This window comes from Labrys okinawensis (genome assembly GCF_002982075.1).
GTDB classification, from domain to species: Bacteria; Pseudomonadota; Alphaproteobacteria; order Rhizobiales; family Labraceae; genus Labrys; species Labrys okinawensis_A.
Window position 1 is genome coordinate 282,636 of record NZ_PUEJ01000005.1, and the last position, 113,643, is coordinate 396,278.

At 64.0% G+C, this 113,643-nt stretch carries 101 protein-coding genes and 1 tRNA gene (2 of these 102 running past the window's edge); 62 read left to right on the top strand and 40 right to left on the bottom strand.

From position 1 onward, the window contains the following. Window positions 1-3,697: the 5' portion of a hypothetical protein gene (locus C5L14_RS15005; RefSeq protein ID WP_105862862.1), read on the bottom strand. Its footprint begins 3,161 nt before the window's first position; 3,697 of the gene's 6,858 nt are visible here — the first part of the coding sequence; the start codon lies at window positions 3,695-3,697; its stop codon lies off the left edge, out of view. A 399-nt stretch (window positions 3,698-4,096) separates the two neighbouring features. Between C5L14_RS15005 and C5L14_RS15010 the strand changes: the two genes are divergently transcribed. Then, the gene (locus tag C5L14_RS15010) at window positions 4,097-4,417 is read left to right on the top strand and encodes a 2Fe-2S iron-sulfur cluster-binding protein (protein WP_105862863.1); all 321 of its coding nucleotides are present in this window, start codon (window positions 4,097-4,099) and stop codon (window positions 4,415-4,417) included. Window positions 4,418-4,425: 8 nt separating this feature from the next. Continuing rightward, window positions 4,426-5,409 carry an N-acetyl-D-Glu racemase DgcA gene (gene dgcA / locus C5L14_RS15015; protein ID WP_105862864.1) on the top strand — a complete coding sequence of 328 codons (984 nt, stop codon included), beginning with the start codon at window positions 4,426-4,428 and terminating at the stop codon, window positions 5,407-5,409. On the opposite strand, the gene C5L14_RS15020 is transcribed toward dgcA, so the two are convergent. After that, window positions 5,379-6,581: an MFS transporter gene (locus C5L14_RS15020; protein WP_105862865.1), complete on the bottom strand. Its 1,203-nt coding sequence runs from the start codon at window positions 6,579-6,581 to the stop codon at window positions 5,379-5,381. The two genes, dgcA and C5L14_RS15020, sit on opposite strands and share 31 nt — an antisense overlap. Here C5L14_RS15020 and C5L14_RS15025 point away from each other — a divergent pair. Then, window positions 6,562-7,971, top strand: a complete 1,410-nt coding sequence (locus C5L14_RS15025; protein ID WP_146126919.1) for a hypothetical protein — start codon at window positions 6,562-6,564, stop codon at window positions 7,969-7,971. The genes C5L14_RS15020 and C5L14_RS15025 overlap by 20 nt on opposite strands. 109 nt (window positions 7,972-8,080) lie before the next feature. On the opposite strand, the gene C5L14_RS15030 is transcribed toward C5L14_RS15025, so the two are convergent. From C5L14_RS15030 to C5L14_RS15045, 4 genes are read right to left on the bottom strand one after another with little or no spacing between them, the layout of a single operon-like run. Continuing rightward, window positions 8,081-8,707 carry an ABC-type transport auxiliary lipoprotein family protein gene (locus C5L14_RS15030; RefSeq protein ID WP_105863225.1) on the bottom strand — a complete coding sequence of 209 codons (627 nt, stop codon included), beginning with the start codon at window positions 8,705-8,707 and terminating at the stop codon, window positions 8,081-8,083. 16 nt (window positions 8,708-8,723) lie between these two features. Further along, window positions 8,724-10,301, bottom strand: coding sequence for an MlaD family protein (locus C5L14_RS15035; RefSeq protein ID WP_105862867.1), 1,578 nt, complete (start codon window positions 10,299-10,301; stop codon window positions 8,724-8,726). 56 nt (window positions 10,302-10,357) lie between these two features. Further along, entirely contained in the window at window positions 10,358-11,164 is an 807-nt protein-coding gene (locus tag C5L14_RS15040; RefSeq protein ID WP_105862868.1) for an ABC transporter ATP-binding protein, read from the bottom strand. A 2-nt stretch (window positions 11,165-11,166) separates the two neighbouring features. Then, window positions 11,167-12,189, bottom strand: a complete 1,023-nt coding sequence (locus tag C5L14_RS15045; protein ID WP_105863226.1) for an MlaE family ABC transporter permease — start codon at window positions 12,187-12,189, stop codon at window positions 11,167-11,169. 294 nt (window positions 12,190-12,483) lie between these two features. Here C5L14_RS15045 and dgcN point away from each other — a divergent pair, with 294 nt between their 5' ends. From dgcN to C5L14_RS15060, 3 genes are all read left to right on the top strand, one after another. Further along, window positions 12,484-13,491 carry an N-acetyltransferase DgcN gene (gene dgcN / locus C5L14_RS15050; RefSeq protein ID WP_105862869.1) on the top strand — a complete coding sequence of 336 codons (1,008 nt, stop codon included), beginning with the start codon at window positions 12,484-12,486 and terminating at the stop codon, window positions 13,489-13,491. A gap of 49 nt (window positions 13,492-13,540) precedes the next feature. Continuing rightward, complete coding sequence (locus tag C5L14_RS15055; protein WP_105862870.1) at window positions 13,541-14,227, top strand: fumarylacetoacetate hydrolase family protein; 687 nt, start codon at window positions 13,541-13,543, stop codon at window positions 14,225-14,227. Between the two features lie 84 nt (window positions 14,228-14,311). Then, complete coding sequence (locus C5L14_RS15060) at window positions 14,312-14,806, top strand: DUF3237 domain-containing protein (protein ID WP_105863227.1); 495 nt, start codon at window positions 14,312-14,314, stop codon at window positions 14,804-14,806. 60 nt (window positions 14,807-14,866) lie between these two features. On the opposite strand, the gene C5L14_RS15065 is transcribed toward C5L14_RS15060, so the two are convergent. Then, window positions 14,867-15,748: an AraC family transcriptional regulator gene (locus C5L14_RS15065; protein ID WP_105862871.1), complete on the bottom strand. Its 882-nt coding sequence runs from the start codon at window positions 15,746-15,748 to the stop codon at window positions 14,867-14,869. 239 nt (window positions 15,749-15,987) lie between these two features. Between C5L14_RS15065 and C5L14_RS15070 the strand changes: the two genes are divergently transcribed. Together C5L14_RS15070 and C5L14_RS15075 are read left to right on the top strand one after the other, a co-directional pair. Then, the gene (locus tag C5L14_RS15070; protein WP_105862872.1) at window positions 15,988-17,019 is read left to right on the top strand and encodes an NAD(P)/FAD-dependent oxidoreductase; all 1,032 of its coding nucleotides are present in this window, start codon (window positions 15,988-15,990) and stop codon (window positions 17,017-17,019) included. A gap of 159 nt (window positions 17,020-17,178) precedes the next feature. Beyond that, entirely contained in the window at window positions 17,179-17,703 is a 525-nt protein-coding gene (locus C5L14_RS15075) for a universal stress protein (RefSeq protein WP_105862873.1), read from the top strand. 49 nt (window positions 17,704-17,752) lie between these two features. On the opposite strand, the gene C5L14_RS15080 is transcribed toward C5L14_RS15075, so the two are convergent. Further along, on the bottom strand, window positions 17,753-18,919 hold the full coding sequence (locus tag C5L14_RS15080; protein ID WP_146126920.1) for a hypothetical protein: 1,167 nt from the start codon (window positions 18,917-18,919) through the stop codon (window positions 17,753-17,755). 369 nt (window positions 18,920-19,288) lie between these two features. Between C5L14_RS15080 and C5L14_RS15085 the strand changes: the two genes are divergently transcribed. From C5L14_RS15085 to C5L14_RS15100, 4 genes are all read left to right on the top strand, one after another. Further along, the gene (locus C5L14_RS15085) at window positions 19,289-20,464 is read left to right on the top strand and encodes a caspase family protein (protein WP_105862875.1); all 1,176 of its coding nucleotides are present in this window, start codon (window positions 19,289-19,291) and stop codon (window positions 20,462-20,464) included. Between the two features lie 8 nt (window positions 20,465-20,472). Then, a complete protein-coding gene (locus C5L14_RS15090; RefSeq protein WP_245443397.1) occupies window positions 20,473-21,249 on the top strand; it encodes a M15 family metallopeptidase in 777 nt (258 codons plus the stop codon). Window positions 21,250-21,256: 7 nt separating this feature from the next. Then, window positions 21,257-21,766: a SixA phosphatase family protein gene (locus tag C5L14_RS15095; RefSeq protein ID WP_105862876.1), complete on the top strand. Its 510-nt coding sequence runs from the start codon at window positions 21,257-21,259 to the stop codon at window positions 21,764-21,766. A gap of 123 nt (window positions 21,767-21,889) precedes the next feature. Beyond that, entirely contained in the window at window positions 21,890-22,348 is a 459-nt protein-coding gene (locus C5L14_RS15100) for a YccF domain-containing protein (RefSeq protein WP_105862877.1), read from the top strand. 36 nt (window positions 22,349-22,384) lie between these two features. Here the strand turns inward: C5L14_RS15100 and C5L14_RS15105 are convergent, their stop codons facing one another. Next, window positions 22,385-23,506, bottom strand: coding sequence for an aminotransferase (locus C5L14_RS15105; RefSeq protein WP_105862878.1), 1,122 nt, complete (start codon window positions 23,504-23,506; stop codon window positions 22,385-22,387). Between the two features lie 81 nt (window positions 23,507-23,587). On the opposite strand from C5L14_RS15105, the gene C5L14_RS15110 reads away from it, so the two are divergent. The 9 genes from C5L14_RS15110 to C5L14_RS15150 all read left to right on the top strand — a co-directional run bounded on the left by C5L14_RS15110 (window position 23,588) and on the right by C5L14_RS15150 (window position 30,210). Continuing rightward, a complete protein-coding gene (locus C5L14_RS15110; protein WP_105862879.1) occupies window positions 23,588-24,130 on the top strand; it encodes an XRE family transcriptional regulator in 543 nt (180 codons plus the stop codon). A 198-nt stretch (window positions 24,131-24,328) separates the two neighbouring features. After that, window positions 24,329-25,804, top strand: coding sequence for a YcjX family protein (locus tag C5L14_RS15115; protein WP_105863229.1), 1,476 nt, complete (start codon window positions 24,329-24,331; stop codon window positions 25,802-25,804). Window positions 25,805-25,811: 7 nt separating this feature from the next. Further along, window positions 25,812-26,834: a YcjF family protein gene (locus tag C5L14_RS15120; protein ID WP_105862880.1), complete on the top strand. Its 1,023-nt coding sequence runs from the start codon at window positions 25,812-25,814 to the stop codon at window positions 26,832-26,834. 115 nt (window positions 26,835-26,949) lie between these two features. Continuing rightward, entirely contained in the window at window positions 26,950-27,369 is a 420-nt protein-coding gene (gene dksA / locus C5L14_RS15125; protein ID WP_105862881.1) for an RNA polymerase-binding protein DksA, read from the top strand. Between the two features lie 262 nt (window positions 27,370-27,631). Continuing rightward, window positions 27,632-28,006: a hypothetical protein gene (locus tag C5L14_RS15130; RefSeq protein ID WP_146126921.1), complete on the top strand. Its 375-nt coding sequence runs from the start codon at window positions 27,632-27,634 to the stop codon at window positions 28,004-28,006. 69 nt (window positions 28,007-28,075) lie between these two features. After that, window positions 28,076-28,561 (top strand): copper chaperone PCu(A)C, encoded by a 486-nt coding sequence (locus tag C5L14_RS15135; RefSeq protein WP_105862883.1) that lies wholly within the window; start codon window positions 28,076-28,078, stop codon window positions 28,559-28,561. A gap of 14 nt (window positions 28,562-28,575) precedes the next feature. Next, a complete protein-coding gene (locus C5L14_RS15140) occupies window positions 28,576-29,172 on the top strand; it encodes an SCO family protein (protein ID WP_209434102.1) in 597 nt (198 codons plus the stop codon). Beyond that, complete coding sequence (locus tag C5L14_RS15145) at window positions 29,169-29,615, top strand: c-type cytochrome (protein WP_105862884.1); 447 nt, start codon at window positions 29,169-29,171, stop codon at window positions 29,613-29,615. Before C5L14_RS15140 ends, C5L14_RS15145 begins: the two co-directional genes overlap by 4 nt. A 166-nt stretch (window positions 29,616-29,781) precedes the next feature. Continuing rightward, on the top strand, window positions 29,782-30,210 hold the full coding sequence (locus C5L14_RS15150) for a CBS domain-containing protein (protein ID WP_105862885.1): 429 nt from the start codon (window positions 29,782-29,784) through the stop codon (window positions 30,208-30,210). 89 nt (window positions 30,211-30,299) lie between these two features. Here the strand turns inward: C5L14_RS15150 and C5L14_RS15155 are convergent, their stop codons facing one another. Beyond that, complete coding sequence (locus tag C5L14_RS15155; protein WP_105862886.1) at window positions 30,300-31,226, bottom strand: LysR substrate-binding domain-containing protein; 927 nt, start codon at window positions 31,224-31,226, stop codon at window positions 30,300-30,302. A gap of 117 nt (window positions 31,227-31,343) precedes the next feature. Here C5L14_RS15155 and C5L14_RS15160 point away from each other — a divergent pair, with 117 nt between their 5' ends. Genes C5L14_RS15160 through C5L14_RS15170 form a run of 3 tightly spaced genes read left to right on the top strand, consistent with a single transcriptional unit; the run spans window position 31,344 to window position 32,730 of the window. Then, the gene (locus C5L14_RS15160; protein ID WP_105862887.1) at window positions 31,344-31,742 is read left to right on the top strand and encodes a tautomerase family protein; all 399 of its coding nucleotides are present in this window, start codon (window positions 31,344-31,346) and stop codon (window positions 31,740-31,742) included. After that, entirely contained in the window at window positions 31,739-32,137 is a 399-nt protein-coding gene (locus C5L14_RS15165) for a cupin domain-containing protein (protein ID WP_105862888.1), read from the top strand. The genes C5L14_RS15160 and C5L14_RS15165 overlap by 4 nt, the downstream gene beginning before the upstream one ends. After that, the gene (locus tag C5L14_RS15170) at window positions 32,134-32,730 is read left to right on the top strand and encodes a DUF4865 family protein (RefSeq protein ID WP_245443398.1); all 597 of its coding nucleotides are present in this window, start codon (window positions 32,134-32,136) and stop codon (window positions 32,728-32,730) included. The genes C5L14_RS15165 and C5L14_RS15170 overlap by 4 nt, the downstream gene beginning before the upstream one ends. Window positions 32,731-32,788: 58 nt before the next feature. Here the strand turns inward: C5L14_RS15170 and C5L14_RS15175 are convergent, their stop codons facing one another. Then, window positions 32,789-33,805, bottom strand: a complete 1,017-nt coding sequence (locus C5L14_RS15175; protein WP_105862889.1) for a patatin-like phospholipase family protein — start codon at window positions 33,803-33,805, stop codon at window positions 32,789-32,791. A 181-nt stretch (window positions 33,806-33,986) separates the two neighbouring features. On the opposite strand from C5L14_RS15175, the gene parC reads away from it, so the two are divergent. Next, window positions 33,987-36,236, top strand: a complete 2,250-nt coding sequence (parC, locus tag C5L14_RS15180; RefSeq protein WP_105862890.1) for a DNA topoisomerase IV subunit A — start codon at window positions 33,987-33,989, stop codon at window positions 36,234-36,236. A gap of 84 nt (window positions 36,237-36,320) precedes the next feature. Here the strand turns inward: parC and C5L14_RS15185 are convergent, their stop codons facing one another. Beyond that, window positions 36,321-37,442 carry a glycosyltransferase family 61 protein gene (locus tag C5L14_RS15185; protein ID WP_181161186.1) on the bottom strand — a complete coding sequence of 374 codons (1,122 nt, stop codon included), beginning with the start codon at window positions 37,440-37,442 and terminating at the stop codon, window positions 36,321-36,323. A gap of 251 nt (window positions 37,443-37,693) precedes the next feature. On the opposite strand from C5L14_RS15185, the gene C5L14_RS15190 reads away from it, so the two are divergent. The 4 genes from C5L14_RS15190 (at window position 37,694) to C5L14_RS15205 (ending at window position 41,142) form a co-directional block, all read left to right on the top strand. Then, a complete protein-coding gene (locus C5L14_RS15190; RefSeq protein WP_105863232.1) occupies window positions 37,694-38,476 on the top strand; it encodes a L,D-transpeptidase in 783 nt (260 codons plus the stop codon). Window positions 38,477-38,721: 245 nt separating this feature from the next. Continuing rightward, entirely contained in the window at window positions 38,722-39,252 is a 531-nt protein-coding gene (locus tag C5L14_RS15195) for a CDP-alcohol phosphatidyltransferase family protein (RefSeq protein WP_105862892.1), read from the top strand. Between the two features lie 100 nt (window positions 39,253-39,352). Beyond that, complete coding sequence (locus C5L14_RS15200; RefSeq protein ID WP_105862893.1) at window positions 39,353-40,456, top strand: AI-2E family transporter; 1,104 nt, start codon at window positions 39,353-39,355, stop codon at window positions 40,454-40,456. Beyond that, on the top strand, window positions 40,453-41,142 hold the full coding sequence (locus C5L14_RS15205; RefSeq protein WP_245443399.1) for a hypothetical protein: 690 nt from the start codon (window positions 40,453-40,455) through the stop codon (window positions 41,140-41,142). Before C5L14_RS15200 ends, C5L14_RS15205 begins: the two co-directional genes overlap by 4 nt. Window positions 41,143-41,175: 33 nt before the next feature. Here the strand turns inward: C5L14_RS15205 and C5L14_RS15210 are convergent, their stop codons facing one another. After that, window positions 41,176-43,068: a hypothetical protein gene (locus C5L14_RS15210; RefSeq protein ID WP_105862894.1), complete on the bottom strand. Its 1,893-nt coding sequence runs from the start codon at window positions 43,066-43,068 to the stop codon at window positions 41,176-41,178. 324 nt (window positions 43,069-43,392) lie between these two features. On the opposite strand from C5L14_RS15210, the gene C5L14_RS15215 reads away from it, so the two are divergent. From C5L14_RS15215 to C5L14_RS15225, 3 genes are read left to right on the top strand one after another with little or no spacing between them, the layout of a single operon-like run. After that, window positions 43,393-45,579, top strand: a complete 2,187-nt coding sequence (locus C5L14_RS15215) for an RNA degradosome polyphosphate kinase (protein ID WP_245197438.1) — start codon at window positions 43,393-43,395, stop codon at window positions 45,577-45,579. Beyond that, complete coding sequence (locus C5L14_RS15220) at window positions 45,536-47,167, top strand: Ppx/GppA phosphatase family protein (protein ID WP_342588412.1); 1,632 nt, start codon at window positions 45,536-45,538, stop codon at window positions 47,165-47,167. The genes C5L14_RS15215 and C5L14_RS15220 overlap by 44 nt, the downstream gene beginning before the upstream one ends. 10 nt (window positions 47,168-47,177) lie before the next feature. After that, window positions 47,178-48,383, top strand: coding sequence for a lysozyme inhibitor LprI family protein (locus C5L14_RS15225; RefSeq protein ID WP_105862896.1), 1,206 nt, complete (start codon window positions 47,178-47,180; stop codon window positions 48,381-48,383). 9 nt (window positions 48,384-48,392) lie between these two features. On the opposite strand, the gene C5L14_RS15230 is transcribed toward C5L14_RS15225, so the two are convergent. Both C5L14_RS15230 and rnd read right to left on the bottom strand, forming a co-directional pair. Further along, window positions 48,393-49,649: a D-amino acid dehydrogenase gene (locus C5L14_RS15230; protein WP_105862897.1), complete on the bottom strand. Its 1,257-nt coding sequence runs from the start codon at window positions 49,647-49,649 to the stop codon at window positions 48,393-48,395. A 99-nt stretch (window positions 49,650-49,748) separates the two neighbouring features. After that, window positions 49,749-50,921: a ribonuclease D gene (rnd, locus tag C5L14_RS15235; protein ID WP_105862898.1), complete on the bottom strand. Its 1,173-nt coding sequence runs from the start codon at window positions 50,919-50,921 to the stop codon at window positions 49,749-49,751. 258 nt (window positions 50,922-51,179) lie between these two features. Between rnd and aspS the strand changes: the two genes are divergently transcribed. Further along, on the top strand, window positions 51,180-52,997 hold the full coding sequence (gene aspS / locus C5L14_RS15240) for an aspartate--tRNA ligase (RefSeq protein WP_105862899.1): 1,818 nt from the start codon (window positions 51,180-51,182) through the stop codon (window positions 52,995-52,997). Window positions 52,998-53,091: 94 nt separating this feature from the next. Beyond that, complete coding sequence (locus C5L14_RS15245; RefSeq protein WP_280871284.1) at window positions 53,092-55,413, top strand: NADP-dependent malic enzyme; 2,322 nt, start codon at window positions 53,092-53,094, stop codon at window positions 55,411-55,413. Window positions 55,414-55,491: 78 nt separating this feature from the next. On the opposite strand, the gene C5L14_RS15250 is transcribed toward C5L14_RS15245, so the two are convergent. Continuing rightward, window positions 55,492-56,028 carry a DUF1697 domain-containing protein gene (locus C5L14_RS15250; protein ID WP_105863236.1) on the bottom strand — a complete coding sequence of 179 codons (537 nt, stop codon included), beginning with the start codon at window positions 56,026-56,028 and terminating at the stop codon, window positions 55,492-55,494. 62 nt (window positions 56,029-56,090) lie between these two features. Further along, complete coding sequence (locus C5L14_RS15255) at window positions 56,091-56,990, bottom strand: sugar kinase (RefSeq protein ID WP_105862900.1); 900 nt, start codon at window positions 56,988-56,990, stop codon at window positions 56,091-56,093. 380 nt (window positions 56,991-57,370) lie between these two features. Between C5L14_RS15255 and C5L14_RS15260 the strand changes: the two genes are divergently transcribed. Together C5L14_RS15260 and cls are read left to right on the top strand one after the other, a co-directional pair. Beyond that, complete coding sequence (locus C5L14_RS15260) at window positions 57,371-57,652, top strand: bacteriocin (protein ID WP_105862901.1); 282 nt, start codon at window positions 57,371-57,373, stop codon at window positions 57,650-57,652. A 187-nt stretch (window positions 57,653-57,839) separates the two neighbouring features. Further along, complete coding sequence (gene cls / locus C5L14_RS15265) at window positions 57,840-59,291, top strand: cardiolipin synthase (RefSeq protein ID WP_245197432.1); 1,452 nt, start codon at window positions 57,840-57,842, stop codon at window positions 59,289-59,291. Here the strand turns inward: cls and C5L14_RS15270 are convergent. Then, window positions 59,275-60,456 carry an MFS transporter gene (locus C5L14_RS15270; protein WP_181161187.1) on the bottom strand — a complete coding sequence of 394 codons (1,182 nt, stop codon included), beginning with the start codon at window positions 60,454-60,456 and terminating at the stop codon, window positions 59,275-59,277. The genes cls and C5L14_RS15270 overlap by 17 nt on opposite strands. Beyond that, window positions 60,449-61,234, bottom strand: a complete 786-nt coding sequence (locus tag C5L14_RS15275; RefSeq protein WP_181161188.1) for a DeoR/GlpR family DNA-binding transcription regulator — start codon at window positions 61,232-61,234, stop codon at window positions 60,449-60,451. Before C5L14_RS15275 ends, C5L14_RS15270 begins: the two co-directional genes overlap by 8 nt. Before the next feature lie 185 nt (window positions 61,235-61,419). Between C5L14_RS15275 and C5L14_RS15280 the strand changes: the two genes are divergently transcribed. Then, the gene (locus C5L14_RS15280; RefSeq protein ID WP_105862905.1) at window positions 61,420-63,258 is read left to right on the top strand and encodes an ABC transporter ATP-binding protein/permease; all 1,839 of its coding nucleotides are present in this window, start codon (window positions 61,420-61,422) and stop codon (window positions 63,256-63,258) included. A 98-nt stretch (window positions 63,259-63,356) separates the two neighbouring features. After that, entirely contained in the window at window positions 63,357-64,724 is a 1,368-nt protein-coding gene (locus tag C5L14_RS15285) for a glucoamylase family protein (protein ID WP_245443400.1), read from the top strand. A 96-nt stretch (window positions 64,725-64,820) separates the two neighbouring features. Here the strand turns inward: C5L14_RS15285 and C5L14_RS15290 are convergent, their stop codons facing one another. From C5L14_RS15290 to C5L14_RS15310, 5 genes are all read right to left on the bottom strand, one after another. Continuing rightward, window positions 64,821-65,750: an ABC transporter permease gene (locus C5L14_RS15290; protein ID WP_105862906.1), complete on the bottom strand. Its 930-nt coding sequence runs from the start codon at window positions 65,748-65,750 to the stop codon at window positions 64,821-64,823. Beyond that, complete coding sequence (locus C5L14_RS15295) at window positions 65,747-67,300, bottom strand: sugar ABC transporter ATP-binding protein (RefSeq protein WP_105862907.1); 1,554 nt, start codon at window positions 67,298-67,300, stop codon at window positions 65,747-65,749. The genes C5L14_RS15290 and C5L14_RS15295 overlap by 4 nt, the downstream gene beginning before the upstream one ends. Further along, window positions 67,297-68,187, bottom strand: a complete 891-nt coding sequence (locus C5L14_RS15300; protein ID WP_105863238.1) for a sugar ABC transporter substrate-binding protein — start codon at window positions 68,185-68,187, stop codon at window positions 67,297-67,299. The genes C5L14_RS15295 and C5L14_RS15300 overlap by 4 nt, the downstream gene beginning before the upstream one ends. Window positions 68,188-68,273: 86 nt before the next feature. Beyond that, window positions 68,274-69,725 carry a xylulokinase gene (locus tag C5L14_RS15305; RefSeq protein WP_105862908.1) on the bottom strand — a complete coding sequence of 484 codons (1,452 nt, stop codon included), beginning with the start codon at window positions 69,723-69,725 and terminating at the stop codon, window positions 68,274-68,276. Between the two features lie 74 nt (window positions 69,726-69,799). Then, window positions 69,800-70,918 (bottom strand): lactonase family protein, encoded by a 1,119-nt coding sequence (locus C5L14_RS15310; RefSeq protein WP_105862909.1) that lies wholly within the window; start codon window positions 70,916-70,918, stop codon window positions 69,800-69,802. A gap of 297 nt (window positions 70,919-71,215) precedes the next feature. Between C5L14_RS15310 and C5L14_RS15315 the strand changes: the two genes are divergently transcribed. The 5 genes from C5L14_RS15315 (at window position 71,216) to hflX (ending at window position 76,597) form a co-directional block, all read left to right on the top strand. Next, entirely contained in the window at window positions 71,216-71,953 is a 738-nt protein-coding gene (locus C5L14_RS15315; RefSeq protein ID WP_105862910.1) for an SDR family oxidoreductase, read from the top strand. 166 nt (window positions 71,954-72,119) lie between these two features. Further along, window positions 72,120-73,715: a CYTH and CHAD domain-containing protein gene (locus tag C5L14_RS15320; RefSeq protein ID WP_181161189.1), complete on the top strand. Its 1,596-nt coding sequence runs from the start codon at window positions 72,120-72,122 to the stop codon at window positions 73,713-73,715. A 122-nt stretch (window positions 73,716-73,837) separates the two neighbouring features. Next, window positions 73,838-74,698: a D-amino-acid transaminase gene (locus C5L14_RS15325; protein WP_105862912.1), complete on the top strand. Its 861-nt coding sequence runs from the start codon at window positions 73,838-73,840 to the stop codon at window positions 74,696-74,698. A 229-nt stretch (window positions 74,699-74,927) separates the two neighbouring features. Beyond that, the gene (gene hfq / locus C5L14_RS15330; RefSeq protein WP_068290859.1) at window positions 74,928-75,185 is read left to right on the top strand and encodes an RNA chaperone Hfq; all 258 of its coding nucleotides are present in this window, start codon (window positions 74,928-74,930) and stop codon (window positions 75,183-75,185) included. Window positions 75,186-75,235: 50 nt separating this feature from the next. Then, the gene (gene hflX, locus C5L14_RS15335; protein ID WP_105862913.1) at window positions 75,236-76,597 is read left to right on the top strand and encodes a GTPase HflX; all 1,362 of its coding nucleotides are present in this window, start codon (window positions 75,236-75,238) and stop codon (window positions 76,595-76,597) included. A gap of 73 nt (window positions 76,598-76,670) precedes the next feature. Here the strand turns inward: hflX and C5L14_RS15340 are convergent, their stop codons facing one another. The 9 genes from C5L14_RS15340 to mazG all read right to left on the bottom strand — a co-directional run bounded on the left by C5L14_RS15340 (window position 76,671) and on the right by mazG (window position 86,821). Further along, window positions 76,671-77,189, bottom strand: coding sequence for a hypothetical protein (locus C5L14_RS15340; protein WP_105862914.1), 519 nt, complete (start codon window positions 77,187-77,189; stop codon window positions 76,671-76,673). Window positions 77,190-77,341: 152 nt separating this feature from the next. Next, on the bottom strand, window positions 77,342-77,590 hold the full coding sequence (locus tag C5L14_RS15345; protein WP_105862915.1) for a YMGG-like glycine zipper-containing protein: 249 nt from the start codon (window positions 77,588-77,590) through the stop codon (window positions 77,342-77,344). 313 nt (window positions 77,591-77,903) lie between these two features. Further along, window positions 77,904-79,913, bottom strand: coding sequence for a hypothetical protein (locus C5L14_RS15350; RefSeq protein WP_146126922.1), 2,010 nt, complete (start codon window positions 79,911-79,913; stop codon window positions 77,904-77,906). A gap of 81 nt (window positions 79,914-79,994) precedes the next feature. Continuing rightward, window positions 79,995-80,492 carry an AAA family ATPase gene (locus C5L14_RS15355; protein ID WP_105862917.1) on the bottom strand — a complete coding sequence of 166 codons (498 nt, stop codon included), beginning with the start codon at window positions 80,490-80,492 and terminating at the stop codon, window positions 79,995-79,997. A 150-nt stretch (window positions 80,493-80,642) separates the two neighbouring features. After that, window positions 80,643-81,362, bottom strand: a complete 720-nt coding sequence (locus tag C5L14_RS15360; RefSeq protein ID WP_105862918.1) for an MIP/aquaporin family protein — start codon at window positions 81,360-81,362, stop codon at window positions 80,643-80,645. A 63-nt stretch (window positions 81,363-81,425) separates the two neighbouring features. After that, window positions 81,426-82,922 (bottom strand): glycerol kinase GlpK, encoded by a 1,497-nt coding sequence (gene glpK, locus C5L14_RS15365; protein WP_105862919.1) that lies wholly within the window; start codon window positions 82,920-82,922, stop codon window positions 81,426-81,428. A 50-nt stretch (window positions 82,923-82,972) separates the two neighbouring features. After that, window positions 82,973-84,502 (bottom strand): glycerol-3-phosphate dehydrogenase, encoded by a 1,530-nt coding sequence (glpD, locus tag C5L14_RS15370; RefSeq protein WP_105862920.1) that lies wholly within the window; start codon window positions 84,500-84,502, stop codon window positions 82,973-82,975. A gap of 511 nt (window positions 84,503-85,013) precedes the next feature. Beyond that, entirely contained in the window at window positions 85,014-85,817 is an 804-nt protein-coding gene (locus tag C5L14_RS15375; protein WP_105862921.1) for a DeoR/GlpR family DNA-binding transcription regulator, read from the bottom strand. Between the two features lie 161 nt (window positions 85,818-85,978). Continuing rightward, on the bottom strand, window positions 85,979-86,821 hold the full coding sequence (gene mazG, locus C5L14_RS15380; RefSeq protein WP_105862922.1) for a nucleoside triphosphate pyrophosphohydrolase: 843 nt from the start codon (window positions 86,819-86,821) through the stop codon (window positions 85,979-85,981). 364 nt (window positions 86,822-87,185) lie between these two features. Here mazG and C5L14_RS15385 point away from each other — a divergent pair. Continuing rightward, window positions 87,186-87,276: transfer RNA gene (locus C5L14_RS15385), tRNA-Ser, on the top strand. Window positions 87,277-87,637: 361 nt separating this feature from the next. Here the strand turns inward: C5L14_RS15385 and C5L14_RS30660 are convergent. Further along, window positions 87,638-87,766 carry a YgdI/YgdR family lipoprotein gene (locus tag C5L14_RS30660; RefSeq protein ID WP_245197435.1) on the bottom strand — a complete coding sequence of 43 codons (129 nt, stop codon included), beginning with the start codon at window positions 87,764-87,766 and terminating at the stop codon, window positions 87,638-87,640. Between the two features lie 572 nt (window positions 87,767-88,338). Here C5L14_RS30660 and C5L14_RS15390 point away from each other — a divergent pair. Beyond that, on the top strand, window positions 88,339-89,880 hold the full coding sequence (locus tag C5L14_RS15390; protein WP_146126923.1) for a DUF945 domain-containing protein: 1,542 nt from the start codon (window positions 88,339-88,341) through the stop codon (window positions 89,878-89,880). 209 nt (window positions 89,881-90,089) lie between these two features. Here the strand turns inward: C5L14_RS15390 and C5L14_RS15395 are convergent, their stop codons facing one another. Continuing rightward, window positions 90,090-90,533, bottom strand: coding sequence for a hypothetical protein (locus C5L14_RS15395; protein ID WP_146126924.1), 444 nt, complete (start codon window positions 90,531-90,533; stop codon window positions 90,090-90,092). 422 nt (window positions 90,534-90,955) lie between these two features. On the opposite strand from C5L14_RS15395, the gene ssb reads away from it, so the two are divergent. Next, window positions 90,956-91,444, top strand: a complete 489-nt coding sequence (ssb, locus tag C5L14_RS15400; protein ID WP_105863239.1) for a single-stranded DNA-binding protein — start codon at window positions 90,956-90,958, stop codon at window positions 91,442-91,444. 136 nt (window positions 91,445-91,580) lie between these two features. On the opposite strand, the gene C5L14_RS15405 is transcribed toward ssb, so the two are convergent. Beyond that, entirely contained in the window at window positions 91,581-92,216 is a 636-nt protein-coding gene (locus tag C5L14_RS15405; protein WP_105862925.1) for a MarC family protein, read from the bottom strand. Window positions 92,217-92,387: 171 nt separating this feature from the next. Here C5L14_RS15405 and C5L14_RS15410 point away from each other — a divergent pair, with 171 nt between their 5' ends. The 5 genes from C5L14_RS15410 to kdsA all read left to right on the top strand — a co-directional run bounded on the left by C5L14_RS15410 (window position 92,388) and on the right by kdsA (window position 98,379). Further along, window positions 92,388-94,094, top strand: coding sequence for a lysine--tRNA ligase (locus C5L14_RS15410; RefSeq protein ID WP_105862926.1), 1,707 nt, complete (start codon window positions 92,388-92,390; stop codon window positions 94,092-94,094). 110 nt (window positions 94,095-94,204) lie between these two features. Continuing rightward, window positions 94,205-94,594, top strand: a complete 390-nt coding sequence (gene secG / locus C5L14_RS15415) for a preprotein translocase subunit SecG (RefSeq protein ID WP_105862927.1) — start codon at window positions 94,205-94,207, stop codon at window positions 94,592-94,594. A gap of 125 nt (window positions 94,595-94,719) precedes the next feature. Then, complete coding sequence (locus C5L14_RS15420; RefSeq protein WP_105862928.1) at window positions 94,720-96,348, top strand: CTP synthase; 1,629 nt, start codon at window positions 94,720-94,722, stop codon at window positions 96,346-96,348. 92 nt (window positions 96,349-96,440) lie between these two features. Continuing rightward, the gene (locus C5L14_RS15425; protein ID WP_105862929.1) at window positions 96,441-97,316 is read left to right on the top strand and encodes a VOC family protein; all 876 of its coding nucleotides are present in this window, start codon (window positions 96,441-96,443) and stop codon (window positions 97,314-97,316) included. Between the two features lie 229 nt (window positions 97,317-97,545). After that, window positions 97,546-98,379 carry a 3-deoxy-8-phosphooctulonate synthase gene (kdsA, locus tag C5L14_RS15430; RefSeq protein WP_105862930.1) on the top strand — a complete coding sequence of 278 codons (834 nt, stop codon included), beginning with the start codon at window positions 97,546-97,548 and terminating at the stop codon, window positions 98,377-98,379. Between the two features lie 193 nt (window positions 98,380-98,572). On the opposite strand, the gene queF is transcribed toward kdsA, so the two are convergent. Beyond that, window positions 98,573-99,034, bottom strand: coding sequence for a preQ(1) synthase (gene queF, locus C5L14_RS15435; protein WP_105862931.1), 462 nt, complete (start codon window positions 99,032-99,034; stop codon window positions 98,573-98,575). A 235-nt stretch (window positions 99,035-99,269) separates the two neighbouring features. Here queF and C5L14_RS15440 point away from each other — a divergent pair, with 235 nt between their 5' ends. The 9 genes from C5L14_RS15440 to lipA all read left to right on the top strand — a co-directional run bounded on the left by C5L14_RS15440 (window position 99,270) and on the right by lipA (window position 109,100). Next, the gene (locus tag C5L14_RS15440) at window positions 99,270-99,800 is read left to right on the top strand and encodes a hypothetical protein (protein WP_105862932.1); all 531 of its coding nucleotides are present in this window, start codon (window positions 99,270-99,272) and stop codon (window positions 99,798-99,800) included. A gap of 96 nt (window positions 99,801-99,896) precedes the next feature. Beyond that, window positions 99,897-101,177, top strand: coding sequence for a phosphopyruvate hydratase (gene eno / locus C5L14_RS15445; RefSeq protein WP_105862933.1), 1,281 nt, complete (start codon window positions 99,897-99,899; stop codon window positions 101,175-101,177). Between the two features lie 185 nt (window positions 101,178-101,362). After that, window positions 101,363-101,677, top strand: a complete 315-nt coding sequence (locus tag C5L14_RS15450) for an FtsB family cell division protein (protein WP_105862934.1) — start codon at window positions 101,363-101,365, stop codon at window positions 101,675-101,677. Between the two features lie 265 nt (window positions 101,678-101,942). Next, window positions 101,943-103,001: a pyruvate dehydrogenase (acetyl-transferring) E1 component subunit alpha gene (pdhA, locus tag C5L14_RS15455; RefSeq protein ID WP_105862935.1), complete on the top strand. Its 1,059-nt coding sequence runs from the start codon at window positions 101,943-101,945 to the stop codon at window positions 102,999-103,001. A gap of 57 nt (window positions 103,002-103,058) precedes the next feature. Next, entirely contained in the window at window positions 103,059-104,450 is a 1,392-nt protein-coding gene (locus tag C5L14_RS15460; RefSeq protein ID WP_105862936.1) for a pyruvate dehydrogenase complex E1 component subunit beta, read from the top strand. 10 nt (window positions 104,451-104,460) lie between these two features. Continuing rightward, window positions 104,461-105,840: a pyruvate dehydrogenase complex dihydrolipoamide acetyltransferase gene (locus tag C5L14_RS15465; protein ID WP_105862937.1), complete on the top strand. Its 1,380-nt coding sequence runs from the start codon at window positions 104,461-104,463 to the stop codon at window positions 105,838-105,840. A gap of 26 nt (window positions 105,841-105,866) precedes the next feature. Beyond that, a complete protein-coding gene (locus C5L14_RS15470; RefSeq protein WP_146126925.1) occupies window positions 105,867-106,388 on the top strand; it encodes a hypothetical protein in 522 nt (173 codons plus the stop codon). A 180-nt stretch (window positions 106,389-106,568) separates the two neighbouring features. Further along, window positions 106,569-108,008 (top strand): dihydrolipoyl dehydrogenase, encoded by a 1,440-nt coding sequence (gene lpdA / locus C5L14_RS15475; protein ID WP_105862939.1) that lies wholly within the window; start codon window positions 106,569-106,571, stop codon window positions 108,006-108,008. Window positions 108,009-108,140: 132 nt separating this feature from the next. Further along, the gene (lipA, locus tag C5L14_RS15480) at window positions 108,141-109,100 is read left to right on the top strand and encodes a lipoyl synthase (protein WP_105862940.1); all 960 of its coding nucleotides are present in this window, start codon (window positions 108,141-108,143) and stop codon (window positions 109,098-109,100) included. 88 nt (window positions 109,101-109,188) lie between these two features. Here lipA and C5L14_RS15485 read toward each other — a convergent pair whose 3' ends face one another. After that, on the bottom strand, window positions 109,189-110,103 hold the full coding sequence (locus tag C5L14_RS15485; protein WP_105862941.1) for a bifunctional helix-turn-helix transcriptional regulator/GNAT family N-acetyltransferase: 915 nt from the start codon (window positions 110,101-110,103) through the stop codon (window positions 109,189-109,191). Between the two features lie 158 nt (window positions 110,104-110,261). Here C5L14_RS15485 and C5L14_RS15490 point away from each other — a divergent pair, with 158 nt between their 5' ends. After that, a complete protein-coding gene (locus C5L14_RS15490) occupies window positions 110,262-110,732 on the top strand; it encodes a type II toxin-antitoxin system RatA family toxin (protein WP_105863240.1) in 471 nt (156 codons plus the stop codon). 51 nt (window positions 110,733-110,783) lie between these two features. Here C5L14_RS15490 and C5L14_RS15495 read toward each other — a convergent pair whose 3' ends face one another. Next, window positions 110,784-111,293, bottom strand: a complete 510-nt coding sequence (locus tag C5L14_RS15495) for a CinA family protein (RefSeq protein WP_105862942.1) — start codon at window positions 111,291-111,293, stop codon at window positions 110,784-110,786. Window positions 111,294-111,382: 89 nt separating this feature from the next. Next, window positions 111,383-112,576: a bifunctional 2-C-methyl-D-erythritol 4-phosphate cytidylyltransferase/2-C-methyl-D-erythritol 2,4-cyclodiphosphate synthase gene (locus tag C5L14_RS15500; protein ID WP_105862943.1), complete on the bottom strand. Its 1,194-nt coding sequence runs from the start codon at window positions 112,574-112,576 to the stop codon at window positions 111,383-111,385. A 22-nt stretch (window positions 112,577-112,598) separates the two neighbouring features. Between C5L14_RS15500 and C5L14_RS15505 the strand changes: the two genes are divergently transcribed. Continuing rightward, window positions 112,599-113,643: the 5' portion of a Ppx/GppA phosphatase family protein gene (locus C5L14_RS15505; protein WP_105862944.1), read on the top strand. Its footprint extends 149 nt past the window's final position; 1,045 of the gene's 1,194 nt are visible here — the first part of the coding sequence; its start codon is at window positions 112,599-112,601; the stop codon falls past the right edge of the window.

A 113,643-nucleotide genomic window follows, 5' to 3' on the forward strand; every position in this document is an offset into this window, starting at 1 on the left:
GGTGCTCCAGCGACTGGTTCACTTCGCCGATGCGCCGGCTCATGCCGTCTTCGAAGGCCTTGAGCTGGTTGTCCAGCGTGGCGTGGATGGTGGTCGCGCTCGACTGGAACTTGGTCTCGAAGGCGTTGAGCTTGTCGGCAATCGCGCCATGGATGACGTCTGTATTGGCCGCAACCTGCGCCTGCAGCGTGACCAGGCGTTCGTCGAGCGCTTCCTGCAAGGCGGAGGAGTTGTTGAGGAAATGCGTCTCGAAGGCGCCGAAGCGCTGGTCGAGCGAGGAGCGCACCAGAGCCGTGTTGCTGGCGAAGCGCATCTCGAAGGCGGCCAGGCTGTCGTCCAGCGCGGCCTGGGTGTTCTGCACGTCGCCGTTGAAGCGGCTCTGGAAATCGCCGAGGCGGGCGGCGAGATCGGCCTGGTTGGCTTGCAGCGTATCGCTGAAGCTGGCCTGGAAGTCGCTGATCCGGTTCTCGAAATTCGATGCGGCCGTCGAGGCCATCATCTGGAAGCGATGTTCGAAATCGTTCAGGCGGGAATCGAGCAGGGCATGGGCGTCGTTGGCACTGCCGGCGAAGTACTGCTCGAACTGGTTGAGACGATTGTCGATCAGCCCATGCGCATTCTCCGCACTGGCGCTGAAGCGTTGCTCGAATTCGCCCAGGCGCTTGTCGAGGGCGGATTGAGCACCATTGGCGCTGGAGCCGAAGCGCAGTTCGAACTCGCCCAGGCGCTTGTCGACGGAGGCCTGGACCTGATCCGCGCTGGCGCCGAAACGCTGCTCGAAATCGCTGATGCGCTGCTCGATTGCGGCCTGCGCCTGGTCGGCGCTGGCGCCGAAGCGCTGTTCGAAACCGCCCAGTTCGTGGCTGAGCGTGGCCTGGATTTCGCGTGCGCTTGAGCCGAAACGCTTTTCGAACTCTCCCAGATGCTGGTTGAGGGTCGTTTCGATCCCCTGGGCGCCGGAGCCGAAGCGCTGCTCGAACTCGCTCATGCGCTGGGCGAGGGCGGTCTGAATGTCGCTTGCACCCGACATGAAGCGCTGCTCGAACTCGGACATGCGCTCGGCCAGGGTGTTCTGGATGCCACCCGCTTCCGACATGAAGCGCTGCTCGAAATCGCCCAGGCGCTGGCTGAGAGCGGTGTGGATGTTATCGGCTCCCGCCCCGAAGCGCTGTTCGAACTCGCCTAGACGCTGGTGGAGCGTGTTGTGGATATCCTCGGCACCGGCACTGAAGCGCTGTTCGAACTCGCCGAGGCGCTGGCTGAGCGAAGCATGAATGCTGTCTGCGCCCGAGCCGAAACGCTTCTCGAAATCGCCGAGACGCTGACTGAGCGAGGCGTGGATATCTTCGGCGTTGGTGCCGAAGCGCTGCTCGAACTCGCCGAGGCGCTGGCTGAGCGCATTGTGGGCCTGTTCGGCATTGGTGTTGAAACGCTGTTCGAAACCCTTGAGCGTGTCGTCGAGGCCCGAACGGTTGTTCTGGATATTCGTGGCGAAGCGCACTTCGAACTCGCCCAGGCGCCGGTCGAGATCGGCATGGGCGAGAGTGGAGAGCGACTTGAAGCGATGCTCGAACTCGGACATGCGGGTGTCCAGCCCGGCATGGATCGCGCCGGCGCTTTCGGCAAAGCGCGTGTCGAAGCCGTTGAGCGTGTCGTCCAGGGCCGAGTGCACCTTCTGGGCATGGTCGAGGCTTCGGGCTTCCAGGCCCGACAGGCGCTCGTCGAGGCGCGCATGCAGATTGTCCGCGATCTCCTGGCTGCGCTTCTCGTGGCTGTCCAGGCGTTCGGCGAGAGCCTTGCCGAAGGCATTCGTCTGGGTTTCGACGGTGTTCTCGAGGCGCGACACGCCGAAATTGATCTGCGAGACGGCAGCGGCGCTGCGCTCTCCGATAACGCGGGTCAGCGTGTCGCCGCCAATGGCGAGAATGCCGGAAGCGTCGCGGGCGGCCGTGTTGATGCGCGCGGAAAGCTGCTTGCCTTCCTCTTCCAGCACCGCCTGGAGGCGTTGCGCGGATGCTGCAACCGCAGCCTCGGCATCGGTGCTGCGCTTTTCGATATTGGCCACGATAGCCTGGCCGGTCGCTGCGAGGCGGCGATCGATGTCGCCGCCGCCGACCACGATGGATTCGTGGATGCGCTCGCCGGTCTGGGTCAGGCGGTCGGCAAGATCGCCGCCGCGCGTGGTGATGATCTCGGCAATCTGAGTGGCCGTGCTCTCGATCTTGCCGGCAACGTCCATGCCGCGGTTCTGCAGATCGCCGAGAATGGTATCACCCGTCGAGCGCAGCGTGCTGTTGACGTCGGCGACCGAGTCGATGATCTGCTCGACCATCTTGGCGCCGGTTTCGCGGATCGAATTGACCACCACGTCGGTGCCTTCGGCGAAGGCGTTGCTCAGGCCCGAGCCGGTGCGAACCAATGTGTCGTTCACCGCGGTACCGCGTTCGACGATGTCGTCGAGGATGCGCTGGCTGCTGGCGGTCAGGGTTTCATTCAGTTCGAGCGCGCGCGAGGACAGCGTGTTGCTGATCTCGTTGGCGCGGGTGGCGAAGTTCTCGTTGACCTGGTTGGACGTGGCAGTCAGGTGCTCGGTGATCTCGGCGACGCGACGGTTGAGCTGTTCCGTGACCTGCTCGGACGAACTCGACAGCGACTTGTTGACGTCCTGAGCAGTGGTGGTCATGCGGTCGATCAGCGAATTGCCGCGATCGGCCATGGCGCCGACCATGTGGTCGCCGACCTTGGCGAGTTCCGAGGTGAGCTGGCTGCCGCGCTCGCCGAAGGAACGCATCACCTGAAGGCCGGCCTCGGAGACTTCCGAGGAAATCCGGCCGGCCACCGAGCCGAGCGCCAGGGTCAGGTCGTCATGGGCGACCACGATGGCCGAGCGCACGCGGTCGGCATTGCCGACGATGGCTTCGCGCTGGGTCGAGAGATCCTCCACCAGCGAGCGAATGCGCTGCTCGCTCTCCGTATAGGAGCGCTCGAGCATCGAAACCTCGTTGTGCACCATGATCTCGAGTTCGCTGGCACGGGCGAGGGCACGGTCGATGCCGTCACCCATGGCCGCGACCTCGCGACGGATGGCCTGGCCGACGGAGGTGACGGCCTCGGCAGCCGCGCCTTCCGGCTCAGCCAGACGAAGGGCGACCTGCGTCATCGACCGGGTGACGAAACGCATCTCCTGGGCGCGCCAGATCAGCCCCGCGACGGCGAAGAAGAAGAAGGGCGGCAATACGATGGCGAGAATGCCGAGCGCCAGGCCCGGATTGGCCTGATAGGTCGGGGCCTGGAACAGATTGGCGAGATTGAGGTTGCCGAGGACGTTCAGGAGCAGGGCGCCGCCGGCGAGCCAGACGATGGAAAGAGCGAGGGCGGTCCAATAGGGCGTGCGCGAGGGCCGGCGCTGGAGAGCCTGCAGCAACTGGCCGACGCTGGCGCGGTCGTCATTGGCAGGCGAGCGGGGTTCGCGGGCGAGCGGGCGGTCGGCAGCAGGCTTATCTTCGGCACGAGGCGCAGCGGCAGGCGGCTCCTGCGGTTCGGGTTCGACTTCGAAATTGAAGCCCTCGTCGGCCTTGGGGAGCTGCGCCGGTTGCTTGTCGGGCGTTTGTGAAGCAGCCGTGCTCAGATTGAGTGCTTCCTCGATCGCAGACAGGGCGGCATCCGCCGGATCCTGCATCTTCGACTTGTTCGCCATAATCTGCCTCACGCTACTCAATTCAACGCCGCCCGCCTGGGATCCGGACGACCCCAGGCTGAAATCGCTGCACCTGTTTCGGCCCCCATCTCGGTCGAAATGAGGTTCGCATCGGTCCGCTTATGCGAAGTACAATGCTGCCAGCTTGAAATCCTATCCTGCACAGCTGGGAATGGAAACCGCTTCGGCACGCTTTCCAGCAGCATCGTTAACGACTTTTTTACCACGTCGAAATCGTGCGAAAATGAGGCAAATTCGAGGTTTTCACGGGATTGGGGCCGCATTGGCTAAAAGCCGGACACCCCGCAAGCCCGGTTCGCAAGCGATCCGGGCCGGGGCGGACTGGAACCTTGCCAATGCGCTCTATATAGAACGCTTGTCAGAAAGCTGAGATGGACGATGGTCAAAATCATATTCCGAGATCACACCGGGCTAAGCCGGGAAGTGGAGGCCGAGCCGGGCTCGACGGTGATGGAGGCGGCGATCCGCAACGGCATTCCGGGTATCGTGGCCGAGTGCGGCGGCGCCTGCGCCTGTGCTACCTGCCATGTCTATGTCGACGAGGCCTTCATGCCCCTGGTCGGTGAGCCCGAGCCGATGGAGGAGGACATGCTGGACTTCGCCTTCGACGTGCGCCCGACCTCCAGGCTCTCCTGCCAGATCCGCGTTCGCGACAATCTCGACGGCCTGATCGTCAATACCCCCGAAAAGCAGGCCTGATCCTCGCCATGGCCGCGCATCTTTCCGTTGCCGTGGAGCGCTGGCCGCTCGCCAACGTCTTCACCATCGCCCGCGGATCCAAGACCGAGGCGGTCGTGGTCGTCGTCGAAATCGCACGCGATGGCATGCGCGGACGCGGCGAATGCGTGCCCTATGCGCGCTATGGCGAAACGGTGGAAGGCGTGGTTGCAGCAATCGAGGCCCGGCGCGAGGCGATCGAGGCGGGATTGTCGCGCCCCGCGCTCCAGGACCTCGTTCCGGCCGGTGCCGCCCGCAACGCCATCGACTGCGCGTTGTGGGACTTGGAGGCAAAGCTTGCCGGCAGGCCGGCCTGGCAGATGGCGGGCCTCGCCGAACCGGGCCCGCTGACCACGGCCTATACGATTTCCCTGGGCGAGCCTGAAGCGATGGCTGAAGCGGCTGCCAGGGCGGCGCATCGGCCGCTGCTCAAGATCAAGCTCGGCACGCCCGACGACACCGCCCGTATCGCCGCCGTCCGCCGCCATGCTCCTCAGTCGCAACTGATCATCGACGCCAATGAGGGTTGGCGGGCCGACAATCTCGTAGCCAATCTGCGCGCCTGCGCCGAGGCCGGCGTCACCTTGATCGAACAGCCGCTGCCGGCCGGCGACGACGGAGCCCTCGCGCAGGTGGAGCGGATCGTACCCGTCTGCGCCGACGAATCCCTGCACGACCGGGCATCGCTGCCGGACCTCAAAGGGCGCTATGATGCGATCAACGTCAAACTCGACAAGGCAGGCGGCCTCACCGAAGCGATTGCGCTGGCCGCGCAGGCCCGATCCCTGGGGCTGGACCTGATGATCGGCTGCATGGTGGGGACGTCCCTGGCCATGGCTCCCGCGCTGCTGCTTGCCGGACAGGCCGTCGTCGTCGATCTCGACGGGCCGCTGCTGCTCGCTCGCGACCGGGAACCCGGCCTGCGCTATGACGGCAGCACCGTCTACCCGCCAGAGACCGCGCTCTGGGGCTGAGCGCCGTTCCTGCGCTCGATCGCACCGGCGGCGACCACCAGGCCTGTGCCGATCATGGCGATCAGGGCCATGGCGAAATAGCCATGGGCCGAGAACAGGCCGTAGAGTTCGCCGGACAGTACGGTGCCGAGGGTGAGGCCGATGCCGATGACCGAAGCGACCACCCCCTGGCGTGCGGAGGGGTTGCGCGTGAAGCGGGCGACCCACCCCATGGTGGCCAGATGCACGCAGGCGAAGGAAAAGCCGTGCAGCGCCTGGAGGCCCGCCACGACGAAGCCGTTGCCGGGGGCAAGCCCAAGCAGGACCCAGCGCGTGATGCCGACGGCTCCGCCGAACAGGATCAGCCGGTAGGGACCGAGGCGCCCGGCAATATTGCCCCCGAACAAAAAGACGCTGGTCTCCAGCACCACGCCGATGGCCCACAGCACGCCGATCTGCAGGGATGAAAAGCCCTGGTCCTGCCAGATCAGCGTGCCGAAACTATAGAGGAAGGCGTGGGCGCCCTGCAGGCAGGCGATGCCGGCGACGAAGACGATCAGCAACTGGAGCGGCGGTGAGGTGCCTTCCGACGCAGGACGCATGATAAGTCTCCGGCCGCGGCTGCGGTCGTCCGGCAAGGACAGGCCGGCAAAAACCGTGAGCGCCGCCAGGATCGCCAGGATCGGCGGCACCGTGGTGATCGGCAGATGCTTCAGCACCAGCCCGGCGGTGAGGCCGGAAACGAGCCAGGCGAGCGAGCCCCATTGCCGGATCTGGCCATATTTGTGGCCATGCAGGCTGACACCGCCCAAAACGATGGTATCGAGCAAGGGGGTGGTGGCGGCCACGAAGGCAAAGGCGATGGCGAGATTGACGGCGACTGCGGCGAAGCTCTCGGCGAAAGTGAGGCCGGCATAGCCGAAAGCCGCGCAGCACACCATGAACAGAAAGGTGCGGCGCGGGCCGAGCCGGCCGTCGCCGATCCAGGCAAAGGGCGCCGAGGTCACGCGCATCAGCATGGGGATGGCAAGCAGCAGGCCCATATCGCTGGCATTGAAGCCGCGCTCGACCAGCCAAAGGGGAAAGAAGGGCGTGTAGACGCCGGGGCCGGAGAGCAACAGGGCGTAGGTCACGCTGGCTGCGATCGCAGATTTGCGTGAGACGCTCCAATCCTTGAAGGAAATCAGCGACATCGGGGGAAAACAACCGCGCGGGATTGGCTCCCGGCGGGCGCTTTGGATTATATGGGGTGAGAATCAGGACTACGACGATTCGCTGTTTCTCTTACGCCCGCCTGTGCCAGTTGACGAGGGCCATTTCATGCAATCGCTTTCGCCCGAACCGCTGCTCAGCGAAGAGGATTACGGCGCCATCGAAGCGGCCGTGATGGAGACGGCGCGGGGGCGCTGGTTCCTGGCCGAATATGCTCGCCGAAATCGCAACGCCGACACCGAAGCCGTGCTGGCGGCGATCCGTCGCCTGGAGCGCCTGGTGCATAGCGCGGGCGCCCTGGATGCCCGCGACGAGGTCACGCGCGGCATGGCCGATATCGCGCAAGCGATCGCTGCCGCCCAATCGGTACCGGCGAGCGTAGCGATTGCAGCCAATGCCACATCGGCGCCGGTGGAGACTTCGTCCGCCCTTGCTGACCATCGCACCGACGCGGAGGCTCAGGTTTTCGGACAGATCGAAGCAGCGAAGATCGACGAGGTCGAACTTGCTTTTGAAACTGGGCCGGAGGCGGCCGCCGATGCTCCCCGTCCTGCGATCGCCGAAACCGTGCAGGACACGCCCGGGCTCGAATCCACCACGCCGGTCGAGGCGGACGCCCTTGCACCTGTCGCATCTTCGCCCGTCGAACCGGAACAGCGGGGGGCGGAGGCTGAAACCGACAGCGCCGATCGGGCTTGGGAAGGCCTCGAACGCGCGGCCACCGAGATCGCGGCCCTGGGCCTGCCGCCGGAGCTGAAGAGCCCGGACGGCATGGAAATTATACGCAGCGAAGGTGCCGACGAGCAGGCTGCGCCGGAGATCGCCGCCACTGCCATCGAGCGAGGTCCGGCGGAACCTGAAGAGCTCTTTCCCATTCTCGAGCTCGACGAAGAGGCGACCGAGGCGCTGCTGACGCTGGACGTGCCGCGCCAGGAGTTGATCTTGCCTCCCAACCATCTCGCCACCCAGCGCTGGCACAAGGAGTTGGTCGCCGGGGAAGAGACGGCTCAGCATCGACTCGACAAATGGACGGCGATCTCGGGCAAAGGCGGTGGCGGTGCCGATCCCTCGACGACGAACGGCGAGCGAGACAAGGTGCTCGACATGGTGGCCGTTGTAGAGGAAGCGCTCGAGCCCGCGCCTGCTTCCGGGCTGGTAACCTTCATCGATGAGGAGCCGGCGGAGGAGGAACAGTCGATCTTTACCGCTCCCCTCAGGCTCGAGCCGGAGGCGGTGGTGGATACGGACGCTGCGGCTGTCATTGCCCACAAGCCCGCTGCCGCCGCCAAGGCACGCGACCTCGCACCTCGCCTGACCTTAGGTGAAATTGAAGCCATGCCGTTTGCCAAGAAGGCGGCGCTGTTCAGCTGAAGCGGTCTTTCACGTGCCGGAGGCGCGGCTTTCGGTGCAACCTCTATCGCACGCGAATGATAAGAATTTTTTGTTGTTCCAATCTGTTGTAGCTAAAACCTCATCGAAATTATGATGCCAGGGACGCCTTGCCCGTCGTCCAGGCTACGATCTCGATCAGCACTTTGCGCAGGGCCTGATCCAGGGCGCCGGAGGCCTGCTGACCGGTCAGGCCGGGAGCGGGAACCCGGGCGGAAAACAGATTGGCGGCGACGATGCGTCCCGATTTCTGGCTGACCACGCGAGCCGCGACCGTTACCACCGCCACGGGCGAAGCGCCTGCATCGATCTGGAAATCGCGCAGTTCCGTCACCAGCAGGGCGTCCGGCGTGAACTTGTCGTCGGGCCGCCCGACCATGCCGATGCGATGGGCGTTCTCGAAGGTCTGGATCAGACGCGCCTGCACCAGAAGGGGTAGGCGATCGGCCCATTGGGCAGCGGGCAGGTAGGAGATCTGGCTGTTGGCGCTATGCACCAGGATGCGCTCGCTGTTGATGGCCTGGAGCGCGGTCGGCTCGGCGACCATGATCTGGGCTCGGCTGTTGCCGCGCGCCTCGACGTCGCGGGGAGCGCTGAGGTCATAGGTGGTCGGTGGCGGCGAGCCGGCCAGCGTGGAACAACCGCCGGCCAGCAGAGCTGCTGTGAGCGTGAGGGCCTTGGCCGAATGGGCGGGCAGGGAGTGGAGGAGGGAACGCATACCGACACCACGCATATCATTTACCCTTGTAATCAGGGATATTCGATTTCGGCCCGAAGATCAGCTGTTGCGGATTGCGCTGAAGCCCGTTGAGAGTCCGCTGCAGATTCTGCAGGGTTTTCTGTCCGTCAACGGCCAATTGCCGATAGTCCCGCAAGCCGGCGCCGGTGAACTGGTCCAGATTTTTGGCCAATGCCGCCGTACGGGCGTCGAGATTGGTGGCGAATTGGCGGATTGCTTTGGCCGCTTCGGTAATCTCGGCGAACATGCCCTGGCCGCCCTGGCCGGATGTCATGTCCGCGATGTTCTTCATGATGCCGTCGAGCTGGTCGGCCGCGCGGTTGAGCTTTCTGGAGATGTCGCCGGCATCGGCGACCACCTGGCGGACCTGGGCGCTGGAATCGCCGAGGGTGGCGGCAAACTTGTTCACATTGGTGACGACGCCGTCGATCTTGGCAGGATCGAGAGCGGTCGCGACCCTGTTGAAACTGTCGAAGGCGGTGGCGAGCTTGGGCGTCATGACCGACAGGTCACCGGAAATCCTGCGGGCATCCTTGACGAAGGCCGTGATTTCATCGGCGCTCTGGCCGAGTGCGCCGGTAAAGGCTGCGACATTGTCGACCACCTTGTTGACCTTCGCGCCGTCGACCGCCGCGGTGATGCGGTTGATATTCTCGAGCCCGGCGTCGAGCTTGGGCGCCATCGCATTGAGCTGGGCCGTCAGCGAGGAGGCATTGGTGGCAAAGGCCTGCAGCGGCTCGCGGCTGTCGGCCAGCGTCTTGCTAAAGGCCGTGATGTTGTCGACGGCAGCCTGCGCCTTGGCAGCGTCGAAGGCCTTGGTGAAGGATGTCAGGTTGTCGGAGGCCTGGGAAACATTGCTGACGATGTGATCGATCTTCTCGGGTGAGACCGCTTTGAGCAAGGCCTGCAGATCGGATGTCATGCCGTTGAGGTTGTCGGCCACGCGCTTGATGCTTTGGGCAGCCTCGCCGGTGCTGTGCAGGAAGTCCGAGACATTGGCGGAATTGTCGGCGAGCGCCTTGGTGAAGGCCTGAACGTTCTGAATGGTCGCGGTGGCATTGGCCTCGTTCTGGGCGATCCAGCCATCCAGGCGATTCATGGTGGAGGCAGCCTGGGTGATGGTGTCGCGCGCGCCGTCGACCAGGTTCTGCAGTTCCGAGCGCTGGGCCTGGATCACGGCGTATTGCTGGTCACCCTTGGGCTTGAGATCCTCCGTGTCCGGCTTGCCGCCATAGAGCTGGATGTTCGCCCCTCCGGTGATGCCGGTAAATTCCAGTCTCGCTGAGGTATCCACCTTAACGGGAGTCTTGTCGCGCACGCTGATGATCGCGATCACGCCCGAGGGATTGTTGGGATTGATCTCCAGCGTTTCGACCTGGCCAACGCGGATACCGTTGAAGGTGACGCTCGAACCGACGGTAAGGCCCGTGACGGAACCGGCGAAATCCACCTGGAAACGCCGGACGGTCTGGCTCTCGCTGATGCGGGCGAACCAGATCACGAAGCCGAGCGCCGCGGCGACGACCGCAAGGGTAAACAGGCCGATCAAGGCGTTGTGAGCGCGTGTTTCCATGGGTCAAGCATTATCCATGTTCAGCTCGATTTCCATGCTCAGCTCGCTCTCCATGCTCAACTCGTTCTCTTGGCGCCGTTGCTGGCAGTCGCCAGGGCGGCACGGGCACGGGGGCCGTGGAAATAGGCGCGCAGCCAGGGGTGTTCGGAAGCGAGCATGGTCTCCATCGGGCCTTGAGCCAACACGCGTCCCTCGCCGATCGCCACGATGCGATCGCAGATCGCATGGAGGCTGTCGAGGTCGTGCGTCACCATATAGACGGTCAGGCCGAGTGTCTGCCTGAGCGTGGCGATCAATTCGTCGAATTCACCGGCACCGATCGGATCGAGGCCGGAAGTCGGTTCGTCCAGGAAAACCAGGTCCGGATCGAGGGCGAGGGCTCGTGCCAGCGCCGCGCGCTTGATCATGCCGCCGGAGAGTTCGGAGGGCCGCTTGTCGGCGGCATCGGGCTTGAGGCCCACCAGCGCGATCTTCAGCATGGCAAGCTCGTCCAGCAGTTTGGGCGAGAGCTTGAGATATTCGCGCATCGGAACCTGGATGTTCTGCTTCACCGTCAAAGAGGAGAACAGGGCGCCTTGCTGGAACAGCACGCCCCAGCGCCGGGCAATGCGCTGCTGTTCGCGCGGCCGCAGGTTGAGATAGTCCATGCCGAAGACGTCGATCTGCCCGGAGTGAAGTGGTGCCAAGCCGATGATGGTACGCATCAGCACCGATTTGCCGGTGCCCGAAGCGCCGACCACACCCAGGATCTCGCCGCGATAGACGTCCAGGCTGAGGCCGTCGAGGATGAAACGGGATCCGAAGTTCACCCTGACGTCGTGGGCGGAGATGATGACTTCGCGGGATTGGTCTGGGGGCGCCATGGTCAGAAACTGATCGATGCGAAGAAGATGGCGAAGATGCCATCGACCACGATGACGATGAACATGGATTTGACCACCGAGGCCGTGGTCTGGCGCCCGAGCGATTCAGCCGATCCCTGCACCTTGAAACCTTCGATGCAGGCCGTGATGCCAATCATCAACGCCATGACGGGCGCCTTGATCAGGCCGACCAGGAATGTGTGCATGGTCATCGAATCCCGCAGATTCTGCAGGAAGGTGGTGGGCGTGATGCCGCCATAGCCCCAGGCCACCAACGCGCCGCCGAACATGCCGGCCATCGCCGCCAGGAAGGTGAGCATCGGCAGCGCGATGATCAAGGCCAGGATACGGGGGATGACCAGAACCTCCATGGGATCGATGCCCATGACGTGCATGGCGTCGATCTCCTCGCGCATCTTCATCGAGCCGAGTTCGGCCGTGATCGCCGAACCGGACCGGCCGGCCACCATGATGGCGGCAAGCAGGAGGCCGACTTCCCGGAACATCAGCACGGCCAGGGTGTACACCACCAGCAGCGTGGCGCCATAATAGCTCAGCTGCAGGATCATCTGCTGGGCGAGAATGGCACCGACGAGGAAGGAGATCAGCGTGATGATCGGCACGCCCCTCAAGCCGATCAACTCGATCTGGTTCACCACCGCGGCCCAGCGAAAGCGCGTGCGCGCCGTGAGCAGGCGCCCGATCGCGCGCATGGTTTCGCCGAGGAACACGTTCATGTTCACGGCATCATGCACGATCCTGCGCATGGACTGGCCGAGATCGGCCAGAAGTTCGATGAGATGGTGTGCCTCGGGCGGTTGAGGGGGCGAAGTAATGTTCTGGGCCGCGATCTCCGCCAGCAGGATCGCCTGAGCTTCGGTGGCGTTGGTGATCTCGAGCGTGGAGTTGCGCGCGCCGAAGGCCGCCCGGATATTCTCGATGACGACTCCGCCGAGCGTGTCGAGCTGCGAAACGCCGGACAGGTCGAACTCCACCACCGTATTGGCCGGGGCGGCCTTGATCATGATCGCGGAGAGCTTTTCCAGATGGCGCGAATTACGCGCGACCCAGGCGCCTGTTGGCGCCAGCCGAGCGGGACCCGCCTGGGTCAGATCGCTGTTGTCTATGTCCGGCTCGGGCTTCAAGTTGCGAAACGCGCTCTTGCGGGGGAATCACTGGAGGTCATACTAGTCTCTCGGGCATGATGCGCAAAAAGCCCCGTGCTGCTTTTGCCAATATTTCTGTGCAGTCAATAGGATAGCGTGTGAGAGCGCGATCCGGCAACCACTGCGCGCAGGTCTTCAGGAAGGCGCCGTCCCATGCAAATCGAAAAGCCCTATCTGATGTTCGTCGGCGACGTGGCCGACCAGCTCGCCGCCAAGACCGCGGCGGGCATCGTCGACTGGCGCAGGGACTGGTGCGTCGGCCAGTTGCGGCTGCCGGGATGCCGGGCCGATCTGGGGCTGGAGGATCTCGATATTGCCGAGGGTGTCCGGCGCGGCGCCAGGACCCTGGTGATCGGCGTGGTCAATGCCGGCGGCGTCCTGCCGGAGCACTGGATCAGCGTGATCGTCGAAGCCCTGGAAGCCGGGCTCGACGTCGCCTCCGGCCTGCATCGCCGGCTGGAGGAGTTCCCGCAGATTGCCGACGCTGCCCGGCACCATGGCCGGCAGCTCCACGACGTGCGTATCCCGTCCCAGAGTTTCGCCACCGGCAAGGGCAGCAAGCGCAGCGGCCTGCGGCTGCTCACCGTCGGCACCGATTGTTCGGTGGGCAAGAAATATACCGCCCTTGCTCTGGAGCGTGAAATGCGGGCCCAGGGCCTTGATGCCGATTTCCGGGCCACCGGCCAGACCGGTATCCTGATTTCTGGCCGCGGGGTCGCCGTGGATGCGGTGGTGGCCGATTTCATTTCCGGCGCCGCCGAATGGCTCAGCCCGGAGGCAGATCCCCATCATTGGGACGTGATTGAAGGGCAGGGCAGCCTGTTCCATCCCTCCTTCGCCGGCGTGACCCTCGGGCTGCTGCATGGCGCCCAGCCCGACGCCTTCGTCGTCTGCCACGAACCGACCCGCAGGACCATGCGCGGTGTGCCGACAGCCTTGCCGAGCATCCGCGCCGTCATCGACGCCACCATCGCCAATGGCCGCCTCACCAATCCCGGCATTCGATGTGTCGGCATCGCGGTCAACACCCAGGCTCTGGACGAGGCAGCAGCGAGGGCCTGCCTAGCCGAGATCGGTCAGGCCGAAGCCCTGCCGACGACGGATCCCGTCAGATTTGGCGTGGCCGATATCGTCAAGCGCGTGAGAGAAATATTCGGCTGATTGGGGCCCGCCGGTGCGATGAATTCCAGATAGTCAGGAAGATCTTGTGATGAACTATGTCATTGAACCGCCCTCACAGCCTGTCGTGGCCGTCGCCGGGGAAACCGGCCTCTTTCCGGTGCGCCGCATCTGGTGCGTCGGGCGCAACTATGCCGATCATGCCCGGGAGATGGGAGCCGATCCCACGCGCGAGCCACCCTTCTTCTTTGCCAAGCCGGCGGATGCCGTCAATCCGGGCGGCCTGCTGGCTTTTCCGAGCCAGACCTCGGACCTGCACCATGAGATCGAACTGGTGGTCGCCATCGGACGGGGCGGGCGGGACATTCCGGTCGAACGGGCGCTCGAGCATGTCTATGGCTATGCCGTCGGCCTCGACATGACGCGCCGGGACATCCAGGCCGAAGCGAAGAAACTTTCCAGGCCCTGGGAGCTTGCCAAGGGCTTCGACCAATCCTGTCCGATCAGCGCCATCGTGCCGGCCGCGCGCATCGGTCACCCCGACAAGGGCAGGATCGAGGTAACGGTCAACGGCAAGGTGCAGCAGTCCGGCGATCTGTCGCAGATGATCTGGTCGGTGCCGGAGGCGGTTGCCTATCTGTCGCGCTATGTGGCGCTGGCGCCCGGCGATCTCCTGATGACCGGCACGCCGGCCGGGGTCAGTTCGGTGAAGCCCGGCGACACCCTGCGCGGCTCTTGCGAGGGGATCGGTGAGATCGTCGTGAACTATGAGAGGTAACCGGGCTGCGGCCCAATTTTCAATGAGAACGACGATGCCCTCAAGGAGGGCGATCGGTTCCTTCCTGCCAGGGAGTTGTTCGAAATGCCCTCTCCATCTCTCAACGGATTGCCGGACGTACAAAGGGGCATCCACACCAGACCCCTCTTTGTGATGACCCTGGACGTGGCAAAGCCGATCGGCTTTGGGACGACGCCAAATGGGGATCGGCGTGTCGGCGTCGTCGCCGGCGGCCGTTTCGAAGGCGAGCGGTTGTCCGGCGAGGTGCTCGATGGCGGCAGCGATTGGCAGATCGCGCGGCCGGACGGCAGCACGACACTGGACGTGCGATTGATTCTCAAGACCGTGGATGGCGCCCTGATCGGCATGTCCTATCGGGGCCTGCGGCACGGACCTCCCGATGTGATGGCGGAGCTGGCGAAAGGCGGTCGGGTCGAGCCGGCGGACTATTATTTCCGCATCACCGGCACCTTCGAAACCGCCTCGGCGAACTATGATTGGCTCAATCGTGTTCTTGCCATTGGTATCGGCGACAGGCAGCCGGGAGGGCCGGTCTACAGTCTTTTCGAGCTGCTCTGACGCGTTGTCGGCGCGTCTTTGCTTCCCCCGATGGCAAGCTGCTCCGGCCTGGCGAAAAAGCTACTTCAACGGCAGGTTCACCGCCGTCAGCCATTCGGAAGGTGGCGCACTGCGGGGATCGTTGAGATATTCCTCGAAGCAGGGCGCATCGCCCGGCTGGCGCCCGGAATGCGGCAGCCAGCTATGATAGAGAAAGGCATAGGCCACATCGAGATCGGCATAGGGACCCTTGTGCACCAGCCGAGCCACCGAGCCGCCACCGACCTCACGCCAGACCATGTCCGGGCCGAGCGGGCTGTCTTCCGGCACCGAAAGGCCTGCCTCCGAGCGCAAGTCCGCCACGGGCTTGCTGTCTGGATCGTCGTAATAGATGCCGATCAACCGCACGCCCGGGCGCAGCAGGCCGTGGCCGCCTGCCCAGGCAAACAGGCGCTCGAAACTGGCACCGATCTTCTGGTAATCGCCGCGATGGGGCAAGGTCACCAGCCTGAGTCTGGGCACGGTCTCGATGGTGACGTCGTAATGCAGGGCGGAGCGCAACGCGGTCGCACGGGTCATGGCTTGTGATCCTGATTGCTGGGATACCGGGCGCAGATCCCGCCCGGCGCGCCGATAGGCGGCCGGCGGCAGGCCATGGGAGGCCGCAAAAGCGCGGGTGAAAGCCGCCACCGATCCGTAGCCCGCCCGGCTGGCAATGCGTGCCAGGGTATGCTGGGAGCGATTGAGCTCGACGGCAGCGCGATGGAGGCGCAGCCGCCGCACAGCCTCTGCCACTGTTTCTCCCGTGACCGCGACGAAGACGCGGTGGAAGTGGTAGGGCGAGAAGCAGGCAATGTCGCTGAGATCGTCGAGTTCGAGCCTGTCATCGAGATGATCGGCGATGTGGCTCATCACCCGCTCGATGCGAGCGGCATAGGCGAGGCTGGTTTCGTGGCGGGTCATGATCTGTCTCCGGTGGCCTCACCCTAGCTGCGCTGATTTGATCATGATTGCGGAGTTGACGAGGGCATGCGCTTCGTTGACTTTGGTCAGCCTTGCTGCCCTAGAGCAAAGCGTGTTTGGACGGAAACGCCGCATTTGCTCTCACTCTTTGATTGGACGCGTCTTTGCGATTCTTGGCGATTCCGCCAAATCGCAAAACGCTTTAGAAGCTGCTCTGTGAACCACCCATCGGACAGATCATGACTGAGATTATCAAGACCGACGTGCTCATCGTCGGCGCCGGGCCCGTTGGCCTGTTCTCCGTATTCGAACTCGGTCTGCTCGATATAAGGGTGCATGTGGTCGACATTCTCGACAAGATCGGCGGACAATGCGCCGAGCTCTATCCGGAAAAGCCGATCTACGACATTCCGGGCTTCCCGATCGTCACGGGGCAGGAACTGGTCGACAATCTTCTCAAGCAGATCGAACCTTTCTCGCCCGTTTTCCATTTGTCGCGCATGATCTCGACGATCGAGCGTATCGGCGATCCCCTGTTCCGCGTCACCACCGACGCCGGCGACGTCTTCGAGACCAAGACCGTGGTGATCGCTGCCGGTGGCGGCTCCTTCCAGCCTAAGAAGCCGCCGATCGACGGCATCGAGGCTTATGAGGGCAAGTCGGTCTCCTATGCCGTCAGGCAGATGGAGGCTTTCCGCGACCGCTCCGTCCTCATCGTCGGCGGCGGCGATTCCGCTCTCGACTGGACGCTCAACCTGCAGCCGATTGCCAAGCGGGTAACCCTGATGCACCGCCGCGATGCCTTCCGGGCCGCGCCGCATTCGGTGGAGAAGATGCGGGCCTTGGTGGCAGAGGGGGCGATGGACCTGAAGTTTGGGCAGGTGGTCGGCCTGGAAGGGGCGGACGGCCAGCTCACGGGCGCCGTGATCAAGGAGGATGCCGACACGGTCTACACCTTGCCGGTCGACCACATGCTGCCCTTCTTCGGTCTGACCATGAAGCTCGGGCCGGTGTCGAGTTGGGGGCTCGATCTGCATAATGACGAATTGGTGCTGGTCTCCACCGAGACCTTCGAGACGTCGCAGCCGGGTATCTTCGCCATCGGCGACATCAACTGGTATCCCGGCAAGCTCAAGCTGATCCTCTCGGGCTTTCATGAAGGCGCGCTGATGGCGCAGAAGGCCTTCCGCTACATCTATCCCGAGAAGCGCCTGACCTTCCAATACACGACCTCGTCCTCCTCCCTGCAAAAGAAACTCGGAGTGCTCTGAACTTTTCGGCATCCTAAGCGTTTGCAATTCGTCAGGGGGCCCTATATCGATTAGGTACAGCCGTCCACGGATGGTTGGGGCGTGCTCTTTCAACTGAGGCGTGACGCCATAACGTCTATTCTGTTCTGCGCGTCAGCTCGGCCAACGGGAGTAGACAAGATGTTCAAGTCGATCGTCGTTCCTGTCGATATCGCAGATCTGAAACTGGCCAGACTCGCCATCGACAGCGCAGTGAAACTTGCCGATACCGCCGGCGCGACGCTGACCCTGGTCCATGTCGTGCCCATCATGCCCCTGATGATGCTGGATACGGTGCCCGTGAGCTTCGAAGGCGAAGTCGCCGAGAAGGCGAAGGGATCGCTTGCCGATCTCGCCCGCACGGTGCTGCTCCCGGGTGGCCAGGTGCAGAGCGTGGTGCGGATCGGCGGCATCTATCATGAAGTGCTGGCAATTGCCGAGGAGCAGCGCGCCGATCTCGTGGTGGTCGGCTCGCATCAACCGAGCGTCGCGACCTATCTGCTCGGCTGCAATGCGAGCGCCATCGTTCGCCATGCCGGCTGTTCGGTGCTGGTCATTCGCGAGGAGAAGCCGCACGCCGAGGATAGCACCGACGACGTGCCGCCGCATTTCGCCTCGGTCGACGATGCCATGCGGGCGGCCTGGGAGGCCGACAAGCTGCATTGAACTCCAAGGCGGTCATAGACCTTAGCTTTGCGGGGCTTGGCGCACGTCTTCAGGCGCCGCAGGCGGCCATGGCGTCGTCGAGTGTCTTGGAGGCGTCTTCGGTCGGGATGGCTTCCGACCGGCCGACCGCCTCGCCGGCCTTGTCAAGCACGGCGACGGTGAGATTGCCGCTCCTGCGCAAATCCCGGACATCCTTGGCGGCGAGCAGGGCGGCAACGCTTTGTTCGCCGTTACCGGCCGCTTCCACGCTGTCGATCGCAATCTGACGCCCTGCAATCCTGAGCGATCGCGCCGAGACGGCGGCAGCCCGCATGCGCTCGAGGTCGAGCGGCGCCAGGGCCTTGAAGGAAAGTTCCAGGCGCGCTGTCTTGCTGTCGCGGCAGGCGAGGGCGACACGGAACTTCTCGCTGGCGAATTCCGCGGTTGCCGGCAGTCCCGTCGTCTGGATGAGGGTCCAGCGGCCATGACTGGTCGGCAGAGTGCCCGGGGCCGTCTTGAGCCCCACACTCGGCTTGGCAATGGCGGCCATCGGCTGTTCGCTTCCCGTCTTGCCAAGTAGACTCGATGCCAGGACAGGCTCATCGGAGGCGGGCAGCAGGGCGGTGGCGACCCCGACAGGGATCCATTGGCTTTCGGGCAGCACGTCGAGGCTGTTGAAGGGAGTGCGCAGCGTGGTGGTGAAGAATGCCTCGTTCACCCCCATGGTCTTGACGAAATCATAGACGCTGACGACCTCGCGGCCGTAGTCGCGCACGATCTGGCCCATTTCGCGGGCATCGAAGCTCTCGCCATCGGTAAATTGCGGCGAGAACTGATGCACGCCGACTTTTGAGCCCGGCACGACGAAACGCGCGGTGCCGCCCAGCATCACCATGGTGCAGGCCGAAAAGCAGCCGGCCTGATCGAAGACCGGCTGGCCGCGCTGAAGTCGGGCCTGGCCGATCACGGTCGTCCATCCGGCTTTGCGGATGCGCCGCCCCATGATCAGGGCGGGCTGCACCTTGCCGCCGACTGACTCGAAAGCGATGATGACCTTCGGCGCATCGCCCGGCGGCACTTGCCCGTCCGCCGGTTCCCCGGGCAGTACACCGCTCAGGCGGTTCTGCGAGAGGAAGACGGCAAAGTTTCGCGATGTTTCGTCGACGATCTGGCCCGAGGCATTGATCACCACGCATCCCGGGCAGGATTTGCCGGAAGCGACGATGCTGAACTGCATGGGCTGAGAATCATCGCCCGCTCGGGCTGTACCGGACGCTGCGAGCAGCGCGAGAACCGCGAGGCTGGCCTGTTGGCGCGGCCGTGGCATGAATTGTTTCGCAATGGCGGTTGCCTGGCGCAAATCCACGGCCTCTCCGATCCCGTACACAACACTTGGGTGGCAGCCTTCATGGCCGCAAGCGCTGCTTCGTTGCAAGGATGAAATCGGCGAAATTGCCTTGAATCATGAGACGGTTGGGAGGCGTGACAATCCTGCCACAGCCATCGGTTCCAAAAAATTGCGTAGGGCACCGGTTGTGCTTTTTCGCGCGTTCGATGTGTTAACAAAAGGTGATACTCTACCAAGCTGTACAAGACCGGTCGGGCCATGATGATGCGACGTTATGTTTGGGGTCTTTTTCTCCTCACCGGCCTGCTCCTGGGAGGCGATGCTCTGGCGGCCCAGAAGGCGGCGCTGGTGATCGGCAACAGTGCCTATCGGTCGGTGACGCCTCTGGTGAACCCGGCCAACGATGCCGACGACATGGCGGCGGCGCTGGGGCGGATCGGCTATGCGGTGACGCTGGTCAAGGACGGCGACCTGGCGGCGATGAATGACGGTCTGAGGGCCTTTCTGCGCGACGCCGATCATGCCGACAGCGTGGTGGTGTTCTATTCCGGCCATGGCGTGCAGGTGAAGGGGCGCAACTACCTGGTGCCGGTCTCGGCCAGGATCTCGGACGAATTGGATCTGGACACCCAGACCCTGTCGCTGGACAAGCTCCTGGAACTGGTCGACAGCGCGGCGCCGAAGGTGAAGATCGTGATCCTGGATTCGTGCCGGGACAATCCCCTGACGCGCCAGCTGACCCGGGGGGCCGGCACGCGCGGACTGGCGCGTATCGATCTCGACGCCTCCTCGGCCAAGGGCACGCTGATCGCCTTCTCCACGGCGCCGGGCTCGGTGGCGCAGGACGGCAGCGGGCGCAACTCGCCCTTCACCACGGCGCTGCTCGCCCATATGGAGACGCCCGGCCTCGACATCCGCCAGATGTTCGGCCAGGTCCGGGCCGATGTCGACCAGTCGACCCAGGGCGGCCAGACCCCCTGGGTGAACGAGGCCATCATCGGCTCCTTCGCCATGGCCGGAAAAGTGGAAACGCCGCAGCCGGTCAAGGCAATAGAGGTCGAACCTCAAGCTGCTGCTCAGCCAGCGCCCCAGCCGGTCGTGGAGCCCCAGGCGCAGCCCGAGCTACAGCAGCAGGCGGCGGTCGAGCCGGTAGAACCCACGCCTGCGCCCCGCAACAACCAGGTTGAATTCATTTTGCCGGATTCAGGCACAAGGCGATTGAACTGGAACGATATTTCGAGCCTGTCCGGACAGCAATTGCGCCTGGCCCGCAACGAAATCTATGCGCGCCGCGGCCGCTATATGAAGGACACGCAATTGCGCGCCTATTTTTCCCAATTCTCCTGGTACCGCCCCTGGACCTGGAATGTCGAACTCAGCGCCGTCGAGAAAGCCAATGTCGCTCTGATCCAGCGCGCCGAGGCTGGTCAATGAGAAGTGTCATGCGTGCCGGAATGCTGGCCTTCGGGCTGTCGACAACGCTCGTGTCGACGGCGATGGCCGACCCGACCCTGGATGTCCTCGTGGCGGCCTATCCCGACTTCATTGCGCGCTACGACGCCAAGGATCTCATCCTTAAGAATGGCCAGCACATCGCGCTTTCCGACGGCGCCGCTGACAAGACGCCGCAACAGCGCATCGAGAAGGCCGATATCCGGGACATGTTCGTCATGCCCTATACGCTCGGGGCCCGTTACAAGCAGCCGGCCACGCCGGCAGACGATCCCGGCCGCGCGCGAAACCAGGCGCTGTTCGATGCCATGTATGGGGATTGCACGAAAGGCCAGGTCAAGCTCAAGACCATCCAATGGCTTCCCCGCTTGGGCGGCGGTTCGCTGCGCGTAACCACCGCCAACGGCGTTGCCGATCGGCTGGAAGCCGTCTCGCGCGACCTCGAAGCCCTGCCGGCCAAATTTCATGTCTATCTCAAGCCTTCGGCTGGTACTTTCAACTGCCGCGTGATCGCCGGCACGTCACGCATGAGCATGCATGCCTATGCCGCGGCGATCGACATCAATGTGAAGTTCACCGATTATTGGCGCTGGGGCGGGGCCAAGAAGGAGACGGACAAGGTTTCCTACAAGAACCGCATCCCGATGGAGATTGTCGAGGTTTTCGAAAAGCACGGTTTCATCTGGGGTGGAAAATGGTACCACTACGACACCATGCATTTCGAATACAGGCCTGAAATCATAGCGTTGGCAAAGAATTCCAAGTGATTGATTGATGAAGCGTCTGATGTTGTTGCGGCACGCTAAGTCGGACTATCCCGCCGGCGTTTCCGATCACGAGCGCCCCCTTGCGCCGCGGGGGCAGCGTGACGCCCCACGCATGGGACGGGAGATCGCACGCCGCGGCCTGTTGCCCGATCATGTGGTCGTCTCGACTGCTCGCCGCACACGCGAGACGCTAGCCTTGATCGAAGGTAGCCTGGGGCCGCATACGCTGCATTTCGAACGGGCGATCTACGAGGCGCCGCCGGAAACGATATTGCGCGTGATCCGGGCGGTGACGCCCGACGTGCAGACGCTGCTGGTCGTCGGGCATAATCCCGGCTTGGAACAGATCGCGGCCTTCCTCACGCGGGGCGCGGGGACGGCAGCCGACCCGCTCAGCGGCAAATTTCCTACGGCCGCGCTTGCCGTTCTCGACTTCGAGCTCGATGATTGGGCCGGGATTGCCGGGCACCAGGCCACGCTGGCCTTGTTCCTTTCGCCGAAGATGCTGGATCGCTAGACCGGTTGCGATTTGACGGAACATAGAGTTGGAGAAAGTGCGGCCTGGAGAAGCTGCGCTTTGCTCTAGAGCAAATTCTCGCCTGATTTTCTTGCAAATGCAGGAGATTGGAAGGAGAAGCTTATGCGATTGATCGGGAACCTGATCTGGTTCGTCTTCGGGGGCGTCGTTCTTGGCACCGCCTGGTTTCTGCTCGGCCTGCTTGCCTTCATCACCATCGTCGGAATTCCGTGGGGACGGGCTTGCCTGACGATCTCGAATTTCTGCTTTTTTCCGTTCGGGCGCGAAGCGATCAGCCGGCGTGAACTCTACCAGAGGGACGATATCGGTACTGGCGGCCTCGGCCTGATCGGCAATGTGATCTGGTTCGTCTTCGCCGGCCTTTGGCTGGCAATCGGCCATGTCTGCTCGGCACTTTTCTGCTTCATCACCATTATTGGCATTCCCTTCGGCATCCAGCATCTCAAGCTTGCCGGCATCGCCATTGCCCCGATCGGGCAGACCATCGTCTCCAGGGAGGTGGCCGAGGCAGCTCGGCAAAACAGCGCGCAAGCGCGCGTCGAGACACTGAGACGCCGATAAACAGGCAATGCCGATAATGCGCTGGATGACAGCGTGTTAGTCGAACTCTTTCAGGAATTGGCTCACGCGTGCCAAGCCCTCGCGCAGGACGGTGCTGGCATTGGCATAGCCGATGCGCAGATATCCCTCCATGTCCATGGCGCTGCCAGGCGTGAACAGCACGCCGGTGCGCTCCAGCAGGCGGATGCAGAAGGCTTCCGAAGCGATGGGGAGGTCGTATTTCAGGAGGGCCGTGGTGCCTGAGCGAGGCTTGATATAGCTGATCCGCGGCTCGTCCCTGATCCAGGCATCGAGAATGGCGAGATTGCCGCGCACGATCGAGCGGCTGCGTGCCAGGACCTTGTCGCGATTTTCCAGCGCCATGGTGGCGAAATGATCGTCGATCATGCCGACGCTGATGGTGTTGTAGTCGCGATGGACGGAAACGGCGTGGATCAGATCCATGGGCCCTGCGATCCAGCCCAGGCGCAGGCCCGCGAGCGAATAAGCCTTGGACATGCTGGCGGTGCTGATGCCCTTTTCGTAGAGATCGGCCATGGAGGCGGTGAAGCCCTCGCCCTCCTGGTCGATGCCGCGATAGACCTCGTCGCACAGCACATAGGCGCCGCAGGCGCGGGCGATGGCGGCGATCTCTCTCAAAAAGGCTTCGTCCATCAGAGCGCCGGTGGGATTGTTGGGGTTGTTGATGGCGATCAGCTTGGTGCCGGGGAGGGCGAGGCGGCGCAATTCTTCGAGATCGGGAAGGAAGCCGTTCTCCTCGCGCAGTTTCAGGATCTGTACGTCGGCGCCGTAACTGGCGGGGATCGAGTAATGCTGCTGATAGGTCGGCAGCACCGAAATTACGCGGTCGCCCGGGTCGACCAGGGTCTCATGCACCAGGGCATTGGCCCCAATGGCGCCATGGGCCACCACGATGTTCTCGATCTTCTGCCTGGCATAGGTCGCCGCGATGGCGGCACGCAGCCGATCGCTTCCCTCGATGGCACCATAGGTCATCTTCATCGCGAGCAGGTCTTCGAGGGCGCTGCGGGGCTTGCCTGCGATCTCGAGCAATTGCGCGATTGTCAGCGACTCGACGCAGGTCTCCGCCAGATTGTGTGAACAATGGTTCTCATACCCGTTCATCCAAATCTCGACGCCGAAATTGCGAATTTTCATGCCGATTGCCGTCCTGCCTGTTGCGCATTATATTGCTCATTCATATGTGCATTATATTGCGCAGTCAAGGAACGAGATGAAATGGCGGATGTGCTCGTCCATGTCGGGGCCAATGTCAGACGCCTGCGCGCGGCGGCAGGATTGAGCCAGGCGGCTCTCGCGGAAGCCAGCGGCCTCAGCCGGCGGCTGATCGTGGCTGTGGAGGCGGGGGACGCCAATATCTCCCTGGCCAATCTCGACCGGCTGGCCGGTGTCCTCGGCGTGGATTTTGGAACCATCGTCCGCGATCCGGGCCAGGCCGGCAATCAGCGTGTCGACCAGCTCGGCTGGCGTGGGATGCATCCCGACAGCCGCGCCGCTTTCCTGGGGGCTGCTCCGGCGCGAAACACTGCGGAGCTCTGGATCTGGAGCCTCGGCGCCGGCGATCGCTATGACGCGCTACCGGACGCCGAAGGCTGGCGCGAAATGCTCTACGTCGTCGAAGGCGTGCTGATCGTCGAGACGGCCGGCGGCGGCAAGGTCGTCACGACAGGCGATTTCCTGATCTTCGACAGTTCGCAATCCTACAGCTACGTCAATGCGGGACAGAGCATCGTGCGCTTCGTGCGTAATGTGGTGTCGTGACGGAAGCGAAGAGGCGGACGAGACGTCGGCGGTCCCAGCCGCGGAGGTTCCTGCGCAAACCTTGTTCGGTTCACGAGGGTAGCGCCGAGACGGGGACCGCGGACGTCTCGTCGGCCTCTTCGCCTCTGACGGTTGTCGTCGCGGGTTTCAGGACGAGTGCTGGAATTTTGCCGCGCTTGCCCTTAAGTGATGCGGACCATGCCGCCACAAGCCTCCTCCTGGATGTCCGTGTTCGACGAAGCGCTGATCGCGGCCAAGAGCCTGGCGGGCTTCGCGGCGTCGAGCTTCAATCCGACCGTCCGGCTTGGCGTCACCGGCCTTTCGCGCGCCGGCAAGACCGTGTTCATCACCGCTCTGGTGCAGGCCCTGGTCGAGGGAGGCCGCCTGCCGGTGTTCCGTGCGCAGGCCGAGGGACGCATTGCCGGCTCCTCCCTGTCGCCGCAGCCGGACGACACCGTGCCGCGTTTCGACTACGAAGCCCATCTGGCGGATCTGGCTGGCCCGGCGCGGCGCTGGCCCGATTCGACGCGCCAGATCTCGGAACTGCGTCTGGTCATCGATTTCCAGTCCAACCGGCGCTTTGCCGCCGGCATGTCGCGCCTCACCCTCGACATCGTCGACTATCCCGGCGAATGGCTGCTCGATCTGCCGTTGCTCAATATGAGCTATGCCGAATGGTCGGCGCAGACGATTGCCGCCAGCCGCGAGGGATCGCGCCTGGCCATTGCCGGCCCCTGGCACGAAATACTGGTCAGGCTCGATCCGGCGGCCGCGGAGAACGAGACTTTGGCGCGCGAGGCGGCGGCCTTGTTCACCGCTTATCTCAAAGCAGGGCGCGACGAGCGCTTCGCGCTCTCGACCCTGCCGCCGGGGCGCTTCCTGCTGCCGGGCGATCTCGACGGTTCGCCGGCCCTGACCTTCGCGCCGCTTGATCTCTCCAGGGCCGGGGAGGTCAAGGCCGGCTCTCTCCATGCCATGATGGAGCGACGTTTCGAGGCCTATAAGCACAAGATCGTGCGCCCCTTCTTCACGCATCATTTCGCGCGGCTCGACCGCCAGATCGTGCTGGTCGACGCGTTGTCCGCCCTCAATGCCGGCCCCCAGGCCGTGCATGATCTCGAGACCGCCCTGACGTCGGTGCTGTCGGCCTTCCGGGTGGGCGCGAACAACTGGTGGTCGGCGATCTTCCGGCCGCGCATCCAGAAAATCCTGTTCGCCGCGACCAAGGCCGACCATCTCCATCACACCAGCCATGACCGGCTCGAGGCGATCCTGCGCAAGATGGCGGATGGCGCCATCGGCCGGGCCGCCTTTTCGGGGGCCAGCGTGGATGTGGTGGCACTCGCCTCCATTCGCGCGACCAGGGAGGCCAGCGTCAAGCAGGGGCGAGAGAACCTGCCCTGCATCATCGGTACGCCCATGGCCGGCGAGCGCTCTGCCGATGAGGTTTTCGATGGCGAGGCCGAGATCGCCGTGTTCCCGGGCGAACTGCCCGAAGACCCCAATGCCGTGTTCTCGGGGGGCGGCTTCAACGGTCTCGAAAACCTCCGGGAAGGCGGGGTCGACTACCGTTTCATCCGCTTCCGGCCGCCGAGGCTGGAAGACGGCCAGATCTTTCCCCATATTCGCCTGGACCGGGCACTCGAATTCCTGATCGGTGACAAACTGGCGTGAGTGAATAATGACGGAACCCCGCAAGCCGCGCGCCTTCCGCCTCGACGACCCCAATGTGGTGATGGCCGACACGCCGGTTGCGGCTGCGATGCGGCGCGGCCATGTCGTGGTGACGCCCGAACCGGAAATTTTCGAGGAGGTGGCTGCCGAACCCGTCCCGCAACGGCCGCACCGTTCGCGCTGGGGCACCTTGTTCTGGTCGGCGGTGGGCGGGCTCGTGTCCCTGACTATCGGCCTTTCTCTTACCAAGCTGATCGACGACCTCTTTTCCTATGCCGGCTGGCTCGGCTGGCTCGGCGCTGGCCTCGCCGGGCTGGCGGCGTTGGCTTTCGCGGTCATCGCCATCCGCGAGATCACCGGCTTGATGCGGCTGTCGCGCATCGAGCATCTGCACGACCGGGCGCTGCTGGCCATTGCCAAGGATGACCGCGACGCGGCACGCGGGCTGTCGCGCGATCTCGTCAAGCTCTATGCCGCCAATCCGCGCATGGCCAGGGCCCGCGCGGCAGTGGAGGCGGCGGCCGGCGATATCGTCGACGGTGCGGACCTGATCAGGGTCACAGAGCGCGAACTGATGGGACCGCTCGATGCGGAGGCCCAGCGGATCATTGCCGATGCGGCCAAGCGGGTGTCGCTGGTCACCGCCGTCAGCCCGCGCGCCGTGGTCGACATATTTTTCGTGGGGGCGGAGACGCTACGCGTGATCCGGCGGCTCGCGACCCTCTATGGGGGGCGGCCGGGCGGGCTGGGCATGATGCGCCTCCTGCGCCATGCCCTCGGCAATCTTGCCGTCACCGGCGGGATGGCCGCCGGCGATTCCCTGATCAGCCAAGCTCTCGGCCATGGCCTGGCCTCGCGCATATCGGCCAAGCTGGGGGAAGGCGTCCTGAACGGCATCCTGACGGCACGCCTCGGGCTTGCGGCCATGATGGCCTCCCGGCCGATGCCCTTCGATGCCTTGCCGAGGCCGGGTGTGACGGACGTCGCCGGAGGCCTCATTCTAAAGAGCAAGGAGGACGCGGCCGGCTAAGCCATGTGCACAACTTTATCGTTTTCAACGAATCGGTGACAACGAAGAGCATTGTCGTAACGCGTCACTGCGACTATAGACCTCTCGCCCAGTAGCGGAGTGTTGGGATTCTTACATGACTTCATTGAGTGTAGATACCAATTATCGGCCGACTGACGACGAGCCTTTCATGAACGAGCGTCAGCGGGACTATTTCCGGCGCAAGCTCAATGCCTGGAAGCTCGACATCCTGCGCGAAGCGCAGGATACCATCGCCAATCTGCAGGCCGAGAACGAGAACCACCCCGATCTAGCCGATCGTGCCTCTTCGGAAACGGATCGTGCCATCGAACTGCGAGCCCGGGATCGCCAGCGCAAGCTGATCTCGAAGATCGATGCGGCTCTTGCCCGTATCGATGACGGCTCCTACGGTTATTGCGAAGAAACGGGCGAACCGATCTCGCTCAAGCGTCTTGACGCCAGGCCGATCGCGACCTTGTCCCTGGAGGCCCAGGAACGGCATGAGCGCCGCGAGCGTGTCTATCGCGACGACTAGAGCGCCCGACGATCGCCGGGTCATTCCGGAATCGCGTGGACGCATCGAAACAGGCGAGTGAGGCAAGCGCGCGTTCAGGCATGAATGCGTTGAGCTCAGGAGATTTGTCGACTGCCGGTCTTCTCAGCTTCATCGGGCGATGGAGCTGAGAAGACCGGCATTTTTGTTTTCGGGGACGCCTGGTGGCCCGCCTTGGCCCGGGCTGCTCATGCGCCATGGCGCCGCCTTGACTTTCGGCGATGGCTTAGCTGCATATGCGGCCATGGTTCTGTCCCGCCACCTCCCATTGCTGCGGCAATGCCTGGCCGCCTTGCTTGCCCTTGGGCTGCTGCTCAATGGCATGGGTGGTTCGCTGGCAAGCGAGGAGAACCGGGGAGGCACCGCGACCGTCGTCATCGCCGGCACGATCGTGACGGTCTGCCAGTTGGGTGATGCAGACGCTGGCGGCAAGGTCCATGGCGGCCACTCCTGTGACCAATGCGCACTCCGTCTGGCGCCGGTGCTGCCGCAGGCCCTTGCGGTCGCCAGCATCATCCGCTTCCCGCAGATCGTCAGGCGCCGCCCCCCACAGGGCTTTTTCGCGGTAATCCGGCAGGACCACAGGCCCGTCTGGCCACGCGGACCGCCGATAGGCTGAACGGTTCATCGCTTTCGTCCCTTCTCTGCAGCCTGTGCAGGGCTGCTCGATTCCGTTCAGGTATTCCCCATGAAACTCGTTCCATTTTTCGGCGCTCTCGCGCTTTCCTCCGCGCTCGCTATCCCCGCGCTCGCCCATGACTACAAGACCGGCACGCTCCAGATCGCTCATCCCTGGACCCGGGCCACGCCGCAGGGGGCTCCGGTGGCAGGCGGCTACACCATCATCGAGAATACGGGTGATCAGCCCGACAAGCTGATCGGCGGCAGTTTCTCGGTATCCTCCGGTTTTTCGATCCACCAGATGTCGAACCAGGACGGCGTCATGAAGATGGCGCCCGTCGAAGGTGGACTGGAAATTCCCGCTCATGGCAAGGTTGAACTCAGCCCGTCATCCTTCCATCTGATGTTCACGGGGCTCAAGCAGCAGCTCAAGCCCAACCAGTCCATCGACGGCACGCTCGTATTCGAGAAAGCCGGGACGGTGCCGGTGAAATTCAAGGTCGAGGCCATCGGCGCCAAGCAGCCTGCGCAGGCTGACCACAGCAACCATTGAGATGGGAGGCGTCCATGGCGCTCAAATCCAATCGTCTGCAACTGGTCGTTCTCGTTGCGTTGCTCGCCGTGCTGGCGGCGGCCGGCGTGCTCGCCCTGCAGAGCATGGGCGGCAAGCCGACGGCCCAGTCCAGCTTTATCGGCGGTGATTTCAGCCTGACCAATCAGGATGGCAAGCCGGTGACCCAGGCCACTTTCCTGGGCAAGCCGACGGCCTATTTCTTCGGCTACACCAATTGTCCGGATGCCTGCCCGACCACGCTGACCGACATGACCGACCGCCTCAAGGCGCTCGGGCCTGACGGAGACAAGTTCAACGTCGTGTTCGTCTCGGTGGACCCGGCACGCGATACGCCGCAACTGCTCAAGACCTATCTGGAAAGCTTCGATCCGCGCATCACCGCCGCCACCGGCACGCCCGAGCAGGTGGCCGACATCATCAAGAAATTCCGCGTCTACGCCAAGAAGGTCGGGGAGGGGGACGGCTACACCTTCGATCATTCCACGGCGGTCTACATGATGAACGCCAAGGGCGAACTGGTGACGCTGATCGACTACCAGGCGCCCCGTGAGGAGGCGCTGGAAAAGATGCGTCGCGCGCTCACCTCGTGAACAGGCTCGTCTGGTTCGGTCTGGCCGCGGCACTCGGTGGTGTCGCGGTCGGGACTTTCATTGCCTTGCGTTCCGTCGGCGAGGTCGCGCCGCCTCCACCGCCTGCGCAAGCCGTTGCCGACATCCGCCCACCGGACGCAACCTTCGGCCCGGTGTTCGAACCTTGCGCCCACTGCCACCAGATCGGGCGCGGCGCGCGCTCGGCGACGGGGCCGATCCTGCAGGGGCTTGCAGGCCGCAAGGCCGGCACGCTGCCAGGCTATCCCTTCTCGCCGGCCATGCGGGCGAGCGGGTTGACCTGGGACGCCGCAACGCTCGACCGCTTCATCGCCGCGCCGCAGGCCGTGGTGCCGGGCACCCGCATGATCTATCCCGGAATGGAGGATGCCGGCCGGCGCAAGGCCCTGGTCGAGTTCATTCTGAAAGCCGGCTCGGGCTCCTGAGGGCTCAATCCGTAAATCGATTCACCAAATGGTTGCATTCGAACCAGCCCCTTGCGCGATGGGCGTGCAGACGCCATCATCATGGACGGGGCTGGTCGTCCCTCGTCGGGATTCTCCCCCAAGATCAAGACGCTGCAGGCGCACGTTCAGTCTGAGGAGAGTACCCATGACCGTTGCACAGATCCTGAAGGGCAAGGGCCGCGACATCGTCACTCTGTCGCCGGACGCCACCATTGCCGACGCTTCGCGGACGCTCGCCGAAAAGCGCATCGGCGCGGTGTTGATCACCAACAAGAACGGCAGCATCGCCGGCATCCTGTCGGAGCGCGATATCGTTCGCGCGTTGGCCAAGGCTTCGGCCGAAGGGTTCGAACATCCCGTCTCCAAGCATATGACGGCCAAGGTCGAGACCGTTCACGAGCAGGACACCATTCCCCACATCATGGAAAGGATGACTTCCGGCAAGTTCCGCCACATGCCGGTGGTCGAAAATGGCCTGCCGGTCGGCATCGTCTCGATCGGCGACGTGGTGAAGTTCCGCCTGGCCGAAATGGAGGCGGAGGCCAAGGCGATGCGGGAATATATTACGGCCTGACCTTAAAGTATTTTGTGATCCGGCGGAGCTGCCGTCAAAGGCAAGAATGCCTTATGTTCGGGCGGGACCGTGGCTTGCCCCGGCATCGCTCACGCGACCTTTTTCGGAAGAAAAGGCTGGCTCAGGCTCTCCCGCATGATTTCGCTCAGTCGATCCGTGGCGGCGTTGTGCTGCGCCTGCGTGCGGTGCAGCAGCAGCGGCAGCATCGGCAGCCGCGTCGGCAGCCCGCTTTCCTCGCCGAGTGCGGCAAGATGGCCCGGCAGCCCGATCTCGGTGCGCAGGGTCACGCCCAGCCCACTAGAAATGGCCGCCCATAGACCGGCGAGGCTGGTGCTCGTCACCGCGATACGCCAGGCAATGCCGGCACGGTCCAGCGTTTCGGTCGCGACGCTGCGGAAGAGGCATGGGGCTTCGAACATCACCAGCGGCAATGGTTCATCCGGCTGTGGCTGCCGATCGCCGGGGCGCTGCCCGGGCAGGCCGCCGCGGGGGCCGATCCAACGCATGGCGATATCGGCGAGATGCTCGCCGGCCATGGCCGCCGGAGCCTCTCTTGTTTGGTCTCCCCAGGCGATGGCGAGGTCGAGCTCGGCACTGGCGATCCGTTTCAGCAGGTCGGCGTTGCGGGCAAGCCGGGTTTCGATGCGTGTCTTCGGGTGGGCGCGTGCGAAGCGCCCGAGGATTTGCGGCAGCAGCGTTTCTCCCAGATCCTCCTGCACGCCGAAGCGGACATGGCCGGCAAGATTGGCCCCGCTCAGAGCGGATACCGCCTCGTCGTTGAGAGCCAGCAGGCGGCGCGCATAGGTCAGCAGCGTTTCGCCCGCCTCGGTCAGGGCCAGGCCACGACCGGCCCGGCGGAACAGGGCGGTTCCAGCCTGTTCTTCCAGCTTCTTGAGCTGGGCGCTTACGGCGGAGGTCGAGCGGCCGAGATGGTCCGCGGCGCGGGCATAGCTGCCCAGTTCCATGCCGGTGACGAAGCTGCGCAGGACGTCGATATCGAAATTGACCAGACGCATGAGGATTGTCCTGTTTTTCAGGATTATATATCAAATATTTCCTGATTTTCAGGATGAATATGCGGTGACATGATGATGTGGTCAAGGCAGCAGGCCTTGCAGTCGAGGACATCACTCATGCCTTTCGCCCGCATTTCGCTCCGCAAGGGAAAATCTCCCGATTATCTCCGCGCCCTGTCGGACAATCTGCATCGCGCCCTGGTCGAAGCCTTCGAGGTTCCCCCGGCCGACCGTTTCCAGGTCATCGAACAGCTCGATCCGGAGGCGCTGGTCTACGACCGCGGCTATTTCAGCGGCGAGCGTTCCGATGATTTCGTGCTCATCGCCATCACGGCCGGGCGTCCGCGTAGCACGGCGGTGAAGCAGCAATTCTACCGGCGCGTGGTGGAACTGCTCGGGCAGGCGCCGGGCCTTCGCCCCGACGATGTCATGGTCGTCGTCACCACCACCGAACGCGACGGCTGGTCCTTCAGCAATGGCCTCACCCAGATGGTGGTGGAAGAGGTACCGGCATGACCGGGCCGGGCCTTCCCCGCGAGATGGCCGTAATCCGGGCCGGCGGGGCGATAGAGATGGCACCTGAGGGTATCGCATCCGCGCCTTTCCGGGTGGAACATCTGATCGCGGGAGCGCGGGATGGCGAGCCCACGGCGATGCGCGCCATGCTGGATCCGGGCGTGCGCACGCATTGGCACAGCCATCCCCTCGGACAATTGCTGCTGGCGGTGAGCGGCAGCGGCCTGGCGCAGCGGCGCAACGGCCCGCTCGTCGAACTCGATCCGGGCGACGCGGTCTGGTTCGCGCCCGGGGAGTTGCATTGGCACGGAGCTGGCCAGGTCGATGCCTTCGTCTATGTCAGCGTCCAGGCCCTGCAGAACGGCCGGGCCGTCGATTGGCACGAGCCGGTATGAGGAGAGCCCCGCTGGAAGCGATGCACTATGCCATCACCCTGCCGGCCGATTACGACATGGGGATCATCCGTGCCCGGGTCGCCAGCAAGGGTCCCTTGCTCGACGATTTTCCGGGGCTGGGGCTCAAGGCCTATCTGATCCGGGAAAGGGGCGTGCGCGGCTCCACAGTCAACCTCTATGCCCCCTTCTATCTCTGGGTTTCGCCCGAGGGCATGGGCCGGTTTCTCTGGGAGGGCGGAGGCTTTGCCGGCCTCGTCGCCTCTTTCGGCCGGCCGTCGGTGCGGCGCGGGGCTGGAATTTCCTGCCTGCCCGGCCCGTCATCGCTGTCCCAAGCCCGCTTCGCGACACTGCGGGAGCAGTCGATCGCGGCCGACAGCGATCCGGCGAGTGCCATCGCCGAGGCACGCGAGCAACTGGCCCTTGAAGCTGCCGGGGATGGTAGCTGCCTGTCGGCCTTGGCGGTCGATCCGACCGACTGGAAGCTGACGGTGTTTCGCCTGTGGGATCGCGAGCCGCCCGGCGAGGTGGGGACGGTTTATCAGGTGCTGCATCTGTCGAGGCCCGGCGGCGCCGGTCTGTTCGCCACCCAATGATGGGGCTGCCGGCCCTCCGCGCCGTTGGAGGCGGGAGGCTTGCGCCGCGTGAACGGAGCTAGGCCAGCGCCGCCATGGTTTCCTTGATGTCGTCGAGGGACTTCAAGGCTGCCTCGGCGCCCATGTCGATCGCCTCGGCGGCACGATGGAAATCGAAGGGCGAGATTCGTCCGAGGCGCGGCCCGATCGAGACATCGGGGGGATCACCGGCCAGCCGCGAGCGCGAAATGCGATCCTGGGTGATGTTGAAGGCTTCCATCATCACCGTATGGATGCCGGGGGAGTTGCGCCGCTGGCGTGCCTCGCTTGGCCGGGCGAAGCCGAAGCCGCGGCGGACCATCGAAGTGGCGGCGCCGAGGCCATTGCGCTTGCGCATGGGCACCGGCGGATCGTCCATTTCGTTCGAGGTGGCGCCGAACGTATGGATGACGCCTCCGCGGCCGGTCAACTCGCCATTGAGATTGACAGCGATCACCGCCCGGGCGCCGAGGGCGCGCGCGGCCGAGACGGGCACGGGGTTGACCAGTGCGCCGTCCATCAGCCAGCGTCCGCCGATGCGCACGGGCTCGAAAATGCCCGGCAGGGCATAGGAAGCCCGCATGGCGGTGACCAGATTGCCGCGCGTCAGCCAGATTTCATGTCCCGGGCCGATTTCGGTGGCGATCGCCACGAAGGGAATGCGCAGATTCTCGATCTGCATGCCATCGAGCCCGTTCTGCAGGAGGAGGGCCAGCTTGGTGCCGGACATCAGCCCGCTGCCCCCGAAATTGAGATCGAGAAAATTGAGAACACGGCGCTTGGTGAGACTGCGGGCCCACTCCTCGATGTCGTCGAGCCTGCCGGCAATATAGCAGCCGCCGACCACCGCTCCGATCGACGTGCCCGCGATGACGTCGACGTCGTAGCCTGCTTCGACCAGCACGCGGATCACGCCGATATGGGCAAATCCCCGCGCGGCACCGCCGCCGAGGGCTAGACCCAGAACTGGGCGCGGCGGCTTGACGACTTCGTCCTGCGGAGGCGGAGGCAATTCCGCCACGTTACCCTGACCTCGCCGCGGCAAACTCTGAAACATGATGCATTCCTGACCCGAGAAATACGCCACTGGACCCAATAAGAAAATATGGGCAATCCATCCGGATAGAACAGGGATGGAACCCTCAATGGCGCTACAATAGCACGTGATCGGGCGATTTGCCCTGTATCATAAGGTCTACGACTTGCTCCGAATCAGGCACTTTCGGTAAGTCAACCGCATGGATGAGATGGACGATCCGCCGGAAGGCGATGGAGTCAGGACGGTCAATCTGCGCGAGGAACTCGAGCAGCGCTACCTTGCCTATGCGCTCTCGACGATCACGCAACGAGCCTTGCCGGATGCGCGCGATGGCTTGAAGCCGGTGCATCGGCGCATCCTGCACGCCATGCGCCTGCTGCGCCTGGATCCCGACCAGGCCTTCAAGAAGTGCGCCCGCGTGGTCGGCGACGTCATCGGTAAGTTTCACCCGCATGGCGACCAGGCGGTCTACGACGCGCTGGTGCGCCTGGCGCAGGATTTCGCCCAGCGCTATCCGCTGGTCGACGGGCAGGGCAATTTCGGCAATATCGACGGCGACAATGCCGCGGCCTACCGCTACACCGAGGCGCGGCTGACCGAGGTGGCCACGCTGATCCTGGAAGGGATCAACGAGGACGCTGTCGATTTCCGCCCGACCTATAATGGCGAGGACGAGGAGCCGGTGGTAATGCCCGGCGCCTTCCCGAATCTGCTCGCCAATGGCGTGCAGGGCATCGCAGTCGGCATGGCGACCTCGATTCCCCCGCACAATGCCTATGAGCTCTGCCAGGCAGCCTTGCATCTGATCGAGAACCCCAAGGCCTCGACGTCGGATCTGCTGCAATTCGTCAAAGGCCCCGATTTTCCCACCGGCGGTATCTGCGTGGAGAGCGCCGGCTCGATCGAGGAAAGCTACCGCACCGGCCGCGGCGGTTTCCGGGTGCGGGCGCGCTGGCACAAGGAAGATCTCGGGCGCGGCACCTGGGTGATCGTGATCACCGAGATTCCGTGGGCGGTGCAGAAGGGCCGCCTGATCGAGAAGCTGGCCGAGCTTCTTGAAGAGCGCAAGCTGCCGCTGGTGGGCGACGTCCGCGACGAATCGGCCGAGGACGTGCGCATCGTCATCGAGCCCAAGTCACGCAATGTCGACGAGGCCGTGCTGATGGAATCGCTGTTCAAGCTCTCGGAGCTCGAAAGCCGCATTCCGCTCAACATGAACGTGCTGGTCGACGGCCAGGTGCCGCGCGTTCTCTCCCTCGGCGAGGCGCTGCAGCAATGGCTTGGGCATCGCCGCGTCGTGCTGGTCCGCCGCTCAAAATACCGCCTCGCGGCCGTCGAGAAGCGCATGGAGGTGCTGGCCGGCTATATCGTCGCTTATCTCAATCTCGACGAGGTCATCCGCATCATCCGCTACGAGGATGAACCGAAGGACGAGTTGATCAAGGCCTTCGATCTGTCGGATGTGCAGGCTGAGGCGATCCTCAACATGCGCCTGCGCAATCTGCGCAAGCTCGAGGAGATGGAGCTTCGGCGCGAGCACGACGATCTCGCCAAGGAGAAGGCCGGCATCGAGAAACTGCTGGCCTCCGAGGCGCTGCAGTGGAAGACGGTGGGCTGGCAGGTCAGCGAAGTCGCCAAGAAGTTCGGCCCGGACACCCCGCTCGGCAAGCGCCGCACCGACATCGATGCGTCCAAGGCGGGCACCATCGATCTGTCGGTGGTGGCCGAGGCGATGGTCGAGCGCGAGCCGATCACCGTGATCGTGTCGGAAAAGGGCTGGATCCGCGCCCAGAAGGGTCATCTCAGCGATCTTTCGGGGCTCAGCTTCAAGGCTGACGACCGGCTCAAGCTCGGCTTCCAGACCGAGACGACGGCCAAGCTTCTCATCCTCGCCACCAATGGCAAGGTCTACACGCTGGAGGCCTCGAAGCTCCCGGGCGGCCGCAGCATGGGCGAGCCGATCCGCCTGATGGTCGATATCGACGAGGGCGCCGACGTCGTCGACGTGTTCGCCTACCAGGGCGGACGCCGGCTGCTGATCGCGGCGACCGACGGACGCGGCTTCCTGGTGCCCGAGGACGATATCCTGGCCAATACCCGCAAGGGCAAGTCGGTCCTGAATGTCGATGCGCCGACGGAAGCCAAGCTGATCGTGCCCGCCATCGGCGACACGGTCGCCGTGATCGGCGAGAACCGCAAAATGCTGATCTTCCCGCTGCACCAGATCACCGAGATGGCGCGGGGCAGGGGCGTGAGGCTGCAGAAATACAAGGATGGAGGCCTCTCCGATGCGCGCGTTTTCGACAAGGCGCAGGGATTGACCTGGAGCGATTCCTCCGACCGGACCTGGACCGTGACCGATCTGGTCGAATGGACCGGAAATCGTGCCGATGCCGGGCGTTTGCCCCCCAAGGGCTTTCCCAAGAACAACAGGTTCACGGGCAAATAAAGCTGCGCGGCTGCTCTCAAGTACTTTGCGGTTTGATTGAAGCCTGTCGGGTCGCAAAGCCTGGCATTGGAGCGCCGGATTGCCTCAGTCCAGCAGAGAGGTCACGCGATCGAGGAAACTCTCAATGTCCTCGAGGCTCGCGTCGATGGACATCGGCCTGCCTGCGGCCGGCCAGAGGCATCCGCGCGTCAGGTAGACCCCTTGCTGCTCGAACGCTTCGCCCAAACGCATCTGGATGGCATTCCAATGCCCGATGCAGCCGATCACGGTTCCCGGCCCGGCAAACACGGAACCATGCAGCGCCGAGCCATATTCGCCGATGAGAGCACAAGCCTGCGACAGCGTTACGATCTGGTCGGCCAGGCTCAGTTCCTCGGGGCGGATGATCTCGAAACCACGCCGCCTGGCTTCCTGCTCGAAGAAATCGCGCTGCGCGAAGGGGCGATTGGCCGAGAGGGCGGGACCGCCGCGTGAAAGGCACAGACGCCGGCGGGCCGCCCCCGAGGCCGGGGCCAGCGACCCGTAGAACTCACGCATATAGGGATGGAAGGTATACTCGCCGGAAAAGCAGAAGGTCGGTATCACCGCGCGCTCGAAGAGCAATCGCTCCTGCCCCGGTGCATAGCGCAGGATGGCGTCCCGGCGGACATTGCAGGCCGCCAGCAGCAAGTCTTCGACCCAGACGGGCGTATCATGCGGCAGCGGGATGACCCACTCCTCGCGCAACGGCGGAAGCAACCGGCTGGCGATGGCAACACGCGGCAGGAATTCAACGAGCCAATGGCCCCAGATGGCGTGACCGGGCCCGGCCACGATAAGGGCGGGGCGGTCGACACGCCTTGCCTGAGCCCGCTCCGCGAAGCGCGATGGAAAGCCTGCATCGGCACGGGCCATGGATAAAGCGACATCGGTGGACAGATTGGCGTCGTCGACAACCTGTCCATCCTGGACGAGGATGCCGGGGCGCCAGACCTCGATGTCGCGCAGCAGGAAGCAGCCGATCGGATCGACCGTCGTTCTCGGTTTCTTCCAATGGAGATCGTAAACCCAGCCTGGCTTGCCGCCTTCACCCAGCAGATGGGCGGGGCGGGCCTTCGCTGCCTCCTGGGACGGACGAAATTCGAGAAAACCACGCCACTCCCGCGCCGCTGCTTCGGCGGAAGGCGAGGCGGCCAGGGCGGATATCGGAACCGTTGCAATACTCATGCTGGCTGCCCTCAAGGCATGGAAGGTGCTTTCGATAAGCAACTCGCGGCCAGTGATCAACATCACGTTCCGCAAGGACGAGCGATCCCATGTGAATACACACTGAACAAAGGGTTAAAAAATAGCGACTTTCTGCCGCTGCCATTGCCACAATTACGCCCGCCGTTTCCGAGATTGTCGCAGCCATCTTGCCTTGCATTGCCCTGCAGGGCGCAACCCCGGGCGTTCTTCCGGGACGTGTGGTTCTCGACATGACGATTGCAAGAAAAGCACTCTTATCCGTTTTTGCCCTGTTGACGATCGCAGGGACGGCCCAGGCCCAGGAGTGGGGCTATCCTCCGGAGGACGGCTATTATCAGGACGACGGCTTCTCCCGTCCGCGCCAGTGGCGGGAACCTCAGCCAACCTATCGGGCGGATCGCAATTTCGAGGAGCCCTATGACTATCAGGAGGATCCCTATGGCTATTATGGCGACCAAGATGGCGATGTGACGCCGGGCCAGCGTCCGCAGCGCCAGGCCTCGATCGATCCCAACAGCATCTCGCCCAATCTCGACCCCGGTGTTAAGGATGACGAGCAGGCCATGCTGGCGCAGTCTCCGATCCCGCGCACGGTGGTGCCCTTCTCCGGCTACAGCCCCGGTACCATCGTCATCTCGACCAAGGAGAAGCGGCTCTATCTGGTGCAGGACGACGGCACGGCGCTTCGATATGGCATCGGCGTCGGCAAGCAGGGTTTCACCTGGAAGGGCACGGAAACCATCAGCCGCAAGGCCGAATGGCCGAGCTGGACGCCGCCCAAGGAGATGATCGCCCGTCGTCCCGAACTGCCCGATCACATGGAAGGCGGCCTCAACAATCCGCTGGGCGCTCGGGCGCTCTATCTGGGTTCCACGCTCTATCGGATTCACGGCACCAACGAGCCGAACACGATCGGCCGGGCGGTCTCCTCCGGCTGTATTCGCATGGCCAATGCGGATGTGATGGACCTCTACCAGCGGGTCGGGGTCGGCACCAAGGTGGTGGTGCTCTAGAGCAAAGCGCGTTCAAGCGTGAACGCTTATTTGCTCCAGCTCATTGTTCTGACGCGTCTTTGCGATTCTAGGTGACTCCGTCTAATCGCAAAACGCTCTAGCACATTGTCTGGACGCGTCGTTTTGATACCTGACCTCACCGTCAAACCGTACGGCGCTCCAGACGGGTGCCAAGGATGCTGGTTGGCCCGGGGATGGCAGCCCCTGGACGTGCCTGCGCTCTCGCGGTTTGCTACGATCCGATCATGACGATACCGAATCTGATCACCATCCTGCGCTTTTGCCTGGTACCGCTGGCGGTGCTGTGCATCACCTCGGGGGCGTGGGGCTGGGCTTTCGTCACTTTCCTGGTCGCCGGCATTTCCGACGGCGTCGACGGCTTCATCGCCAAGCGTTTCGACATGCGCAGTGAATTGGGGGCCGTGCTCGATCCCCTGGCGGACAAGGCCCTGCTGGTCTCGATTTTCGTCACGCTGGGGATCGTCGGAGTGGTGCCCGTCTGGCTGGTGATCCTCACCGTCTTCCGCGATTTCATGATCATCGGCGCCGTGTTGGTGTCCTGGGTCATGAGCCAGCCGGTGCAGATCGCTCCACTGATGCTTTCCAAGCTCAACACCGCAGTGCAGATCGCTTTCGTCGCGTTGGTGCTGTTCGCCAGGGGCACGGGCTGGCCCTTTCCATTCCTGATCGAAGTGGGATCCATCCTGGTCACGCTCTTGACCATTGCCTCGGCTGCCGCCTATCTGCGGCAGTGGCTCAACCATATGGCCGGATGACACTCCCGGCATCGGAAAGCCATCCGCCATCCCAGCCGTTTCGGTCGAGGCTTGTTGGGCCGGGGGAGGACGGTGTGGATCGAGCTTCAGGAGCGAATGGATGAGCCTTCAACGGCAGGTATTCTTCTGGCTCGGTGCGCTGGCCTTGCTCATCGCGCTGATCTGGCTGCTACAGGGTATGATATGGCCCTTCGTCGGCGGCTTGGTGATCGCCTATTTCCTCGATCCCGTCGCCGACAGGCTGGAGAAACTGGGGTTGCCGCGCTGGGCCGCAGCCTCCCTGATCCTGCTCGGCTTCATCTTTCTCATCGTACTGGCAATCCTCCTGCTGGTGCCGATGCTGGGTGAGCAGTTCAACGGCTTGCGCGAGAGGCTGCCGAGCATCGTGGCTTCCATGCAGCGCATTCTGGAGGAGCTCAACCAAAGCTGGCTCGGCGGCCTGCTCAGCGAAAGGCTGCGCGACATCCAGAAATCGCTCGGCGACTATGTCGGGCAGGGCGCGCAGGTCCTTGCCACCTTCGTCTCCTCCCTCTGGTCGGGCAGCCAGGCGGTCATCGGGGTGATCAGCATCCTGATCGTCACGCCGGTGGTGGCGTTCTACATCCTGCTCGACTGGGACCATATGGTGGCGCGTGTCGACAGCTGGTTGCCGCGTGACCATGCCGACGCCATCCGCGGCATTTTCCGTGACATCGATGCCGCCATCGCCGGCTTCGTGCGGGGGCAGGCGACGGTCTGCTTCCTGCTCGGCCTGTTCTACGGCTCCTGCCTGACCTTTCTCGGCGTCAGCTTCGGCTTTCTCATCGGCCTGTGCACGGGCCTCGCCTCCTTCATCCCTTATGTCGGGTCCATCCTCGGCTTCGTGGTCAGCGTCAGCGTGGCGCTGGTCCAGGTCTGGCCGGACTGGCACTTGCCGGTCTATGCCGCCCTGGTCTTCGTGGCGGGGCAGATTCTCGAAGGCTATGTGCTCTCGCCGCGGCTGGTCGGCGGCTCCGTCGGGCTGCATCCCGTCTGGCTGATGTTCGCCCTGCTGGCCGCCGGCAGCCTGTTCGGCTTCGTCGGTCTGCTGATTGCCGTGCCGGTGGCGGCGGCGATCGGCGTCCTGGTGCGCTTTGCCCTCTCGCGCTACCTCGCCAGCCGGTATTATACCGGGCATGTCGGCCAGGATCAGGCCGTGGTGCTGCCATCGGACCCATCGTCGTGACGCTGCCTCGCCAATTGGCGCTCGACCTGCCGCTGCAAGCCTCGTTTGCCCGCGAGGACTTCCTGGTCTCGCCCTCCAACGAGGCCGCCTATGGCTTCATCGAGCGCTGGCCCGACTGGCCGTCCCGCCGTGCCCTGCTGATCGGGCCGAGCGGTTCGGGCAAGAGCCATCTGGCGGCGATCTGGTCCGAGACCGCCGGCGCGGTGACGCTGGCCGGCGCGGCGCTCGAGGAGGAAGGCGTTCCCGTGCTGGTCTCGCACAAGGCGGTGGTGATCGAGGATGCCGGGCGCGGCATCGACGAGACGGCGCTTTTCCACCTGCTCAACCTCACCGGCGAGGCGGGCGCCTCGCTGCTGGTCACCGCCCACGAGCCGCCAGAGCGCTGGGGCCTTGCGCTCCCCGACCTCATTTCCCGCCTGCGGGCGATGACAGCCCTGACCATCGCCACGCCGGACGACGATCTCTTCCGCATGCTGCTGGTGAAGCTCTTCCTCGACCGGCAGCTGATCGTCGATACGAGCCTGGTCGATTTTCTCGTCCGGCGCATCGAGCGCTCTTTCGCTGCCGCACGCCAGGTGGTCGCCGTGCTCGACCGCGAAGGCCTGTCTCGCGGCCGCCGGATCACCAGGGCACTCGCCGCCGAGCTTTTGAAGGAAGTGCTGGCCGCCCCGCCGGAGGATGAGTGAGGCCGGTCGCGATCAGCCGTCATAGCGCGAGCTCTATCGTAGACGGACACACTGGCCGACAGTGTTCATCTGCAGCTGACCGCCGGCGAAAGACGCTGCTCCGACGATATGGAGAGGAGAACTTTGCGTTTTCGTGGTGAGGTCGAACACGAACGGGCCGATACCCCGGATCTCTGCGCCCGACCATTCGCCGCTCTCCATGAACATGCCTTGTCCGGGGGCGGCCGGCATCTCGGCGGGTTCTGTGCTGAACGCACCTTGAAAAGCACGGACTTTCACGCCTGCGGCCGGCAGGAGCTGGAGCCGGGCATGGCAGCTCCACACGCCGGGTGCGAGGGAGAGTATTCCGATATCGCGGGCGATCCGGTCGGTCATGTCGACCGGTGGCGGCGATGTCTGCACGAGTTCGCCGGCAAGGCCCTGATAGAGGGCCGATTGAGCATCCGAAGCGGCCCATGAGAATGCATTGGGCGGCGGCGGCCTGGGGTTGAAGAACTCGGTGAAGAGATTTCCGGCGACGACCACCCCGCTGGTGCCGGCGGTCTTGACGATCATGGCCACCGACGTCTTCAAGCCCCGGTACTCGATCTTGTTGTTTCTAATCTGCACATCCGATGCGCCGGTTCCGTTTGGAATGCCGCAGGAATCGGTGGTGACATTGATCAGAGAGCGAACCTCGAGGGGCTGAGCATTGTTGGAAATCCAGGCTCCCTCGAGACGTACCGTGGAAGCCCGGCAAAAATTGAAGAAGTTCTTGCCGGCCGGCGTCCAGGAACCCGTGGCAGGGTGGATCAGCCAGTTGCCGCCCCTGATGGACAGATGCGAGACCTGCCTTGCGTCGACATGGCCCTCATAGGCGTCGCAAGAGAAATTGTCCGCGACATATTGCAGAGGAGAGTAGCCCTTGTAGTCGGAATCGATCTGGATGCAGGTGCCGACACCCCCGGCCGCCGAATTGATCAGGCTCTGGTCCTCGAGCCCCAGCATCTTCGGAGGATTGGTGGACTGGAAGCGATAGCCGATCCTGTAATGCTGCGTCAGCGTGTTCTGGATGTGATTGACGAAAGTGTTCGTCCCGCGAAACCAGATGCCGGTTCCGGTACTGGCGAGGCCTCTTCGAGAGGCGCCGGCGTGGATCATGCCGCCCTCGATCATGGTGCCTGCCGAGTTGACCAGGATCATGCCGGTGTTGAAGTTGTCGAGGGCGAAGTTGGAATAGGTTCCGTTGACGCCAGGCGTGAATCTCGCGTTGATCCCGACCGTGCTGGTGGAAGCGATGTCGCTGGACTGGAGCCTGATGCCTTGGAGTTCCAGCTTATCTGGTTTCGGAGAGCCCATCAGGCAGTGGTCCCAGCCATTGCTGGCACCGAAACGGAATATGGTGAGTTCCGGACCGGCTCCCTCGAAACGGATGCTCTTGCCGCAGGTGGAACTGATCGGTGTGGAGAAACGGGCAGTCAATGGCCCCAGCCGGAATTTCAGCGCGCCCGGATTCATCTGGATCAGAGAGTTGATGACGGCGCCGTCGATCTCGTCGGAAAGGGCGCGTGCCGCCGGGAGCACCGTCTGCCACTGTGCCAATGACCAGCCAGCGGTGCTCCGGCCGTTCAGAGCGGTGACGCTGGACAAGGGATGGCTCTGTCCGTCGCCCCGAAAACCATAGGATCTGAGGACACGCTCATCGATGTCGCCCTGGTTGCGCAGATTGGAAGGCGTTTCGAAGGCGCCCGTCACCGGGTTGATGCAACCGATGAGGGCGCCTCCATTTTCGTTCGGATTGCCGGAAACGCGCGCCGAGACACATCCCGATGCAGCGGACCGGTCGGTTTGAAACGTTGGGGAGGGATCAGTCTGGGCTGTGGCAATCGCCGTCTGGAAGAGCGAGCCGAGCAATATGAGCGTGGGAAAATGTGCGAGCATGCGCATGCCGGTGTTGCTCCTGGAGCGGACGGATCATTGCGCCCGCCGGGCATGAAAGGCACGAGGGCTGCACGGAAGATGCCTCAAGCCGTCAGGCCGGGTCCAGTTCGTTGGGGCGAGCCCGTGGCGGTTCCACAGGCGGGAGTGCGGAGTTTGCGAATTTTCCCCAGTGTGGCCATTTTATGTGACAGCATTGTCATATAGGCGGCCTAAGCAGGCTTCCCCATGACGGGCGGCGATTCCGATCGGCGGGACCTTGGGCGGCCTGGGACATAGCGAGCGGCATTGACGACCATGACCAGCACGGCACAGACGGCGGAGGAGAGCGCGATGCGAGGCGATGAGGCGCGGGAGGCGGCGCGTGACGTGCTTCCCTCCCAGGATCCGATTGCGTTGCGCGTCAGCCCGGACCGGTTCATCAACCGTGAAATCTCCTGGCTGCAATTCAACCGCCGCGTGCTGGAGGAGGCGTCCAACAAGAGCCACCCCCTGCTCGAGCAGTTGCGCTTCCTGTCGATCTCGGCCAGCAATCTCGACGAGTTCTTCATGGTGCGCGTTGCCGGCCTGATCGGGCAGGTGCGCGAAGATGTGACGGCGCGCAGCCCCGATGGTCTGTCGCCGGCCGAGCAGCTCGTCAAGATCGGCGAGGCTGTGTCCAAGCTCGCCAGCGACCAGCAGAAACGCTGGAACGAATTGCGCGACGACCTGCTGCTGGAAGGTATCGTGATCACCGAGCCGCGCGACCTGTCCAAGGCGGAGCGGGCTTGGCTGGACGATTATTTCCTCAGCTACATCTTTCCCATCCTGACGCCGCTCGCCGTCGATCCGGCCCATCCGTTCCCGTTCATTCCCAATCTCGGCTTCACCATCGCCCTGCAGCTCAAGCGCATGAGCGACGGGCGCATGCTGAACGCCCTGATCCGTGCGCCCCACAAGGTCGAGCGCTTCATCCGCCTGCCGGACTTCGCCGAGACCGGGGCGGCCCGCTACATCACGCTCGAAAATCTGGCGGTGCTGTTCATCGCCAAGCTTTTCCCCGGCTATACCGTGAAAGGGCAGGGCTCCTTCCGTGTCATCCGTGACTCGGATCTGGAAGTCGAGGAAGAGGCGGAAGACCTGGTGCTGCTGTTCGAGACGGCGTTGAAGCAGCGTCGACGCGGCGTGGTGATCCGCCTCGAGATCGAAGCGGGCATGCCCGACAGCATCCGCCAGTTCGTCACCGAGGAACTCGATGTCGCCGATGACGCGGTCTTTCGCGTGGAGGGCATGCTCGCCCTCAACGAATTGTCGCAACTCGTCGGGCTCGATCGCCCGGACCTCAAATTCAAGCCCTATTCGCCGCGTTCGCCCGAGCGCATTCGCGATCACGGGGCCGATGCCTTCGCCGCCATTCGGCAGAAGGACATCCTGGTGCACCACCCCTATGAATCCTTCGACGTGGTGGTGCAGTTCCTCAATCAGGCGGCGCGCGATCCGAACGTGGTCGCCATCAAGCAGACGCTGTACCGCACCTCCTCCAACAGTCCGATCGTCAAGGCGCTTGCCGAGGCGGCCGAGGCCGGCAAGTCGGTCACGGCGCTGGTGGAACTGAAGGCGCGCTTCGACGAGGAAGCCAACATACGCTGGGCCCGCGATCTCGAACGCGCCGGCGTGCAGGTGGTATTCGGCTTCATCGAGCTCAAGACCCACGCCAAGCTCTCGCTCGTGGTGCGGCGCGAGATGGGGCAGCTCGTCTCCTATTGCCATGTCGGCACGGGCAATTATCACCCGATCACAGCGCGCATCTATACGGACCTGTCCTTCTTCACCGCCGATCCGGTGATCGCGCGCGACGTCTCGCGCATCTTCAACTTCATCACCGGTTATGCCGAGCCGGCGGCGTTGGAGCGTATGGCGGTCTCGCCCGTCTCGCTGAAGCAGCGCATCCTCGATCACATCAATGCGGAGATCGAGCACGCCAAGGCCGGCAGGCCGGCGGCGATCTGGGCCAAATGCAACTCGCTGGTCGATACCATGATCATCGATGCGCTCTACACGGCCAGCCAGGCGGGCGTGCAGGTCGATCTGGTGGTGCGCGGCATCTGCTGCCTGAGGCCGGGTGTGCCGGGCCTGTCGGAGAACATCCGCGTCAAATCGATCGTCGGACGGTTCCTGGAGCATGGCCGCATCTATGCCTTTGGCAACGGCCATGGCCTGCCGCACCAGAAGGCGGCCGTCTACATCTCTTCGGCCGATCTGATGGAGCGCAATCTCGACCGCCGGGTCGAAGCGCTCTGCCCGATCCTCAATCCGACGGTGCACGAGCAGGTGCTCGATCAGATCATGATCGCCAATCTTATCGACAATCAACAGAGCTGGAGCATCTTGCCCGACGGGACCGCCGAACGCATAGTCCCGCAGCCTGATGAAGAGCCCTTCAACGCCCACAAATATTTCATGACCAATCCCAGCCTATCGGGACGAGGCAAATCTCTTGAACACAACTCTCCCCGAACGCTCCTCAGCCGCCGACGCTGACACGTTTCCCCATGTCCCGACCACCGACCCGGCGGGACCGAGGCCGGGGCAGCCCGGTTTCGCGCAGGGACGCATCTGCCAGGGGCCGCCGATCGCCACCATCGACATTGGCTCCAACTCGGTTCGCCTCGTCGTCTATGAAGGGCTGACACGCGCTCCGACGGCGGTCTTCAACGAAAAGGTGCTGTGCGGCCTCGGGCGCGGCGTGATGACCACCAAGCGACTCGATCCCGCCGCCGTGGCCAAGGCCTATGCCGCCCTCATACGGTTTCGGGCCTTGTGCGACACCATGGGCGTGAAGGACCTCTATGTCCTGGCGACCGCCGCGGCGCGCGACGCCGAGGATGGCGAGGATTTCATCACCCGCGCCCAGGCGATCTGCCGGACCGAAATCGAGGTTCTGTCCGGCAAGCGCGAGGCGCGCCTTTCGGCCTATGGCGTGATTTCGGGCTTCCACATGCCGGACGGTGTCGTCGGCGACATGGGCGGTGGTTCGCTCGAACTGATCGAGGTGCATGGCCATCGCGCCGGCGCGGGCATGACGACGCCGCTCGGCGGGCTCGCTCTGCAGGACACGTCCGGCCAGTCGGTGCGCAAGGCGGCCAAGATCGCGCAGGACAAGCTGACCAGGGCTGACCCTCTCAAACACCTGAAGGATCGTACCTTCTATGCGGTCGGGGGCACCTGGCGCTCGCTCGCCAAGCTGCACATGATGCAACTCGGCTACCCCTTGCATATCATGCATGGCTACAGCGTGCCCGCGCGCGAGATGCTCGATTTCTGCAAGCTGATCATGCGCGTCGACAACACCACACTGATCGGCAAGGACACCGTCTCCGCCGGGCGTCTGCCTCTGCTCGCCTATGGCGCGGCGGTGATGAGCGAGGTCATCAAGGCCGGCAAGCCGCGCGATGTGGTGATCTCGGCCCAGGGCGTGCGTGAGGGACTGCTCTATTCGCTTCTCGATGAGGAGAGCCGCAAGCTCGACCCACTGATCACGGCGGCCAGCGAGCTCAACATCCTGCGCTCGCGCTCGCCGCAGCATGGCGAAGAGCTGGTGCGCTGGGGCGACCGCTTCATGGCATCGACCCATATCGACGAGACGGCCGACGAAAAACGCCAACGCCATGCCGCCTGCCTGGTGGCCGATATCGGCTGGCGTGCCCACCCCGACTATCGCGGCGAGCAGAGCCTGAACATCATCGCCAACGCCGCCTTTGTCGGCGTCGACCATCGCGGCCGGGCCTATATGGCGGTGGCGAACTATTTCCGCCATGTCGGCCTGAACGAGGAAGAACTCTCCCCGCGCATCCGCGAGATTGCCACGGCGCGCATTCTCGACCGGGCGCGCATCCTCGGAGGACTGATGAGGGTGGGCTATATCCTGTCTGCCTCGATGCCGGGCGTGCTGCCGCGAGCACCGCTCTATGTCAGTCACGGCAAGTTGCTGCTGGACGTTCCTCGTGACCTGGAGGGCCTGGTCGGCGATCGGCTCAACGCCCGCATGAAGGCGCTCGGGCGTCTGATCGGCCGCGAGGCGATGATCCGCATCGTCGATCGGGAGACCGTCACGGTGGCGGCGGAATAGGCGAGGGGGCATGCGAGGAGGCAGGAACGGCTTTCCTTCGCGGCGCATCCGGCGCAATCATGCGGCGGTGCTGCTCGCTCTCCTCGCCGCCCAGCCTGCCGCGAATCCGGCACAGGCCGGGAGCGCCAATCCCCGGCGCGATTGCAAGCGACCCGGGGGGGCGGTGCAGCAAGCCATCTGCGCCGCTCCGAACCTGATCGCGGCCGAAAGCCGGATCGCCGACCTCTATGCTGAGCTGCGCGCCGCCCTGCCGGCCGAAAGGAGGCAGAGCCTCCAGGCCGAGCAACGGGCCTGGGCCGTCGCATTGGATGAATGCGGCAAGGCCGCTGAGGCCGGCACCGGACCCTGCCTGGCGGCACGCATGAATCTTCGCCTCGCCGAACTGCGCCGGATGAAGTCGCAATTGGCTGTCGAGACCGCGGTGGCCGGCATTCCCGACGATCCGAAAAAGTCTGCCGAGACATTGCGCGCCTTCGGAGGCGAGCCTCGCGCTGCGGCATGGCTTGCCTATCTCGCCCGCTTCGAGCCTGCCAGCGGTGTGACCGCCGGCGAAGGCGACGCGGCCCGCCTGCGCGCTGTGGCGGAGGCGGGCAAGGGCGGCGGCATGCTGGAGGGAGATACCGATCCGGGCAAGGATGCGGGATTGCTCCTGCTGCTGCGTCTCACCATGCAAAACGACCAAAACGAACGTCTGTTGGCCTGCCCGCATCTCTTCCTGTTCAAACGGCACGGCGCACTGGCCTATGACGCTTTCGGGCCGATTCACGGCTCCTCGCTCGATGCCGGCGCGCCCTATTGCAAACCCGCCGACGGCCTGTTCACCCAACCGGCCTGGCGTGCCGTCGCCAGGGCCTTCGAGCCCGCCAGGCAGCCTCGCAGCGAAGCGCCGGGCTCGATCCGCTTTGCCTATCTCGCCCGGATTGCGACCGAGGAATTGCGCATGTCCTTGCAGCCGCAGGATTTTGCCGCGGGTGGTCCGGCGCGCCTTGGCAAAGCGATCGGTACGATCCGGCAATGGCCGGACAACAAGGCGTGGCCCCGACAGGACCGCGAGAGATTGATTGCCGCGCTTCCAGCCGCCGAACGGCAGACGGTACAATGGCTGATCGACAAGCGCGGCTTTACGCCAAAGGCGGCCAAGAGGACGGCCACCGGCCTGGTCGCGACCTATCTCGAACAATGGAATGGCTTCGTCGAGAATCCGGATGGCGGTTGAGCCAGACGATCACCCCCCGTAGCGGCTCAATCCCAGATCCGTGACCTCGATCTCCGGTTTCTTGCCGCTGACGATATCCGCCATCACCCGGCCTGAGCCGCAGGCCATGGTCCAGCCCAGCGTGCCGTGGCCGGTGTTGAGCAGCAGGTTCTTGTAGCGGGTGCGGCCGATCACCGGGGTGCCGTCCGGCGTCATCGGGCGCAGGCCCGACCAGAAGCTTGCTGCCGCCAGATTGCCCGAACCCCCGAAGAGGTCGTTGACCGACTGGGCCAGTGTATCGCGGCGGGCCGGCGGCAGGTCCTTGCTGAAGCCGGAAATCTCGGCCATGCCGCCGACGCGGATCCGATCACCGAGCCGGGTGATCGCGATCTTGTAGGTCTCGTCCATGATGGTGGAGACCGGAGCCCGGCTCTCGTCGACGATCGGAATGGTGAGGGAATAGCCCTTGACCGGATAGACCGGCACTTTGAGGCCGAGCGGCGCGACGAAACCGGGCGTGTAGCTGCCGAAGGCCGCGATATAGGCGTCGGCCTTTTCGACGCCGGTGCTGGTCTCGACGCCTTCGATGCTGTCGCCGGCGAATAGCAGCCGCTTGACCTCGACGCCGTAGCGAAAGCGCACGCCGAGTGTTTCGGCGAGCTCCGCCAGCGCGCCGGTGAATTTGTAGCAGTCGCCGGTTTCGTCATTGGGCAGCCTGAGCCCGCCGCGGATCAGGGAACGAACATGGGCGAGAGCCGGTTCTGCGGCGATGCAGCCATCCGGGTCGAGGACCTCGAAGGGGACGCCGTCGCGCTTGAGCACCTCGACATCCTTGCCGATGCCGTCGAGCTGCTTCTGCGTCCGGAAGAGCTGCAGGGTGCCCTGCATGCGTTCGTCATAGCGAATGCCGGTGGCAGCCCTCAGTTCGATCAGCTTGTCGCGGCTATACTCGGCCAGCCGCACCATGCGGCTCTTGTTGACGGCATAGCGCGCCGAGGTGCAGTTGGTGAGCATGCGCAGGACCCAGGCCACCATGGCCGGATCGGGACGGGGGCGCAGAATCAGCGGGGCATGCTTCATCAACAGCCACTTGATTGCCTTTTGCGGAATGCCGGGGGCGGCCCAGGGCGAGGCATAACCGGGTGAAACCTCGCCCGCATTGGCAAAGCTGGTTTCGAGGGCCGGACCGGACTGGCGGTCCAGGACGACGACCTCATGTCCTGCCTTGGCCAGATAATAAGCGGAAGTCACCCCGATCACGCCGCTGCCGAGAACCGCGACCTTCATTTATGCCCACACTCCTGCCTGCACCACGCTGAGGGCCCGGCGAACCGAGCGATTCGCCCAGCCTTCGCCCGGCTCATAGCGCAAATCAATTACAGGCAGCTATCGGCTAATTGCCGCGACCCTGCCGCGTTCGATCGCCAGTGCCAGCTTGCCGTGCTTGAGTGCGAGGGCCTTCTCGCCGAACAGTTCCCGGCGCCAGCCATGCAGGGCAGGGACATCGGCGGTATCGCTGTCGGCGATCATGTCGAGATCGTCGGTGGTGGCGATCACCTTGGCAGCAACGCCCTGGCTTTCGGCCACCATCTTCAGCAGCACCTTGAGCAGTTCCACCGTGGCCCCGGCGCCATTGCTGGCGATCCGCGGCGGCGCCTGGTGCGGCAGGGTGGCGGGGTCGCGAGCCAGGCCCACCTTCACAGCCTCGATCAGATCCAGAGCCGGCCGGGAGCGCTCCCATCCCTTGGGAATCATGCGGATGCCCGCCAGCTTCTCCGGCGTGTCCGGGGCCTGCAACGCCACCTCGGTTATGGCGTCGTCCTTGAGCACGCGCGAACGCGGCACGTTTTTCGACTGGGCCTCGCGCTCGCGCCAGGCCGCCACCTCGATCAGCACGGCAAGATCGCGCGGCTTGCGCACGCGCCCGCTGACCCGTCGCCAGGCATCTTCGGGGGCCTGGCGGTAGGTGTCCGGCGATGTCAAAATAGACATTTCATCGCCTACCCAATGGGTTCTCTTTCTTTTCTCGAGCGAAGCCGCAAGCTTGAGATAGACGTCGCGCAGATGAGTGACGTCCGACACGGCATAATTGATCTGCGCCTGGGTGAGGGGGCGCTTCGACCAGTCCGTGAAACGGGACGACTTGTCGATATGGGCGTTGGTGATGCGCTGGACCAACTGGTCATAGGCGATGGAGTCGCCATAGCCCAGCACCATGGCGGCGACCTGCGTGTCGAAGAGCGGCGCGGGAATGAACCCGGCGAGATGCCAGACGATCTCGATATCCTGCCGGGCGGCATGGAAGACCTTCAGCACCTTTTCATTGCGCAGAAGCTCGAACAGGGGGGTCAGATCGAGGCCCTCGGCCAGGGCGTCGATGACCACGGCCTCCTCGGGGCTGGCGACCTGCACGACGCAGAGCTTAGGCCAGAAGGTGGTTTCACGCAGGAACTCCGTGTCGACGGTCACGAAGGCATGAGCGGCGAGGCGGGCGCAGGCGGCTTCCAGATCCGGGGTTGTGGTGATGATGACGGCGGGGTGGGCGGAAGATTGTGGCATGAATATGCTTATCGGGCACGCGGCGTCACATGGCAAGGTTTTAGGCCCTGAATGCCTGTTCGGACCCGTCCGGCACTGCAGAAGGCAAGCTCAACCTTGACGACGACCGTGGCGTTGGGGTCTATGACCTCAAACTCCAGAGAGCAAAGCGCGTTTCGGCGAAAACGCACTTATACTCTGGCACCATGATTTGACGCGTCCTTGCGATTCTCGGTGGTCCCGTCCATTCGCAAACGCTTTGTCCGGAAAGACACGCTTATGCACCGTTACCGCTCTCACACCTGCGCCGATCTTCGCCTCGACCATGTCGGGCAGGACGTGCGGCTTTCCGGCTGGTGCCACCGCATCCGCGACCATGGCGGCCTGCTGTTCATCGACCTGCGTGACCATTACGGCCTGACCCAATGCGTGGTCGACCCGGATTCGCCGGCCTTCAAGGTGGCCGAGACCCTGCGTTCGGAATGGGTCGTGCGTGTGGACGGCAAGCTGCGCAAGCGCCCGGAGGGCACCGAGAACCACGAGATGCCGACGGGCCTCGTCGAGGTCTATGTCACCGAAATCGAGGTGCTCGGCCAGGCTTCCGAACTGCCGCTGCCGGTGTTCGGCGACCAGGATTATCCGGAAGAGACCCGCCTCAAATATCGCTTTCTGGATCTGAGGCGCGAGCGCATCCACAACAACATCATGCTGCGCGGCAAGGTGGTGGACAGCATGCGCACGCGCATGAAGGCCGCGGGCTTCAACGAGTTCCAGACGCCGATCCTGACGGCCTCCTCGCCGGAAGGCGCGCGCGACTTCCTGGTGCCCTCGCGCATCCATCCCGGCAAGTTCTACGCTTTGCCGCAGGCGCCGCAGCAATATAAGCAGCTTTTGATGATGGCGGGCTTCGACCGCTACTTCCAGATCGCGCCCTGCTTCCGCGACGAGGACCCGCGCGCCGACCGCCTGCCCGGCGAATTCTACCAGCTCGACCTCGAAATGAGCTTCGTCACCCAGGAAGACGTCTTCGCCACCATCGAACCGGTGATCACCGGCATTTTCGAGGAATTCGGCAAGGGTAAGAGCGTCACCAAGGGATGGCCGCGCATTCCCTATGCGGAGGCGCTGCGCAAATATGGCTCGGACAAGCCGGACCTGCGTAACCCGTTGATCATGCAGGAGGTGTCCGAGCATTTCAGGGGCTCGAACTTCAAGGTCTTCGCGCGCATGCTCGAAGACCCGGCCAACCAGGTGTGGGCCATCCCGGGGCCCGGCGGTGGCCAGCGCACCTTCGCCGACCGCATGAACTCCTGGGCCCAGAGCGAAGGTCAGCCGGGGCTCGGCTACATCCTGTTCTTCGACAAGGCGACCGACGAGACCAGCAAGCAAGCGGACCCGAACGCCGAGGGAATCGGCGCGCGCGGGCCGATCGCCAACAATATCGGCCCCGAAAGGGCCGAGGCGATCCGGCTGCAGCTCGGCCTGAAGGCCGGCGACGCCGCCTTCTTCGTCGCGGGCGATCCGAGCAAGTTCTACAAGTTTGCCGGCGCCGCCCGCACCAAGGTCGGCACTGATCTCAAGCTGGTGGACGAGAGCCGTTTCGAGTTCGCCTGGATCGTCGACTTCCCGATGTTCGAGTGGAACGAGGACGAGAAGAAGGTCGATTTCTCGCACAACCCCTTCTCGATGCCGCAGGGGGGGCTCGAGGCGCTCAACACCCAGGATCCGCTGACGCTGAAGGCCTATCAGTACGACATCGCCTGCAACGGCTTCGAGCTCGCCTCCGGCGGTATCCGCAACCACAAGCCGGAAGCGATGGTGAAGGCTTTCGAGATCGCCGGTTATGGCGAGGAGACGGTGATCGAGCGCTTCGGCGGCATGTACCGAGCTTTCCAGTACGGCGCTCCGCCGCATGGCGGCATGGCGGCCGGCGTCGATCGCATCGTCATGCTGCTGGCGGGTGAGCAGAATCTGCGTGAGATCTCGCTGTTCCCCATGAACCAGCGCGCCGAGGACATCCTGATGGGCGCTCCCTCGGAGGCCACGCCCAAGCAACTGCGCGAACTGCATATTCGCCTGAACGTGCAGGAAAAATAACGGGCCCGGGCTGGCGTCCCCTACGTCATGCGCTAAAACCAACGAGGCCAGGGCCGGTTGAAGGCCCGGCCCACACAACAAGACGGGAAACGCAATGTCAGATGTCCAGGCCGGCTCGGCAGCCCCCACGAATTCCTCGACCATGTCCGAGGATTTGCGGACCGGGGCACTGATCTACCATCGCTATCCCAAGCCGGGAAAACTGGAGATCCAGGCGACCAAGCCGCTTGGTAACCAGCGCGACCTCGCCTTGGCCTATTCGCCGGGCGTGGCGGCGGCCTGCGAGGCGATCCACGCCGATCCGCTCGAGGCCGCCAATCTGACGGCCCGTTCCAATCTCGTCGCCGTCGTCTCCAACGGCACCGCCGTGCTCGGCCTGGGCGATATCGGTCCGCTTGCCTCCAAGCCCGTGATGGAAGGCAAGGCCGTCCTGTTCAAGAAGTTCGCCGGCATCGACGTCTTCGACATCGAGATCGCTTCCAGGTCTATCGAGGAGATCGTCACCGTGGTCGCCGCGCTCGAGCCGACCTTCGGCGGCATCAACCTGGAGGACATCAAGGCGCCCGAATGTTTCGAGGTCGAGCGCCTCCTGCGCGAGCGCATGGCGATCCCGGTCTTCCACGACGATCAGCATGGCACGGCCATCATCGTCGGGGCCGCCGTCCGCAACGGCCTGGAACTTGCCGGCAAGGCAATCGGCGAGGTCAAGATCGTGGCCTCCGGCGCCGGCGCCGCGGCGCTCGCCTGTCTCAATCTCCTGGTCTCGCTCGGTGCCAAGCGCGAGAACATCTTCATTTCCGATATCAAGGGCGTGGTCTACAAGGGCCGCACCGAGCTGATGGATCCCTGGAAGGACGTCTACGCCCAGGAGACCGAGGCGCGCACCCTCAACGACATCATCGAAGGGGCCGACGTGTTCCTCGGCCTCTCCGCCGGCGGCGTGCTCAAGCCCGAGATGATCGCGCGCATGGCGCATAACCCGCTGATCATGGCGCTCGCCAATCCGTTCCCGGAGATCATGCCCGAACTCGCCAAGGCAACCCGCCCGGACGCGATGATCTGCACCGGGCGCTCGGATTTCCCGAACCAGGTCAACAATGTCCTGTGCTTCCCCTATATCTTCCGCGGTGCTCTCGACTGCGGGGCCACCACCATCAATGAGGAGATGAAGCACGCCGCCGTCGAGGCGATCGCGGCTCTCGCCCGCGAGACGCCCTCGGATGTGGTGGCGCGTGCCTATGGCGGCGAGAGCCGCCGCTTCGGCGCCGATTCCCTCATTCCTTCGCCCTTCGATCCGCGCCTGATCCTGCGCATCGCTCCAGCCGTGGCGCGTGCCGCACAGGAAACCGGCGTTGCGACCCGCCCGATCACCGATCTGGAAGCCTATGCCGAGAGCCTGACGCGTTTCGTCTTCCGCTCCGGCTTTGTGATGAAGCCGCTCTTCGCCGCCGCCAAGGCCGACCCCAAGCGCGTGGTCTATGCCGAAGGCGAGGACGAACGCGTGCTGCGCGCGGCCCAGGTCGTGCTGGAGGAAGGGCTTGCCCGGCCGATCCTGATCGGGCGCCCTTCGGTGATCGAGACCCGCATCCAGCGTTTCGGCCTGACGATCCGGCCGGGCCAGGATTTCGAGGTGATCGATCCGGCCGACGATCCGCGCTACAAGGATTACTGGTCGCTCTATCATCATCTGGCCGGGCGTGGAGGCGTTACGCAAGACACCGCGCGTACCATCGTGCGCTCGAATACGTCGGTGATCGCCGCCCTGGCCCTGCATCGCGGCGATGCCGATGCGATGATCTGCGGGCTGGAAGGGGCCTATATGCGCCATCTGCGCTATGTGCGTCAGATCATCGGCCTGGCGCCGGGCGTGCGTGACTATTCGGCCCTGTCCCTGGTCCTGACGGCCAAGGGCGCCTTCTTCATCTGCGATACCCAGGTCAAACCCGACCCTTGCGCGGAGGAGATCGCTGAGATGGCGATCCTGGCGGCCGAGCATGTCCGCCGTTTCGGCATCGACCCCAAGATTGCCCTGCTGTCGCATTCCGATTTCGGCTCCTACGACACCGATGCGGCACGCAAGATGCGCAGGGCCCTGGAGCTCCTGGTCGAGCAGCGTCCCGATCTGGAGGCCGATGGCGAGATGCAGGCGGATACGGCGCTGTCCGAAAGCCTGCGCGACCTCAAGCTGAGCTCGTCGCGACTGAGGGGCGAGGCGAATGTGCTGGTGATGCCCAATCTCGACGCGGCCAACATCGCCTTCCAGCTCACCCGCATGCTGGCGGATGCCTTGCCCGTCGGCCCCATCCTGATCGGTGCCGCCAAGCCGGCCCACATCCTCAACCGGGCCGTGACCGTGCGCGGCGTGGTCAACATGACGGCGGTGGCCGTGGCCGAGGCGCAGGCCGGGCAGGGATAAAGGGTGATCCTCAGCCACGATGTGTGGGACACGTCGTGGCGCGCGCGCTGCAGCGCAGGGGACGACATACCTGGCGCTTCACGCCAGCATCTGGCCGAGGCCGCGTATGGTGTTCCAGTTGCGCGCTGTGCCGATGCCGAGCCGCTTGGTGGAGAGGGCGCCCGCAAGACGGCTCTCACTCGGGGCGCCGGCAAAGGCGATCCATAGATCGCCGCCGACCAGGGCAAGACGCTCACCTCCATCGAGATAGCGTTCCAGCTTGCCCAGCGTCTCTTCGCCCAGCGGGGCACGCATCAGGCGGGCGATGACGAGGCTGCCGTCGCGTTCGGCCTCGGCCGGGAACGGATTGCCGGCCACCGTGCTCCGCCAGCCCTCCGCGCTCCGCACGATGATGTCGACATGTTTGCCGTAATGGCTCCGGAAACCGGCCTCCAGCCGGGTCTCGATGGCGGCAATATCCTGTTCGGGCGCTTCGAAGACGAGATTTCCGGTCGACGCCAGAGTGCGGGGATGGTCATACCCGCACCCGGCGGCGATCGCTCGCAACTCCTCCATCACGACCCGCCGCTGGGGCGTCAGCACGATGCTGTAGAGCAGGGCGACATAGCCGACCATGGCGAAGGGCTCGTCGGGATGGTCCGGCACGGGCCACGAGAACCCGCCGGCTCGCAGGGAGATCAGGAAACGGCCACGGGCTGGAAGCGCGTTTCGATGGATTCCACATCCGCCCGGGTGGGCAGCTTGGCCTCGTTGCCGAGGAACTGGATCGCGTGGGTGGAAGCGCCGCGCGCGAAGCGGAAATGCTCTTCCCAGCGCGACAGGGGGCGGCTGAGATAGGAATACATATAGGCGCCATGGAAGATGTCGCCGGCGCCGTTGGTATCGACCACCGAAGCCTTGGGCACGTTGAGGGCCGGCAGGCGCTGCACCTTGCCGCTCTCGTCATACCACAGCATGCCGCGCTCGCCGGCAGTCACCCCGGCGATCTTGCATCCCTTGCCCTTGAGATAATCGAGCATCTCGGTCTCGCTCAGATTCATCTGCTCGCACAGGCGCTCGGCCACCACCGCGACGTCGACATAGTTGAGCAATTCGTCGGTGTTGGAGCGCAGGCCGCCGCCATCGAGCGAAACCAGGCGCCCGAGCTTGCGGAATTCCTTGGCGTAATAGAGCGCGGCGTCGGCCAGATGGCCGTCGAGATGCAGGGCGCGGCAATTGCCGAGATTGAGATGCGGATAGGGATGCAGATACTCGTCATCGCGCGCACGCACGATGGCGCGCTTGCCATCCTTGGGCATGATGAAGGAGAGCGAGGAGCGCCTTACTTTGCGGGGATGGACGGAGATGCCGTATTTCGCCGCCATGTCCATGAACATGCGGCCGAGCCAGTCGTTCGAATTGGTTGTGATGAGATCCGGGATCACACCCAGCTTGGCGCAGCAGAAGGCGGCCGTCGTGGCGTTTCCGCCGAACGCCACGGCATAGTCCTTGGCCACCGACTTCTCATCGCCACGCGGCATGTCATCCGCAACGAAGGTCACGTCGATATAGGCATGGCCGATGAAGAGCGCTTCCATCGCTTGTCGCTCCAAACTATCTAGATTTCCGGACATTCCCGCTTAATCGTCATGACGCGCCGGTGCAAGCGGCCTTTTCGCAGTTGCGAGAGAAGGGGCGTTTCGGGGAAGGGGCGCAGGTCTCTTCGAAAGGGCACCGGTACACGGAAGGGAACTTGTCTTCGCCGCAGAAGTTTGTATGTCGGTGACATGCGTCATTTCGGTTGAGTCGGCAGTGAAATGCTTGGCTTTGGCAGAAAGCGATGGCATCTGAAGCACGAGCTATCCTTACGTAGTCATTCATCTCCGGTTCATGGTGTGCATGATGTAAGAATCGGGCTTTGCTCTCGGTTGTATCTGTATATGATCGATACGGATCGGCATCCACGGAGGATCTCCCCATGAAGAAACTTTTGATCGTAGCAGCTGCCGGGCTTTTGCTCGCGGGTTGCTCGGAATATTCGCGTGGTGACCGCGCGCTCGGTGGCGCTGCCATCGGTGCTGGCGGCGGCGCGCTGATCGGTGGCCTGGCCACGCGTTCGGCTGGCGGCGCGATCGTCGGCGGCGTGCTCGGCGGTGCTGCCGGTGCCATCGTCGGTGCCGAAACCACTCCGCGTGCTTGCACCCGCCGCTACTATGACTACTACGGCAACGTGCGGTATCGCCGCGTGCAGTGCCCGTAAGGGGGGAGATCCCCTAGAGCAAGGCACGTTTTCACCAAAGCGCACTTTGCTCTAGTTCCTCGTTTGGATGCGTCTTTGCGATGCTTGACGATTTCGTCAGATCGAAAAAGGCCGTGAGGATCGCCATCTGACGCAAGTCACGCCCACGCAGTTCGCTGCGTGGGTTTTTTTCATGGAAAGGCCCAGCTTGTCCTTCTCCGATCTGACCTTGCCAGGTTTGAGCGTGTTGGCGTGGGCCTATTTCTATTCGGAATGGGCCGTTCGCCTCGTCATGATCGTGGTGGTACCGTTCCGGCGTAATTCGGATGCGGCGCGAAGCTGGCTGCTGCTGGTGATGTTCCTGCCCTGGCCGGCCCTGCTGCTCTACCTCCTGATCGGGCGCGCCACCTATCCGCGCTGGCGGCGCAAGCGGTTCGAGCGCCTTCCGGATATCCTGAGCCTCTCCGCCGACAAGGTACGCGAGCTGACCGACGTCGGGCGCGAGCGGCTGCCCCGGCGCTTCACGCGCGCTGCGGTGCTGATCGAAAGAGTGGGCAGGCTGCCGGTCGTGGATGGGGCGAGGGTGGACTTCCTCGGCGATTATTCACGGATGATCGATCGGCTGGTTTCCGATATCGACGCTGCGCAGCATCATGTCCATCTGCTGTTTTACATCTTCTCCGACGACGAGGTGGGGCAGAAGGTGATGCAGGCCCTCGGCCGCGCCCAGATGCGCGGCGTGAAATGCCGCGTGCTCATCGACGCCATCGGTTCGCGGCCATGGGCGCGCAGCGTGCTGAGGACGCTTGCCGAATATGGCGTGGAGGCCCGTCCCATCCTCCCGGTGACCTTCTTCCGCCGCAAATCTGCCCGGGCAGACCTGCGCAATCATCGCAAGATCGCGGTGATGGACGGGCGGGTGGGCTATGCCGGCTCCCAGAACATCATCGCGGCCCGCTCGGTGCTCGACATCTCGAACCAGGAGCTGATGTTGCGCATGGAAGGGCCGGTGGTGCTGGAATTGCAGGCCGTCTTCATTGCCGACTGGTTCCTGGAAACCGAAGAAGCGCTGCCGCTCGACAGCGTGATGTCGCCGACGCCTGCCTGCGGCACGCTGGCGATGCAGGTCCTGCCGAGCGGGCCGGACTACCGGGTCGGGGGTATAGAGAGCCTGATCGTCACCGCCATTCATTCCGCCCTGCAGCGCGTGGTGATCGTCACGCCCTACTTCATTCCGAGCGAGGCCGTTCACAAGGCGATGCAGATTGCCGTGCTGCGCGGCGTCGCCGTGCATCTGGTGGTGCCCAAGATTACGGACCACCGCCTGGTGCGTTTCGCCCAGCAGTCCTACTATGGCGGATTGCTGGCCGCCGGGGTGAGCATCCACCTTTTCCGCGATAAATTCCTGCACGCCAAGAACGTCTCCGTGGACACCGACCTCGCCCTGATCGGTTCGAGCAACATGGATATGCGCTCCTTCGTGCTGAACTCGGAGATCACAGTCGTGATCTATGACCGGGAGGTCACGCAGCAGTTGCGACGCATGCAGGATGACTACATCGCCAACAGCGATCGGATGGATCTCGACAGATGGCGCCGGCGCCCCTGGATCCGCAAGGTCGCCGAAAATCTGGCCCGGCTTGTCAGCCCGCTTCTATAGCCGGGCGTCCCGAATTGCCGCGGGGGGCGCAGACGGGTGCCAGCACTGCAATAATCACGGTGAACACCGCCGCTACGTAGAAGATGCCGGCGAGCGACGACACATGGGCGACGGCCCCCAGCAAAGGCGGGGCTACCAGCAGGCCGGCATAGCCCATGGTCGACACCGTTGCGATCTGCACCTCCGGGCGGGGCATGGCTCCGGCGGTGCTGAACAGGACGGGCACCACATTGGCAAAGCCGATGCCGGTCAGGCCATAGCCGACGATCGCGGCATAGACATTGCCGGAGAGCGGCCCCAACAAGAGGCCGATCACGGCAAGCAGGCAGCCGCCTCGGACCAGATAGACACCATCGACATGACGGCGTATGGGGTCGCCCAGGAAACGCACGCTCGCCATCGCCCCGGCGAAGACGGCATAGCCGAGATTGGCGAGTTCCTGGCCGGCTCCCAATTGCTCGCGCAGGAAGATAGCGGCCCAATCCAGCACGACGCCTTCTCCGCTGAAGGCGAGCGCCGCCATCAGGCCGACCACCACGGCAAGGAAGGCCGGGCGCAAGGAGGGCGATTTACCGGCGCTGGCGGTCGCCGCGACCTTCCCGGGGGCGAGGCCTCTCTGCCCCCAGGCAAAGATCGCGACAAGGCCCAACGTCAGGATGAGCGCCTGGACGGCGCCATCGGTCCAGCGAAGCATCAAAGTGGCGATACCGGCCCCGGTCAGGCCGCCCAGACTCCACATGCCATGGAAGGAAGACATATAGGGGCGCCCGACCTGCTTCTCGATCCGGGCGGCATCGGCATTCATTGCCACGTCCATGCAGCCGCCGCTGGCGCCGAACAGGAAGACGACGACGGAGAGAAGCCAGACATCCGGCATGAGGGGAATGGTGGGCAGCAGGGCTGCGAAAATCGCGCCGCTCAATCGGATGAGCGCCGCCGTGCCGATGCGTTGGATGATCCAGCCGCTGCCGGCCATCGCGAGCACCGCCCCTGCGCCGAGCATCAGCAGGACGATGCTCAGCACGATGGGATCGAGCCCCAGCCGCTCCTTGGCGAGAGGAATCTGGGTGGCCCAAACGCCATAGAGCGCCCCATTGACGTAGAAGGTCGAGGCGGTCGGATGCCAGACCCGCCAGCCGGGCCGATAGGAGGACGTTTCAGACAAGATGGATCTCCACGCCACTTTCGCTGTAGCGCTGTAGGATGGTGTTCGAGCTCGCATTCTCTGTGACCATCCGCTCGAGGCGATTGAAGGGCATGACCTGATAGGTCGAGCGTGTGTCGAGCTTCTCGGCGGTGACCAGGGCCAGTGTCGAGCGGGAGGCCGCGACCATGGCGCGCTTGAGGTGAGCATTGTCATGGTCGACAACTGTCACGCCCTCGATCAGGTCGACGGCACAGGCCCCCAGGAAGCACAGGTCCGGCTTGAGATAGGCAATCTGTTCCAAGGCACCGGCACCGCTGGCGCTGCGTGACTGGGGATCGACCTGCCCGCCGATCAGCACCAGCTTGCCGATGCCGCGATCGAGCACGGCGACCGCGATGTCGGGCGAGGGCGTAATCACAGTAAGGCCAGCCTCGACCGGAAGCTGGCGCGCCAGCATCAGGTTGCTGGTGCTTTGGTCGAGCAGGATGACCATGCCCGGTTCGACGAAACGGAGAGCATAGGCCGCCAGCTGCTTCTTCTGCGCCTCGTTGCTGACCAGGCGCCGATCAAATCGATGTGAAGCGCGGGACTTGCGCAGGGCACCGCCATGCACGCGCTCGATCAGGCCGGCATCGGCGAGCTCCTTGAGGTCGCGGCGAATAGTGTCCTCCGATACCGCGAAATCCACTGCCGCTTGGACGGAGGCGATGCGGCCATCCTGTTCGATGCGCTGCAGGAGCAGGCGCTGTCGTTCGGCAGGGATGAGGCCGGCATCGAGAAGGGACGAGGTTTCCATGGTGCGCGAAATCCGATGAATGACCTGCTTATGTCGCCTAAGCGGGAGCGATGCAAGTATGAAAGTGCAAAAAGACGCAAAAACACGCGAATGCATGCATGCGATCGCTGTCGTACGCGCTACTCACTTACCCTTGAGGATGACTCTGCGGGACGAGCGGCTATAGTCGAGGCGGAGAGTGATTCATGGTTGCACAATCCGGCGGGAAGCCTGCCGACGCGCCGAGCAACGAGCCGGCGGACAAGCCTGGACAGTCTGAGCAGTCGATGGGCGGGCTGCTGCTGCAGCTCAACATGATGGCTCGCGCCTTCGTCTCTTCGCCCCATCGCAACCAATTGCTCCTGCTGCTCGTCGGGGTCGTCCTGGTGATCGCGGTCACCGGCTATTTCCAGATCCTGCTGAATGCCTGGAACCAGCCCTTTTACGATGCCCTGGCCCGCAAGGACCTGGCGCAATTCCTGCAACAGCTTCTGGTCTTCATCGCCATTGCGGGTGGATTGCTGATCCTCAATGTCACCCAGACCTGGCTGAGCTGGATGGTCAAGCTCAAGTTGCGGCAAGGTCTGGTGGAAGATCTCATCGGCCAGTGGATGCGGCCTCGCCGTGCGTTTCGTCTCGCCAATTCCAGCAAGATCGGCGTCAATCCGGACCAGCGCCTGCATGAGGATGCTCGCCACCTGACCGAACTGTCGACCGATCTCGGCATCGGGCTTCTGTCGGCCTCGATCTATCTGGCAAGTTTCATCACGGTGCTGTGGAGCCTGTCGAGCGGTTTCGTTTTCAACATCGAAGGCTACAGCTTTGCCATTCCCGGCTACATGGTCTGGGCCGCCTTGTTTTATGCCGTCACGGCTTCTCTGCTCTCATGGCATGTCGGCGGTACGCTGATCGGATTGAATGCGGATCGCTATGCGCGGGAGGCAGAGTTTCGCTTCTCGCTCGTGCGGGTCAGCGAGCATGTCGATGCCATCACGCTGAACAATGGCGAGAAAGACGAGGAACGCCAGCTCAATCTCGACCTCAAGGCGGTCTTGCAGGCAATGCGGCGGCTGGTGACAGCCACCGCGAGGCTCGCCTGGGTAACCTCCGGCTATGGCTGGTTCACCCAGGTTGCTCCGTTCCTGGTCGCCGCCCCAATCTATTTTGCCGGAAACTTAACGTTCGGCGGCCTCATGGTGGCCGTCGGCGCCTTCAACCAGGTGCAATCGCAATTGCGCTGGTTTGTCGACAACTTCAACACCATCGCCGACTGGCGCGCGACGCTCCTGCGCGTGGCAAATTTCCGTTACGCCGTCACCAACGTCGACACGCAAGAGACGGCAGCCAGCCATATCAAATTCACCGAGACCGAAAATGACGGTATCCGCCTCGATGATCTGGTGATCGAAGCGCCGAACGGACACAGCCGGCTCAATGAGAATCATGTCCAGATCAAGCCGGGCGAGCGGGTTCTGGTGGTCAGCGAGGCGGGAGCGAACAAGACGCTGTTGTTTCGCACCATGGCCGGCCTGTGGCCGTTCGGCTCGGGCCAGGTCAGCATTCCCAAAGGCGGTCAGGTCACCTTCATGCCGCGTCGTCCTTATCTGCCCCAGGGGACGCTCAGGCAGGTCCTGTCCTATCCCCAGCCCGTGGCCCAATTCGAGCAGACCGATTTCGAGCATGCCCTGTCGGCGGTAGGACTTGGTCATCTCGCCGATGATCTCGACCGCAATGTGCGTTGGGACAAGGACCTTGCCGACGAGGAGCAACAGACGGTGGCTTTTGCCCGCCTGGCTCTGCAGAAGCCGGCCTGGATCGTTATCGACGAGGCTCTTGAAGGCTTGGACGAGGGCACGCGCGACAAGGTTTTCGCCATTTTCGAAAAGGATCTCGGCCAATCCGCCATCATCCATATCGGCCGGCCCGGCTCCAAGGCTAGTTTCTTTCCGCGCACTCTTCGCCTTCTCAATGATCGGACGCAGACGGATCGCGCGGCAGGGCAGACGGCACCGGGTGACGCGGACGGATCCGGCGGTTCTATATAGAATATTTGTTTTTCAGTGATGTAGACGCTTCTGTTGAAGCGTTAGTCTAGAGATCGATCAGGCAGCCTCTTGGCTTGCAACGGGTGAAAGACGGGACGATGGCAAAGGACAAGGCCGGCAAGAAGAAGCCCTCGAAGGGCGACAAGAAGATCGCGGCGGAGAAGGCGGCCAAAGGCATGACCAAGGCCGGGCCGTTCTACAAGGCGGCCGATCTCATCGACCTGCCTGACGAAGAATTGCTGGAAGCCGTGCAGCGCCAGACCTTCCGTTTCTTCTGGGAGGGTGCGGAGCCGGTGAGCGGCATGGCGCGCGACCGCACCACCCGCACCGTGGATACGCCCAACGATCTGGTGGCGATCGGCGGGACGGGTTTCGGTATCATGGCCATGATCGTGGCGATGGAACGGGGCTGGATCAGCCGCGCCGAAGGGTTGGAGCGGTTGACGAGGATCGTCGATGTCATCGAGCCGACCACCTGTTTCCACGGCGCCTATTCGCATTTCATGCATGGCGAGACCGGCAAGGTCTGGCCGTTCAGCCGCAAGGACGATGGCGGCGATCTCATCGAAACCGCCTTCCTGTTCCAGGGCCTGCTCTGCGCCCGGGAATATTTCGATGCCGCCACTCCCGCCGAGACGAGGCTGCGCCAACGTATCACCGGGCTATGGGGCGAGATCGAGTGGAACTGGTATACGCAGGGGCGCCATGCGCTCTATTGGCATTGGAGCCCCAATAACGGCTTCGTGCTCGACCATGACATCCATGGCTGGAACGAGTGCCTGATCGCCTATGTGATGGCGGTATCGGCGCCGCGCTATCCCATCGATCCCGCCGCCTATCATCGCGGCTTCGCGGCCAGCAAGGATTTCGGCGCACCGCGCCGCTATTACGAAATCGAATTGCCGCTGGGCCCTGACAGGGGCGGACCGCTGTTCTGGGCGCACTATTCCTTCATGGGGCTCGATCCCCGGGGCCTGAAGGATCGCTACGCCGATTATTGGCAGCAGAACGTCGCCCACACGATGATCAATTATCGCCATTGCGTGCTCAATCCGCATGGCCATAAGGGCTATGGGCCCGACTGCTGGGGGCTGACGGCGAGCGACGATCCGGACGGCTATGCCGCCCATCAGCCGAGCGAGGACAATGGCGTGATCAGCCCGACGGCCGCCCTGTCGAGCTTTCCCTATGCGCCGAAGGAGGCGATGGCGGCCCTGCGCCACTTCCTTGCCAAATATGGCGACAAGGTCTGGGGACGCTTTGGTTTCGTCGACGCCTTCAGCGAGGAGCGGGACTGGTTCGCCGACACCTTCCTGTCGATCGACCAGGGCCCCATCATCGTGATGATCGAGAACTATCGCACGGGCCTGATCTGGAACCTGTTCATGCGCATTCCCGAGATCCAGGGCGGTTTGCGCAAGCTCGGTTTCGAAAGCCCATATCTCGAGGCGGGAGCAGGGGCCTGAGTGAGGGCGTGCCTGTCATCCCGCGCACGGTGCGGCATGAAATGCTGCGCCGCACTACTGCGTGCTGCAGCGCGTCCGGGATGACACTCACCGTCATTACTCCCGCCCGCGCCCGACATTGCGCACCAGCACTGCAGCCAGAATGATCAGTCCGGTGAGGATGTCCTGCATGTAGTTGGGCACGCCGAGAATGGTGAGGCCGTTCGCCACCACGGCGATGATCACCGCGCCCAGCAGGGTGCCGAGCGCGTTGGCGTCGCCGCCGCGGAAAGCCGTCATGCCGAGAAAGGCGGCGGCATAGGCCTGGAGCAGGAAGCCGTTGCCGCCGGTCGGGTGGGCGCTGCCCAGCCTTGCCACCAGCAGCAGGCCGACAAGCCCGGCGAACAGGGTGCAGATCGCAAAGCCGAGTACCGTGCTGCGCACGATCGGCACACCGGTCAGGCGGGCGGCCTCGCGATTGCCGCCGATGGCCGCCATGCGCCGGCCGGACTCGGTGTAGTCCAGCAGGACGACGCAGAGCGTCGTCATGGCGACGGCCCACAGCGTCAGCACCGGCACCCCGGCCAGCGAGCCGCGCCCGAGATCACGGAAGCCGGGTGGGATGTTGCCGAACAGCGTGGCGCCGTCGCTGATCCAGAAGGTGAAGCCGCCGACCACGGTGCCGATGGCCAGGGTCGCGATGAAGCTCGGCACCCTCAGGCGTGAGACGAGATAGCCGCTGATGCACCCGACCATCGCCGAGGACAGCAGCGTGGCGAGAACGGTGGCCGGAATGCCCCAGCCTTGAGCGAACAGGCTGACGGCGAGGATGCCGGCCCAGGATACCACCGCGCCGACCGAGAGGTCGAATTCCGACAGCACCATCACACAGGTCGCGCCGAGCGCCACGATGGCCAGCAGCGAAGATTGCTGGGTGATGTTGATCAGATTGGAGGCCTGGGCGAAGGAGCCCGGCGACAGCGCCGCGAAAACCCCGAGGATGACAAAAAGGCCGAAAAGCGTGCCGTAGCGGGCGGTGAAGTTCAAGCTGTCCTCCGGGAATGATCGGCCCGATGCGGTCTTGCCGTGCCGAAGGTTGCCGCGAGCACCTGCTGGCGGGTCAAGCCGGCTGTCGGTGCGTCCAGTGCGATCTCGCCCTTGACCATCACCAAGATGCGCCCGGCCAGGGCGAACAATTCCTCGATGTCGCTGGTGGCAAACAGGATCAGGGTGCCGTCGCCTGCGAGCCGGCGGCAAAGGGCGTGAATCTCGGCCTTGGACCGCACGTCGACACCCCGCGTCGGCTCGTCCAGCAGGAAGAGGCGCAGGCCCGGCCTGAACCAGCGCCCGATCAGCACCTTTTGCTGATTGCCGCCGGACAGGGTGGCGATACGGTCGGCGAGGCGGCTGTAGCGCACGGCGAGCCGCTCCAGCATCGTCCCGGCATTGCGCCGCAGGGCGGGCCAGGACAGGAAGGGCAGGCCGGCCACGGCGCGACCGTCGGAAAGACGCGGCAGGGCAGCATTGTCGAGAATGGATTGGCCGAGCACCAGGCCGCTGCCGCGGCGGTCTTCCGGCGCAAAGGCAACGCCCGAGCGAATGCGGGAGGGAATGCCGCGCGGCGGCAGCGGGCGCCCGGCCAGAGACAGCTTGCCGCTTGCCTGGGGCATCGCGCCCCAGAGCGCTTTCAAAAGGCTGGAGCGTCCGCTGCCGACGATCCCGTAGACGCCGATGATTTCGCCGCCATGGGCGCGCAGATGCAGGGAGCCGTGCCGGGGCGAGGGGGAAAAACCGTCGAGCTCGAGCAGCTTTCCGGCCTGTATTGCCGGAGGCGGAACGGCGTCGCGGAGCTGGGCATCGCCCGCCATCATCGCCACGACGGCGTCGGGCGTGGTTTCGCCGATCAGGCCTTGGCCGACGGTGACGCCGTTGCGCAGCACCGTGTAATCCTGGGCGAGTTCGAACACTTCCTCCATGCGGTGCGAGACAAAGATCACGGCGCATCCCGCCTGCGCGAGAGTGGCGACCACCTTTCGCAGGATGCCGGCCTCGCTTTCGCTCAGGGAGGCCGTCGGTTCATCCAGCACCAGGATCCGGGCCTCGTCCATCAAGGCTCGCAGGATCTCGACCAGTTGGCATTGGCCCACCGAGAGATGGCGCACCGGCACATTCAGCGGCAGGGCGATGCCGAGCCTGTCGCGTATCGCCGCCAGGCGGCGATGCATGGCCTGCCGGTCGATCAGGCCGAAACGGCGCGGATAAGGCCGGCCGACAAAGGCGTTTTCGGCGGCGGTGAAACCCGGCACGAGGTTGAGTTCCTGATGCACGAAGCGCAGGCCCGCCGCCTCGGCTGCCCTGGGATCCGCGGGAGCGTACGAGACCCCGTCGAGCCGCATCGCGCCGCCATCGGGGCGATAGACACCCGACAGGCATTTGAGCAGGCTCGACTTGCCGGCGCCGTTCTCGCCCAGCAAGGCATGAATCCGGCCCGGCGCGATGCTGAGATCGACGCCATCGAGGGCGCGTACCCCGCCGAAACGCTTGTTCAGGCCGGTGATCTCGAGCCGCGGCACGGGGCGGCCGGGAGGCTGGTTCATTGCGGACAAGTCACGCCCAGGCTTGCCCGGTCGACGACCTTGGCCTCGACCTGGATTTCCTGTTTGCTGACGGGCTTGCCCTCCAGCACGTTGGCGATTTCCGTCACGGCGCTATGCGCAATTCCCGGAAAATCCTGGCGGACGGTGGCGATCAGGTCGGTGCATTGCTTGATCAGATCCACGGCCTGCGGATTTCCGTCGATACCCGCGATCACCATCTTGGAATCGGGCGCGTCGCTCTGCTGGGCGAGGAGGGCGCCGATCGCCGGCTCGTCCCAAGCGGCCCATACGCCGTCGATCTCGGTGCCGTGCTGGCGAATGAAGGTTTCCATGGCGAGGCGGGAATCGTCGATCGGGCCGGGGACCTTCACATAATGCTCGGCGATCACCTTGATGCCGGGATTGGCCGCCAGCGCCTTGTCGAGCGCGAGTTCGCGCTGATGCACGCCGGGATGGGCCGAATAGTAGAACTTGACGATATTGCCTTTGCCGCCCAACTGCTTGAAGAGCTTGTCCGACAGGATGGTGCCGAGCGCGAAATTGTCGGTGGCGATGCTGGCCGTCACGCCGGGTGCCAGGGCGCCGTCGAGGGCGAAGACGGGAATCTTCTTGGCGGCCGCGGCCGCGACCTGATCGCCGATCTGCTTGGGGTCGACGCTGACCAGGACGATGGCCTTGACGCCGGCATTGGTGACGTCCTCGACCCGGCTCGCCAGCTGCTGAAGGTCGCCGCGGGTATCGACGACATTGACATTCCAGCCCTTGCCGGCGGCGTCCTTCTTGAAGGTTTCGACGATCTCGTTGGTGGCGACCGAGCTGATATAGGGCGTCAGTACGGCGATATCTTCGGCATGGGCCGCGTTCGCGACGACGCTGGCCAAGGTCATGGCCAAGATTGAAACACCGATCTTCACGTGGATCCCCCGATACCCTTGTTCCCCGGGCCGATCTCCCGGGCAGTTTGTTTGCGTTGCTATGGCATAGTCCGCGGCAGTTCGCGCGCGAAATCCGACCCGGCGCGGTAGCTGTGATAGCGCCGATCCGCGGCTTCAGCGCGAGAAGGATGAGGCTCGACCGTGACGCCGCCCGCTAGCTCTCGCACGGGCTCGAAGCCGAGCCTGGGGGCGAGCATGCGGTAAATGCCGAGCGCCGGCATCTCCTGGCTGGCGGCCGGCACGATCACGGGCCGGTTCAGTGCATCTGCCAAAAAGCGTTGCTGCAACGGGCTGCGGGCGCCCCCGCCGATCGCCGTCAGCGGCTGGCATGGCAGGCCGGCGGCTTCCAGATTGTGGCGGATGGCAAAGGCGATACCCTCCAGCACGGCGCGGCACAACGCGCCCGGGCCGTGACCGCGATCGAGGCCGAGGAAGGCGCCGCGAACCAAGCGATCCTCAAAGGGAGAACGTTCGCCGAAGAGATAGGGCAGGAACAGCGGATGGGGCGCCTCGCCAGCGGCCGCGGCATGGTCAAGCAGCGCCTCCACCGGCAACGACGTAAGGTCGCTCAGCCAGTCGAGCGCCGCGCCGGCGCACAGGAAGGGCGTGATGACGATCGCGCGACCGCCCTCGACGGGATCGGCCAGCGTATAGCTGTCGCGTGGCGGGCGGGCATCGGCAAGGTCCATGGTGCCTGCAACCCAGCCGGTCGTGCCGATATAGGCATAGGCGGTGTTGGGCGCATCGGCGAAGGCGCCCCAGGTCGCCGCTGCGCCATCGCCCGCACCATTGTAGACGGGGATGTCGCGCGGCAGGCCGAGGACGGCAGCGGCCTCAGCCGTCAGCTGGCCGGCGAGCGCGTCCGCAGCCAGGATTTTCGGCATCTGCGCAGGCCCGACGCCGGCCGCCGCCAACAAGGTCTCGTCCCAGGTACCGCTGGCGATGTTGTAGAGCCCGGTGGTCGTTGCCGTAGTGGGGTCGATCACGCTGGAGCCGGTCAGGCGCCGGATCACCGCGTCCTTGGCCCCGAAGAGAAAGCCCGCGACGGCATCGAGCGGCAGGCCGGGAAGGAAGCGCTCGAGCCGCATCAGCTTGAGGATGGAATGGGCTGGATCGAGGTGATTGCCGGTGCGCCGGCCGTAATCGTCGGGAAGCCGGTCGCCCAATGCCGCCACTTCCTGCTGGTCGAGGCGGCGATCGGAATAGAGTATCGCGGGGCCGGTGGGCTTGCCTGCCGAGGAATGAGCGATGAGATTCTGCATGGAGCCCGCCAGGCCGATCGCGCAGACATCGGCCCGGAACGGCAGTTCGCTCACCGCTGCCTGCGTTGCGGCCCACCATTCCCGCGCATCCTGCTCGACGGAGCCGTCCGAGCGGGTCTGCGTGGTCAGGGGTCGCGTTGCCGAGGCCACGGCCGTACCGGTGCGGTCATACAGCACCGCCTTGAGGGCGGTGGAGCCCACATCGAGAATGAGAAGCTTGTTGCCCACGTCTTGCTTCCAAGGGCTCCGGTGGCCGCCGCCAATGGCGCTGCGTTCGCAATGCCGGCTTGTGGAGAAATGCCTTAGGCTTCGCCGATCTGGAGGAAAGCCACGCAGGTCGGCGTGCCGATCTGGACTTCGGTGCCGGTCGGGGTCAGCTCACCGCTCTCCCTGTTGATGGCGAAGACGACGAGCTTGTCGCTGTTCTGGCTGGCTGCCACCAGGAAGTTGCCCGAGGGGTCGATGGCGAAATGGCGGGGAAACTGCCCGCCGCAGGGCATGTTGTGCTCCAGCTCCATCCCGCCTTCGCTGTCGAGGGCGATGATGCCGATGCTGTCGTGGCCGCGATTGCCGACATAGAGATAGGCGCCATCGCCGGAAATCGCGATTTCCGAACAGAAGCTGCCGGATCCGGCCGATTCAGGCAGTGCGGAAATCGTGCTGATCAAGGTGAGCTTGGCCTGGTCCGCCTCGAAGGCGAAGGAGGACACGGTGGAATCGAGTTCGTTGGCGACGTAGAGCAGATTGCCGCGCGGATGGAAGACGAAGTGGCGCGGGCCGGCGCCGGCCGGGACCGAAGCGGCCCCGGCGCGGGCGATCGCGCCCGTCTGGGCATCGAAACGATAGACCACCAGCAGGTCGAGCCCGAGATCGGCAACCACGATGTAACGATTGTCCGGCGTAACGCGAACGCAATGGGGGTGAGGGCGCTCCTGGCGCTCCGGATCGGGTCCCGTGCCGGCATGGGCGGCGTCGCTGACCGCCGCCTTCAGGCCGCCATCCTCTCGGATCGGCAGCACGGCGATCGCCTTGTTGGGCAATTCACTTTCTGAGGTCAGGCTGTAATTGGCGACGAGCAGGAAATTGGCGTTGCGGTCGTGGCTGTTGAAGGCTGCGATACTGCCCAGCGTCGGCTGCTTGTTGATGTAGCTCAGCGTGCCGTCTGCAGGGTCGACGGCATAGGCCGACACCGTGCCCTCGTTCCAGCCGAACACTTCGCTGTTGACATGCAGGACCTTGCGCTTGGCATCGACGCCGATCCAGGTGGGATTGTCGATGCCTTCGATCAGGCCGACAGGCGCAATCGCACCGGTAGCCTGGTCGAAGGAGAAAGTGGATATGCCCTTGGCGTTGTGGGTCGGATAGTATGGCGTGGGCCGCGTGGGGCCGCCGACATAGAGATAGATGCGCTGCTCGGACATAATCCCGCCTTGTCAGACTCAGAAACTCGATGCGGCGCCGACCATATGGGACAGGGATGGCCCGGGCAACCGGGCCAGAGGTAGGTTCATGCCCTTTCGGGATGAGAACCGGAGTGCCGCTCACAACCTGCAACGATTGGCATTTGAATAAATCATACAAATGCAGGTATCAATCGGTCGGTGTATCGGCCTGCCTGAAATTGCACGTCAAGCCCACGCGCCAAGTCGACCGAACCATACGCCAAGTCTATTGAACGATGAACCGGCATTAGCCCGAACTCGACCACGGAGAGTGAAATGTCCCAATCCCTGCAGGGCAAGACAGCCCTCGTCACCGCAGCCGCCCAGGGAATCGGCCGCGCGTCGGCGATTGCATTGGCCCGTGCCGGGGCACGTGTGGTCGCCACCGACATTGCCGAGGACAAGCTGGCGGATCTCGCCGGGATTGAAGGCATCGCCGTCGAGCGGCTGGACGTGCTGTCGCCGGAAGCGATCGCGGCTTTTGCCGAGCGCCATGGCCCCCGGGCGGACATTCTCTTCAATTGCGCCGGCGTGGTGCATGCCGGCACCATTCTCGAATGCAGCGAGAAGGACTGGAACTTCGCCTTCGACCTCAACGTCACCGCGATGTTCCGCATGATCCGGGCCTTCCTGCCCCATATGCTGGGACGTGGCGACGGCAGCATCATTAACATGTCGTCGGTGGCCTCGTCGGTGAAGGGAATTCCCAATCGTTTCGCCTACCAGGCCTCGAAGGCCGCCGTGGTCGGGATTACCAAATCGGTGGCGGCCGACTATGTCGCCAAGGGCATACGCTGCAACGCCATCGCGCCCGGCACGGTCGAAAGTCCCTCCCTGCGCGAAAGGCTGGAGGCGACGGGCGATTATGAGGCGGCACGCGCCGCTTTCATCGCGCGCCAGCCGATCGGGCGAATCGGTCAGCCCGAGGAGATTGCCGATCTCGTCGTCTATCTTGCCGGTGCCACCTACACGACCGGACAGATCCATATCATCGACGGCGGTTGGACCGGCTGAAGCCGGTGGGCCGAATTTTCGGCGGTTTGCACCCTCGGCCGAGGCTAAATTTAGCCCTGGCCGTTGGTAGTATGTGACAATCCGATCTGCCATAGCTCCGTTCCGTCATGAAACTGTCATCGAGTGGCCCGGTCGGCCTGGAGGTGGCGTCTCTCGGAGTAAGGACGTGGAAACAGGCAGTAGACCCGCACCGGTAGTGCCCGCACAGACATTGCCGGCCCCGGCTGCCAATCGGGAGATCGAGCTCAAGCTGTTGGCGCCCGCCGGCAGCTTCGATTCCCTGGCGTCGGTGCCGGTCATTGCCCAGCATGCGCGCAATCGCGGCGTCTTCCGTAATTTCGAGAATGCCTATTACGACACGCCCGACCGCCAGCTCTATCGCAACAGGATCGCCCTCAGGGTACGCAAGAGCGGCAAGAGCTTCATTCAGACTCTGAAACGTCCGGCCGACGGCACCAATCCCCTGGCTCGCCATGAATGGGAAGTGCCGGTGCCGAGCCTGGAGCCGGATCTGGCCCTGCTGCCGCCCGAGGCGTTGGAAATCGGAATGGATGGCGTCGGCAAAGGCGTGCTCGAGCCCGTTTTCGTCACCAAGTTTCGCAGGCGCATCCAGGCGCTCGACCTGCCGGCTGCCAATCTGGAGCTTGCCTTCGACCAGGGCGAGATTCGGGCCGGCGAGCGCCGCGAGGCCATCAGCGAACTCGAGCTCGAACTCAAGGGCGGCGACGCCGGTGCCCTCTACGACGTTGCCCTGGCCCTGCTCGATGTCGCCCCCCTTCGCGTAGGCACGCTGGCCAAGGCCGATCGCGGCTACAGGCTCGCCTATGATCCGCCCGCCGCGGGCGTGCGGGCCAGCAAGGGCAGCATCGGTGCCGCCGACAATGTCGACGAGATCGTGGCCAAGCTGCTCGGCGACTGCCAGCGCCACATGGTGGCCAATCAGGCCGTGGTGGAGGAGGGCAGGACGCCGGAAGGCGTGCACCAGATGCGGGTGGCGCTGCGGCGCATGCGCACGGCGATTTCGATCCTCCAGCGCCAGATCGGCTCACCCACGCTCGCATTGCTGGCGGTCGAGGCCAAGTGGCTGGCGTCCACACTGGGGCCGGTGCGCAACTGGGATGTGCTGGTGGTGGATACCATTCCGGGCATTGAAACACATTGCCCAGACGAGAGGGCCTTTGCCGCCTTGCGGGCCCATGTCGAGCCGCGGCGGCTGCATGGCTATGAGCATCTGCGCGAGCTGTTCGCCGGTGCCCGCTACAATCGTTTCCTGCTGACGCTCGGGCGCACTGTCGAAAGACGCGCCTGGCGCAACGACATCGCCAGCGGTTCGCTCGGCATCCTGGCGCAGACGGCGGATGAGTTTGCCCGCCAGGCGCTCGAGCGGCTGCATCGCAAAGCCCTGAAAGGCGGGAAGCATTTCAGGCGGCTGGAACCGGTGGCCCAGCACGAGTTGCGGCTCGTGCTCAAGAAGCTGCGCTACGGCGCCGAATTCTTCCGTGGCGTCTTCGACACCAAGGAGGAGGCGCAGCGTTATCTTGCCCGGCTCGCGGACCTCCAGGAAGGGCTCGGTCTGGCCAATGACGCGGCGACGACGGGCGGCCTGCTGGCCATGCTCACCGATGACACGCAGGATGCCGCCCTGCATCGGGGCGCCGGCCTGATCACCGGCTGGCAGACTCGCGACAAGGAATTCGCCGCCGGCTCGCTGCACAAGCTCTGGAAGCGGTTTGCCCAGGGCGCGCCTTTCTGGCTGCCGTGATGGCCGATCGCGGGTTGTCACTGACCTGAATCTGCGGCACACCGTCTGAGTTGCCAAATCCTGGCCGGGTCCCGGCGGCGGCCTTCGCCGCCCGGTCCGGTCGATGCTTTCCTGAGGCTGTCATGAGCCGCATCGCCTATGTGAACGGGATCTATGTGCCGCTGCGCGACGCCTGCGTGCATGTCGAGGACCGTGGTTTCCAGTTTGCCGACGGGGTCTACGAGGTTTGCGAGGTTTTCGGCGGCCGGCTCGTCGACCAAACCCGGCATCTTGCCCGCCTCAAGCGCTCGCTCTCCGAACTGGGCATCGGCATGCCGGTCGGGGAGGGGGCGCTCAAGGTGATTCTGCGCGAGACGGTCCGGCGCAACCGTGTGCGCGACGGCCTGGTGTATCTTCAGGTCACGCGCGGCGCCGCCAAGCGCGATTTCGTGTTTCCGGCGCCGGATACGCCGCCCACTCTGGTGGTGACCGCCCGCTCCGTCGACCGCAGCAAGGCGGAGGCCGGCGCCGCCAACGGCATTTCGGTGATCAGCCTGCCGGATAATCGCTGGGAGCGGGTCGACATCAAATCCACCGGCCTTTTGCCCAATGCGCTGGCACGGCAGCGGGCCAAGGAGCGCGGCGCCAAGGAGGCCTGGTTCGTCGACAGGGACGGCTATGTCACCGAAGGAGCGGCCAGCAATGCCTGGATCATCACTCGCGAAAATACTTTGCTGACGCGCCCCGCCGAGAGTGGCATTCTGCGTGGCGTGACCCGTACCACACTGCTGGACCTTGCGCGGCGCGACAATCTGCTGGTCAGCGAACGGCCCTTCACGCTGGCGGAAGCCAAGGCAGCCAAGGAAGCCTTCGTGACGGCGGCAACGGCGCTGATCATGCCGGTGGTACGCATCGACGACACGGTGATCGGCGACGGCAAGCCGGGGGCTCTCACCGCGCGGTTGCGGGCGCGTTTTCACGAGGTGGCCGAGCGTTCACTTTAGCGTTTGGCATACCATTGCTGCTTGACAGATGATGGCTTGACCTCCATCTGCGATCATTCCGACAGATTGCGCGGAATGACGTGTTGCGATTGCAAACTTTTGCTTGCGCGACGCGGCATCCCCGTCGACTATGTAGGATAATTGCATGAAAGGCAGGCGCGTCAGCGTTGGCTGATTTTGCTTGTGCATGTCCGCGGATCAACCGCGGTCAAGGAGTTTCGGGGGTATTATGGCGGCGGAGCGCACCCAAAATCTACAGGACACGTTTCTCAACAATGTCCGCAAGAACAAGATCCCGCTCACGATCTTCCTGGTGAATGGTGTGAAGTTGCAAGGCGTTGTGACCTGGTTTGACAATTTTTGCGTGCTTTTGCGTCGCGATGGTCATTCCCAGCTGGTCTATAAGCATGCGATTTCGACGATCATGCCGGGCCATCCCGTCCAGCTCTTCGAAGGCGGTGAGATCGAAGGCGCGGACAAGCTTTGATTCTTGCCGTATCGGCGGTGGCGGGAGCGCTCCCGCCCGAAAGTTGACGTTTGACAGCAAATACTCTCAAGGATCCGGCGCATCGCATCGATGCGCATGAGCTGGAAGTTGCTTCCGGCACAAGAACCTTCGTCGTCGCTCCGGTGCTTTCTCGCCGGAGCGAGAGCGATCTCGTACGATCACCGGAAGCCAAGCTCGACGAAGCCGTCGGTCTTGCCGGCGCCATCGATCTCAATGTGGTGGGCGCCGTCGTGGTCACGCTCGGCGAAATCCGCCCTTCGACCTATATCGGCAAGGGCAAGGTCGATGAGATCAAGGCCGTCGTCGAGGCCGAGGACATCACCCTCGTGCTGATGGATTGCGCCCTGTCGCCTGTGCAGCAGCGCAATCTCGAAAAGGCCTGGGGCGCCAAGGTGATCGACCGAACCGGCCTGATTCTCGAAATCTTCGGCCGGCGCGCGCGCACCAAGGAAGGCACTCTGCAGGTCGAACTCGCCCATCTCAACTATCAGAAGGGACGTCTCGTCCGCTCCTGGACCCATCTCGAACGCCAGCGCGGCGGCGGAGGCTTCCTCGGCGGTCCGGGCGAAACCCAGATCGAATCGGACCGGCGCCTCCTGCAGGACCGTATCGTCAAGCTGGAGCGCGAACTGGAACAGGTGAAGCGCACGCGCGCTCTGCATCGCGTCAGCCGGCGCAAGGTGCCCTATCCGATCGTGGCGCTGGTCGGCTATACCAATGCCGGCAAATCGACCCTGTTCAACCGCCTGACCCGAGCCGAGGTGCTGGCGGAGGACATGCTGTTCGCCACGCTCGATCCGACGTTGCGCGCGCTCAAGCTGCCGCATGGCACCAAGGCCATCCTGTCGGATACGGTGGGCTTCATCTCCGAATTGCCGACCATGCTGGTCGCCGCCTTCCGGGCCACGCTGGAAGAAGTGCTGGAGGCCAATGTCATCCTGCATGTGCGCGATATTTCCCATGGCGATACCGAAGCCCAGGCCAGCGATGTTCGCTCCATCCTCAACAGCCTCGGCATCGAGGAGGGCACCGGGCAGGCGGTGATCGAGGTCTGGAACAAGGTCGATTTGCTCGAGGCTCCCGCGCGGGAGGCGCTGCTGACGGCGTCACGCCGCGATGGCGAGAATCGTCCGATCGTGGTCTCGGCCGTGACCGGCGAAGGGGTGCCGGCATTGCTCGATCGGGTCGAGGCGGTCGTTGCCGCCGGGCGGCTGACGCTTTCCGTCGACATCCCGCCGGCGGACGGAGCAGGCCTTGCCTGGCTCCATGCCAATACGGATGTGCTGGCCCGCGAGACCGACGAGGACGGCGTCACCCATGTCTCGATTCGCGTTGCGCCGGAGCGGGCGGAACAGGTAAGGCGGCGGTTCGGGATCTCGGCCGTTGAGTGAGCTGAGCGCTCACAATGGTTCGACAGCCTTTGATTCTCGATGACTCCGCCCGACCAATGGCCTGAGGCTGCCGTCAACACGGGCCCGGGCGGATCGTCTGGGGCCCGGTGATGGTGCAGTGGCAGTCGGATCCGTCCCAATGCACGCTGTGCGATACCCAGGAAGGGCGCCGGCCGCAGGCATGGACCGGCGGCGAGCAGGTCGGGCAGACGAAGGCCCCCGCATTGTTCAGGGTGATTTCGCCCGCTCCGTCCGCGGGGCTGGCCGCGATGCCGAAATCTCCGGTGCGGTAGAGGAAGACCTTCATCTGTCCGCGACCGTCCAGTCCCTTCCAACCGTAGATCGCGCGCGGCGTCTCCGGATCGGCTTCGACGGCCAGAAGCCTGCCGCCGGAGCCGGCCGCCTTCTGGAGGCCGGCGAAGTCGTGGATCTCCCGCAGGGAAGTAATCCACTCCTTCGTAATGGCTATGCTCGCTTCGGGTTGGCCGGGATCATGTGGCGGCCACGGTACTAGTTCCGAGGAGACTGCGGACAGGGCCGGCCAGATCGCCAGAATGATGGTTCCCGCCAAACCCGTGACCAGCCTCGACATCGAGGGCGCTCCGCTCATGCCGCACAATGACAGCCGGACTATGACGCTCGGCGGGCCCGAACGTCAAATGCAGGGCGGACTGGTACCAATATGCCTTCGTCCGGCTGGCGCACAGAGGCCTGTAGTCCAGCCGGGAGCTTGGAACGCCGGCTTCAGAACCAGCTGGTTCGCGCCGGCTCGGGCGTTGTGACGAGACCGACGACGGCGCCTGTGGTCGCCCCGATGGCACCGCCGACCAGTGCGCCGGTGGTCGGCTGGCGGGCGACCAGGCTGCCGACGATGGCGCCGCTGGTGCCGCCGATCAGGGCGCCGTTGAAGGCTCGCCCTGCCGGGCTGGAACTGCAGGAAGCGGTGCTGACGGCGAGGCCGGTGATCAGGATCAACCCGGGAAGTCTCTTCATGGTTGAGCATCCTTACGCTACGCTACGACGAATGGCTCATTTACTGAAAATTAACAGTTGGTTCCGAATCGGACAGAAGAAAGGCTTGGCCAGACAAAATTCAGCCAAATATATTAATGGCGATTGGCCGGAATGGTATTTTCGGAGGATTTACTGTCTGAATTGACGGAAATGGCGGCCGAAATAGCTGGATTTCCTGACTTTCGAGGAAGATCAGCAAGCCGTCTCCATTCTGGCGGCATGGTTAATCTTGAGGCCTCCCGAGGCTGCTGAACCAACACGGCCGGCCGTCCTGGCACGGCAGGGACGATCGCTATGGCACGGGAGCACCGGGTACGGGCAATCCCAATTTCTGGCGCAGCGCCGTCAACACTGCGTCGCCCATGGCGGCCTGACCGAGTGCGTTTGGATGAAAGGAGCCGCTGAGGGTGGCAGCCAGGACCGGCTGGGCGCGGCCGTTCATATGTGGATCGCCGCCGCTGCCCGCCAGCGTGCGCATGGTGTTGGCGGTGAGGAAGGCATCGTTCGGCGTGACAAACCAGCGCTGACGCGGGCGATAGGCTTGCCAGCGCGGTGGTGAAAACGGGGTCCAGCGTTGCCCGGTCGGTGTGCTGACCGGAAAACGGAGCCCGTCCGGGCCGTTGCTGCCGTCCGCCATGCCGGGCTGGCACAAGGCGTGGCCCTTGAACTCATCGGCGAAGCCGGTCACCACCTGCCAGCCAATGCCGGCACCGAGAGCGCGAATCTTGGCATTGAGGCCGTCGACGAAGGCGACCGAGTCCGCACCCGTGGTCGGCTTGCTGATCCGGAAGATCTCGTGAAGGTCCATACCGGCCGTGCCCGCTTCGCCGCTGGAGGCATGCGGGCAAGTGCCGCTGCCCGTGTGCAGCATTTGAGGATAGCCGGTCTGTATGATCTGGGACGCATTCAGCCCCAACAGCCGTTCGAAGGCCTGGGCCAGGATGTGATACCGGTCGGACAGCGAACTCTCCGCAGCCGTGGCATCCCGAAACGTGATGGGCCCGGCTCCCTTGATCCACAGTCTTTCGGCCGCTCGCCGAAGCGACAGGAAATGATTGCCCGCAACCAGGGCCTCGCCGGCAATGACCCGGGAAAAGCCGATATCGTTCCCGCCGATGCTGAGCAGCAGGATGTCGGGGTCCTGCTTGAAGGCTGCGCAACGTTTGAGATCGCTTTGCCAGGAAAAACGTGGGGGTGGCGAGAAGCGGTTGAAGCCCTTCAGAGGTCTGGGGCAAAGGTCACGCAAGGCGCGCATCACTTGTGGCGAAGCGTCATACTGGCCCGCCTTGCCCGGCCGGTCTTTGGGAACGTCATCGCGGGCCGCCCAGTAGCCGAGAAGCCCCTCGAAGACCTCCGCCCCCGTGCAGCCATAGCCGAGATAGGTCACACGGACATGCGGCGCTTCCAGGGCGATCGCCAGGGCGGCCTTGAGCTGGTGGGAATAGAGCGAGCGATGGCATTGCTGATTGATCCATAGGGCGCCGATCCCGAAACTCTTATCGAAATTGTGCTTGTAGCGGAGGGGGTAAAGCCGCAGCCGGCCGCGCCATCCCGATTCACCCGACAGGCGGGACGATTCCTGGAAATTGTTGACGTCGGTGCCGAGCACAGCGGCCTTGTCCGGATTGCCTTCCCCGGAGGCGAAGGAATCGCCCATGCCGAGAATGGTGACTGGCCGAATGGTCTGGCCGGGTGCTTCCGCCACGGCCGAACCGTCGGCCCTGGCGGCCAGGGTGAAGGCTGTGCCGATGGGGAGGTCGGCAAGGCGTATCTGCTTGTCGCATGCTGCCGTTGCAGCCACGGTACCATTGACCAGCCATTGACAGTCACGGCCCGCGAGGGGCTCCGTGAGGCTCGCCAGGATGTCGGCCCTGCGTGCACCGACATAGTCCTCGCCATTGGTCAGCCTGCAGGCCCAGTGTCCGCGATTGGTCGCACTGAAGCAGGTGCTGCGGACAAGGGCCGAGGCCCAGCCGAAACGCCAGATCGTTGACGGATCGCCGAAAACCTTGTCGAGTTGCCTGGCATCGGCGCGCTTTTCCAGCTCGACCTCCAGCGCCATCACGGGCCGGTTCTGGCGGTCGGCCAGGGGGAGGCCGGCATAGATGCCGGCGAGGGCACGGAAATGGTCCTCGTTGCGGAACAGGGGGAAGCGATTGGCGACTTCCCATCGGATGGCGGGCGCAGCTTCGGCCGCTCCTGCCGCACAGGCAAGGCCGAAGACGAGGGCTCCGAGACTTGCCCGGCCTCCACCATGCCGCCAGCTTGATCGTCCGGTCCTGACAACGTCCATACGTGACATGGCAGCTCCCCGCATGCGATCGGCTCACCACATTAGGGAGAAAGGCGTGATGGCGGCGTTATCGCGACGGCGGCGCTGACGTCAGCGAAGTTCGATAAACCGGAACAATGCGTCGACGGTCGCTTGCACCGGCTGGCGCGTATCGATCTCGAAATCGGCTGATTGGCGCAAAAGCGGCTCAATCGTGCCGATCAGTTCGGCAACCTTGCGGCGTTCCTCCTCGGTATGGCCGTAACCGGAGCCCGTACGGGCCGCCAGCCGCGCCAGGATGGTCGGGAGGGGAGCCGACAGCAGGACCACGGCGTCGAACAGGTGCAGGACGCCTGGCATGTTCTCGGCACAGCCGCTCACGAAGAGAGGTCCCGGGGTTGGTCGCGACAGCAGGGCCTCGACCTTGTCGAGCTGCCAGACCCAGTCCTCGCCCTGGCCGGGCGTCAGATCATCGCCCGGAGCGGCCGGGACCCAATGCGACCATTCCGCTGTGTCGAGGTCGTGGGCTTGGTTGCCGCGCGCCAGCAATTCGCGGATCACCGAAGTCTTGCCGGTTCCGGACATGCCGGTGATCAGGACGCGTTTCATGGTCGCCTTGCCTGCAAGGCGACCGGAGGGACGCCCATGATGGTTCGCAAACTGCCATGACCGGGCATAACGCTGCAATGACGGCAATAAAAATGGCCGGTCGAGCCGGCCATTTTCGGGAGCGGGACGGTTCGGTCCGGGACCTTCCCGTCACATCATGCCGGTCGCCTTGGCGAGCATGAGGGCGACGATACCGCCGATCACCGGACCGACGACGGGCACCCAGGAATAACCCCAGTCCGAGCCGCCCTTGCCGGCGATCGGCAGCACGGCGTGCGCAATGCGCGGGCCGAGGTCGCGGGCCGGATTGATGGCATAGCCGGTGGGGCCGCCGAGCGAGACGCCGATGCCCCAGACCACCATGCCGACGATGAAGGGCGCAAGATAGCCCGGCGTCGCCACGGCCTTGGAGCCGATGGCGGCGACGACGAAGAGCAGGGCGAAGCCGCCGATGATCTCCGTCACCAGATTGGCGCCATAGTTGCGGATGGCGGGGCCGGTGCAGAAAACGGCGAGCTTGAGGCCCTGGTCTTCGGTTTCGCCCCAATGCATCAGATGGGCGAGCCACACCAGGATCGCCCCGATGAAAGCGCCGATGAACTGGGCCGCGATGAAGGGAACGACATTGCTCCAATCGCCGGTCGCGGTGGCGAAGGCGAGGGTCACCGCCGGATTGAGATGGCCCGGGGCACCCGCCGCAACCGCGACGAGCACGCCGCAGAGAACGGCGAAGGCCCAGCCGGCCGTGATGACGATCCAGCCCGAATTCTGGCCCTTGTTCTTGGCCAGCAGCACATTGGCCACGACACCGTCCCCGAACAGGATGAGCGTGGCCGTGCCCATGAGTTCGCCGACAAACCCAACTGCCATGTTTTTCTTCCCTGTGTTGTGGGGCCGTCACCCGCCGGGTGCGGCCCTGCTTGATTGTTGTGGTCAGACTGCCCAGTCGAGTGAACGGGTGACGGCCTTGTTCCAGGCACTGAAGAGCTTGCTGCGCTGCTCTTCCTTCATCATCGGGTGCCAGCGCTTGTCGACGCCCCAATTGTCGGAGATGTCCTTGGTGGAATTCCAGTACCCGGTCGCCAGGCCGGCCGCATAGGCCGAGCCCAGGGCGGTGGTCTCGATGACCTTGGGCCGCACGACGGGCACGTTGAGGATGTCGGACTGGAACTGCATCAGGAGTTCGTTGACGACCATGCCGCCATCCGTCCGCAATTCCTTGATCTGCACGCCCGAATCCTTGGTCATGGCATCGAGCACTTCGCGGGTCTGATAGGCGGTCGCCTCCAGGGCGGCGCGCGCGATATGGCCCTTGTTGGCGAAACGGGTGAGGCCGGCGATCACGCCGCGGGCGCTTTCCTTCCAGTGCGGCGCATAGAGGCCGGAGAAGGCCGGCACGAAATAGACGTCGCCATTGTCCTTCACGGTATTGGCGAGAGACTCGATCTCCGGCGCCGTCTTCACCAGGTTGAGATTGTCGCGCAGCCATTGCACCAGGGCGCCGGCAATGGCGATCGAGCCTTCCAGGGCGTAGACGGGCTTGTTGTCGCCAAGCTTGTAGCCGAGCGTGGTGACCAGGCCGGCGGTGGAGTGGAAGGGCTTTTCGCCGGTGTTCATCAGCATGAAGCAGCCAGTGCCGTAGGTGTTCTTCGCTTCGCCCGGCTGCAGGCAGGCCTGGCCGAACAGGGCGGCCTGCTGATCGCCGAGAATGCCTGCGACCGGGACATCGGCCAGAACGCCCGTGCACTTGCCGTAGACTTCGCTGGAGGAACGGATCTGCGGCAGGCAGGCGCGGGGGATGTCGAACAGATTGAGAATATCCGTCTCCCAATCCAGCGTCTCCAGGTTCATCAGCTGGGTGCGGGAGGCATTGGTGACGTCGGTCAGGTGCAGGCCGCCCTGGGTGCCGCCGGTGAGATTCCACACCAGCCAGGTGTCGAGATTGCCGAACAGGAGATCGCCGGCCTCGGCCGCCTTCTGGGCGCCGGGCACGTTGTCGAGCAGCCAGCGCAGCTTCAGGCCGGAGAAATAGGTGGCGAGCGGCAGGCCGGTCTTGGCGCGCAGCCGATCCTGTCCACCTTCCTTGGCGAATTTGGCGACCAACTGGTCTGTGCGGGTGTCCATCCACACCACGGCATTATGCACCGCTGCACCGGTTTTGCGGTTCCAGAGCACCGCCGTCTCGCGCTGGTTGGTGATGCCGACGGAGACGAGATTGGCCGTGGTCAGGCCCTTCTTCTTCAAGGCGCCGGCGATCACGCTCTGGGTGTTGCGCCAGATCTCCGCCGGGTCATGCTCGACCCAGCCCGGCTTGGGATAGATCTGCTCGTGCTCCTTCTGGTCGACGGAGATGATCTCGCCGCGACGGTCGAAGATGATGAAGCGGGTACTGGTCGTGCCTTGATCGATGGACCCGACATATTTGGTCATGCTTTCCTCCTCGATATGTTCTTGCAGTCCGTTTGGGTCTGGGAACGAGTTCAGTGGGGAACGGGCGCCTTCTGCCTGGCGGCCAGATAGGCGGAGATCTCACCGGCCACCTCGGGCGGCAGATGCAGGCCGAGCTTGGAGCGGCGCCAGAGAATATCCTCGGCGGTCACGGCCCATTCCTGGTCGACCAGATAGTCGATCTCGGCGGCGGTGAGGCCCATGCCGAAGTCCCGGCCGAGATCGGCCATGGCGTTGGCGCCTTCCAGGAAGTGGAGGGCCCGCGTGCCGTAGGCCTTGGCCAGGCGCCGGGCGAGAGCAGGGGACAGGAAGGGCTTGCGCGCCATCAGCGAGCGGATGAAGGCGTCGAGATCGGCATTGGGCATGTCGCCGCCCGGCAGCGGCGCGTCGGCGGTCCAGGGCTTGCCCCTGGCGCCCAAGGTCTTCTCGATATGCTCGAGGATCGATTCCGACAGACGGCGGTAGGTGGTGATCTTGCCGCCGAAAATATTGATCAGCGGCGCGCCGTCGATCAGCTCTTCCTTGATCACATAGTCGCGCGTGGCGGCCTGGGCGGCGGTGGCATGATCGTCATAGAGCGGACGTACGCCCGAATAGGTCCAGACGATGTCGGCGGGCGTGATCTCCTTGGCGAAATACTCGCTCGCCGCCTTGCAAAGATAGTCCGTTTCGCCGGGCGTGATCGCGACTTTGGCCGGATCGTCCTTGTAGTCCTGGTCGGTGGTGCCGATCAGGGTGAATTCATCCTCATAGGGGATGGCGAATATGATACGGCCATCCGGGTTCTGGAAGATGTAGCAGCGGTCGTGGTCGAAGAGCTTGGGCACGATGATGTGGCTGCCCTGGACCAGGCGTACCTGGTTCGGCTCCTTGTGGGCGACCACATCCGCCAGAACGGCGTCGACCCAGGGGCCGGCCGCATTGACGACGAGACGGGCCGTGACCTCGTTCTCCCTGCCATTGATCTGGTCCTGGAGCTGGACGCGCCACAGGCCGCTGTCCCGGCGTGCCGAGACGACCTTGCAGCGCGTGCGGACGATGGCGCCCCGGTCGGCGGCGTCACGGGCGTTAAGGGCGACGAAGCGGGCGTCATTCACCCAGCAGTCGGAATATTCGAAGGCCTTGGAGAAGATCGGCTTCAACGGCCGACCGGCCTCGTCGCGCCTAAGGTCGAGCGTGCGGGTGGGCGGCAATTTCTTGCGGCCGCCGATATAGTCGTAGAGAAACAGGCCGATCCGCAGCATCCAGGCCGGACGAAGCCCTTTGAAATAGGGCAGTACGAAACGGAGCGGATGGACGAGATGCGGTGCGTTGCGCCAGACGATCTCGCGTTCCGTGAGGGCTTCGCGCACCAGGCGGAACTCGTAATATTCGAGATAGCGCAGGCCGCCATGGATCAGCTTGGTGGCTTTGGAGGATGTGCCGCTAGCAAGATCGTTCATCTCGGCCAGGTAGACCGAATAGCCCCGCCCGACGGCATCGCGGGCAATGCCGCAGCCATTGACGCCCCCACCAATCACGAAGACGTCGACGATGTCGTTGGAGGATGCCTGATCGCTCATCGCGCGACACCGCGGATCGAGATGGCGGTCGGGACTTCTATCGAGCATGGCGAGATGGCTTGAACCATTGCGTTCCGTCTCCCTGCATTCGCCCCTCATCGGTGAGGGCGTCATATTCGGAAGGCATGTTGGCGAGGTTTTCTATTTTCGCAATAGAAAATTTTTGTTTTCGTTTATGCATAAACGAAAACGCTGCTTTGTTTCAAAAATGGAACTGCTTTGGATCGTCAATAACACAATACCGCCAGCGCGCCGTCTATTTCCCGATCGAGGCCGCGGATCTGACCAGTGGCAGTCGTATTCTGAACATTTGAGGTAAAATAGTAGGTGATGTAATGCTTCTGGATATTTCTAATTACAATTCTTGAGTGTTGAATTTTGAATCCTCGCGGAGGGGCAATGTTCGCAATGTTCCAATTCGAAAGAGGATTAAAGTCGATTTTTTGGTGACAAACCGTGTCACAAATGAATATGGCGCCGCATGAAATTGGCACGAATGGCCGCCGCGGGGTCAGGCGCTGGCGATGTGAAGCTCCGTGCCGCTGCTCGCCAGCAATTCGGCGAGCGCCCGGGGAGGCGCCTTGTCGACGAAGACGGCGCTCACTTCGGTGATCGAGGCCATGCGCAGCAGGGGCCTGCGCTGGAACTTGGTGTGGTCGGTAACGAGATAGGTCTTGCGCGCGTGGCGCAGGATGGTCTGGGCGGCACGGATCTCGTCATAGTCGAAATCGAGCAGCGTGCCGTCGGTATCGATGCCGCTGATGCCGATAATGCCGATATCGACACGGAACTGGCTGATCATGTCCACGCACGCCGGGCCGAGCACGCCGCCATCCCGGTTGCGCACCGAGCCGCCGGTGATGGTGATCTCGAAATCCGTGTGCCGCGAGAGAATCGTCGCTACGTTGAGATTGTTGGTGATCACCCTGAGGTCCTGATGGTGGATCAGCGCGGCCGCCACCGCCTCGGTGGTGGTGCCGATATTCATGAAGATGGAGACGTGATCGGGAACGTGACGCGCCACCAGCTTGGCGATCTGCTCCTTTTCGGCCTGATTCATGATCTGGCGGGCGCTGTAGTCGATATTGGCGACGCTCGACGGCAGGCCTCCGCCACCGCGATACCGGGCCAGCCTTCCTTCGCCGCTCAGATCATTGAGATCGCGTCGGATCGTCTGGACGGTGACGCCGAAACGGCTCGCCAGCATTTCGACCCCGACAAAGCCGTGCTGACGCACCAGATTGACGATGGCTTCGCGCCGTTCCTCCACATTGAAGGCGGCTGATGCATCGGCGGGCGGCAGGCTGGATGACATGGCAGGTCACGCGGGACGGGGAAATGCAGCTATCCCCGGGTTTGTCGCACGGAATGCCGCGCACGGCCAGCGAAGCAGTGCGAGATCGACACTCCAATCCCACGCCATCCCGCCAGGTTGGCGCCCATCGGCGCGGACCCTCGCAAGGGGCGGGAGAGGGGCTATAGGCCTGCGCGCTTGGCCTCGTTCCACAATGCGTCCATCTCATCCAGGCTCGACCGGGCCGGGGTCGTGCCCTTCTCGCCCAGCCGGGCTTCGATGAAGTGGAAGCGCCTCTCGAATTTGGCATTGGCGCCGCGCAACGCGCCTTCCGCGTCGACATGCGCATGGCGGGCGACATTGGCGACGGCGAACAGCAGATCGCCGATTTCCGCCGTCAACGCATCCTTGCCGGCGCCCTCGTCGAGGGCAGCTTCGATCTCGTCCGCCTCTTCGCGTACCTTGGCGAGCACCATGCGGATGTCGTTCCAGTCGAATCCGACCTTGCCCGCCTTCTCCTGCAGCTTGATCGCCCGCGTCAAGGCCGGCATGGCGGCGGGAACGCCTTCGAGGGCACTGGCCTGGCCTGCCGGCGGATGGCGGCGCGCGCGTTCGGCCTTTTCCTGTGCCTTGATCTCGGCCCAGAGCTTCTTCACCTCCGCCGGCGGCAGGTTGCGGGCTTCGCCGAAGACATGCGGGTGGCGGCGGATCAGCTTGGTGGTGATGGCCTCCACGACGCTGCCGAAATCGAACAGGCCTTCTTCGCGCGCCATCTGGGCGTGAAACACCACCTGCAGCAGCAGGTCACCGAGTTCGTCGGTGAGATCGGCCATATCGCCGCGCTGGATCGCGTCGGCGACCTCATAGGCTTCCTCGATTGTGTAGGGGGCGATGCTGGCAAAGTCCTGCTCGAGGTCCCAGGGGCAGCCGGTGCCGGGTGTTCGCAAGGCGGCCATGATATCGAGCAGGCGTTCGATGTCCCGGCTGGGCATGACGGCCGTGTTCGATTTGGCGGTGCTGTTCATCCGGTCTCTCCTGGCGGCTTCCGAAGGCGTGGTGCGATGGGACGAATCACTGGGAATGAAAGACGCGTCGCAACAAGGAATCGGAGCAAGGGCATTTTCGCTAGAACGCATCGTGATCTAAAGCAAAGCTCTCGCGAACGGAATGCCGCGTCGTGTCCGCGCCTGCTTCCCGCGTTCCTGTCATTCTCGACACCGACCCTGGGCCTATACGGGTTTTCCTGCGCCGAGCCAGCGATTTCCCGCCTCGATCCGAGAGGAGGCAGGCCAGCGAAAGAGAGGAGATGACAATACCCGTCATAAAGCTTGGGGCCGGTTGCGATTTTACCTTGATTGCCGGGACGGGATTGTCTATCCGGAGGGCATTGGAGACGTGGCCGAGAGGCTGAAGGCACTCGTTTGCTAAATGAGCATACCCCACAAGGGTATCCAGGGTTCGAATCCCTGCGTCTCCGCCATCCCCTTCCTGTACAGCCCGGTTGTTAGCCCAGCGTCCTCGGGTCACGCCTTGAGCAGGGTGCTCACGGCCTGACGCCTCTATCCGCGGGATCATCCTCATGCGATCGGCAGGGGCACACCCATGGCTTCATCGTAAGGCCATGAGGGTAGGGGCCTGGTCCTATAGCGAAGGGCGGCAGTGCGGCGGCGAATCGGCACGCGCCGACATCGAGGGCAAAAGAAAACCCCACCGGATCGGCAGGGTGTTCGGGCAGGTGGAAACCTGATGAAAGCCGCTCGGCCTTGCGGTGCAGCATCACGCAAATGCCGTCTCGGCCGCTCGGATGATCGGCAAGGGGACTTATGAACGGTGCGCGGGGCTCACCGCGGGAACGGCGTATCCGGGCCGACGACGTAAGCCGGACGGCGGTCGGCCTGGCCGTAGTCGCTAGCGCAGGCTGCCAAGCCGGCCAGGACGAAAACAGCGGTGAGGATTTTCAGAATTGTCATTGTCGCTTCCATTTTTTCGGACGGCAGCGATGTAGGTCTAACACCGAACCATTACCGAGGGCACTTTTGTCTTCATCGCATAATGCTGCAAAAGCGTAAACGTTTCTTGCTGGCAATCGCTCCTCCCGTCGTTCTCGCCGTTTTTTCGAGCTCGTGTCATGTATCGATTGAAAGCCGGTACCAGCATGCTACCTTGAGTAGTGACGGTGCCGCAGCCGCCATGCCGACACTTCAGCAGCCAAGTCTTTATCGACGACCAGGTCCGTATCGAAAGGCCGGTTCTACATCGAGGCAAGAGTTGTGACGCGCGGAACTGTCCGCCGCCCGGCTGGCTGCTATCGAGGATGGCTCGCCTGCAGCGTGATAAACGCTCCCGTCACGGAGACTATTGAATGTGTCATGTGCGTTTCGGCACCTCGTTTCAGATCTTGACGGGGCCTAGTGCTGCTGTACCGGCTCAAGGCCGGTTCTGAACGTCCACCGCTCTTTCACCGACCCCACGCGTGCGCACCTCATAATTTTGGGTTAAGAGTGCGCCGCGAAACGGCTTCCCACCCACTGAAGGAAACTCCATGCAACTTCTTCGCATGAAACGCCGCAGTCCGGCCGCCAGGCTGGCCTTTCGGAGCACGCTGCTGGCCGCGACGCTGCTGAGCGCTCCCGCCTTTGCGCAGGGCGTATCGGCGGATGGCGCCAAGCAACTGCAGGACAGCCTTGCCAAGACATTCGGCAGCGGCCTTTTCGAGAAGGGCATCCTGTCGATCACCCCGCAGGGCAATGCCTACGCCGTGAAGCTCGACCTGAGCGCCACCCTGGCGCAGCTCAAGGGAGCCGGCGTCACCGCAAGCTTCGATCCCATCACCTATCTGGCGACGCCCAATTCGGACGGCACCTATGCGGTGACCAGCGAATCGCCGATCAACTACAATTTCAGCGGCAGCCAGGGCGGCAAGCCTTTCGCCATGAAGGTTGCGGCGCCTTGCAAGTCCTCGGGCGTGTTCGATCCCAAGATCTCGACCTTCTCGACCTATGAGACGACTTGCGCCTCGATGTCGATGGACATGGATGATGCCGAGAGCACCGTGACTGCGAGCATGGGCGCGATCAGCTCCAAGCTGACCGGGACCGCCGGCAGCGCGGGGGGCGTCAATATCAGCACCACCGGTTCGGCCACCGATTTCGTCGAGAACATCGCCGGCAAGACCAAGCCTCTCACCATCAAGGTGGCGGCCAAGTCGCTGAGCACGGATGGCAAGATCGACAATCTCCAGCTCACGACGGTGCTGGAATTCATCGGCATGGCGGCCAATTCCAAGGATCCCAAGGAATTGATCGCCAAGCAGGCGGAGATCAAGCAGAAGCTGACCGCGGCCCTGCCGCTGTGGAACAACCTGTCCGGCACGACCAAGCTGAATGAGGTCACCATCGACACGCCGATCGGCCCGGTCAAGCTGGGCAGCCTCAGCTACGGCGTCGGCATGACGGGCGCGGTCAAGAATGCCTCCTACGGCATCGACATCAAGTATGATGGCCTGGCTCTGCCGCAGTCTCCGGCCATTCCCAGCTGGGTGGCTCCGCTCGTCCCGGGGGATGGCAATATCGACGTGAAGTTCGAGGGCGTCGACCTCGAGGCCATCACCAAGCTGGCGATCGAGAATTTCGATGCGACCAAGGATCCGCCGATCCCCAATGAACTGACGCCGCAATTCCTGGCTCTCTTCATGGCCGGACAGCCGCATGTGACCCTGGCGCCCAGCACCTTCACCGCTCCGGCCGGTGCCGTGAGCGCCGAAGGCCAGATGAGCGTCATGCCGAGCCAGAAGGGCAAGGTGACGATTTCGGCCACCAATCTCGACCAGATCATCGCGGCGGTGAACGCCGCCCAGGTTCCCAACAAGGAATCGGCCCTGATGGGGATCGCCCTGATCAAGGGCCTGGCCAAGACCGGTGCTGACGGCAAGGCGGTTTGGGATGTCGACTTCGACGCGGGGACCAAGGCCGTGAGCGTCAATGGCCAGGTGCTCAGCCCCGGCAACGGTGGCGGTGCCGGGTCCGGCGGGGCCGATGAAGGCGGCAGCGGCGACGACGACGGTGATGGCGACAACGCCCAGTAAGGAGCGATTGTCGGTCCCAATGCCGATAGGATGGACGGGGGCAGGCGCGAGCCTGCCCCTTTCGTTTGCGCCGAGCCTCGATCAGCGAGGCGAAATCACTCCTGGCCGCAACGCGCTTGCTTTCGACATCTCGCAGGGAGACGGAAAGCCAAAGAAAAACCCCCGCGGATCGCTCCGCGGGGGTGATGTTTCCAGCGTCGAGGAACGGCTCAGTCAGCCTTGGCTTCACCGGCCGGCGCTTCGGTTGCGGCCGGCTGCTGGGTCGCCTCGGCGGCGCGCGCATTATGCAGCGGGCGGATCGTCTGGAAGGAGGCGCGCTCCTGAGCTGCGGGGCGGCCGGTCAGGCTGACGACATCGCGGCGGATCGAGGCGATCAGTTCGCGGATGGAGCCGCTGTCGCCATCGGGACGATACTCTTCACCGAGCACGTCGAGCTTGGCGCAGAGCTCGACGGCGTTCTTGGCAGGAGCGCGTGAAATCGAATTGGCGATGGAGCGCAGCTCGGCGACCAACTCGTCGCGCAGGCCCTTCTGATCATCTGCATCGATGATCGGGGAAGCGAGCATGCCCCGCAAAGCGGCGCGCCGCAAACCCAGAGCCGCTACCGTGTTGGCTCCATCGGTCGCTTCGCGCTGTTGTCCTGGTCCTGCCATGTTGCTGCCCTCGTATGGAACTAAGAAATGGAGTGTGCGGCTCCCCTGCACGCCCAATGTGGCGAAAGAGCGATGATGGAAAGCGCGGCCCTGATTTTCGCCCTGCTTGTTGGGCAAGTTAGCGGCCAAAGGCAAGGTTTTCTTGGCCGGATAGCGCAGATTCCCACATGATTCGAGCCGGAACGGCTGGCTTCGGCGTGATGCCGCCTTTGGTGCGGTCTGGTAAGCGAACCGTTAAGGCAGGGCCTTGCATTGCGCGAACAAATATGGAACAAAAACTAATTGTGCACGAAGCCAATTCCCTTGCGGGCGTGGCGCCGGGAGCATGCTAGAGCAGAAATGATGGAGGCGCCTCCCGGGGCGCCATGGGGCGTGCGGGCCGTTTCGGCCGGCAGGCTGTGAAGCGAAGGAAGGAAGCCTCGATGTCGGGCTCGGTGAACAAGGTCATTCTGGTCGGTAATCTCGGCCGCGATCCGGAAGTGCGGCGACTCAATTCGGGTGAGCCGGTCGTCAACCTGCGCATCGCTACCACGGAAAGCTGGCGCGACAAGGCCACCGGCGAACGCAAGGAGAAGACCGAGTGGCACAGCGTGGTCATTTTCAACGAGGGGCTGGCGCGCATCGCCGAGCAATATCTGAAGAAGGGCTCCAAGGTTTATATCGAGGGCCAGCTTCAGACCCGCAAATACAACGACGCCTCGGGCGTGGAGAAATATTCCACCGAGATCGTGCTGCAGCGTTATCGCGGCGAGATGACCCTCCTGGATTCGCGCGGCGGCGGGCAGGGCGAGGGCGGCCGGGACTATCAGGGCAATGATTTCGGCTCGTCGAGCCCGATGGAACGCCGTCCGGCTCCGGCCGGTTCGAGCAAGTTCTCTTCGGCTGACATGGATGACGACATTCCGTTCTGACGGCGGACGAGGTCTATCGATATGCCACCCAGGCGCCGGCTACCTTCGTGGCCGGCGTTTTGCTGTCGGGCGCGATCGAAAGGACCGATCGTCGCCCTGCCCAGGCGAAGGAGAGCGCGAATGCGCCAGGGAACCGCTATCCCGCCACGATGGCCCTGACCCCGTCGACGATGAACTGCACGGCGAGGGCCGAGAGCACGATGCCGAGAAGCCGCGTCAGCACGACATTGCCCGTGATCCCCAAGAGCTTGTTGATCACTCCGGCGAGGCGGAAGGAGACATAGCAGCAGGCGGTGACGAAGGCGATGACGAGAAAGAGGGAGGCGAATTTGGCCGGCTCGCCATGGGCCTGGGCCGAGAGCAGCATCACCGCGGTGATGGCGCCAGGACCCGCGATCAGCGGGATCGCGAGCGGGAAGGCGGCGACATTGGAGATGAAGTCCTTGGTGATGGCGGTCTCCGCCGTCTCGTTCTTGCGGACATTGGAACGGTCGAACACCATTTCATAGGCGATGGCGAACAGCAGGAGGCCGCCGGCAATGCGGAAGGCCGGCGTAGTAATGCCGAGCAGCCGGAGGAAGGGCTCTCCGGCAATGGCGAAGAAAGCAAGCACGCCGAAGCCGATCACGCTGGCGCGCCAGCCGACCGAATGCTGCTGTTCCCTATTCATGCCGCGCGTAACGCCCAGGAAGATCGGGCCGAGGCCGGGCGGGTCGACCACCACCAGCAAAGTGACGAGGGCGGCGGTCAGATAATCCAGAATCGGCGTCATCAAGCCCCCTCGATCGATCATTTGCTCGCGCCAAGATTCTCGCGCCAAGATTGACGCTGCGGCCCGGCCTGAATATGGCTGTGCCTTCCGCTTGCGGTCGAGGGAAATCAAGCCGTCGCGCACGCCGCCTAGCTTCTCATCCACAAGCAGCAGAAAGAAATCGGATCGAACATGTCAAATCTCTATCCGGCCGAGCTCGTCGCGGCCGCCAATGTTTCCGCCGCCTGGCCATTCGAGGAGGCGAGGAAGCTCGTCGCCCGTTTGCAGAAGCGCGCCGGCGACAAAAAAGAGGTGCTGTTCGAGACCGGCTACGGCCCCTCCGGCCTGCCGCATATCGGCACCTTCGGCGAGGTCGCGCGCACCACCATGGTGCGCAATGCGTTTCGCCTGCTGACGGAAGATCGCATCCCGACCCGGCTGCTCTGCTTCTCCGACGACATGGATGGCATGCGCAAGATCCCGGACAACGTGCCGGATCCCGAAGCGCTCAAGCCTTATTTGCAGATGCCGCTGACCCGTGTTCCCAACCCGTTCGGCGGCGACTACAAGAGCTTCGGCGATCACAACAACGCCATGCTCCGCCGGTTCCTCGATACGTTCGGCTTTGATTACGAATTCGCCAGCGCGACGGAATACTACACATCCGGCAAGCTCGACGCCGTGCTGCTGAAGGCCGCCGAGAAGTACAACGAGATCATGGCCGTCATGCTGCCGACCCTCGGCGAGGAGCGGCAGGCGACCTATTCGCCGTTCCTGCCGATCTCTCCGAGCAGCGGGCGGGTGCTCTATGTGCCGCTCAAGGATGTGAATGCCAAGCAAGGGACCATCACCTTCACCGACGAGGACGGCGTCGACAAGACGCTGCCGGTCACCGGCGGCAATGTGAAGCTGCAGTGGAAGCCGGATTTCGGAGCGCGCTGGGCGGCGCTCGATGTCGACTTCGAGATGTTCGGCAAGGACCACCAGACCAACGCGCCAGTCTATGACGCCATTTGCGAGATCCTCGGCGGCACCGCCCCGGAGCATTATGTCTACGAGCTCTTCCTCGACCAGCACGGTCAGAAGATCTCGAAGTCGAAGGGCAACGGTCTGACCATCGACGAATGGCTGACCTATGCCACGCCCGAGAGCTTGGCGTTGTACATGTACCAGTCGCCACGCTCGGCCAAGAAGCTGCATTTCGACGTCATTCCACGAGCCGTCGACGACTATCTGCAGTTTCTGGGCGGATTCGGGCGGCAGGATGCAAAGAACCGGCTCGGCAACCCGGTCTGGCATATTCATGGCGGAAATCCGCCGGCCCCGGAGACGATTGGCCAGGAAGGCGCGCGCACTACGATCAATTTCGCGCTGCTGCTCAATCTGGTGGCCGTCGCCAATGCGGAGAACAAAGACGTGCTGTGGGGCTTCCTGCGCCGCCACGCGCCGGACGCATCGCCGCAGACCCATCCGCAGCTCGACAGGCTGGTCGAGTACGCGATCCGCTATTTCCGGGACTTCGTGAAGCCGGCCAAGCAGTATTCGGTGCCGACCGAGGAGGAGAGGGCGGCGCTGCAGAAATTGTCCGACGCGCTCGGCGCCCTGCCGGCCGATGCCGATGCGGCGGCGATCCAGGAGGCGGTCTACGATGTCGGCCGCGCCCTGCCGCCCTATCAGGACTTCAAGGCCAAGGGCGCCACAGCAGAGCGTCCCGGCGTCTCGCTGGAGTGGTTCAACACCCTCTATCGCATTCTCCTGGGCGAGCAACGCGGTCCGCGTTTCGGGTCGTTCGCGGCGATCTACGGTATCCCGGAGACGAGGGCGCTGATCGCCAAGGCCCTGTCGGGCGAACTTCTGCGCGAGCACGAGGCCTTCGTCGCCACCCGGCGGGCAAATTAAGCTCACGAGCGGGGGGCTGGCGCTGCTCATGCCAGCTTCCCATATGACGGGGGTAGTCAGCGGGCCTCGCTTCGTGTAGGAACGCGCCCGAATTCTTTCCGGATCAGTCCATGCAAACCGTTCTCATCTCGATCCACCTGATGGTGGTCCTGGCCCTTGTTGTTGTGGTGCTGCTGCAGCGCTCCGAAGGCGGAGGGCTCGGCATCGGCGGCGGGACGGGCGGTTTCATGACTGGACGCGGCCAGGCGAATCTGCTGACGCGGACGACGGCCGGTCTTGCGGCCGCCTTCTTCATCACCAGCCTGCTCCTGACGATTCTCGCCAACCAGCAGAGTCGCCCGGGCGGTTCGCTGCTCGATCAGGTCCGCCCGGCCGCGCCGACCAGCCAGCCGGCCACCCCGGCCCAGCCTGCGCCGGCAGCCCCGGCTCCGTCCAATGGCGGTTCGGTGTTCGACCAGCTGCAGGGCGGTGGCGAACCGGCGGCTCCGGCCAAGCCGTAATCGTGTTGCCCGGCAGGTAGCTGTCGGGCTGAGAACTGTCGCGTCTTTGCGTCAACTGAAAATAATTCTGCGGGCAGCGATTGCCCGCTCGTCGAATCATTGTGTTTTTGTCTAAGTGGGGGTCCATGACGCGGTACATCTTCATCACCGGCGGCGTGGTTTCATCGCTTGGCAAGGGCTTGGCCTCGGCAGCCCTGGGCGCGCTCTTGCAGGCGCGCGGCTACAAGGTCCGCCTTCGCAAACTCGATCCCTATCTCAATGTCGATCCGGGCACGATGAGCCCGTATGAGCATGGCGAGGTGTTCGTCACCGACGACGGGGCCGAGACCGATCTCGATCTCGGCCATTACGAGCGCTTCACCGGGCGTCCGGCCTCCAAGGACGACAACATCACCACCGGCCGGATCTATCTCGACATCATCACCAAGGAGCGGCGCGGCGACTATCTCGGCGCCACAATCCAGGTCATTCCGCATGTCACCAATGCCATCAAGGACTTCGTCCTCAAGGGCAATGACGGCGTCGATTTCGTGCTGGTGGAGATCGGCGGCACCGTCGGCGACATCGAGGGCCTGCCCTTCTTCGAGGCGATCCGGCAGATCAAGTCCGACCTGCCGCGCGGCGCCTGCATCTACACTCATCTGACGCTGCTGCCCTTCATTCCCTCGGCGGGCGAGCTCAAGACCAAGCCGACGCAGCATTCGGTGGCCGAGCTGCGCTCGATCGGCATCCAGCCCGATATCCTGCTTTGCCGTTCCGACCGGGAGATTCCCAAGGAGGAACGCCGCAAGCTCGCCCTGTTCTGCAATGTGCGCGAGACCGCGGTGATCGAGGCACGCGACGTCGCCTCGATCTACGACGTGCCGATCGCCTATCACGAGCAGGGCCTGGACACCGAAGTGCTGGCGGCCTTCGGCATCGAGGATGCGCCCAAGCCCGATCTGTCGCGCTGGCGCAAGATCTCCCAGACCATCCACAATCCGGAGGGCGAGGTCACCATCGCCATCGTCGGCAAATATACCGGCCTGAAGGATGCCTATAAGTCACTGACCGAGGCGCTGACCCATGGCGGCATCGCCAATGGCGTCAAGGTCAAGCTGGACTGGATCGAGAGCGAGATCTTCGAACAGGACGATCCGGCACCGCATCTGGAGCATGTCCATGGCATTCTGGTGCCTGGTGGCTTCGGCCAGCGCGGCGCAGAGGGCAAGATCAAGGCCGTGACCTTCGCCCGCGAGCGCAAGGTGCCTTATTTCGGCATCTGCTTCGGCATGCAGATGGCGGTGATCGAGGGCGCCCGTTCACTCGCCGGGATCAAGAATGCCAATTCGACCGAATTCGGCGCGACGAAGGAGCCGGTCGTCGGCCTGATGACCGAGTGGATGAAGGGCAACGAGCTCGAGCAGCGCGCCCAGGGCGGCGATCTCGGCGGCACCATGCGGCTTGGCGCCTATCAGGCGACGCTGAAGAGCGGTTCCAAGATTGCCGACATCTATCACTCGACCTCGATCTCCGAGCGCCATCGCCATCGCTACGAAGTGAATATGAGCTATCGCGAGCGCCTGGAAGACAAGGGCATGGTGTTCTGCGGCACCTCGCCGGACGGCCTCCTGCCGGAGACGATCGAATATGCCGATCACCCCTGGTTCATCGGCGTGCAGTACCATCCCGAATTGAAGTCGCGCCCCTTCGAGCCGCATCCTTTGTTCTCGAGCTTCATTGCGGCCGCCGTCGAACAGAGCCGGCTGGTGTGACCGGAGGGCGGATCTTCGGACCCGCCTGAAAACACCGCGCCCGCCGACGAAGAAGAGCCGGGTCTGAAGACCCGCCCCCATGGAGCAACGCCATGTCCCGCGGTCTCGACCACCTCGTTCTTGCCGTTCGCGATCTCGAGGCCGCAGCCGCGCATTACCGGGCGATGGGATTTACCGTCGGTGCCCGCAACCGTCATCCCTGGGGCACAGAGAACCATGTGGTCCAGTTTCCGGGCAGTTTCCTGGAACTGATCACGGTCGGCGCGGAAGGCATCACCGACGCGGCTTGGGCCGAGCGCTCGCGTTTTGCCACCTTCTCCCGAGGCTATCTTGCCCGTTACGGAGACGGTTTCGCCATGCTGGTGGTGGAGGCGCAGGATGCCGCCGCCGACAAGCTGGCCTTTGACGAGGCCGGCATCGGCGGCTTCGAGCCGTTCTTCTTCGAACGCCAGGCGAAGCGGCCTGATGGCTCCGAGGTCCGTGTCGCCTTCACGCTGGCCTTCGCCGCCGACGCGGCCATGCCGGCGGCGGGTTTTTTCGCCACGCAGCAGCACGAGCCGCAGAATTTCTGGAACCCCGACTTCCAGCGCCACGAGAACGGAGCCGTCAAACTCGGCGGCGTCGTCATGCTGGCCGGAGAACCGGCGGCATCAGTGCCCTTCTTCGAGGCCTTCACGGGCGCCCGGGCGGTCTGCGCCAGCGCCCGCAACATGGCGATCGTCACGCCACGCGGGACGGTGGAGGCGATGTCGCCGGATTGCTACCGCGACGTGCTCGGCCTCGAACCGGCGCTGTCGCTCGCCGATGGCCCGCGTCTCGCCGCCTTCAAGGTGACGGCGCCGCTGGACGCCATGGCCGCCCGCCTGGAGCAGGCCGGCATCCCCTTCATCCGCCACCGCAAGCATCTGGCCGTAGCGGCCGCCGACAATTTCGGCACAGCCCTGATTTTCGAAGAGCTCAGGGCCTGAGCGGAGATGACGGGTTGGTGTGCCGATCTCTAGATCGGCATCTTCCTTTTCCGGCAAATCCATCGTTCCGGGAATGCCGATCTGGAGATCGGCACACCAATCCCGCACCTGTCTCGGTAAGGTCAGTGCACGGAAGCGAGACGGTTGCGGTCCCGCGATATGCGCCAAACTTGCCTTCCCATCCTGTCGGCCTTATCTCCCGCATGACAATTCAACTTCAGGAGCGCCCATGACCGCCGCCAACTCCGTCGTCTCCCTCGGCAAGCTCCGTATCGGCAACGCGCTGCCGCTCACCGTGATCGCGGGCCCGTGCCAGATGGAGAGCCGGGATCATGCCATGGAGATGGCGACTGGCATCAAGGCGATCACCGACAAGCTCGGCCTGGGCCTGATCTACAAGAGCTCGTTCGACAAGGCCAACCGCACTTCGGCCAAGGGGGCTCGCGGTGTCGGTCTCGAAAAGGCTCTGCCGATCTTCGCGGAAATCCGCGAGAAATTCGGCGTGCCCGTCATCACCGACGTCCATGAAAACGATCAATGCGCCAAGGTCGCCCAGGTCGTCGACGTGCTGCAGATTCCCGCCTTCCTGTCGCGGCAGACCGATTTGCTGGTGGCTGCTGCCCGCACCGGGCGGGTCGTCAACGTGAAGAAGGGGCAGTTCCTGGCCCCCTGGGACATGAAGAACGTCGTCGCCAAGATCACGGAGGCCGGCAATCCCAATGTGCTGGTGACCGAGCGCGGCGCCTCCTTCGGCTACAATACGTTGGTGACCGATATGCGCGCCTTGCCGATCATGGCCGAGCAGATCGGTGCGCCGGTGGTGTTCGATGCCACCCATTCGGTGCAGCAGCCGGGCGGGCAGGGGACATCGAGCGGCGGCCAGCGCGAATTCGTACCGGTACTGGCCCGCGCCGCCGTGGCGGTCGGCGTGGCCGCCGTCTTCATCGAGACGCATCAGGATCCCGATCACGCCCCGTCCGACGGCCCCAACATGGTGCCGCTCAACCAGCTCGAGGCATTGCTCGCGCGCTTGAAGCAGTTCGACGCCATCGTCAAGGGTTGAGTTCGGGAAGGGAGCTTTCCTCCATGAGCGCTGGCATTATGGTCGTGGCGTAACATTGGAGGGTCGATCTCCAGATCGACCGTCTTGTAAACTTCGAGCGAAATAGAGGGCGAAGGTGGTCGATCTGGAGATCGCCCCTCCATCTTCCCGCGCCTTATCTCCCAAGTCAGCGCCCAGAGGCGTTCTCGCTCCCTCAGCCCCGCCCGCGATAGCTCGGAACGCCTTGATCCGGCAGCCAGAGTTCCTCCGGCGGCTTACCTGTCTGCCAGAACACGTCGATGGGAATGCCGCCGCGCGGATACCAGTAGCCGCCGATCCGCAGCCAGCGCGGTTCCAGAAGGTCGACGAGCCGGCGGCCGACGGCCACGGTGCAGTCCTCGTGGAAGGCGCCGTGATTGCGGAAGCTCGTGAGGTAGAGCTTGAGCGACTTTGATTCCACCAGCCAGTCCTTCGGCGCATAGTCGATGACGAGATGAGCGAAATCGGGCTGGCCCGTCACGGGGCACAGCGAGGTGAATTCGGGGCAGGTAAAACGGGCGAGATAAAGGGTATCCGCCTGTGGATTGGGAACGCGGTCGAGCCTGGCTTCCTCGGGAGAGGAGGGGATCTTGCTTTCGCTGCCGAGTTGCAGGGTGGAAGGGTCGAAACTGGGCATGTCTGTCTCCCATGCACGGATACTCGGCTCGCCAATCGGCGATTTTCAGCATCCATGCAAGCTGTTTCCCAGGGCATTTCGCGATTGGCCGCCATCACCAAGGATTGCGGTCAAAACAGACTGTGAGCGCAAACAGGTGTTTCTGCGTGAACAGGCTTTGCGTGGGGCAATGTCGGGCGTCGTGACAATGTGACTTTTTCGTGGCAAGACCTCCATACTAACGCTGGGGAATACCATGCCGGTCATTGCTTTGATCCTGAGTGCCTTCATGGGCTGGTTCGTCTTTTGGTTGATCCGCTTTGACGGGCACGAAGTCATCGCTTCCTATTTCAGCGCGGCGGCGCGCCAGCGGCGCATGCAGCGGGCTCGGGACGCGGAGGCGAAAGCGGCGGTACGCTCCGTGACGGAAGCGCGCGATGGCGCTCTCGCCCTGCTGATCAAGCTGGGCAGCGTCGATCACGCCGTGCTGCCGGCTGCGGAAAGGCTGATCGAGGATGCCGCCCGCAACGTGTTCGGCTATGGCGACAAGCTGGTCGAACATCGGACCTTTGCCGAATATGTCGCCCGCAACACCCCGAGCTTCTCGGTGCTGTTCCGTGAATTGGCGCCGCTGTTCGACAAGCAGCTGGCGGCAGACGAGCGCAAGGACCTGATCGATCTCATGCATAAGGTGGCCGAGGCTGCCGGTGGTATGACACCGACGCGCCGGGAAATGCTCGACGAAGTACAGGCCCGTCTGTTGCCGTCCAAGGCCGCGCGCGTCTGAGATGGCAGTTTGGTGACGTTGTTTTGCTCTTTCGCCATGGCCATTCATCCGCTATGAGCGCGACAACGATCCGTGATTGCAAACAGGAGCAGCCCCATGACCGCTATCAGCGACATCATCGCCCGCGAAATTCTGGACAGCCGTGGCAATCCGACGGTCGAGGTCGATGTCTTGCTGGAGGACGGTTCGACAGGGCGCGCGGCCGTGCCTTCCGGCGCCTCCACCGGTGCGCATGAGGCGGTCGAGTTGCGCGACGGCGGCAAGCGCTATGGCGGCAAGGGCGTGGAAAAGGCGGTCGAGGCCGTCAATGGCGAGATCTATGAAGCGCTCGGCGGCCTGGACGCCGAGGACCAGATCCAGATCGACCAGACCATGATCGATCTCGACGGCACGCCGAACAAGTCGCGCCTGGGCGCCAACGCCATTCTCGGCGTCTCCCTAGCCGTGGCCAAGGCGGCAGCCCAGTCGGCTGGCCTGCCGCTGTGGCGTTACGTCGGCGGTCCGGCCGCCCGCGTCCTGCCGGTGCCGATGATGAACATCGTCAATGGCGGCGTGCATGCCGACAACCCCATCGACTTCCAGGAATTCATGGTGATGCCGGTCGGTGCGCCGACCTTCGCCGAAGGCCTGCGCATGGGCGCCGAGATCTTCCACACCTTGAAGAAGGGGCTGAAGGATGCCGGCCACAATACCAATGTCGGCGACGAGGGCGGTTTTGCTCCCAACCTGCCGTCGGCCAAGGCCGCGCTCGATTTCGTGATGAGCGCCATCGAGAAGGCCGGCTACAAGCCGGGCGAGGACGTGATGCTGGCGCTCGACTGTGCCGCCACCGAGTTCTTCAAGGGCGGCGTCTACGATTACAGCGGCGAAGGCGTGAAGCGTTCGATCGCCGAGCAGGCCGACTATCTGGCCCAGCTCACGGCGGACTATCCGATCGTCTCGATCGAGGACGGCCTGTCGGAAGACGATTTCGATGGCTGGAAGCAACTCACCGACAAGATCGGCAGCAAGGTGCAGCTCGTCGGCGACGACCTGTTCGTCACCAACACCGAGCGCCTGTCGATGGGCATCAAGAAGGGGCTGGGCAACGCGATCCTGGTCAAGGTCAACCAGATCGGCACCTTGACCGAGACGCTCGCGGCCGTTGAGATGGCCCACAAGGCCGGCTATCGCGCCGTGATGTCCCACCGCTCGGGGGAGACCGAAGATTCCACCATCGCCGACCTCGCCGTCGCCACCAATTGCGGGCAGATCAAGACCGGTTCGCTTGCCCGCTCGGATCGCACGGCCAAGTACAACCAGCTCCTGCGCATCGAAGAGGCCCTCGGCACCCAGGCGCTCTATGGCGGCCGCGCTGCTCTGAAGGCGCTCGCCTGAGCCTGATTCATCGGCGTTGAAGACGATGGCCGGGGAGCTTCTGCTCCCCGGCTTTTTATTTGGGCCGCATTTTTGCATGGCGGTCCTGCCGGCCCGGCATGCGGAAGGGGCTTAAAGGCTGCTGATTTTGCGCTGCAGCAAGCGGCGTCAACGGAATATCAACCATCCGGGCCTAGCATGCCCTCATGGTCATTCGCACACGCATCCGCGCCATCTTGAACCAGCTCGCGCTTCTGGCGGGAGCGGCCGCAGCCATCGCGTATTTCTCCTATCAAGCCTTCAACGGCGAGCATGGCATCCAGGCACAGCACCAATTCGACCAGCAGAAGCAGGATTTGGGCAATGAACTGGCTCTGCTGCAGAAGGAGCATGCCGCTCTCGACCGGCGTGTGAACCTGCTCAGGTCACAGGCGATCGATCCGGACATGCTCGACGAGAAAGCACGCGACGTGCTCGGGCTGGTTCATCCCAATGACGAAGTAGTCTTGCTGGGCAAATAGGCTCGGCTTTCCACTTGTTGCGGTATCGTCCCCGGTAAATCGATTTCCATTTCGACGGCGCTGTCCGGCGACGCCGAAGTATGACATAAGTGTGTCAAATAATAACAGGAATTGAGTTTATTGCTAAATAAACTGAATTCGAGTTAATCCATAATTATATTGCATGTTCAATATGTTGCAGTGCAGCATTTGGGTGTGGCTCTCGCTTTTTGATATTGGATGCGCTAGCACTTCCTCAGCTTAGCCACCAATAATCGGAGGGTTCATGGCCGCTACAGCCGCAAAGGCCGCTGCTACCGCTAGCAAGGCTTCGAAGACTGCCGCCCGCTCGGGCAAGGCAGCGGGGGCAACCAAGACGGCATCGTCGTTCTCCCGCGAACAGGAGCTCAGCGCTTATCGCGAGATGCTGTTGATCCGCCGCTTCGAGGAGAAGGCGGGGCAGATGTACGGCATGGGCCTGATCGGCGGTTTCTGCCATCTCTATATCGGGCAGGAAGCCGTCGTGGTCGGGCTGCAGACGGCTTCGCGCGAGGGCGACCAGGTCATCACCGGCTATCGCGACCACGGGCATATGATCGCGGCCGGCATGGCGCCCCGCGGCGTCATGGCCGAGCTGACCGGACGCCGGGGCGGCTATTCGCACGGCAAGGGCGGCTCGATGCACATGTTCTCGGTGGAGAAGGCCTTCTATGGCGGCCATGGCATCGTGGGCGCGCAGGTGTCTCTCGGGACGGGCCTGGCTTTCGCCAATGCCTATCGCTCCGACGGCAAGGTAAGCCTGACCTATTTCGGCGACGGCGCCGCCAATCAGGGCCAGGTCTATGAGAGCTTCAACATGGCGGCCCTGTGGAAGCTGCCGGTTGTCTACGTGATCGAGAACAACAAATACGCCATGGGCACTTCGGTGAGCCGCGCTTCGGCCCAGACCGATTTCTCCCGCCGTGGCCTCTCCTTCAACATTCCCGGCGAGCAGGTCGACGGCATGGATGTGCGCGCCGTCTATGCGGCCGGCCAGAAGGCGATCGAGCACGCCCGCTCCGGCAAGGGGCCCTATATCCTGGAAATGCTGACCTACCGCTATCGCGGCCACTCGATGTCGGATCCGGCGAAGTACCGTTCGAAGGACGAAGTCCAGAAGATGCGGACCGAGCATGATCCGATCGAGCAGAGCCGCGCGCGCCTGCTCGGCGAGCATGGCGTAAGCGAGGAGGAGTTGAAGAAGATCGATTCCGAGATCCGCGACATCGTCAACGATGCCGCCGATTTCGCGACCAACGATCCCGAGCCCGATCCTTCGGAGCTGTGGACCGACATCCTGAAGTGATCGTCGGCCGTCCCGGCCTGCTCGCGTACATCCCATTCTCCAGACTTCGAGGCACCCATGCCTGATATCCTGATGCCGGCCCTCTCCCCCACCATGGAGCAGGGCAAACTCTCCAAATGGCTCAAAAAAGAAGGCGATACCATCAAGTCCGGCGACGTGATCGCCGAGATCGAGACCGACAAGGCGACGATGGAAGTCGAAGCCGTCGATGAAGGCGTGCTCACGCAGATCCTGGTGCCCGAGGGCACCGACAATGTCACCGTCAACACCAAGATCGCCTTCATCCAGGGGGAGGGCGAGGCCGCAGCGCCGGCCGCTTCCGCCCCGGCCCCGCAGCCCTCTGCTGCTCCCGCCGCGGCTGCGCAGCCTGCCGCCGCTCCAGCCGTTGCCGCTCCCGCTGTGGCGCAGTCGGCCCCGGCGCCGGTCGAGGCCCATGATGCCTCCGGCGAGATCCCGGCCGGCACCGAGTTCGTCACCCAGACGGTCCGCGAAGCGCTGCGCGATGCGATGGCCGAGGAAATGCGCCGCGACGAGAACGTCTTCGTGATCGGCGAAGAGGTCGCCGAATATCAGGGCGCCTACAAGATCACGCAGGGGCTGCTGCAGGAGTTCAGCGCGCGGCGCGTGGTCGACACGCCGATCACCGAGCATGGCTTCGCTGGCATTGCCACCGGCGCGGCCATGACGGGCCTGCGGCCGATCGTGGAGTTCATGACCTTCAACTTCGCCATGCAGGCGATCGATCACATCATCAACTCCGCCGCCAAGACGCTCTACATGTCCGGCGGCCAGATGGGTTGCCCGATCGTGTTCCGCGGCCCCAACGGCGCGGCAGCCCGCGTGGCGGCCCAGCACAGCCAGGATTACGGTGCCTGGTACTCGCATGTCCCCGGCCTCAAGGTGGTGGCGCCCTATTCGGCCGCCGATGCCAAGGGCCTGCTCAAGGCTGCCATTCGCGATCCCAATCCGGTGATCTTCCTCGAGAACGAGATCCTCTACGGCCACAGCCACCCCGTGCCCAAGCTCGACGACTTCGTGCTGCCGATCGGCAAGGCCAAGGTGGTCAAGCCCGGCAAGGACGTCACGCTCGTCGCCTGGTCGATCGGCATGACCTATGCGCTGAAGGCCGCCGAAGCGCTGGCAGGCGAGGGGATCGACGTCGAGATCATCGACATGCGCTCGCTGCGTCCGCTCGATACCGATACGGTGATCGCCTCGGTACAGAAGACGGGCCGCTGCGTGGTGGTCGAGGAAGGCTGGCAGCAATCGGGCGTGGGTTCGGAAATCGCCGCCCGCGTCAACGAGCAGGCCTTCGACTATCTCGACGCGCCGGTCGCGCGCGTTTCGGGCAAGGACGTGCCGATGCCCTATGCCGCCAACCTCGAAAAGCTTGCCTTGCCGAGCGTGGCCGAAGTCGTCGGGGCGGCCAAAGCCGTCCTCTATCGCTGAGGAGTTGCCGATGCCCGTGAATGTATTGATGCCGGCTCTGTCTCCCACGATGGAGAAGGGCAATCTGGCCAAATGGCTGAAGAAGGAAGGCGACACCATCAAGTCCGGCGACGTGCTGGCTGAGATCGAGACCGACAAGGCGACGATGGAAGTCGAGGCCGTCGACGAAGGCGTGCTGGCCAAGATCGTTGTGCCGGAAGGCACCGCCGACGTGCCGGTCAACGAACTCATCGCCGTGATCGCCGGCGAGGGCGAGGACGCCAAGGCGGTTGCCGCCGCCGGCGGCGCGCCGGCCCCCAAGGCCGCTGCCGCTGCCGCTCCGGCGGCTGCGGCTCCCGCGGCTTCGAGCGCTCCTGCTCCGGCCGCCCCTGCGCCTGCCGCCGCCTCTGCGCCGGCCGTTCCCGCGCCCGCACCTGCTCCGTCCCAGGCCGGTGCGAGGATCTTCGCCTCGCCTCTGGCCAAGCGTCTCGCCAAGGAGGCCGGCCTCGACCTCGGCGCCATCCAGGGCTCCGGCCCGCATGGCCGCATCATCGAGAAGGACGTCAAGGCTGCCATCGCCGGCGGCGGCGCCAAGGCCGCTCCGGCGGCGGCACCGGCCCAGGCCGCGGCAGCTCCCCAGGCAGCGCCGGCTCCCGCCGCGCCGGCTGGTGCCTCCGACGAAACCACCAAGAAGCTGTTCGCGCCTGGTTCCTTCGAGGAGATCCCGCATGACGGCATGCGCAAGACCATTGCGCGCCGCCTGACGGAGGCCAAGTCGACCATCCCGCATTTCTATCTGACGGTGGAGGTCGAGATCGACGCGCTGCTGGCCCTGCGCGAGCAGATCAACCATGGCGCGCCGCTGACCAAGGAAGGCAAGCCCGCCTTCAAGGTCTCGGTCAACGACATGGTGATCAAGGCCTATGCGCTGGCGCTCAAGGCCGTGCCGGACGCCAATGTCTCCTGGACAGATGGCGCCATGCTCAAGCACAAGCACGCCGATGTCGGCGTCGCCGTTTCCATTCCGGGCGGGCTGATCACGCCGATCATCCGCAATGCCGAGGCCAAGACGCTTTCCGCCATCTCCAACGAGATGAAGGACCTCGCAGCCCGGGCCAAGAGCCGCAAGCTCAAGCCCGAGGAATATCAGGGCGGCACCGGTTCGGTCTCCAATCTCGGCATGTTCGGGGTGAAGTCCTTCGCGGCCATCGTCAACCCGCCGCACGCCACCATCCTGGCGGTCGGCGCCGGCATCAAGCAGCCGGTGGTGCAGGGCGGCGAGGTCAAGGTGGCGACCATCATGTCGCTGACGCTTTCCACCGACCACCGCGCCGTCGACGGCGCACTCGGGGCCGAGTTGATGCAGGCCTTCAAGGGCTATATCGAAAAGCCCATGGGGATGCTGGTGTGAGCGGCAGGGCCGCAGGACGGGTGTGCATGCCGGGTCTGGCGATCCTGGCGCTGGCGGCAGGCCTAGGAGGGTGCAACGCCCCTGGCCTGGCCGAAAAGCCCGTCGTTGCGGCCCCGCCCAGGCCTGAGCCGACCATGGATCAGGCGCGCGAGATCGCCATGTCCGGCATTGCTTCCATCGGTGACGGCTATCGCGTCACGCTCGACCCGGATGGTTCGGGCCGGGCTTGGCGGGACGGTGTTCCCGGTGTGGTTCCGGTCGCCTGGAGCGTACTGGATTCGAGCAAGACCACGCTTGAACGCCCATCGGCGCCCGGCCAGCCCGCCGCCGCGCCGGCAATCGATCCCGCGACCGGCCAGCCGCTGCCGCAGCAGGGAACGGGCAAGCCCGTGATCTGCGTGGAGCTGCCGCGGACCCTCAATATCGCGACGGGGTATTACAGATGCGCCTTCGCGCGCGATTGGAAGACCCAGCCGCGGAACTCTCCGGCGGGCGCAGCGCCGGCCGGGACGACCCCAACTCCGACGCCTGCCGCCAATGCAGGCTAGGGCGAAGTGCGATTTTCCTGAATCGCACTTTCCCCCTAACTCTTTGTTTTAACGCGTTTTCTTAATCGAAGGTCCGCCGACTTTCTGGAAAATGCTGTAGCGGACGATCTGAGACCTGATTTCCGACCCGGTGTCGAGGCGAGCAGCAATCCCGGCTCCGGGCCCAAGAGGAGACCCCAAATGAGTTCCTACGACGTCATCGTGATCGGCTCCGGCCCCGGCGGTTACGTCACCGCCATTCGTTCCGCCCAGCTCGGCCTGAAGACGGCTGTGGTGGAGCGTGAGCATCTGGGCGGTATCTGCCTCAACTGGGGCTGCATCCCGACCAAGGCGCTGCTGCGCTCGGCCGAGGTGCTGCACAATTCCCAGCACGCCAAGGATTTCGGCCTGGTGCTCAACGGTTCGGTCACGGCCGACGTCGGCGCGGTGGTCAAGCGTTCGCGCGGCGTCTCCGCCCAGCTCGCCACCGGCGTCGGCTTCCTCCTGAAGAAGAACAAGGTCGACGTGATCTGGGGCGAGGCCGAGATCACCAAGCCAGGCGAGATCGTAGTCAAGGCCTCGACCAAGTCGGTGCAGGGGCCGGCCATTCCCGCGCCGAAGGGGGCTCAGGGGCCTGGGACCTATCAGGCCAAGAACATCATCGTCGCCACCGGTGCCCGTCCGCGCGTGCTGCCGGGCCTGGAGCCGGACAAGAAGCTGATCTGGACCTATTTCGACGCCATGGTGCCGCCGGACATGCCCAAATCGCTGATCGTGGTCGGCTCGGGCGCCATCGGCATCGAGTTCGCCTCCTTCTATCGCACCCTCGGCGCCGAGGTGACGGTGGTCGAGGTGCTGCCGCAGATCCTGCCGGTCGAGGACGAGGAAATCGCCGCCCATGCGCGCAAGCGTTTCGAGAAGGCCGGCATGAAGATCCTGTCGGGCGCCAAGGTGACCAAGGTCGAAAAGACGGCCAATTCGGTCAAGGCGACGGTGGAGATGGGCGACGGCAAGTCCCAGGTGATCGAGGCCGACCGCATGATCTCGGCCGTCGGTGTGGTCGGCAATATCGAGAATCTCGGCCTGGAAAAGCTCGGGGTGAAGACCGATCGCGGCTGCGTGGTCGTGGATGGCTTCGGCAAGACCAATGTGCCCGGTATCTTCGCCATCGGGGACGTCGCCGGCCCGCCCATGCTGGCGCACAAAGCCGAGCATGAGGGCGTGGTCTGCGTCGAGGCGATCGCGGGCAAGAACCCGCATGCCTTCGAGAAGGACAAGATCCCCGGCTGCACCTATTGCACGCCGCAGATCGCCAGCGTCGGCCTGACCGAGAAGAAGGCCAAGGAAGCCGGCTTCACCGTCAAGGTCGGCCGCTTCCCCTTCATCGGCAACGGCAAGGCCATCGCTCTCGGCGAACCCGAAGGCCTGGTCAAGACGGTGTTCGACGCCAAGACCGGCCGGCTGCTGGGCGCCCATATGGTCGGTGCCGAGGTAACCGAACTGATCCAGGGCTTCGTGATCGCCATGAACCTCGAGACCACCGAGGAAGAGCTCATGCATGCGGTGTTCCCGCATCCGACCCTGTCGGAAATGATGCATGAGAGCGTTCTGGACGCCTATGGCCGCGCCATCCATATGTAGGCAACACTTGGCTCCACAGCATGCCTGCGATCGTGCAGGCATGCATGCGCGAGGGAGTTGCCGGGCTTGTCCGGCAATGGTGAAGGGCCGGCTTTCCTGATATATCGGCCGCAGTGAACCGAAAGGCTTGTCATGGCTGTCGTCCTCGATCTCCTCAACAACGACAACCGGCCGCGTCATCCCGAGAAGGCGCATCGGCCGGATCAGCCCATGCTACGCAAGCCGGACTGGATCCGCGTCAAGGCGCCGGGCTCGCCGGGCTGGCGCGACACCCAGGCCATCGTCAAGGAGAACAAGCTCGTCACCGTCTGCGAGGAGGCGGGCTGCCCCAATATCGGCGAATGCTGGGACAAGAAGCACGCCACCTTCATGATCATGGGCGACACCTGCACGCGGGCCTGCGCTTTCTGCAACGTCAAGACCGGCATGCCCGGGCCGCTCGACCCCAAGGAACCCGAGCATACCGGCATCGCCGTGGCCAAGCTCGGCCTCAGCCATGTGGTGATCACCTCGGTCGACCGCGACGATCTCAAGGATGGCGGCGCCCAGCATTTCGCCGAGGTGATCAAGGCGATCCGCCACCATTCGCCCGGCACCACCATCGAGATCCTGACGCCCGACTTCCTGCGCAAGGACGGCGCGCTCGAGATCGTGGTGGCGGCCAAGCCCGACGTGTTCAATCACAATATGGAAACGGTCGCTTCCAATTACCTCACCGTCCGCCCCGGCGCGCGCTACTTCCATTCGATGCGGCTGCTGCAGCGGGTGAAGGAGCTCGACCCCTCCATCTTCACCAAGTCCGGCATCATGGTCGGCCTCGGCGAGAAGCGGAACGAGGTCCTGCAGCTAATGGACGACCTGCGCTCCGCCAATGTCGACTTCATCACCATCGGCCAATATCTGGCGCCCTCGCGCAAGCACCATCCGGTGGTCGCCTACATCACGCCGGACGAGTTCAAGAGCTATGAGACGGTGGCCTATACCAAGGGCTTCCTGATGGTCTCCTCCTCGCCGCTGACCCGTTCGTCCCACCATGCGGGCGATGATTTCGCCCGGCTCAAAGCCAACCGGGCGGCGAAGCTGGGGCGCTGACGGCATAGAGTGTCAGTCTCCGACTGACATTTCTCTCCATCGATCCCGCTCCATCTCTCGATGGAGCTGAGAAGATCGATCCTGGCTGTCACAAATCCAGCGTCCAGGTCTGGCCGACGAGGTCCTTGCCGAAGGAGCGGTGGCGGTTTTCCGCCGCCAGCTCGAAGCCTTCGGCCTGATAGATCTTCCTTGCCGCGGTCAGGATGTCGTTGGTCCACAGCGTGAGGGAGGCATAGCCGAGGTCTCGGGCGCGCTCGATGCAGGTGCGGACCAGTCTCTTGCCCAGCCCATGCCCGCGGGCGCTGGGATCGACATAGAGCAGGCGCAGCTTGCCGACGGAGGCGTCGTCGCTCTTCATCAGGAAGATCGAACCGACGATGCGTCCATCGAGCTCGGCGATCCAGGCGTCCTCGCGCACCGGATCGAAATTGGCGACAAAATCCCCGAGGATGGTGGCAACCAACCCTTCATAGGTCCAGTCCCAGTCATATTCCTGGTGGTAGAGTTCGGCTTGGCGATGAATGACCCAGCCGAGATCCCCCGGCCTCGGCTTGCGGAGAACGACAGGCTGCGGCGCACGCTCCGTCACGTCGAGCAGCTTCTTGATTTCCTGCATGGCGCCGACGAGTTGGCTGCGATCTCCTTCGCCGAGCGGGGAAAGCAAGATGTCGAGCTGCGCGTTGGTGCCGGCTTCGAGCTCGGCGAAGGCATGGCGGCCGGCGGCAGACAGGGACAGCAGGTCGCGGCGGGCATGCGCGGGGTCGGTGCGGCTTTCCACCAGCCGGCCGGCCTTCAGGCGCGCGACGATCCGGCTGAGATGTGCCTTGTCCATATCGAGGCGCCGACCGATATCGGCGGCGGTCTGTTCCCCGGCGGTGGCGAGTTCGTAGAGCACGCGCGCCTCCGGCAAGGGGAAGGAACTGGCAGGCATGTGCCGGTCGAGCAGGCGCAATTTACGGGTATAGAAGCGGTTGAAATCGCGGATATCGTCAATGACGGACATGGGAAAGCCATTCAATGTTGACTAAGTCAACATTTAAGCCACGCGACAATTTGTCAAACGAAATCGCCACGCGGTTCCGCCCTTTTGCAGCCGGAATGCCCCGATTAAACTGTTTTGCCCGCCGGCCGATCCCTATATGAAGGCATCGGAGTTTGATCATGCCCTCTTTCCGTACCACGCGCCGCGTCAAGCATTCGCCCGCCGACATGTTCGACCTGGTGGCCGATGTCGAAAAATACCCGCTCTTCGTGCCGCTCTGCTCGGCGTTGCGGGTTCGCAGCCGTCAGCCTCAGGACGACGGACGCCTCGTCATGGTCGCCGACATGACGGTGGCCTACAAGCTGATCCGCGAGACCTTCGGCAGCCGCGTGACCATGGACCGGGAGAAGCTGCAGATTCTCGTCGAATATCTCGATGGCCCCTTCAGCCACCTGGAAAACCGCTGGTCCTTCAAGGACGATGGGGCAGGCGGCTGCGTCGTCGAGTTCTTCATCGACTACAGCTTCCGCTCCCGTACGCTCGGCATGCTGATGGGGGCGATGTTCGAGGCCGCTTTCCGTCGTTTCGCCGAGGCCTTCGAAAAACGCGCGGATGTCGTCTATGGCCGCAAGGCGATCGCAGCGTCCTAGAAAGCAAGGAGCCTGCGATCCCGGAAAAACCGGCATCCATGTCTGTTCGTATCAAACGGTAACCTTGATCTCGCCGGCAAGTCTCAGCAGGAGATCGAGAGCCTGCTCGACCGCTCGCTTGCGAATCTCCGAGCGCGACAGGTCGCCAAAGCGGCGCTCGACATGCAGGCGTGGCCCCTGCCGGCTCCAGGCCGCGAAATGCACCAGGCCGACAGGCTTGGCGGCCGTGCCGCCGCCGGGACCGGCGATGCCGGTGATCGCCACCGCAAGGCCCGCACGCGAGTGCAACACCGCCCCCTCCGCCATGGCGAAGGCGACGCTTTCGCTCACCGCGCCGTCCCGTTCGATCAGAGCCGGCGGAACGCCGAGCATCTGTGCCTTTGCCTCGTTGGAGTAGGTGACGAAGCCGCGGTCCACCACGTCGGACGAGCCGGGAATGGCGGTGAGGGCGCCGGCCACCAGCCCGCCGGTGCAGGACTCGGCCGTCGCGACCATCAGGCCCTTGGCGCGGCAGGCCGCGAGAACCTTGCTCGCCCGTTCGAAGAAGATCTCGTCATTCATGGCCGGTATCCTCACTCGGAGCGCGGACATCTTGTCCGCTCCTCATCGTCAAACGCAAGGCGTCCGAGAGCGGACAATCCGCGCTCCGACTAGCCCCAGGGCAACCGCACCGTCGCCGAGGCCATGGCGGCGATGCCCTCGCGCCGGCCGGTAAAGCCCAGGCCCTCGGTGGTGGTCGCCTTGACGCCCACCCGTTCGACGGCGATGCCGGCGATCTCGGCAATGCGCGCCCGCATGGCATCACGATGCGGGCCGATCTTCGGCGCCTCGCACAGCAGGGTGACGTCGAGATGGGCGATCGCTCCTCCCCGTGCCCGGACCAGACGGACGGCATGGGCCAGGAAGCGATCTGAGGAGGCACCCTTCCATTGCGGGTCGGAAGGAGGAAAATGCGAACCGATATCGCCGTCGCCGATGGCGCCGAGAATGGCGTCGGTGAGGGCATGAAGGCCGACATCGGCATCCGAATGTCCCTTCAGCGTGCGGTCGTGGGGGATCTTCACCCCGTTGAGCCAGACATGGTCACCCTCGGCGAACGCATGGACGTCGAAGCCCGTTCCGGTTCGGATGTCGCCGAGGGCGGCCAATTCGTTGGCGGCTTGTTCTGCCCGCTGGAAGTCGCTCTCGGTCGTCAGTTTCATGTTGCTGGCTTCGCCTTCGAAGATGTGAAGAGGATGGCCGGCCCATTCGGCCACGGCGCCATCGTCGGTCAAAGTCTCGATGCCGGCTTCCGCCGCCGCAAGATGGGCTGACAGGATCAGGTCGAAGCCGAAGGCTTGCGGCGTCTGTACGGCGCGCAGGAGGCTGCGTTCCGGTGTTGCCTTGACCCTGCCATCGAGGTCGATCTGCTTGATGGTGTCGGTGACCGCCAGCCCCGGCACGGCGGCTCCATGCGCGCGGGCCGCCTCGATCGCGCGGTCGATCAGGGCGGGGCTCGCAAAGGGGCGTGCTGCGTCATGCACGAGCACGATATCGGGCCTATCGCCGATCAGAGCCTTCAGTCCGGCGAGGCAGGACGCCTGCCGGGTGCTGCCCCCGAAGACATGGCCGGCCTGCTTGCTGATTCCCGCCGAGCATGCCGCAAACAGGTCTTCGTCTCCCGTGCCGATCACCGTGAGGATGCTGTCGACGGCGGGATGGCGTTCGAAAAGAGAGAGCGTACGGGCAAGGACGGTCCGCCCTCCCAGCAGGCGATACTGCTTGGGAACGGCGCCGCCGACACGCGATCCGCGTCCCGCTGCGACGATCAGCGCTGCCACGCGTAACTTGGCTTGAGCCTTCATGATCTTGATAACACGAACATAGATGGAATTCTTTCTCGCCACCGGCGCGGAACTTGTTACACTCGCAGACGAAGTGGCGAAATGCCTGTGGCGCAGGAAAATTGCGACGGGGCACGGTCAAGGTAGTATTTTGGTGGATCGAAGTTTGGAGGCACAAGCGCCTCGGTCGAGTGATGGTGCACATCTATCCGTGCCGCAATTACGGCAAGGAGAACAGGCGCGCCGTCACCACACCTATGCCGCGCTTGATCTTGGCACGAACAATTGCCGCCTTCTGGTTGCGCGCCCGACGGGAGAGGGATTTCGCGTCATCGACGCCTTTTCGCGGATCGTCCGGCTCGGCGAGGGGTTGGGCGCCAGCGGCAGCCTGCATGTCAATGCCATGGGGCGGGCTGTCGATGCGCTTGCCGTCTGTGCGCAGAAGATGCGGGACCGGCGCGTCGACCGCGCGAGGCTGATCGCCACCGAGGCCTGCCGCGCCGCCGACAACGGATTGCTTTTCGTCGAGCGCGTGCTGAAGGAAACCGGGCTCGACCTGGAGATCGTCGACCGGGAGACCGAAGCCCGCCTGGCCGCCGCCGGCTGCATCCCGCTGATCGACCGCAATCTCGACGGGGTGGTGCTTTTCGACATCGGCGGGGGATCTTCGGAAATCGTCTGGCTCGATATCGATCCGGCCGACCGGAACCGGCAGCCCAAAGTGCGCGGCTGGACGTCGCTCCCGGTCGGGGTGGTGACGCTCTCCGAGCGCCATGGCGGCGTCAGGGTGACGCGCGAGAGCTTCGAGCGCATGGTGGACGACGTGTCTGGCATGCTGGCTTCGTTCGCGCACCGGGAAGCCATCGCCAAGCGTGTCAGGCGCCTGCATTTGCTGGGCACCTCGGGCACGGTGACCACCATGGCCGGCATTCATCTGGAACTGCCTCGTTATGACCGGCGTCGGGTGGACGGCCTGTGGATGTCGCGCGGCGAGATCGATGATGTGCTCGAACGTCTCTTGGACATGACGTATGAGGAGCGCGTCGCCAATGCCTGCATCGGTCCGGAGCGGGCCGATCTGGTGATGG

Bases quoted from the DNA above. Each gene is read 5' to 3' on its own strand.
- C5L14_RS15010 (WP_105862863.1), top strand. From the start codon at position 4,097: ATGGTCAAAATCATATTCCGAGATCACACCGGGCTAAGCCGGGAAGTG.
- dgcA (WP_105862864.1), top strand. From the start codon at position 4,426: ATGGCCGCGCATCTTTCCGTTGCCGTGGAGCGCTGGCCGCTCGCCAAC.
- C5L14_RS15020 (WP_105862865.1), bottom strand. From the start codon at position 6,581: ATGTCGCTGATTTCCTTCAAGGATTGGAGCGTCTCACGCAAATCTGCG.
- C5L14_RS15030 (WP_105863225.1), bottom strand. From the start codon at position 8,707: ATGCGTTCCCTCCTCCACTCCCTGCCCGCCCATTCGGCCAAGGCCCTC.
- C5L14_RS15035 (WP_105862867.1), bottom strand. From the start codon at position 10,301: ATGGAAACACGCGCTCACAACGCCTTGATCGGCCTGTTTACCCTTGCG.
- C5L14_RS15040 (WP_105862868.1), bottom strand. From the start codon at position 11,164: ATGGCGCCCCCAGACCAATCCCGCGAAGTCATCATCTCCGCCCACGAC.
- C5L14_RS15045 (WP_105863226.1), bottom strand. From the start codon at position 12,189: ATGATCAAGGCCGCCCCGGCCAATACGGTGGTGGAGTTCGACCTGTCC.
- dgcN (WP_105862869.1), top strand. From the start codon at position 12,484: ATGCAAATCGAAAAGCCCTATCTGATGTTCGTCGGCGACGTGGCCGAC.
- C5L14_RS15055 (WP_105862870.1), top strand. From the start codon at position 13,541: ATGAACTATGTCATTGAACCGCCCTCACAGCCTGTCGTGGCCGTCGCC.
- C5L14_RS15060 (WP_105863227.1), top strand. From the start codon at position 14,312: ATGCCCTCTCCATCTCTCAACGGATTGCCGGACGTACAAAGGGGCATC.
- C5L14_RS15065 (WP_105862871.1), bottom strand. From the start codon at position 15,748: ATGACCCGCCACGAAACCAGCCTCGCCTATGCCGCTCGCATCGAGCGG.
- C5L14_RS15070 (WP_105862872.1), top strand. From the start codon at position 15,988: ATGACTGAGATTATCAAGACCGACGTGCTCATCGTCGGCGCCGGGCCC.
- C5L14_RS15075 (WP_105862873.1), top strand. From the start codon at position 17,179: ATGTTCAAGTCGATCGTCGTTCCTGTCGATATCGCAGATCTGAAACTG.
- C5L14_RS15080 (WP_146126920.1), bottom strand. From the start codon at position 18,919: ATGCAGTTCAGCATCGTCGCTTCCGGCAAATCCTGCCCGGGATGCGTG.
- C5L14_RS15085 (WP_105862875.1), top strand. From the start codon at position 19,289: ATGATGATGCGACGTTATGTTTGGGGTCTTTTTCTCCTCACCGGCCTG.
- C5L14_RS15090 (WP_245443397.1), top strand. From the start codon at position 20,473: ATGCGTGCCGGAATGCTGGCCTTCGGGCTGTCGACAACGCTCGTGTCG.
- C5L14_RS15095 (WP_105862876.1), top strand. From the start codon at position 21,257: ATGAAGCGTCTGATGTTGTTGCGGCACGCTAAGTCGGACTATCCCGCC.
- C5L14_RS15100 (WP_105862877.1), top strand. From the start codon at position 21,890: ATGCGATTGATCGGGAACCTGATCTGGTTCGTCTTCGGGGGCGTCGTT.
- C5L14_RS15105 (WP_105862878.1), bottom strand. From the start codon at position 23,506: ATGAAAATTCGCAATTTCGGCGTCGAGATTTGGATGAACGGGTATGAG.
- C5L14_RS15110 (WP_105862879.1), top strand. From the start codon at position 23,588: ATGGCGGATGTGCTCGTCCATGTCGGGGCCAATGTCAGACGCCTGCGC.
- C5L14_RS15115 (WP_105863229.1), top strand. From the start codon at position 24,329: ATGCCGCCACAAGCCTCCTCCTGGATGTCCGTGTTCGACGAAGCGCTG.
- C5L14_RS15120 (WP_105862880.1), top strand. From the start codon at position 25,812: ATGACGGAACCCCGCAAGCCGCGCGCCTTCCGCCTCGACGACCCCAAT.
- dksA (WP_105862881.1), top strand. From the start codon at position 26,950: ATGACTTCATTGAGTGTAGATACCAATTATCGGCCGACTGACGACGAG.
- C5L14_RS15130 (WP_146126921.1), top strand. From the start codon at position 27,632: ATGGTTCTGTCCCGCCACCTCCCATTGCTGCGGCAATGCCTGGCCGCC.
- C5L14_RS15135 (WP_105862883.1), top strand. From the start codon at position 28,076: ATGAAACTCGTTCCATTTTTCGGCGCTCTCGCGCTTTCCTCCGCGCTC.
- C5L14_RS15140 (WP_209434102.1), top strand. From the start codon at position 28,576: ATGGCGCTCAAATCCAATCGTCTGCAACTGGTCGTTCTCGTTGCGTTG.
- C5L14_RS15150 (WP_105862885.1), top strand. From the start codon at position 29,782: ATGACCGTTGCACAGATCCTGAAGGGCAAGGGCCGCGACATCGTCACT.
- C5L14_RS15155 (WP_105862886.1), bottom strand. From the start codon at position 31,226: ATGCGTCTGGTCAATTTCGATATCGACGTCCTGCGCAGCTTCGTCACC.
- C5L14_RS15160 (WP_105862887.1), top strand. From the start codon at position 31,344: ATGCCTTTCGCCCGCATTTCGCTCCGCAAGGGAAAATCTCCCGATTAT.
- C5L14_RS15165 (WP_105862888.1), top strand. From the start codon at position 31,739: ATGACCGGGCCGGGCCTTCCCCGCGAGATGGCCGTAATCCGGGCCGGC.
- C5L14_RS15170 (WP_245443398.1), top strand. From the start codon at position 32,134: ATGAGGAGAGCCCCGCTGGAAGCGATGCACTATGCCATCACCCTGCCG.
- C5L14_RS15175 (WP_105862889.1), bottom strand. From the start codon at position 33,805: ATGTTTCAGAGTTTGCCGCGGCGAGGTCAGGGTAACGTGGCGGAATTG.
- parC (WP_105862890.1), top strand. From the start codon at position 33,987: ATGGATGAGATGGACGATCCGCCGGAAGGCGATGGAGTCAGGACGGTC.
- C5L14_RS15185 (WP_181161186.1), bottom strand. From the start codon at position 37,442: ATGAGTATTGCAACGGTTCCGATATCCGCCCTGGCCGCCTCGCCTTCC.
- C5L14_RS15190 (WP_105863232.1), top strand. From the start codon at position 37,694: ATGACGATTGCAAGAAAAGCACTCTTATCCGTTTTTGCCCTGTTGACG.
- C5L14_RS15195 (WP_105862892.1), top strand. From the start codon at position 38,722: ATGACGATACCGAATCTGATCACCATCCTGCGCTTTTGCCTGGTACCG.
- C5L14_RS15200 (WP_105862893.1), top strand. From the start codon at position 39,353: ATGAGCCTTCAACGGCAGGTATTCTTCTGGCTCGGTGCGCTGGCCTTG.
- C5L14_RS15210 (WP_105862894.1), bottom strand. From the start codon at position 43,068: ATGCGCATGCTCGCACATTTTCCCACGCTCATATTGCTCGGCTCGCTC.
- C5L14_RS15215 (WP_245197438.1), top strand. From the start codon at position 43,393: ATGCGAGGCGATGAGGCGCGGGAGGCGGCGCGTGACGTGCTTCCCTCC.
- C5L14_RS15225 (WP_105862896.1), top strand. From the start codon at position 47,178: ATGCGAGGAGGCAGGAACGGCTTTCCTTCGCGGCGCATCCGGCGCAAT.
- C5L14_RS15230 (WP_105862897.1), bottom strand. From the start codon at position 49,649: ATGAAGGTCGCGGTTCTCGGCAGCGGCGTGATCGGGGTGACTTCCGCT.
- rnd (WP_105862898.1), bottom strand. From the start codon at position 50,921: ATGCCACAATCTTCCGCCCACCCCGCCGTCATCATCACCACAACCCCG.
- aspS (WP_105862899.1), top strand. From the start codon at position 51,180: ATGCACCGTTACCGCTCTCACACCTGCGCCGATCTTCGCCTCGACCAT.
- C5L14_RS15245 (WP_280871284.1), top strand. From the start codon at position 53,092: ATGTCAGATGTCCAGGCCGGCTCGGCAGCCCCCACGAATTCCTCGACC.
- C5L14_RS15250 (WP_105863236.1), bottom strand. From the start codon at position 56,028: ATGGTCGGCTATGTCGCCCTGCTCTACAGCATCGTGCTGACGCCCCAG.
- C5L14_RS15255 (WP_105862900.1), bottom strand. From the start codon at position 56,990: ATGGAAGCGCTCTTCATCGGCCATGCCTATATCGACGTGACCTTCGTT.
- C5L14_RS15260 (WP_105862901.1), top strand. From the start codon at position 57,371: ATGAAGAAACTTTTGATCGTAGCAGCTGCCGGGCTTTTGCTCGCGGGT.
- C5L14_RS15275 (WP_181161188.1), bottom strand. From the start codon at position 61,234: ATGGAAACCTCGTCCCTTCTCGATGCCGGCCTCATCCCTGCCGAACGA.
- C5L14_RS15280 (WP_105862905.1), top strand. From the start codon at position 61,420: ATGGTTGCACAATCCGGCGGGAAGCCTGCCGACGCGCCGAGCAACGAG.
- C5L14_RS15285 (WP_245443400.1), top strand. From the start codon at position 63,357: ATGGCAAAGGACAAGGCCGGCAAGAAGAAGCCCTCGAAGGGCGACAAG.
- C5L14_RS15295 (WP_105862907.1), bottom strand. From the start codon at position 67,300: ATGAACCAGCCTCCCGGCCGCCCCGTGCCGCGGCTCGAGATCACCGGC.
- C5L14_RS15300 (WP_105863238.1), bottom strand. From the start codon at position 68,187: ATGACCTTGGCCAGCGTCGTCGCGAACGCGGCCCATGCCGAAGATATC.
- C5L14_RS15310 (WP_105862909.1), bottom strand. From the start codon at position 70,918: ATGTCCGAGCAGCGCATCTATCTCTATGTCGGCGGCCCCACGCGGCCC.
- C5L14_RS15315 (WP_105862910.1), top strand. From the start codon at position 71,216: ATGTCCCAATCCCTGCAGGGCAAGACAGCCCTCGTCACCGCAGCCGCC.
- C5L14_RS15325 (WP_105862912.1), top strand. From the start codon at position 73,838: ATGAGCCGCATCGCCTATGTGAACGGGATCTATGTGCCGCTGCGCGAC.
- hfq (WP_068290859.1), top strand. From the start codon at position 74,928: ATGGCGGCGGAGCGCACCCAAAATCTACAGGACACGTTTCTCAACAAT.
- C5L14_RS15340 (WP_105862914.1), bottom strand. From the start codon at position 77,189: ATGTCGAGGCTGGTCACGGGTTTGGCGGGAACCATCATTCTGGCGATC.
- C5L14_RS15345 (WP_105862915.1), bottom strand. From the start codon at position 77,590: ATGAAGAGACTTCCCGGGTTGATCCTGATCACCGGCCTCGCCGTCAGC.
- C5L14_RS15350 (WP_146126922.1), bottom strand. From the start codon at position 79,913: ATGTCACGTATGGACGTTGTCAGGACCGGACGATCAAGCTGGCGGCAT.
- C5L14_RS15355 (WP_105862917.1), bottom strand. From the start codon at position 80,492: ATGAAACGCGTCCTGATCACCGGCATGTCCGGAACCGGCAAGACTTCG.
- C5L14_RS15360 (WP_105862918.1), bottom strand. From the start codon at position 81,362: ATGGCAGTTGGGTTTGTCGGCGAACTCATGGGCACGGCCACGCTCATC.
- glpK (WP_105862919.1), bottom strand. From the start codon at position 82,922: ATGACCAAATATGTCGGGTCCATCGATCAAGGCACGACCAGTACCCGC.
- glpD (WP_105862920.1), bottom strand. From the start codon at position 84,502: ATGAGCGATCAGGCATCCTCCAACGACATCGTCGACGTCTTCGTGATT.
- C5L14_RS15375 (WP_105862921.1), bottom strand. From the start codon at position 85,817: ATGTCATCCAGCCTGCCGCCCGCCGATGCATCAGCCGCCTTCAATGTG.
- mazG (WP_105862922.1), bottom strand. From the start codon at position 86,821: ATGAACAGCACCGCCAAATCGAACACGGCCGTCATGCCCAGCCGGGAC.
- C5L14_RS30660 (WP_245197435.1), bottom strand. From the start codon at position 87,766: ATGACAATTCTGAAAATCCTCACCGCTGTTTTCGTCCTGGCCGGCTTG.
- C5L14_RS15390 (WP_146126923.1), top strand. From the start codon at position 88,339: ATGCAACTTCTTCGCATGAAACGCCGCAGTCCGGCCGCCAGGCTGGCC.
- C5L14_RS15395 (WP_146126924.1), bottom strand. From the start codon at position 90,533: ATGGCAGGACCAGGACAACAGCGCGAAGCGACCGATGGAGCCAACACG.
- ssb (WP_105863239.1), top strand. From the start codon at position 90,956: ATGTCGGGCTCGGTGAACAAGGTCATTCTGGTCGGTAATCTCGGCCGC.
- C5L14_RS15405 (WP_105862925.1), bottom strand. From the start codon at position 92,216: ATGACGCCGATTCTGGATTATCTGACCGCCGCCCTCGTCACTTTGCTG.
- C5L14_RS15410 (WP_105862926.1), top strand. From the start codon at position 92,388: ATGTCAAATCTCTATCCGGCCGAGCTCGTCGCGGCCGCCAATGTTTCC.
- secG (WP_105862927.1), top strand. From the start codon at position 94,205: ATGCAAACCGTTCTCATCTCGATCCACCTGATGGTGGTCCTGGCCCTT.
- C5L14_RS15420 (WP_105862928.1), top strand. From the start codon at position 94,720: ATGACGCGGTACATCTTCATCACCGGCGGCGTGGTTTCATCGCTTGGC.
- C5L14_RS15425 (WP_105862929.1), top strand. From the start codon at position 96,441: ATGTCCCGCGGTCTCGACCACCTCGTTCTTGCCGTTCGCGATCTCGAG.
- kdsA (WP_105862930.1), top strand. From the start codon at position 97,546: ATGACCGCCGCCAACTCCGTCGTCTCCCTCGGCAAGCTCCGTATCGGC.
- queF (WP_105862931.1), bottom strand. From the start codon at position 99,034: ATGCCCAGTTTCGACCCTTCCACCCTGCAACTCGGCAGCGAAAGCAAG.
- C5L14_RS15440 (WP_105862932.1), top strand. From the start codon at position 99,270: ATGCCGGTCATTGCTTTGATCCTGAGTGCCTTCATGGGCTGGTTCGTC.
- eno (WP_105862933.1), top strand. From the start codon at position 99,897: ATGACCGCTATCAGCGACATCATCGCCCGCGAAATTCTGGACAGCCGT.
- C5L14_RS15450 (WP_105862934.1), top strand. From the start codon at position 101,363: ATGGTCATTCGCACACGCATCCGCGCCATCTTGAACCAGCTCGCGCTT.
- pdhA (WP_105862935.1), top strand. From the start codon at position 101,943: ATGGCCGCTACAGCCGCAAAGGCCGCTGCTACCGCTAGCAAGGCTTCG.
- C5L14_RS15460 (WP_105862936.1), top strand. From the start codon at position 103,059: ATGCCTGATATCCTGATGCCGGCCCTCTCCCCCACCATGGAGCAGGGC.
- C5L14_RS15465 (WP_105862937.1), top strand. From the start codon at position 104,461: ATGCCCGTGAATGTATTGATGCCGGCTCTGTCTCCCACGATGGAGAAG.
- C5L14_RS15470 (WP_146126925.1), top strand. From the start codon at position 105,867: ATGCCGGGTCTGGCGATCCTGGCGCTGGCGGCAGGCCTAGGAGGGTGC.
- lpdA (WP_105862939.1), top strand. From the start codon at position 106,569: ATGAGTTCCTACGACGTCATCGTGATCGGCTCCGGCCCCGGCGGTTAC.
- lipA (WP_105862940.1), top strand. From the start codon at position 108,141: ATGGCTGTCGTCCTCGATCTCCTCAACAACGACAACCGGCCGCGTCAT.
- C5L14_RS15485 (WP_105862941.1), bottom strand. From the start codon at position 110,103: ATGTCCGTCATTGACGATATCCGCGATTTCAACCGCTTCTATACCCGT.
- C5L14_RS15490 (WP_105863240.1), top strand. From the start codon at position 110,262: ATGCCCTCTTTCCGTACCACGCGCCGCGTCAAGCATTCGCCCGCCGAC.
- C5L14_RS15495 (WP_105862942.1), bottom strand. From the start codon at position 111,293: ATGAATGACGAGATCTTCTTCGAACGGGCGAGCAAGGTTCTCGCGGCC.
- C5L14_RS15500 (WP_105862943.1), bottom strand. From the start codon at position 112,576: ATGAAGGCTCAAGCCAAGTTACGCGTGGCAGCGCTGATCGTCGCAGCG.